This window comes from Candidatus Polarisedimenticolia bacterium (genome assembly GCA_036004685.1).
GTDB lineage: Bacteria > Acidobacteriota > Polarisedimenticolia > Gp22-AA2 > AA152 > DASYRE01.
Genome location: DASYRE010000050.1, coordinates 1 through 115,343, shown reverse-complemented (window position 1 = coordinate 115,343; position 115,343 = coordinate 1). Strand labels below are relative to the sequence as shown.

Annotated in this window: 87 protein-coding genes, 2 tRNA genes and 1 pseudogene (1 of these 90 running past the window's edge); 55 read left to right on the top strand and 35 right to left on the bottom strand. The window is 67.5% G+C overall.

All coding sequences use genetic code 11. The features are described 5' to 3' along the window. The 8 genes from ftsH to VGR67_13850 all read left to right on the top strand — a co-directional run. A protein-coding gene (gene ftsH, locus VGR67_13885; protein HEV8337500.1) for an ATP-dependent zinc metalloprotease FtsH crosses the window boundary here: on the top strand, window positions 1–70 show its end. Its footprint begins 1,865 nt before the window's first position; only the last 70 of its 1,935 coding nucleotides appear in the window; its start codon lies beyond the left edge, outside the window; its stop codon occupies window positions 68–70. Between the two features lie 58 nt (window positions 71–128). Beyond that, a complete protein-coding gene (folP, locus tag VGR67_13880; protein ID HEV8337499.1) occupies window positions 129–1,346 on the top strand; it encodes a dihydropteroate synthase in 1,218 nt (405 codons plus the stop codon). 9 nt (window positions 1,347–1,355) lie between these two features. Next, complete coding sequence (cdaA, locus tag VGR67_13875) at window positions 1,356–2,198, top strand: diadenylate cyclase CdaA (GenBank protein ID HEV8337498.1); 843 nt, start codon at window positions 1,356–1,358, stop codon at window positions 2,196–2,198. Beyond that, window positions 2,188–3,150 carry a CdaR family protein gene (locus tag VGR67_13870; GenBank protein HEV8337497.1) on the top strand — a complete coding sequence of 321 codons (963 nt, stop codon included), beginning with the start codon at window positions 2,188–2,190 and terminating at the stop codon, window positions 3,148–3,150. The genes cdaA and VGR67_13870 overlap by 11 nt, the downstream gene beginning before the upstream one ends. Beyond that, entirely contained in the window at window positions 3,147–4,505 is a 1,359-nt protein-coding gene (gene glmM, locus VGR67_13865) for a phosphoglucosamine mutase (protein HEV8337496.1), read from the top strand. Before VGR67_13870 ends, glmM begins: the two co-directional genes overlap by 4 nt. A gap of 25 nt (window positions 4,506–4,530) precedes the next feature. Next, window positions 4,531–5,262 (top strand): pyridoxine 5'-phosphate synthase, encoded by a 732-nt coding sequence (locus VGR67_13860; GenBank protein ID HEV8337495.1) that lies wholly within the window; start codon window positions 4,531–4,533, stop codon window positions 5,260–5,262. 153 nt (window positions 5,263–5,415) lie between these two features. After that, complete coding sequence (locus VGR67_13855) at window positions 5,416–6,915, top strand: tetratricopeptide repeat protein (protein ID HEV8337494.1); 1,500 nt, start codon at window positions 5,416–5,418, stop codon at window positions 6,913–6,915. Then, window positions 6,912–8,144, top strand: a complete 1,233-nt coding sequence (locus VGR67_13850; GenBank protein HEV8337493.1) for a VWA domain-containing protein — start codon at window positions 6,912–6,914, stop codon at window positions 8,142–8,144. Before VGR67_13855 ends, VGR67_13850 begins: the two co-directional genes overlap by 4 nt. Here VGR67_13850 and VGR67_13845 read toward each other — a convergent pair. Continuing rightward, complete coding sequence (locus VGR67_13845; protein ID HEV8337492.1) at window positions 8,123–8,890, bottom strand: carboxypeptidase-like regulatory domain-containing protein; 768 nt, start codon at window positions 8,888–8,890, stop codon at window positions 8,123–8,125. The two genes, VGR67_13850 and VGR67_13845, sit on opposite strands and share 22 nt — an antisense overlap. On the opposite strand from VGR67_13845, the gene VGR67_13840 reads away from it, so the two are divergent. The 3 genes from VGR67_13840 (at window position 8,891) to VGR67_13830 (ending at window position 9,782) form a co-directional block, all read left to right on the top strand. Beyond that, entirely contained in the window at window positions 8,891–9,469 is a 579-nt protein-coding gene (locus VGR67_13840) for a Mut7-C RNAse domain-containing protein (protein HEV8337491.1), read from the top strand. It begins immediately after the preceding gene. Between the two features lie 104 nt (window positions 9,470–9,573). Continuing rightward, a tRNA-Val gene (locus tag VGR67_13835) sits at window positions 9,574–9,648 on the top strand. 56 nt (window positions 9,649–9,704) lie between these two features. Then, window positions 9,705–9,782: transfer RNA gene (locus VGR67_13830), tRNA-Asp, on the top strand. A gap of 91 nt (window positions 9,783–9,873) precedes the next feature. On the opposite strand, the gene VGR67_13825 is transcribed toward VGR67_13830, so the two are convergent. The 3 genes from VGR67_13825 to VGR67_13815 form a co-directional block, all read right to left on the bottom strand. Then, a complete protein-coding gene (locus tag VGR67_13825) occupies window positions 9,874–11,448 on the bottom strand; it encodes a hypothetical protein (GenBank protein HEV8337490.1) in 1,575 nt (524 codons plus the stop codon). A 120-nt stretch (window positions 11,449–11,568) separates the two neighbouring features. Next, window positions 11,569–11,886 carry a hypothetical protein gene (locus VGR67_13820; protein ID HEV8337489.1) on the bottom strand — a complete coding sequence of 106 codons (318 nt, stop codon included), beginning with the start codon at window positions 11,884–11,886 and terminating at the stop codon, window positions 11,569–11,571. A gap of 170 nt (window positions 11,887–12,056) precedes the next feature. Continuing rightward, window positions 12,057–12,365 carry an RNA-binding protein gene (locus tag VGR67_13815; protein HEV8337488.1) on the bottom strand — a complete coding sequence of 103 codons (309 nt, stop codon included), beginning with the start codon at window positions 12,363–12,365 and terminating at the stop codon, window positions 12,057–12,059. Window positions 12,366–12,680: 315 nt separating this feature from the next. On the opposite strand from VGR67_13815, the gene VGR67_13810 reads away from it, so the two are divergent. The 9 genes from VGR67_13810 to VGR67_13770 all read left to right on the top strand — a co-directional run bounded on the left by VGR67_13810 (window position 12,681) and on the right by VGR67_13770 (window position 27,970). Continuing rightward, the gene (locus VGR67_13810; GenBank protein ID HEV8337487.1) at window positions 12,681–14,012 is read left to right on the top strand and encodes an amidohydrolase family protein; all 1,332 of its coding nucleotides are present in this window, start codon (window positions 12,681–12,683) and stop codon (window positions 14,010–14,012) included. Window positions 14,013–14,165: 153 nt separating this feature from the next. Further along, window positions 14,166–17,888: a pyridine nucleotide-disulfide oxidoreductase gene (locus tag VGR67_13805; protein ID HEV8337486.1), complete on the top strand. Its 3,723-nt coding sequence runs from the start codon at window positions 14,166–14,168 to the stop codon at window positions 17,886–17,888. A 176-nt stretch (window positions 17,889–18,064) separates the two neighbouring features. Next, on the top strand, window positions 18,065–18,445 hold the full coding sequence (locus VGR67_13800; protein ID HEV8337485.1) for a hypothetical protein: 381 nt from the start codon (window positions 18,065–18,067) through the stop codon (window positions 18,443–18,445). A gap of 37 nt (window positions 18,446–18,482) precedes the next feature. Then, window positions 18,483–19,535 carry a sulfite oxidase gene (locus tag VGR67_13795; protein ID HEV8337484.1) on the top strand — a complete coding sequence of 351 codons (1,053 nt, stop codon included), beginning with the start codon at window positions 18,483–18,485 and terminating at the stop codon, window positions 19,533–19,535. Window positions 19,536–19,596: 61 nt separating this feature from the next. Further along, complete coding sequence (locus VGR67_13790) at window positions 19,597–20,925, top strand: M48 family metallopeptidase (GenBank protein HEV8337483.1); 1,329 nt, start codon at window positions 19,597–19,599, stop codon at window positions 20,923–20,925. 69 nt (window positions 20,926–20,994) lie between these two features. After that, on the top strand, window positions 20,995–23,307 hold the full coding sequence (locus tag VGR67_13785; protein ID HEV8337482.1) for a DNA polymerase II: 2,313 nt from the start codon (window positions 20,995–20,997) through the stop codon (window positions 23,305–23,307). Between the two features lie 61 nt (window positions 23,308–23,368). Beyond that, window positions 23,369–25,462, top strand: a complete 2,094-nt coding sequence (locus tag VGR67_13780) for a chloride channel protein (GenBank protein HEV8337481.1) — start codon at window positions 23,369–23,371, stop codon at window positions 25,460–25,462. Beyond that, a complete protein-coding gene (locus tag VGR67_13775) occupies window positions 25,459–26,418 on the top strand; it encodes a ferritin family protein (GenBank protein ID HEV8337480.1) in 960 nt (319 codons plus the stop codon). The genes VGR67_13780 and VGR67_13775 overlap by 4 nt, the downstream gene beginning before the upstream one ends. 37 nt (window positions 26,419–26,455) lie before the next feature. After that, window positions 26,456–27,970 (top strand): PQQ-dependent sugar dehydrogenase, encoded by a 1,515-nt coding sequence (locus tag VGR67_13770; GenBank protein HEV8337479.1) that lies wholly within the window; start codon window positions 26,456–26,458, stop codon window positions 27,968–27,970. Window positions 27,971–28,069: 99 nt separating this feature from the next. On the opposite strand, the gene VGR67_13765 is transcribed toward VGR67_13770, so the two are convergent. Beyond that, the gene (locus VGR67_13765) at window positions 28,070–29,818 is read right to left on the bottom strand and encodes a hypothetical protein (GenBank protein ID HEV8337478.1); all 1,749 of its coding nucleotides are present in this window, start codon (window positions 29,816–29,818) and stop codon (window positions 28,070–28,072) included. After that, window positions 29,815–30,633: an ABC transporter ATP-binding protein gene (locus tag VGR67_13760; GenBank protein HEV8337477.1), complete on the bottom strand. Its 819-nt coding sequence runs from the start codon at window positions 30,631–30,633 to the stop codon at window positions 29,815–29,817. The genes VGR67_13765 and VGR67_13760 overlap by 4 nt, the downstream gene beginning before the upstream one ends. Window positions 30,634–30,767: 134 nt before the next feature. Here VGR67_13760 and VGR67_13755 point away from each other — a divergent pair, with 134 nt between their 5' ends. The 10 genes from VGR67_13755 (at window position 30,768) to VGR67_13710 (ending at window position 39,160) form a co-directional block, all read left to right on the top strand. Further along, window positions 30,768–32,261: an AAA family ATPase gene (locus VGR67_13755; protein HEV8337476.1), complete on the top strand. Its 1,494-nt coding sequence runs from the start codon at window positions 30,768–30,770 to the stop codon at window positions 32,259–32,261. Between the two features lie 147 nt (window positions 32,262–32,408). Continuing rightward, complete coding sequence (locus VGR67_13750; protein HEV8337475.1) at window positions 32,409–33,296, top strand: STAS domain-containing protein; 888 nt, start codon at window positions 32,409–32,411, stop codon at window positions 33,294–33,296. 12 nt (window positions 33,297–33,308) lie between these two features. Then, window positions 33,309–33,695, top strand: coding sequence for an STAS domain-containing protein (locus VGR67_13745; GenBank protein HEV8337474.1), 387 nt, complete (start codon window positions 33,309–33,311; stop codon window positions 33,693–33,695). Beyond that, window positions 33,685–34,086 (top strand): anti-sigma regulatory factor, encoded by a 402-nt coding sequence (locus tag VGR67_13740; protein HEV8337473.1) that lies wholly within the window; start codon window positions 33,685–33,687, stop codon window positions 34,084–34,086. Before VGR67_13745 ends, VGR67_13740 begins: the two co-directional genes overlap by 11 nt. After that, the gene (locus VGR67_13735) at window positions 34,074–34,682 is read left to right on the top strand and encodes a SpoIIE family protein phosphatase (protein HEV8337472.1); all 609 of its coding nucleotides are present in this window, start codon (window positions 34,074–34,076) and stop codon (window positions 34,680–34,682) included. The genes VGR67_13740 and VGR67_13735 overlap by 13 nt, the downstream gene beginning before the upstream one ends. Continuing rightward, the gene (locus VGR67_13730) at window positions 34,679–35,590 is read left to right on the top strand and encodes a sensor histidine kinase (GenBank protein HEV8337471.1); all 912 of its coding nucleotides are present in this window, start codon (window positions 34,679–34,681) and stop codon (window positions 35,588–35,590) included. Before VGR67_13735 ends, VGR67_13730 begins: the two co-directional genes overlap by 4 nt. After that, window positions 35,591–36,040, top strand: coding sequence for a response regulator transcription factor (locus VGR67_13725; GenBank protein HEV8337470.1), 450 nt, complete (start codon window positions 35,591–35,593; stop codon window positions 36,038–36,040). It abuts the gene before it with no gap. A 231-nt stretch (window positions 36,041–36,271) separates the two neighbouring features. After that, window positions 36,272–36,658, top strand: coding sequence for a response regulator transcription factor (locus tag VGR67_13720; GenBank protein HEV8337469.1), 387 nt, complete (start codon window positions 36,272–36,274; stop codon window positions 36,656–36,658). Between the two features lie 201 nt (window positions 36,659–36,859). Next, the gene (gene dinB, locus VGR67_13715) at window positions 36,860–38,095 is read left to right on the top strand and encodes a DNA polymerase IV (protein HEV8337468.1); all 1,236 of its coding nucleotides are present in this window, start codon (window positions 36,860–36,862) and stop codon (window positions 38,093–38,095) included. A gap of 84 nt (window positions 38,096–38,179) precedes the next feature. Continuing rightward, the gene (locus VGR67_13710; GenBank protein HEV8337467.1) at window positions 38,180–39,160 is read left to right on the top strand and encodes an aldo/keto reductase; all 981 of its coding nucleotides are present in this window, start codon (window positions 38,180–38,182) and stop codon (window positions 39,158–39,160) included. A 76-nt stretch (window positions 39,161–39,236) separates the two neighbouring features. Here VGR67_13710 and arfB read toward each other — a convergent pair whose 3' ends face one another. From arfB to VGR67_13695, 3 genes are read right to left on the bottom strand one after another with little or no spacing between them, the layout of a single operon-like run. Continuing rightward, window positions 39,237–39,671: an alternative ribosome rescue aminoacyl-tRNA hydrolase ArfB gene (arfB, locus tag VGR67_13705; protein HEV8337466.1), complete on the bottom strand. Its 435-nt coding sequence runs from the start codon at window positions 39,669–39,671 to the stop codon at window positions 39,237–39,239. Continuing rightward, the gene (locus tag VGR67_13700) at window positions 39,668–39,850 is read right to left on the bottom strand and encodes a hypothetical protein (GenBank protein ID HEV8337465.1); all 183 of its coding nucleotides are present in this window, start codon (window positions 39,848–39,850) and stop codon (window positions 39,668–39,670) included. Before VGR67_13700 ends, arfB begins: the two co-directional genes overlap by 4 nt. 9 nt (window positions 39,851–39,859) lie before the next feature. Beyond that, window positions 39,860–40,189, bottom strand: a complete 330-nt coding sequence (locus tag VGR67_13695) for a hypothetical protein (GenBank protein HEV8337464.1) — start codon at window positions 40,187–40,189, stop codon at window positions 39,860–39,862. Between the two features lie 318 nt (window positions 40,190–40,507). Between VGR67_13695 and VGR67_13690 the strand changes: the two genes are divergently transcribed. Beyond that, complete coding sequence (locus VGR67_13690) at window positions 40,508–41,734, top strand: GAF domain-containing SpoIIE family protein phosphatase (GenBank protein ID HEV8337463.1); 1,227 nt, start codon at window positions 40,508–40,510, stop codon at window positions 41,732–41,734. Window positions 41,735–41,920: 186 nt separating this feature from the next. On the opposite strand, the gene VGR67_13685 is transcribed toward VGR67_13690, so the two are convergent. Beyond that, the gene (locus VGR67_13685) at window positions 41,921–42,757 is read right to left on the bottom strand and encodes an MBL fold metallo-hydrolase (GenBank protein HEV8337462.1); all 837 of its coding nucleotides are present in this window, start codon (window positions 42,755–42,757) and stop codon (window positions 41,921–41,923) included. Window positions 42,758–43,003: 246 nt separating this feature from the next. Between VGR67_13685 and VGR67_13680 the strand changes: the two genes are divergently transcribed. The 10 genes and pseudogenes from VGR67_13680 to VGR67_13635 all read left to right on the top strand — a co-directional run bounded on the left by VGR67_13680 (window position 43,004) and on the right by VGR67_13635 (window position 57,122). Next, complete coding sequence (locus VGR67_13680) at window positions 43,004–45,151, top strand: hypothetical protein (GenBank protein HEV8337461.1); 2,148 nt, start codon at window positions 43,004–43,006, stop codon at window positions 45,149–45,151. Window positions 45,152–45,295: 144 nt separating this feature from the next. Next, window positions 45,296–48,631, top strand: coding sequence for a FecR domain-containing protein (locus VGR67_13675; protein HEV8337460.1), 3,336 nt, complete (start codon window positions 45,296–45,298; stop codon window positions 48,629–48,631). Between the two features lies 1 nt (window position 48,632). Beyond that, window positions 48,633–50,648, top strand: coding sequence for an adenylate/guanylate cyclase domain-containing protein (locus VGR67_13670; GenBank protein HEV8337459.1), 2,016 nt, complete (start codon window positions 48,633–48,635; stop codon window positions 50,646–50,648). A gap of 84 nt (window positions 50,649–50,732) precedes the next feature. Then, window positions 50,733–51,011: a hypothetical protein gene (locus VGR67_13665; protein ID HEV8337458.1), complete on the top strand. Its 279-nt coding sequence runs from the start codon at window positions 50,733–50,735 to the stop codon at window positions 51,009–51,011. 508 nt (window positions 51,012–51,519) lie between these two features. Further along, window positions 51,520–54,204 carry a serine/threonine-protein kinase gene (locus VGR67_13660; protein HEV8337457.1) on the top strand — a complete coding sequence of 895 codons (2,685 nt, stop codon included), beginning with the start codon at window positions 51,520–51,522 and terminating at the stop codon, window positions 54,202–54,204. Window positions 54,205–54,216: 12 nt separating this feature from the next. Then, complete coding sequence (locus VGR67_13655) at window positions 54,217–54,972, top strand: metallophosphoesterase family protein (GenBank protein HEV8337456.1); 756 nt, start codon at window positions 54,217–54,219, stop codon at window positions 54,970–54,972. 49 nt (window positions 54,973–55,021) lie between these two features. Next, window positions 55,022–55,426 carry a DUF1697 domain-containing protein gene (locus tag VGR67_13650; GenBank protein ID HEV8337455.1) on the top strand — a complete coding sequence of 135 codons (405 nt, stop codon included), beginning with the start codon at window positions 55,022–55,024 and terminating at the stop codon, window positions 55,424–55,426. Window positions 55,427–55,616: 190 nt separating this feature from the next. Continuing rightward, window positions 55,617–56,546, top strand: a complete 930-nt coding sequence (locus VGR67_13645; protein HEV8337454.1) for a formylglycine-generating enzyme family protein — start codon at window positions 55,617–55,619, stop codon at window positions 56,544–56,546. Window positions 56,547–56,611: 65 nt separating this feature from the next. Further along, window positions 56,612–56,907, top strand: a pseudogene (locus VGR67_13640) (BrnT family toxin). Then, entirely contained in the window at window positions 56,904–57,122 is a 219-nt protein-coding gene (locus tag VGR67_13635) for a BrnA antitoxin family protein (GenBank protein HEV8337453.1), read from the top strand. The pseudogene VGR67_13640 and the gene VGR67_13635 overlap by 4 nt, the downstream one beginning before the upstream one ends. 40 nt (window positions 57,123–57,162) lie before the next feature. Here VGR67_13635 and VGR67_13630 read toward each other — a convergent pair whose 3' ends face one another. Both VGR67_13630 and VGR67_13625 read right to left on the bottom strand, forming a co-directional pair. Further along, complete coding sequence (locus VGR67_13630) at window positions 57,163–58,965, bottom strand: UbiD family decarboxylase (protein HEV8337452.1); 1,803 nt, start codon at window positions 58,963–58,965, stop codon at window positions 57,163–57,165. Window positions 58,966–59,054: 89 nt separating this feature from the next. Continuing rightward, window positions 59,055–59,594 (bottom strand): superoxide dismutase family protein, encoded by a 540-nt coding sequence (locus tag VGR67_13625; protein HEV8337451.1) that lies wholly within the window; start codon window positions 59,592–59,594, stop codon window positions 59,055–59,057. Window positions 59,595–59,760: 166 nt separating this feature from the next. On the opposite strand from VGR67_13625, the gene VGR67_13620 reads away from it, so the two are divergent. From VGR67_13620 to VGR67_13610, 3 genes are read left to right on the top strand one after another with little or no spacing between them, the layout of a single operon-like run. Further along, window positions 59,761–60,603: an alpha/beta hydrolase gene (locus VGR67_13620; GenBank protein HEV8337450.1), complete on the top strand. Its 843-nt coding sequence runs from the start codon at window positions 59,761–59,763 to the stop codon at window positions 60,601–60,603. Next, window positions 60,600–61,517, top strand: a complete 918-nt coding sequence (locus tag VGR67_13615; GenBank protein HEV8337449.1) for an RluA family pseudouridine synthase — start codon at window positions 60,600–60,602, stop codon at window positions 61,515–61,517. The genes VGR67_13620 and VGR67_13615 overlap by 4 nt, the downstream gene beginning before the upstream one ends. After that, entirely contained in the window at window positions 61,514–61,870 is a 357-nt protein-coding gene (locus VGR67_13610) for a DUF983 domain-containing protein (protein ID HEV8337448.1), read from the top strand. The genes VGR67_13615 and VGR67_13610 overlap by 4 nt, the downstream gene beginning before the upstream one ends. Window positions 61,871–61,878: 8 nt before the next feature. Here the strand turns inward: VGR67_13610 and VGR67_13605 are convergent, their stop codons facing one another. The 6 genes from VGR67_13605 to VGR67_13580 form a co-directional block, all read right to left on the bottom strand. Then, window positions 61,879–62,622: a DUF1326 domain-containing protein gene (locus VGR67_13605; protein ID HEV8337447.1), complete on the bottom strand. Its 744-nt coding sequence runs from the start codon at window positions 62,620–62,622 to the stop codon at window positions 61,879–61,881. A 170-nt stretch (window positions 62,623–62,792) separates the two neighbouring features. Next, complete coding sequence (locus VGR67_13600) at window positions 62,793–64,208, bottom strand: OmpA family protein (GenBank protein HEV8337446.1); 1,416 nt, start codon at window positions 64,206–64,208, stop codon at window positions 62,793–62,795. Between the two features lie 141 nt (window positions 64,209–64,349). Next, window positions 64,350–64,508, bottom strand: a complete 159-nt coding sequence (locus VGR67_13595) for a hypothetical protein (protein ID HEV8337445.1) — start codon at window positions 64,506–64,508, stop codon at window positions 64,350–64,352. 23 nt (window positions 64,509–64,531) lie between these two features. Next, window positions 64,532–64,804 (bottom strand): hypothetical protein, encoded by a 273-nt coding sequence (locus VGR67_13590; GenBank protein ID HEV8337444.1) that lies wholly within the window; start codon window positions 64,802–64,804, stop codon window positions 64,532–64,534. Window positions 64,805–64,812: 8 nt separating this feature from the next. Beyond that, entirely contained in the window at window positions 64,813–65,376 is a 564-nt protein-coding gene (locus VGR67_13585; GenBank protein ID HEV8337443.1) for a hypothetical protein, read from the bottom strand. A gap of 214 nt (window positions 65,377–65,590) precedes the next feature. Beyond that, window positions 65,591–66,571 carry an ornithine cyclodeaminase family protein gene (locus VGR67_13580; GenBank protein HEV8337442.1) on the bottom strand — a complete coding sequence of 327 codons (981 nt, stop codon included), beginning with the start codon at window positions 66,569–66,571 and terminating at the stop codon, window positions 65,591–65,593. Window positions 66,572–66,699: 128 nt separating this feature from the next. On the opposite strand from VGR67_13580, the gene VGR67_13575 reads away from it, so the two are divergent. Further along, on the top strand, window positions 66,700–67,119 hold the full coding sequence (locus tag VGR67_13575; protein HEV8337441.1) for a secondary thiamine-phosphate synthase enzyme YjbQ: 420 nt from the start codon (window positions 66,700–66,702) through the stop codon (window positions 67,117–67,119). Window positions 67,120–67,155: 36 nt separating this feature from the next. Here VGR67_13575 and VGR67_13570 read toward each other — a convergent pair whose 3' ends face one another. Genes VGR67_13570 through VGR67_13560 form a run of 3 tightly spaced genes read right to left on the bottom strand, consistent with a single transcriptional unit; the run spans window position 67,156 to window position 72,270 of the window. Then, the gene (locus VGR67_13570; GenBank protein HEV8337440.1) at window positions 67,156–67,407 is read right to left on the bottom strand and encodes a hypothetical protein; all 252 of its coding nucleotides are present in this window, start codon (window positions 67,405–67,407) and stop codon (window positions 67,156–67,158) included. A gap of 55 nt (window positions 67,408–67,462) precedes the next feature. After that, window positions 67,463–69,757: a sugar-binding protein gene (locus VGR67_13565; GenBank protein HEV8337439.1), complete on the bottom strand. Its 2,295-nt coding sequence runs from the start codon at window positions 69,755–69,757 to the stop codon at window positions 67,463–67,465. A gap of 35 nt (window positions 69,758–69,792) precedes the next feature. Further along, entirely contained in the window at window positions 69,793–72,270 is a 2,478-nt protein-coding gene (locus VGR67_13560) for a penicillin acylase family protein (GenBank protein HEV8337438.1), read from the bottom strand. Between the two features lie 467 nt (window positions 72,271–72,737). On the opposite strand from VGR67_13560, the gene VGR67_13555 reads away from it, so the two are divergent. Further along, window positions 72,738–73,091 carry a hypothetical protein gene (locus VGR67_13555; GenBank protein ID HEV8337437.1) on the top strand — a complete coding sequence of 118 codons (354 nt, stop codon included), beginning with the start codon at window positions 72,738–72,740 and terminating at the stop codon, window positions 73,089–73,091. Window positions 73,092–73,258: 167 nt separating this feature from the next. Beyond that, window positions 73,259–76,615, top strand: coding sequence for a PDZ domain-containing protein (locus tag VGR67_13550; GenBank protein ID HEV8337436.1), 3,357 nt, complete (start codon window positions 73,259–73,261; stop codon window positions 76,613–76,615). Here VGR67_13550 and VGR67_13545 read toward each other — a convergent pair. Further along, a complete protein-coding gene (locus VGR67_13545) occupies window positions 76,524–79,235 on the bottom strand; it encodes a DUF349 domain-containing protein (GenBank protein ID HEV8337435.1) in 2,712 nt (903 codons plus the stop codon). The genes VGR67_13550 and VGR67_13545 overlap by 92 nt on opposite strands. A 172-nt stretch (window positions 79,236–79,407) precedes the next feature. Between VGR67_13545 and VGR67_13540 the strand changes: the two genes are divergently transcribed. Further along, on the top strand, window positions 79,408–80,550 hold the full coding sequence (locus VGR67_13540; protein ID HEV8337434.1) for a DUF3524 domain-containing protein: 1,143 nt from the start codon (window positions 79,408–79,410) through the stop codon (window positions 80,548–80,550). A gap of 4 nt (window positions 80,551–80,554) precedes the next feature. Here VGR67_13540 and VGR67_13535 read toward each other — a convergent pair whose 3' ends face one another. After that, on the bottom strand, window positions 80,555–82,405 hold the full coding sequence (locus tag VGR67_13535) for a M14 family metallopeptidase (GenBank protein HEV8337433.1): 1,851 nt from the start codon (window positions 82,403–82,405) through the stop codon (window positions 80,555–80,557). 392 nt (window positions 82,406–82,797) lie between these two features. On the opposite strand from VGR67_13535, the gene VGR67_13530 reads away from it, so the two are divergent. The 5 genes from VGR67_13530 (at window position 82,798) to metH (ending at window position 92,096) form a co-directional block, all read left to right on the top strand. Further along, on the top strand, window positions 82,798–85,179 hold the full coding sequence (locus VGR67_13530; GenBank protein ID HEV8337432.1) for an ABC transporter permease: 2,382 nt from the start codon (window positions 82,798–82,800) through the stop codon (window positions 85,177–85,179). Between the two features lie 276 nt (window positions 85,180–85,455). Then, window positions 85,456–87,393 (top strand): S9 family peptidase, encoded by a 1,938-nt coding sequence (locus VGR67_13525; GenBank protein HEV8337431.1) that lies wholly within the window; start codon window positions 85,456–85,458, stop codon window positions 87,391–87,393. Window positions 87,394–87,431: 38 nt separating this feature from the next. Continuing rightward, window positions 87,432–87,740, top strand: a complete 309-nt coding sequence (locus tag VGR67_13520) for a rhodanese-like domain-containing protein (GenBank protein HEV8337430.1) — start codon at window positions 87,432–87,434, stop codon at window positions 87,738–87,740. Further along, entirely contained in the window at window positions 87,741–87,872 is a 132-nt protein-coding gene (locus tag VGR67_13515; protein ID HEV8337429.1) for a hypothetical protein, read from the top strand. A gap of 546 nt (window positions 87,873–88,418) precedes the next feature. After that, window positions 88,419–92,096, top strand: coding sequence for a methionine synthase (metH, locus tag VGR67_13510; GenBank protein ID HEV8337428.1), 3,678 nt, complete (start codon window positions 88,419–88,421; stop codon window positions 92,094–92,096). 31 nt (window positions 92,097–92,127) lie between these two features. Here metH and VGR67_13505 read toward each other — a convergent pair whose 3' ends face one another. The 7 genes from VGR67_13505 to VGR67_13475 all read right to left on the bottom strand — a co-directional run bounded on the left by VGR67_13505 (window position 92,128) and on the right by VGR67_13475 (window position 103,538). Then, window positions 92,128–93,357 (bottom strand): ABC transporter permease, encoded by a 1,230-nt coding sequence (locus VGR67_13505; GenBank protein ID HEV8337427.1) that lies wholly within the window; start codon window positions 93,355–93,357, stop codon window positions 92,128–92,130. Next, a complete protein-coding gene (locus tag VGR67_13500; GenBank protein ID HEV8337426.1) occupies window positions 93,354–94,046 on the bottom strand; it encodes an ABC transporter ATP-binding protein in 693 nt (230 codons plus the stop codon). Before VGR67_13500 ends, VGR67_13505 begins: the two co-directional genes overlap by 4 nt. A 44-nt stretch (window positions 94,047–94,090) precedes the next feature. Then, the gene (locus tag VGR67_13495; protein HEV8337425.1) at window positions 94,091–95,365 is read right to left on the bottom strand and encodes an efflux RND transporter periplasmic adaptor subunit; all 1,275 of its coding nucleotides are present in this window, start codon (window positions 95,363–95,365) and stop codon (window positions 94,091–94,093) included. Window positions 95,366–95,527: 162 nt separating this feature from the next. Then, window positions 95,528–98,197, bottom strand: a complete 2,670-nt coding sequence (locus VGR67_13490) for a protein kinase (protein HEV8337424.1) — start codon at window positions 98,195–98,197, stop codon at window positions 95,528–95,530. Then, on the bottom strand, window positions 98,194–100,290 hold the full coding sequence (locus tag VGR67_13485; protein ID HEV8337423.1) for a hypothetical protein: 2,097 nt from the start codon (window positions 100,288–100,290) through the stop codon (window positions 98,194–98,196). Before VGR67_13485 ends, VGR67_13490 begins: the two co-directional genes overlap by 4 nt. 82 nt (window positions 100,291–100,372) lie before the next feature. Then, window positions 100,373–100,738 carry a hypothetical protein gene (locus tag VGR67_13480; GenBank protein ID HEV8337422.1) on the bottom strand — a complete coding sequence of 122 codons (366 nt, stop codon included), beginning with the start codon at window positions 100,736–100,738 and terminating at the stop codon, window positions 100,373–100,375. A 70-nt stretch (window positions 100,739–100,808) separates the two neighbouring features. Next, window positions 100,809–103,538 (bottom strand): protein kinase, encoded by a 2,730-nt coding sequence (locus VGR67_13475; GenBank protein ID HEV8337421.1) that lies wholly within the window; start codon window positions 103,536–103,538, stop codon window positions 100,809–100,811. Between the two features lie 180 nt (window positions 103,539–103,718). On the opposite strand from VGR67_13475, the gene VGR67_13470 reads away from it, so the two are divergent. Beyond that, on the top strand, window positions 103,719–104,621 hold the full coding sequence (locus VGR67_13470) for a hypothetical protein (GenBank protein ID HEV8337420.1): 903 nt from the start codon (window positions 103,719–103,721) through the stop codon (window positions 104,619–104,621). A 79-nt stretch (window positions 104,622–104,700) separates the two neighbouring features. Then, a complete protein-coding gene (locus VGR67_13465; GenBank protein HEV8337419.1) occupies window positions 104,701–108,492 on the top strand; it encodes a S8 family serine peptidase in 3,792 nt (1,263 codons plus the stop codon). 1,106 nt (window positions 108,493–109,598) lie between these two features. Here VGR67_13465 and VGR67_13460 read toward each other — a convergent pair. The 5 genes from VGR67_13460 to VGR67_13440 all read right to left on the bottom strand — a co-directional run bounded on the left by VGR67_13460 (window position 109,599) and on the right by VGR67_13440 (window position 115,112). Continuing rightward, on the bottom strand, window positions 109,599–110,666 hold the full coding sequence (locus tag VGR67_13460) for a hypothetical protein (protein HEV8337418.1): 1,068 nt from the start codon (window positions 110,664–110,666) through the stop codon (window positions 109,599–109,601). 134 nt (window positions 110,667–110,800) lie between these two features. Beyond that, window positions 110,801–111,445 carry a DUF4410 domain-containing protein gene (locus tag VGR67_13455; GenBank protein HEV8337417.1) on the bottom strand — a complete coding sequence of 215 codons (645 nt, stop codon included), beginning with the start codon at window positions 111,443–111,445 and terminating at the stop codon, window positions 110,801–110,803. Window positions 111,446–111,561: 116 nt separating this feature from the next. Then, on the bottom strand, window positions 111,562–112,356 hold the full coding sequence (locus VGR67_13450; protein HEV8337416.1) for a hypothetical protein: 795 nt from the start codon (window positions 112,354–112,356) through the stop codon (window positions 111,562–111,564). A gap of 16 nt (window positions 112,357–112,372) precedes the next feature. Continuing rightward, a complete protein-coding gene (locus VGR67_13445) occupies window positions 112,373–114,025 on the bottom strand; it encodes a S8 family peptidase (protein ID HEV8337415.1) in 1,653 nt (550 codons plus the stop codon). Between the two features lie 553 nt (window positions 114,026–114,578). Next, the gene (locus tag VGR67_13440; protein HEV8337414.1) at window positions 114,579–115,112 is read right to left on the bottom strand and encodes a tetratricopeptide repeat protein; all 534 of its coding nucleotides are present in this window, start codon (window positions 115,110–115,112) and stop codon (window positions 114,579–114,581) included. Between the last annotated feature and the right edge of the window lie 231 nt (window positions 115,113–115,343).

The window sequence follows — 115,343 nt, the reverse complement described above, 5'->3', positions numbered from 1 at the left end:
GGAGAAGGCGAAGGGAGAGTTTCCGGAAAGTCCGGTCATCGCCCGCGATCCCTTGAAGCAGCCGGGTTAGGCGCCGGCGGCGTCCCGGACTTCCTCGATCTCTGTTTTCGATTTTCCCCAATCAAGCGGTGATATCACTCGTCCTTTTCATGACGGGCCCGGCCACTCCTTTGGGCCGCGAGGAACGCGAGGGTCTCGGGATACCCGACGACCTTCCCCTCCCGCCGGCCGGGATCTTCGTCCGGCTCGAAGGGTTGCGCGCCGAGACGGCGCTTCTTCTCAGCCGGCTCTCCGGCGAATCGGGCGGGAGCGTCCGTGCGCTCCGGGAAAAAGGCGGGACGACCTGGGTCGCGGGAATCTCCGGGGAAGGATGGGATTCTTTCCTCCGGAGCCTGGCGCCGGCCTCGCCGGCGCTTGCCGAAATCTCCCGGGAGCTGCGCGCCCTCCTGCGGGCCGGCCGCCTTCCCGCCCGCAACCTGCGACTGGGCAGACGGCGGCTTCGCCTCGGGCGGCGCACCCTCATCCAAGGCATCCTCAACGTCACGCCCGACTCCTTCCACGACGGCGGCCAGTGGCTCGAGCCCGGCCGCGCCGTTGAGCGCGCCTTCCGGATGGCCGAGGAAGGGGCCGGCGTCGTGGACCTCGGCGGCGCCTCGACCCGGCCGGGCTCTCGATCGATTCCGGCGCGGGAAGAGGCCCGCCGCATCCTGCCCGTCCTCAAGGCTCTCGCGGGACGATTGACGGTCCCGATCTCGGTGGATACGACCCAATCCTCCGTGGCGGCGGCCGCTCTCGACGCCGGCGCCGAGATCGTCAACGACATCAGCGGACTGACCTTCGATCCGCGCCTGGCATCGGTGGTCGCCCGCCACGACGCGGGCCTCGTGCTGTCTCACATCCAGGGGAGGCCGCGGAGCATGCAGCGCCGCCCGCGCTACCGTCACCTGCTTCCCGAGGTGGTGGCGTTCCTGAGGCGCGCCATCCGCCGAGCCACCGAGGCGGGCGTCCATCCGGAATCGATCCTGGTCGACCCCGGCATCGGGTTCGGCAAGACGGCAGGCCACAACCTCCTTCTCTTGCGGCACCTCCGCGTCCTGCAGTCGGCGGGGCGTCCGATCCTCGTCGGGGCCTCACGGAAGTCTTTTCTCTCGATGGCGCTGGGCCGCGAGGGGGGAACCCTGGAGGGGGGAAGCGAAGAGCGACTCGAAGGAAGCCTTGCCGTCGCGGCGCTGGCCGTATACAACGGCGCCGCGGCGCTGCGCGTCCACGACGTGGCGGAAACCGTCCGCGCGGCCCGGGTTGCCGAAGCCGTCCGCGACGCCGCCCTCCGCGCCGGGAAAGGATAAAGGTCCGCGGTGCTCCGCAGTCTCCTCGACCTGACGCATCTCGATCAATTCGGCTGGGTGGATCTCCTCGACGTCCTCCTCCTGGCCGTGATCATCTATTACGTCGTCCTGCTCATCCGCGGGACCCGGGCCGTCCAGATGCTGGTCGGGGTCATCGTCCTCGTCCTCGCCTACTGGATTTCGGGCCTTCCCGAAGGCAACCATCTGCGGACGGTTCACCGCGTGCTGGGCTCCTTCCTGTTTTACGTTCCCTTCGCCTTGATCGTCATCTTTCAGGACACGATTCGGCGCGCCCTCGCGGGACTCGCGAGGAATCCCTTTCGCCTCCTCGCATCACCGCTGACGGACCCCATGATTCAAGACATCGCCCTGGCGGCGACCACGCTGGCGGCCCGGCGGCACGGAGCGCTCATCGTGGTGGAGCGGGAGCAGGGGCTGCGGGACCAGGCGGAGACCGGAATCCGGATCGACGCGGCGCTCTCCTACGATCTCCTCGTCAACATCTTCGCCCCCCATACGCCGCTGCACGACGGGGCGGTGATTCTCGCGGAGGGCCGGATTCGCGCCGCCGCCTGTTTCCTGCCCTTGGGGGGCGAGGGCGAGCTGACCCGGGAGCTGGGAACTCGTCACCGGGCGGCCCTGGGAATCTGCGGAGAGACTGACGCCCTGGCCATCGTGGTCTCCGAGGAGACGGGAACCATCTCGATTTGCGACGGCCCCCACATCCTGCGCGGCCTGGACGCGCGCGGCCTGCGCGATCAACTGCGCGAGCGCCTCCTTCCGGCCCGCGGCAAGGCGATCCGGCCCGCGGCGGCCGCCGTCCCCTCGAGGGAGCGCGGGCATGCAGGTTGATTTCCGCCGGAACCTCGCCCTCAAGTTCTTCTCCCTGGTGCTGGCGCTCCTCGTGTGGATCCTGACGACAGGAGAGAGCCAGAAGGTCAAGGACCTTGTGGTCCCCCTCCAATACACGCACCTTCCCCCGGGAATGGCGCTCACGGGAGAGACCCCCGACAAAGTCTCCCTGCGGATCCAGGCCCCCGAGCCAATCCTGCAGCGAATCAGCGAAGATCAGGTCGACGCCCGCCTCGATCTCTCCCAGCTCCAGATGGGCGATCAATACTTGACGCTCTCTCCCGACCGCTTCCATGTTTCCGGCGCCACCGTGATCCGCGTCGAACCCCCGGTGCTTCCGCTGCACCTCGTACGGCGGTCGGAGAAGGAAGTCCCCATCGTCCCGCGCCTCGAGGGAAGGCCGCCGGAGGGTTATGAAGTGGTAGACTACCGGGTCGATCCGGCGACCGTGACCGTCGTCGGACCCGAGGACTCAGTTCGGGAAGTCCAGCGAGCGACGACCGGCAGCATTTTCGTCGGCGGGTTCACGACCTCCCGGGAAATCAAGGTCCATCCCTACCTCGAAGGGGAGGAGAGCGGCCAGGTTCGCCTCAAGGAAGATTCCGATCGCGACGTCGCCGTGCGCGTCGGAATCCGGGAGAAGCGGATCCGGCGCGTCCTGAAGGGGGTGCCGGTGCGGGCCCGGGGCGGAGGCGGCCCGGCCCGCGTGAAGCCGGAGTCGATCGACGTGAGAGTCTCCGGTCCGGCCTCGTTGGTGAACGCCCTGGACCGCGGGAACCTCCTGGTGGAGATTCATCTGGAGGGATTGGCCGCGCGCGAGAAGGAGTACCGCTTGTTCCCCCGCGTCACCCTCATCGGACTGCCCCCGGGAAGCTCCAGCGACCTCCAGGCCGAGCCGGCTTCCCGGACCGTTTCGGTGAAGATCGCGCCGCCTCTCGCGGAGAAGCCGTGAGACATCTCTTCGGCACGGACGGCATCCGCGGCGTGGCGGGCGAATATCCTCTCGACGCCGCGACGGTCGAGCGGATCGGGCTCGCCCTGATCTGGACCCTGCGCGAAGAGGAGCGTATCGACTTCCCGCGCGTGTTGATCGGGCGCGACACGCGGGAGTCGGGGTCCGGACTCGAGACCGCCCTCGTCGCCGGGATACGGCGCGGCGGCGGCCAGGCCGTGCTGACCGGGATCGTGACCACGCCCGCGGTGGCCTACATGACGCGCCACGGCGCGTGCGACGCCGGCGTCGTCATCTCCGCATCGCACAATCCTTACCGGGACAACGGCATCAAAATCTTCTCGCGCAAGGGCATGAAGCTCCCCGATCGGGAGGAGCTCGGGATCGAGCGGAGAATCCTGGCGGGCGATTTCAGCCCTTCCGCGCGGGACGCTCCCCTTCCCGTGGACGCCGAGGACCTCCTCGAGGGCTACCTGCATGCCCTGTCTCGCATGGTGGGGGCCGACCGTCCGTTCCAGGGGGTGAAGGTCGCGCTCGACTGCGCCCACGGGGCCGCCTGCCGGATCGCGCCGGAGATTTTCGGCCGCCTCGGAGCCGAGACGATCGTCATGGGCAACGATCCGGACGGCAGGAACATCAATGCGAACTGCGGCTCGCTGCATCCCGAATCTCTCGCCTCCCTGGTGCTGCGGTCGCAGGCCGACATCGGCTTCGCCTTCGACGGCGACGGCGATCGGGTCGTGGTCGTGGATCGAAGCGGGCGGATTCTGGACGGCGATCACGTCCTCTACCTGGCGGCCGAATACATGCAGGAGCGCGGAGAGCTCGAAGACCGGGGAGTGGTCGCGACGGTGATGAGCAACCTCTGGCTCGAGAGGGCGCTCGAGTCGATTGGCGTGAAGATGCACCGCGCACCCGTGGGCGACAAATACGTCCTGGAAGAGATGCAGCGCGGCGGATGCTTCCTCGGCGGCGAGCAGTCGGGACACATCATCTTTCTTCGGGAAGCCACGACCGGCGACGGGGTCCTCACGGCGCTCAAGCTCCTGGACCTGCTCCACAAGCGCCGGACCGACCTGGCCGCGTGGGCCCGCGGTGTCGTGCGTTGCCCGCAAATCGTCATGAACGTGCCGGTCGCTTCGAAGCCTCCGCTGGAGAGTCTTCCGGATCTGCAGGCAGCCTTGGGACGGATCGAGACGGAGCTCAGCGGCACGGGACGTGTCCTGCTGCGCTACTCGGGCACCGAGCCGATCCTGCGGGTGATGGTCGAAGGGGAGGACGAGGCACGGATCCGAAAGTGCGCCGGCGAGCTGCAGGATATCGTGGCGGAGCGCCTGGGGAGAAAAGGGAGCTGAGCGCGGCACGCGCGGGGAGCGTCGCATGAGACTCGGAGTCAACGTCGATCACGTCGCCACGCTTCGGGAAGCCCGCCGGGCGGGCGAGCCCGATCCGGTGGTGGCAGCCGCCCTGGCCGAGCTGGCGGGGGCCGATCAGATCACCGTCCACCTGCGAGGCGACCGCCGGCACATCAAGGAGCGGGATCTCGAGATCCTCCGGCGCACGGTCCGCACCCGGCTGAACGTTGAAATGGCCGCGACCGAGGAGATGGTCAAGCTCGCCGCCGCCATCAAGCCGGCCTGCGTCACGCTCGTCCCGGAGCGCCGGGAGGAAGTCACCACCGAAGGAGGGCTGGACGTCGTCCTCAATCAGAGCCACCTCAAGCGGATGGTCAGCGCCCTGAGGGAAAGCGGCCTCCTCGTGAGCGTCTTCGTGGACACCGACTTCGATCAAATCAAGGCGGTCACCAAGATCGACGCCGGGATCATCGAGATCAACACCGGCCGCTATGCCGACGCCAAGACCGAGGATCTCGGCTCCTTGGAGCTGAACAAGGTCGTGAACGCGGCCCGCGCGGGGCGCAAGCTGGGCCTGCGGGTGGTGGCCGGTCACGGACTGACGTATCACAATGTCCGCCCCATTGCCGCCATCGCCGAGATCGAAGAGCTGAACATCGGCCACTCCATCATCGCCCGAGCCACGCTCGTGGGGATCGAGCGGGCGGTCCGCGAGATGAGGGCGCTCCTGGACGGCGAGGCCCGCTCCGGACGCTGAGCTCCGCCCGCCGGGCAGGATCGTTGCCGGCGCTTTCGCCTCCACTCGCGCCCGCGACGCCTCCCGCCGGCCGGCAAAGCCCGGCGCGCCATTCCCGGATGTTTTGAAAACGCCCACCGATCCCGGATAATGTCTCCGAGGGCGCCTCCCCCCATGCGAAAACTGCTCAGACGGTCCTCCGGCCGGCGATGCCTGACGTTGCTGCTGACGGCGTGGCTCGCCTTCGCGGGGACGCGAACCGCCTCCGCCGTCACCGCGCTGGCCGCTCGCAACACCGCCTTCAAGCTGCAGTCGGAAGCCATGCGCCTTTACAAGGACGGCGACTTCAAGAAGGCGATCGACCTCCTCCGGCAGGTCACGAACCTGTCGCTGAACTCCTTCCTCGCCTACTACTATCTCGGAATCTCGCTGTCGGCGGACCGGCAGTACTCGGCCGCTCTGGAGCCGCTCAAGACGGCGCTGGAGCTCGAGCCCGGCCACATCCAGGCCCACATCGCCCTCGGCGACGCTTATCTCAAGCTGGGGGACCTGTCCGAATCCCGCGCCGAATACCTCCGGGCGCTGACGCTTCAGGACAACTATGCGCCGGCGCATGAAGGACTGGGGAGGGTCCTGGAAGCGGAGGGCGACGACGACCGGGCGATGGACGAGTATTCGAAGGCCCTGGAGTTGAACGTCGCCTTTCCCGACGCCTACGCCAGTCTCGGGGAGCTCTATCTCCGGCGGGGCCGGCTGGACGACGCCATCGATCTTTTCCGCAAGGCGATCGAGATCAAGCCCGACTTCTCGCTGGGATACAGCCGCCTCGGGATCGCCTTCAGCCGGGAAGGACTCTACCATCAGGCCATCGCCGCGATCGGCCGGGCCAAGACGATCGCTCCCCAGGATCCGCTCCCCTACCTGTCCCTCGGCCGAATCTTCCTCGACCTCGGGAACCTCCAGCGCGCTGAATCGGAAATCGAAGCGGCCCTCGTCCGGGACCCCGCGGGATACGAAGGCCCCTTGCTCAAGGCGCGGCTGCTGCTCGCGGAGCAGGACCTTGCCGGCGCCGTCGAGGTCGTCGAGAAGGCTCTCGCCTCCGAGATTCGCGAGGCCTTCGGACGGCAGGAGCTGGAGAAGGCGAGAGACCGTTACAAGGCGATGTCCGGCCGCCTGTCGGAGCTCACCGCCGCGCTCGGCAAGAATCCGGATGATCCGCGCCTCTATCTCGATCTGGCCACCGTCTTGTCCGAGGCGGGGGCCCAGGATCGAGCGGCCGAGCTGGCCGAGAGGGCCTCCCAGCTCGCGCCGGACGACGCCACCCGCCTGCGCCTCGGCTACTACCTCCTGTTGGGGCGGCGCTATTCGTCGGCGCTGCCGCTCTTCCAGGATCTCGCCTCCCGGGGATCGGCCCCCGCGCAGATCGATCTCGGATTGACCCAATCCGCCCTCGGCCGCGACGAAGAGGCGGTGGCGACCTACCGCAAGTACCTGGAGGCGCACCCGAAAGATCCGTTCGCGCACCTCTACCTGGGAAACAGCCTCATGCGTCTCGCCCGCCCCGGGCAGGCGGAGGCCTCCTATCGCGCTTATCTCGATCTAGTGGCCGGCGACGAAAAGACGGGGAAGGTCCGCCGTCTGGTCCGGCTTCTCCAGGAGGCGGAGGCGAAATGAACCCTCCGGTCCGGATCCTGGCTGCCGGCGGCCTGGTGCTCGCCGCCTGCCTTTCCGCTCTCTTCGCCGAAGAGGTCTCCAAGCGGAAGGGGTTCGAGATTATCCTCACGTCGCCCCGCTCCGGCGAGTTCCGTTTCGGCAGGGCCGAGATCACCGCGGAAGTGAAGATCGACGATCCTTCTCTCGTCGATCGGGTGGAGTTCACCGTGGACGAGAAGCTGGTGTTCATCGACAAGGAGCCTCCCTATGCCTGCGTCTACGATTTCGGGACGGCTCCGCACTCTTTCGTCATCAAGGCCAAAGCGGTCCACCGGGGAGGAGTGACCGTCACCGCCACCTCGATCACGCGGCGGGTCATCCTGAACTCCCAGATGAACGTCAATCGCGTCGTGCTGAACGCCACGGCCGAGGATCCCAATCGCCGTTTCGCGCTGGACCTGAAAAAGGAGGACTTTCAGCTCCTGGAAGATGGTGCGCCCCAACAGATCATCGATTTCTACCTGGAGCAGAGAGCCGTCGTCCTGTGCCTTCTCCTGGACAGCAGCGGAAGCATGCAGGGCCGGATGGACAAGGTCCATCTGGGCGCGGACAAGTTCGTCGACGCCCTGGGCAAGGACGACCTGGCGCTCGTCATCGACTTCGACGAGAAGGTCTTTCTCCTGCAGGATTTCACGCGCGACGCGAAGCTCCTCAAAGAGGCCATCGACAGCACCTACGCCGAGGGAGGCACGGCCCTTTACGACGCCCTGTACGCCGCGTTTCGCAAGGTGCGGGATCGTCCGGGCCGGAAAGCGATCATCCTTCTGTCGGACGGCGAGGACACGAACAGCAAGTTCTCTTACCAGCGCGTCCTGGAGGCGGCGAAGACGAACGAAGTGCTCATCTACTCCATCGGGCTGGGCGTCTCGTTCCTCGACGTCTCCACGCACTCCGTCCTCAAGGAGCTGGCGGAAGAAACCGGGGGGCGCTCCTTCTTCCCCGGCCGCGCCGAGGAGCTCGCGGGGATCTACAAGCAGATCGCCGAAGAGCTGAGGAGCCAGTACTACCTGACGTATTCGCCGACCAACGATCAATGGGACGGCAAGTGGCGGAAGATCAAGCTGGCGGCTCCGGGCAGGAAGGAGCTGGAGATTCGAACGCGGCGGGGGTATTACGCCGTGCGCCGGGTCTCCGAGACCGAAGGGGCGCCGGCGGCCCGCTCGCCTTCTCAGGAGCCGGGAGGACGATAATCGGGGGGAACCGGTTTTTCCTCGGGGGTGAGGTCCTCCGGACGTCCCTTGAAGTTCAGGGGATATTCGACCAGCGAGAGCTTCAGGTTCAATCCGGATCCAGGCTTCACCTCCGCGTCCTTGAGATCCACGGTGACGTAGCCGGGGGAGGAGATCAGCGCCCGGTAGACGCCCGCCGGCACTCCCAGGATCCGGGCCTTGCCTTCCCGGTCGGACTGGGCCCGGAACCACGCCCCGGTGGCGGGATTCACCAGGCTCAGGGCGACGTCGGCGATCGGCCGCCGCTCCTTGTCGATGAAAAGGCCGGTCACCTCCTCCAACGGCGCCTCACCGGCCGGGGAAAGGTAGACGACCGGAGAGGCGGCGCCCAAGGGACCCGGCGGAAGCGTGAAATCGACGATGTTCCGGAAAGGGGGCTGGACCCGGATTTCTTTCTTGATCTGCCGCTGGTATCCCGAGCCGCTCATTTCGACGTCGTAGTTTCCCGCCTCCAGGTCCTCGAAGGCGTAGATTCCCTTGTCGTCCGTGTTCGTGACGTTCGACAGCCCTTTTCCAGAGGCGATCAGCCTGACCAGAAGACCGGCCACCGGTTTGCCGTTCAAGTCGCGCGCCGTGCCGCGAATCCGGCCTTTCAGGCCTCCCGCCGCGTGGGAAAAGCCCGCTGAGAGCGCCAGGATGACGAGGATGCAGCCATGGATCCGCCAGCGGGACGCTCGATGAAGGGAAAGGAAAGACGGGGAAAACATGTGGAAGCCAAACTAGCACAGGGCCCCGGGCGAGTCAAAAACACCCCGCTCCGCTTCGCCGCCGACTGCATGCTCGGCCGGCTCGCCCGGTGGCTGAGAATCCTGGGACACGACACCGTCTATTTTCGGGCCATCGAGGACGCCGATCTGGTGGAGCTCGCCCAAGACGAGGGGCGCATCCTCCTGACGCGCGATACCCGACTCGTAGAACGGCGCGCCGCGCGCCATGCCCTTCTCGTCGAAAGCCCCTATCTCGAGCCGCAGCTCCGCCAGCTGGCTCGATGGGGCGGGACCGGCTTCCTGGCCCCCGATCTCTGCCCGAGGTGCCCCGAGTGCAACGAGCCGACCCTCCCGGCGGAGAAGGAGACGGTCGAGGACCGGGTTCCGCTCTTCGTGATGAGGACTCAGGCGCGATTTCGCGCGTGTCCGCGCTGCCAACGCGTTTATTGGAAGGCCACCCACGTCCGTGGGATGCTCCGGCGACTCCGACGGACTCTGGGTCCCGCTGTTCAGGAATGGATGGAAGAGAGGAGAGCCAAAGCCGCGCCGCGGACGCCGATCCGGCGAGACGAGTCTTGACAGGCCGAAAGGGGGAAGCATAGAATTCACCGGCCTATCCGAGACTCAGCTCCGAAAGACGCCCACCGCCCGATCGGGGCCGCGCGCTGGGACATCGGTCAGGAGGGCAGTTAGCTCAGCGGTAGAGCACCTGCCTTACACGCAGGGGGTCGCCGGTTCGAATCCCGCACTGCCCACCATCGCTCTTCAGACCGGGTGAAGAGCCATGGGCGCGGTTCGGTGGGTCGTTCCAAGCGGGGTCGTAGTTCAGTTTGGTTAGAACGCTGGCCTGTCAAGCCAGAGGTCGCGGGTTCGAACCCCGTCGGCCCCGCCAATTCCTCTCCGGCAGCCCCTCCAGGACGGGTCTCCACCAGACCGCGAGGCTTCCCCACACATCAAGGCGGCAGTTCGAGCCGGGCATCAACTCAGGGAATCGGCGGATTTCTCGGCGCCGCGCCGATCGCGCCGAGGATCCGGAAGTCGAGTCCGCGGAAACCGAATTCCTCGACGTCGACGGTCCTGAACGGCGGGGTGACCGAGAGGGTGACTCCTTTCGGAGCCATGAGCATGATGCGATAGCGCCCCTTGCGCGGGAGCTTGAACGAATAGGTCCCGTCCGGCGCCGGCGCCGCTTGATCCTGGATCGTCGTCAGACTGTTTGGTCCCAACAGCACCACGAAACTCACGAGACTGCGTTCGCCGGACAGGCCGCCGCTCAAGATCGGATCGTTCACCTCCTCCAGGGAGGCATTCTCCGGCGTCTCGGCGGGGACCGGCTCCTTGGCTCCGGTCCGCGGCAGGACGACTCGTGGAGGGGGAACCGAGAGTTCGCGCTCCGGCTCGGGGGCAGGGCGAGAGGGGCCGCTTTCCGGCATCCTGAAAATCGGCTCGGAGGGCGGCGCCGGAGAAGGCTTGGGAACGGGTTGAAGCGGGGGTCCGAAGCCGGTGCCCGTCACGAGCCTGCCGCGCGGACCGCGGGGCTTCTCCTCCGCCAGCGAATCCAGGACCGCCCGGATGGCGGGCGCGTCCTCCGGCCAGACCCCGGCGAACCGGCGCTTCTGCGCGTCGAGGAAGATCATCACGTCCAATCCCCTTCCGGCCGCGACCGCGGCGCGGCCGTCGTCCGAAAAACGGAGCCGATCCAGGCGGAAGGGGGGCTGCAGGACCGCCGCGGCGTCGTCGTCGCGGGCCGAGGAGTCCTCCGGATTCGCTTTCGGCTCCGCCGGAAAGACGGCGATCGATGAATCCCGGAGGACGTAGATCTCCCCCTGGCGCGGCCGGACCCAGACGCGCCGATTGACCCCCGGGGAGCGGTAGAACCATGAGGCGGTAAGAGGAGCGGTGGTGAAGCTGAGGAGCCGGTCCTCCATGCCGACGAAAATCCGGCCGGCGTTTTCCGAGATCGCCAGATCGTAGGCCGCCTTGGGAAGCGGGAAGGATTCCTTCACGGCGCTCCGGCCGAGATCAACGATGACCAGCTCCGAGCGCTCCCCCTCCTCTCCGGCGGAGCGGCCCCGCCCCGCGCGATGGCACAGCACGGCGGCGGAATATCCATCGGGGAAAACAGCGAGGCGATCGCCGATGCCCGGGAGATCCAGCCTGCCCAAGGGCAACAGGGTCTGGGTCGAAAGAACGAGGAGGAGACCGTGCTTTCCCTTCTCGGAGGAAACGGCGGCGAGAATTCGCTTGCCGTCCGGAAAGATCGCGACCTGATCGATCCGCTCGTAGGGAAGCGACACCTCGGTGGACAACCCGGAGGCGACGTCGACCCGGATCGGCGGCTCCGCGGGACAGCCGGGACAGAGGATCGGCTCTCCGCGGCCCAACAGCACCTCCCGGAGCTCGACGCCGATCTTGGAGGCCTCGGAATCGGGGCCGCCGGAGGCAGCGCTGGGCTCGCCGCCTGGAAGCGCGGCGGCCACCAGGAAGGCGACCGCCGTCCCGCACGTGCTCCAAAATAGCGCGCGCCGCCTGTGACTGTGACAATGGGCAGGATTCATCGGAGAGCAAATCCGATCGAACGCATTCGCGTCTTCACGCATCACCACCGGGACCCGGGATGAGCGTAACCGGGATTTGAGGAATGGTCAATCGGGGTTGCCGGGAGGGATGGGACCCGCTCAGGGCCCGTAACCGCAAGCGTCGGCGCAGTTGATGCATGCCTGCATCCGGTCGACCCCCGGAGTGTAATGACCGTCTCCGTTCACGTCCCGATACGCCAGGCTGACCCCGACCACGTACTGGCCGTCGTGGGAGGGGACGTAGATCGAGATGAACTTGACGCAGGCCCCCATGTTGGAATAGACCCTCGCCGATGCGTTGGGCGGCGGGCCGTGGCGATGATCGCCCTCCGCGTCCCCGACCCGGGCGGGAGCATGGGTCGCGACGAGAACGGCGAGAAGAAGCGCGAGAAACAGCGAGACAGGCTTTCGGACCATGGCATACTCCCGGGGCGTTTCGCTGAGCCGGTAGAGTGGGCAGCGCTTTGATGCCAGCCATATACGTTGAACGGGGAGCAAGATCAAGAAGTTTCAGGCGGGAAAGCCGGGGGGCCTGGGCCCCCCGGCCTTTTCGAGATGCTATGTCAGGGTCAATGGACCGGATTCGGCTACCAGGGCCGGCCGCCTCCACCGCGGTTTCCGCCCCGGCCGCCTCCACCCTCGCCACCCGGTCCCGGCCGGGGGCGGGCCTCATTGACATTCAAGGCGCGACCCTTTAGTTCTTTGCCGTTCAGCGAGTTGATCGCGGATTCCGCTTCGGTCTTCGACGGCATTTCGACGAAGCCGAATCCCTTCGATTGACCGCTGAACTTGTCCATGATCACGTTGGCGGACGAGACTTCACCGTGAGACTCGAACGCCTGCCTGAGTTCCTCATCCGTGACCTGGTACGAGAGGTTTCCGACGTAGATCCTCACAAGAGCTCCTGCGCGAAAGGCCTTACATTGGACTGCCCACGTATACCTGTCCAAGCTACGCATTGCCGGGACAAGAACGAAGTGAATATACAATATTAGCGAGCCAATTTTGTCAAGTATCCGCCCAGAAGAATTTTTTGCTTTTATGACATTCTCAGGCAGAAATACGGGGAACTCTTTGAATCCTCATGACATCGCTATGGATGACACGGCGAATTCGGCTGGCCGATCGGGTATCAGAGATCTTTGAACCCTCTCAAGAGTCCGCACTTCCTGCGTGCTCGCAACCGGCTCAAAGGCATTACTGGAGGAGATATGTCACAAAGGCATCGCTCGAAGAGTCTGATCCCCCTGATCCTGGCGGCCCTGAGCTTCCCTTTCGCGCGGGCAGAAGAGACGCTTGCCGTCCGTTGCGGGAGGCTCCTCGACCCCGCGCGCCAGCGCGTGATCGAAAACGCGGTGGTGCTCGTCCAACAAGGAAAAGTCCATTCCATCGTGACGGGCGATCAGGTCCCGGCGGGAGCCCGGGTGATCCGGTTGGATGGGATGACCGTCCTTCCCGGGTTGATCGATGCCCACACCCATCTGCTCCTCCAGGGAGACGTCACCGCGGAGGATTATGATGCGCAGCTGCTGAAGGAATCGATCCCCTTTCGAGCCTTGCGGGCCGTCAAAGCGGCAGGCATCGCCTTGAGCCATGGGTTCACGACTCTGCGCGACATCGGCAACGAGGGGGCCGGGTATGCGGACGTCGATCTGAAGCGCGCGTTTTCCACGGAGGTCTTGCCAGGGCCGCACCTCTTGGTAGCCACCAGGGCTCTGGCGCCCACGGGCGCCTATCCTCTTCATGGCTACGCATGGGAGCTCAAGGTTCCGATTGGCGTGGAGACTTGCGACGGCGCCGGGGGCTGCAGGAAAGCGGTCCGGGACCAAGCGGAGCATGGCGCCGATTGGATCAAGGTGTACGCCGACCGGGGCTATCGCCGTCAGGCTGACGGCGTCTGGAAGAGCATCCCCAACTTCACCCCCGAAGAGATGAAGGCCATCGTCGACGAGTCGCACCGGCTCGGAAAAAAGGTCGCGGCCCATTCGATGACCCCCTCGGGGCATCAGGTGGCGTTGGGAGCGGGCGTCGATTCCATCGAGCACGGAGACGTCCTGGACGACGCCTCGATCAGGACGATGGTGCGGCGTCACGTCTATCTTTGCCCCACGCTGAGCGTCACCGCGTTCGTCGCTCCGGGCCGCTCGAAGACCAATCGCGTCTGGGCGGACCTGCTCGAAGCGGGCAAGAGATATTTTCGCAAAGCCCTGGCGGCGGGGGTGCCCATCGCGTTCGGAACCGACGCGGGAGGATTCGACTGGGACAAGGTGAACCAGGCCGAGGAGTTCCGGCGGATGGTGGATCTCGGGATGACGCCCTGGCAGGCCATCCGGTCCGCGACGATTGTCGCGGCGGAGATGCTGGGAGAGGAGGGCAGCCTGGGGAGCGTGTCGCCCGGCTCCCATGCCGACTTGATCGCGGTCCGCGGCGATCCCCTGTCGGACATCTCCGTCCTCGAGCACAACGTGGCATGGGTCATGCTCGACGGCAAGATTGTCTTTTCCGCCTCTCCCTCGCTTGAATCGCCTCGCCCGGCGCCCTAGATTTTCTCCACGGAAACGGGGAGGCCCGCGCGCCGCAACGCCGAGTTCGATCCGGGAGCCTTTCTTGACGGAAAGCCCGAAGAGTGAAAAACTAGCTCTCCGCGGCCGCTTCTTCGGCCGCCCGCATCACGACAACCCGATCTCAGGGATGCCATGAACACCGAACCTCGCCGTTCGGGCCCCGCCCTGGCGGCCGGCTCGGGCCTGCATCTCGGAATCCCCGGCTTCCAATACGCCGACCTTTACGATCCGGCCCGGCTGCGCGAGCTGGCGGAGATCTTCTTCCTCGAAGTCGGCGGCCGTGACGCCGAGCTGCTTTCCGCCTGGCGCGCCTACGAGCAATCACCCGACGCCGCTCCCGCCCGGCACGTTTCGGACCTGCTGATCCGGATGGGCCCGCATCTGAGCCGGTTCTTGGCGCGCCTGTTCGGAATCGAGGAGGAGGCGAGCCGGATCCAAGCCCTCACGCGCCGGGAGGATCCGGTTTTTCGCTTCAAAGTCGATTTCATTCGCCGCCGTGTCCAACGCAAGATCCAGCCGCAGCATCTCGCCTCCTTCCATCGGTCCGACGTCGACGCGGTGGTCGAAGCGATGCTGCGCGGCGCCGCGGACCCCGAGCTGGCCATGGCCCTCCTCGCGTGCGAGCTGATGGACCTCGAGGCGCCCCTGCTCGCCGGCGGGGGGTCGCTGCGGCCCGACGTCGTCGCCAAGGTCAACAGCTTCAAGAGCCGGCTCGCGGCCTTCTCTCCGCTTCCCCAGGGCCTCACCGCCATGTTGCGGGCCGCCCCACCCCCGGAACACGGCGGAGACCTCACGCTGGTGCAGTCGCTGTTGCGCGTCTTGGAGGAATGGTGCGGCCTGCGCCTGCTGGATCCCGCGCTGCGGGAGGAGGTGTCCGCCTGGGTCTCCTTCCGCTTCCCGAAACCGCTCGATTTCGACCGCCTCGTGCAGACCATCCCGGCCCGTCCCGGCCCCGGAGAACCCTTCGTCGAAGCGCCGCCCGGCCACCTTCGCGATCGCGACGGATTCAAGCTGACCGATCCCCGGATGAGCCTGCGGGACGTTCTCGGGGAGGTTCACTATTGCGTTTACTGCCACGAGCGGGACAAGGACTCCTGCTCGAAGGGAATCCAGAAGGACGGGCGGTTCAAGATCAACCCTCTCGGGGTCACGATCAAGGGATGTCCGCTGGACGAGAAGATCTCGGAGATGCACTTTCTGCGCCGTGAAGGGGACCCTCTCGCCGCCCTCGCCCTGGTGATGATCGACAATCCCATGTGTCCCGGAACGGGCCATCGGATCTGCAACGACTGCATGAAAGGATGCATCTATCAGACTCAGGATCCGGTCAACATTCCCCAGATCGAGACGCGGGTCCTCACCGAAGTTCTCGATCTCTCCTGGGGAGTCGAGATCTATGGTCTGCTCACCCGGTGGAACCCTCTGAACGCCCGCCGGCCTTTCGCGCTTCCCTACAACGGCAAGAACGTCCTGGTCGTCGGCCTCGGTCCCGCGGGCTACACCCTCTCCCAGCATCTCCTCAACGAAGGCTTCGGCGTCGTGGCGATCGACGGCTTGAAGATCGAGCCTCTGCCGGCGGAATGGACCGGCGCGCACGGCGGCGTCCCGCGTCCCGTGCGGCGCTTCTCGGAGATCGCCTCCGATCTGGACGAGCGGATTCTGGCCGGCTTCGGCGGCGTCTCCGAGTACGGGATCACGGTCCGCTGGGACAAGAATTTCCTGACACTCGTCCATCTCGCTCTCCTGCGCCGGTCCAAGTTCCGGGCTTACGGCGGCGTCCGTTTCGGAGGCACGCTGACGCTCGAGGACGCGTGGGACCGGGGATTCGATCACGTCGCCATCGCCGCGGGCGCCGGGCGTCCCACCATCATCGACATGAAGAACAACCTGATTCGCGGCATTCGCAAGGCCTCCGACTTCCTGATGGCGCTCCAGCTCACCGGCGCTTTCAAGCGCGACTCGCTGGCCAACCTCCAGATCAGGCTTCCGGCCGTCGTCATCGGCGGCGGCCTCACCGCCATCGACACGGCCACCGAGGTCGCCGCCTACTATCCGCTGCAAGTCGAGAAGGCTCTGGAGCGCTTCGAGGCGCTGGCGGCCGAGCAGGGGGAGCAGACGGTCTGGTGCCGGCTGGATCCCGAGGAAACCGGCATTCTCCGCGAATTTCTCGAGCACGGCCGGGAAGTGCGCTCCGAGCGCCGCCGCGCCGCAGCCGCCGGGGAGCCTCCGAAGCTGCGCGAGCTGGTGCGCCGGTGGGGCGGCGTGACCCTCGCCTACCGGAAATCGATGACCGACTCCCCCGCTTATCGCCTGAATCACGAAGAGGTCATCAAATGCCTGGAGGAGGGAATCGTATTCGCCGAGGGCCTCGACCCGATGACGGCGATTCCCGACGAGCACGGGGCCGTCCGGGCCGTGCAGTTCCTCGTCCTCGGAAAGCGGGGAGGCAGGTATGCGCCCACGGGCCGCGAAGAGATCCTCCCTTGCCGGAGCCTTCTGGTGGCCGCCGGAACGACCCCGAACATCACCTACGAAAAGGAGCATCCCGGCGCCTTCCAGAAGGATCCGCAGGGGAAGTTCTTCCAGGCCTACCGCGCCGTCCCGGCGCCGGACGGCGGCTTCACCCTCCAGCGCGTCGAGAGCGGGGAGGGGGTCGGCTTTTTCGCCTCGCCGCACCGCGACGGCCGCTTCGTCACCTACTATGGAGACAACCACCCTCTCTACGCCGGCAGCGTGGTCAAGGCGATGGCCTCGGCCCGGGACGGCTTTCCGCACGTGGCGGCCCTTTTTCGGGAGGAGCTGGCGCGGCTCGATCCCGCCGCCCAGCCGTGGCGCGAGGAATCGTTCCGGCGATTCGCGGACAGGCTCGACGGCGAGCTTCTGGCCACGGTGCATCAGGTCGCGCGTCTCACGCCGACCATCGTGGAAGTGATCGTCAAGGCGCCTCTGGCGGCGCGACAATTCCATCCCGGCCAGTTCTACCGGCTGCAGAGCTTCGAGAGCCGGGCGCCCTTGATCGACGGCACCCGGCTGACCATGGAAGGGATCGCCCTGACCGGGGCCTGGAACGATCCCGCGGCCGGCCTTCTGAGCCTGATCATCCTGGAGATGGGGACCTCCTCGCGCCTCTGCGCGGCGCTTCGCCCCGGCGATCCCGTCGTCGTCATGGGTCCGACCGGAGCTCCCACCGAGATCCCCTCCGGGGAATCGGTCCTCCTGGCGGGCGGCGGCCTCGGCAACGCCGTCCTGTTCTCGATCGCCCGCGCCCTCCGGAGCAACCGCTGCCACGTGATCTACTTCGCCGGATACAAGCGAGGAGAGGATCTCTTCAAGCGGGAGGAGATCGAAGCCGCGACCGACCAGGTCATCTGGAGCACCGACGGCGGCGCCCCCGTCGAGCCCCGGCGCGCCCAGGACCGGCACTTCCGGGGCAATATCGTCCAGGCCATGAAGGAGTACGGCGCGGGAAACCTGGGAGAGTGCCGGGTGCCTCTGGGGGAGGTCTCGCGCATCATCGCCATCGGCTCGGATCGGATGATGGCGGCCGTCAAGGAGGCGCGCCGGACGGTGCTCGCCCCCTACTTGCGGAAGGATCACGTCGCCATCGGCTCCATCAACTCCACGATGCAGTGCATGCTGAAGGAGATCTGCGCCCAGTGCCTTCAGAAGCACGTCGATCCGATCACCGGCGAGGAGACCAAGCCGGTGTTCTCCTGCTACAACCAGGACCAGCCGCTGGACGAGGTCGATTTCGGGAACCTGGCCGCGCGGCTGAAGATGAATACGGTCGCCGAGAAGCTCTCCAATCTCTGGCTGGATCATCTTCTGCGCCAAGAGAACCTGCCTAGAGTCTGACCCCCGCCGCGCCGGCGGCTTGAGTTTCTGCGGCGCGCTGCGATAAACTCACCCCACTGATAGGGGTCTACCCATCCGACCCGACTCACTGGCGCCTCGTGGGCGCCGGATGCGCTTCGGCGCCTCGCTTGGCGAGGGCGCGCAGATCTCTTCGCGGAGGTCGAGGAGGGCCGGTCATGAAGCTCGAGTCGTCATCCAGGCTGTCCCGGGACGCGGGAGCGACCCAGTTCTGCGCGCTGTGCGGGAAGCCGCCGGCGACCGTTCGTCTCCCTTTCGCGGTGGGGAAGCAAGAGTCCCCCCCGCTTCCCCAGCGATACCGCATCCTGGTCTTCGGACCCTTGAAGAAGAAATTCGTACAGCGCTATCGATGGATCTGGCACACCCTCTGGCTCTGCAAGGATTGCTCCGGAAAAGATCCTTCGGACGCCCTCTGGGCGGCCGTCCAGAGCCACCCGGGAACCAGGCTGCTGGTCGCGCAGGGTTACACTGAGACGCGCCTGGATCCCCACTACCCGGGTCAGGAAGGAGACGTCACGTTCAGCCAGGAGCCGATTTGATTGAGCCCTCGCGTCCAGGCTCTCCCGGGGCCCGCCCTTGAGCTCCTCCGATCGGATCACCGTCCAGAGCGATCCCTACAACGCGGAAACTCCGCTTCCCCGGCTCGCCGCCGGCGTCACCGCCACCGATTCCTTCTACGTCCGGAATCATTTCGACGTGCCGTCTCTCGATCCCCGCGATTGGCGCCTCGTCATGGAAGGGGCGGTCGAGACCTGCCTCAGCCTCTCCCTCCCTGAAATCCAGGCGCTCCCGGTCCGCCGCCTGCGCGTCACGCTGGAGTGCGCCGGAAACGGCAGGACCCTCATGCGCCCCGCCCCCGCCAGCACGCCCTGGGCGCTCGGAGCGGTGAGCACCGCCGATTTCGCCGGGGCTCCCCTGGGCGCGCTGCTCGACCGGGCCGGGCCCCGCGCGGACGCCGTGGAGCTACGGTTCACGGGCGCGGACCAGGGAGAAGTGGGACCCGGGAGCCGGATCGCCTTCGAACGAAGCCTGCCCCTCGCGGAGTGCCGGCGCGACGAAGTCCTGCTCGCCTGGGAGATGAACGGCGAGCCGCTTCGTGCGCTTCATGGCTTTCCGTTGCGCCTGGTGGTGCCCCGCTGGTACGGCGTCGCCTCGGTGAAGTGGCTGACGCGGATCACCGCGCTCACGCAGCCGTTCCGCGGCTATTTCCAGAGCGAGCACTACGTCTACCGGAGCGCGGCGGGCGCGCCCGGCGGCGAGCCGGTCTCCCGCATGCGCGTCCGATCGCTCATCGCGGCGCCGTCCGAAGGCGACGTGCTGTCCTCGTCGCCGGCGGAAATCTCCGGAGTGGCGTGGTCCGGAGACGCTCCCGTCGCGCGGGTGGAAGTCAGCGTCGACGGCGGCCTCACCTGGAACGACGCGACGCTGGATCGGCACGATTCCAACGCCGCCTGGACCGCCTGGCGGTTCGCCTGGAAACCCCCAGCTCCCGGGGCGCGCACTCTGATGACCCGCGCCACCGACGCCCGGGGAAACGTCCAGCCGATGGAGCCGGTGTGGAACGCCCTGGGCTACGGAAACAACGTCGTCCAGCGCGTCCACGTCACCGTTCGCCCCGGATCGGTCTGACGGCTTTTCGCCGCGGCGCGCCGGCGGCGGCGCAGCGCGGAAGAGGCCGGGGAAGGTCACGATGGGTCGCGGAACCTCCCGGCGGGTGCTGGTCGCCGGCCTGGCGCTTTGGATCGCCTCGACGGCGCTCACCCCCGCTCGCTCCGAGACTTCTCCCGCCCCCTCCGTCGAAGCGCCGGCCCGAGCCGCCGAGGCGCGCTTCGATCCGCTGCGGGCGACGGAAGATTACCTGGCGAAAGTCCCGGCCGCCGACCGCGCCCGATCGGACGCCTATTTCGAAGGAGGCTACTGGCTCCAGCTCTGGATCTTCCTGGCCGGCCTGGCCGTCGCCTGGATCTTCCTCCGCACCCGCCTCTCCGCGAGGATTCGCGACCGGGCCGAGGCCCTCACCCGCTCGCGTTGGCTCCAGACGCTGCTCTATTCCTCCGCCTACATCGTCCTGAGCGTCGTGTTCTCCTTTCCGCTTTCGCTGTACGCCGATTTTTTCCGCGAGCATCGCTACGGCCTGTCGAACCAGACGTTCGCGGCCTGGATGAAGGATCAGGTGACGGCGCTGGGAGTGGGGCTGATCCTGGGCGCCGCGGGCCTGACGGCGCTTTACGCCGTCTTTCGCAAGGCTCCTCGTCGCTGGTGGATCGGGGGGGCGGTCGTGACGATCCTGTTCGTCTTCTTGACGGCGCTGATCGGGCCGGTCTACATCGCGCCCCTGTTCAACACCTACACGCCGCTGTCGGACGGCGACTTGCGGGACTCGATTCTCTCCATGGCCCGCGCCAACGGAATTCCGGCGCGCGACGTCTATCAATTCGACGCCTCACGGCAGAGCAAGCGGGTGAGCGCGAACGTCAGCGGTCTCTGGGGGACGATGCGGATCTCCCTGAACGACAACCTGCTGAACCGCTGCACGAAGGAGGAGATCGAGTCGGTGATGGGCCACGAGATGGGACATTACGTCCTGAATCACGTCTACAAGGGGAACCTGGAGTTCGCGATCCTGATCTTCGCCGGGTTCGCCTTCATCCGGTGGACCTTCGAGGCGCTGGTCCGGAAGCGCGGCGGGGCGTGGGGTATCCGCGGCATCGCCGACGTGGCGGGATTGCCGCTCCTCGGGGCGCTCTTTTCGATCTTCTTCTTCCTGTGCACGCCGCTGATCAACACGGCCGTCCGCACCGCCGAGGCGGAGGCCGACATCTTCGGTCTCAACGCCAGCGGGCACCCCGATGCCGAGGCCGAGGTGGCGCTGAAGCTGGGCGAATATCGGAAGCTCTCTCCCTCGCCGCTGGAGGAATGGATCTTCTTCGATCATCCGAGCGGCCGGAACCGCATCCTCATGGCGATGCGCTGGAAGGCGGAGCACCTCGGGCAGGCCCCGGCCGCCCCGCCCCCCTGACCGCCCGGCCGGCGATCCCGGTGCTATACTCGATCCACTTCCGACAAGGCGGATCTCCGGCGAGGGCGCATGGTCCGAGGCTTCATTCTTCAGCCCACCTACCGGATCGAAGCCGGCAAGCCGATCGTCTATATCTTTGGGAAGCTGGAAACGGGCGAGCCGTTCCTGGTCCGTGACGGCCGCTCCACCCCGCATTTCTTCGTTCGCGAATCCGACGCCCCCCGGGCCTGGCAGATCGGGGCCGATCGCCAGGCTCCCACCGGGTGGACCACGCTCGATCTCGAGCCGGTCCTGCGCGTCGAGGTCCCGACTCCTCCGGACGCGGCGCCGCTGCGCGACCGGCTCCGGGCCGCCGGGATTCCCTGCTACGAGGCGGACGTGCGGTTCGCGCTTCGTTTTCTCATCGACCGTCACCTCCGCGGCAGCATCGCGATCGAGGGAGCGTCGCGGGCGGGGAATCGGATCCCGCGGATCTACGACGACCCCCGCCTGACCCCGTGCGAATTCCGTCCCAAGCTGAAGATCCTGTCGCTCGATCTGGAGACCGACACGCGGGGGACGCGGGTCCTTTCGGCGGCGCTCCACGGTCCCGGCTTCGAGGAGGTTCTCCTCTCCTCGCCCGCCGATCGGGAAAGGCCGGCCGGCAGCGTCTTCTGCGGCACCGAGAAGAACCTCCTGCTGCGCCTGGCGGAGACGCTCCGGCACCAGGATCCGGACGTGATCACCGGATGGAGCGTCGTGGAGTTCGATCTGTCGATCCTCGAGCGCCGGGCCCGGGCGCACGACCTTTCGCTGGACCTGGGGAGGATCCCGGGCCCTATGCGGATCCATCGCGACCGCTCGGCGTGGGGCACCTCCCGCGCCGAGATCCCGGGCCGCATGGTCCTCGACGGGATCCAGCTCCTGAAAGGCGCCTTCGTGAAGCTCGAGGACTACCGCCTCGAGACGGCCGCCCGCGCCTTGCTGGGAGAAGGGAAGACGCTCGCGGGCCCCGATCGCCACCGGGAGATCGAGCGGCTCTTCAAGGAGGATCTTCCCGCCTTCGTCCGGTACAACCTGACCGACGCGCGCCTCGTCTCGGCCATCCTCGAGCGCACGCGCCTGGTCGATCTCGCCGTGGAGCGCAGCCTGCTCACGGGAATGCCTCTCGACCGCGTCTCCGCGAGCATCGCGTCGTTCGATTTTCTCTATCTCTCCGAGATCCGCAGGCGCAGCCGCGTGGGGCCGACCGTCCAGGCCGACTCGCGCCTCGAGCCGGTGCTCGGAGGGGCGGTGCTGGAGCCGGTGACCGGGCTGCACGAGCGGATTCTCGGCTTCGATTTCAAGAGCCTTTATCCGAGCCTGATCCTCACGTTCAACATCGACCCGGTCGAATACCTTCCCCGGCCCGCTCCGGAAGAGGACGTGATCCGCGCGCCCAACGGCGCCTGTTTCAGCCGCCGGCCCGGAATCCTCCCGGAGATCCTGTCGCGCCTCTTCCCGCGGCGCGAGGCCGCCCGGCAGGCGGGCGACGCCATCGCCTCCCAGGCGATCAAGATTCTCATGAACTCCTTCTACGGCGTCCTGGCCACTCCGGCGTGCCGCTTCCACTCCCATCCGGTGGCCAACGCCATCACCCACTTCGGCCAGTCGATTCTCCTGTGGACGAAGCGTCACGTGGAGGAGATGGGACACCGCGTTCTTTACGGTGACACCGATTCCCTGTTCGTCGAATCGAACGCTGCCACCCCCGAGTACGCGATCCAGGTGGGGAAGGATCTCGCTGCCCGGATCAACCGGGACCTCTCCAAGCACCTTCTCGCCACCTACCGGGTGAACAGCCGGCTGGAGCTGGAGTTCGAGCGCCTCTACCACAAGCTCTTCCTGCCGTCGATGCGGCACGGGATCGCCGGGGCCCGCAAGCGTTACGCGGGCTGGGTGGATGAAAACGGCCGGCGGCAGATTCTCTTCGTCGGCATGGAATCGGTGCGCAGCGATTGGACCGAGTTGAGCAAGGCGTTCCAGCTGGGCCTTTACGAGCGGGTTTTCTCGGAGGAGCCGGTCGAGGCCTACGTCCGCGAGACGGTCGAGAAGCTTCGATCGGGCGCCTCGGACGGCATGCTCGTCTATCGCAAATCCCTCCGGAAGCCGATCGACCAGTACACCGAGACCACGCCGCCCCACGTCAAGGCGGCCCGCCTCCTGCCCAAGATCACCGGACGGGTGATCCATTACGTGATGACCGTCGACGGCCCCCAGCCGGAAGGGTATCGGGAAAGCCCCATCGATTACGAGCATTACGTGGAAAAGCAGCTCGAGCCGGTGGCCGACGCCCTGTTGAGCCACCTCGGCACCTCCTTCCGGGCCATCCTCGGCGGCGAGCGCCAGATGGATCTCTTCTAAGCCCGCCGGGCCTCCGACAGAGTAGAATGCGCCTTCGCGGATCGAGCGGAATGGAGATCGCATGCGCCTGTCGGATTTTCCCCTCATCGCCTACCTGAGGTCGTCGAAGCCGGGGGAAAAGCGATTTCTGACGCTGGTGCCCCTGACCGGCCTGGCGACCGGCCTGGCGGCCGTGGCGCTCGTGCGCCTGGTCGCGGCGATCCAGAAGCTCTTCTGGGGGAGCGGCCGCGATCTGCTGCGCGCCGCCGAGGCGGCCTCGCCTCTCCATCGCGTCCTCGCCCTCTCGGCCGGCGGATTGCTGGTGGGGCTGATTGTGCTGTTCTCCCGCCAGTCGGTCCGCGGCCACGGCACCGCCGGGATCATCGAGGCCGTCAGCCGGCATCGCGGCTTCATCTCGGTCCAGCGCACCCTGATCAAGGAGGGCGCCACGGTGATCACCGTGGGCTCGGGGGGATCGCTGGGCCGGGAAGGGCCCCTGATGCGCGCCGGGGCGGCGCTGGGGTCGCTCCTGGGAAGGCGCTTCCTGATCACCGGCAACCGCCTGAACATCCTGGTCGGGTGTGGCACGGCGGCGGGGATCGCGGCGGCCTACAACGCCCCGATCGGCGGCGCGATGTTCGCTCTCGAAGTGGTGCTCGGCAACTTCGCCCTGGAGAGCTTCGGTCCCATCATGGTGGCTTCCGCCATGGGGACCCTCGTCTCGCGGGGGCTGCTCGGAAACTACCGCGCCTACAGCCCGCCGCCCTTCGATCCTCTCGTCTCGGGATGGGAGATCGGCCACTACATCCTGATGGGCTTCCTCATCGGCATGGCTTCCGCCTTCTTCATCTGGGCGCTGAGCGCGGCCGAGAAAGGATTCGACCGCATTCCGGGCCCGCTTTGGCTCAAGCCGCTGTTCGGATTCACCCTGGTGGGGATCATCGGCATCGGATTCCCGCACATCTTCGGCAACGGCTACGACACGGTGAACCGCGTCCTGAGGGAGGGAGTTCCCCTCGAGATGGTCCTCGTCCTTCCCTTCCTGAAGACGGCCGCGACGGCGCTCACGATGGGATCGGGCGGCTCGGGGGGACTCTTCACGCCGACGCTGTTCGTCGGATCGGTGCTCGGATCGGCGTACGGCTCCTGGTGCCACACCGCCTTTCCCGCCATCACCGCCGGCTCGGGCGCCTACGCCTTGGTCGGCATGGGAGCGATGATCGCCGGCACGACCCAGGCTCCGCTGACCGCCATCCTGACGATCTTCGAGCTGACCGGCGACTACGAGATCATCCTTCCCCTGATGATCTGCTGCACCGTCGCGCTGGTGGTGAGCCGCATCGTCCATCCGGAGTCGATCTACACCCAACCCCTCCTGGAGCGCGGCGTCCGTCTCGGAGGCCGGACCGAGCAGCTCGTCATGGACACCATCGAGGTCCGGGACGTCATGCGCGAAGGAGCCCCCCCGGTCCGGGACGACGAGTCCCTCGACGTGGTCGTGAAGCGTCTGCTCAACGAAGGGCGCAAGGAGCTCTTCGTCGTCGGGGAGAACGGGCGGTTCCGGGGCGCCATCACCCTGGCCGATCTGACGCAGTTCCTGGGGCGGCCGGAGGCGCTGCAATCGGTCAAGGCGGGGGAGGTGGTCTATCCCGACGTGCCGGTCCTTCAGCCCGGAGATCGCCTCACCGAAGCGATCGCGCGCTGGGCCCAGGTGAGCCGCGACCGGCTTCCCGTCGTCGACAGCCTCGAGACCCGCCGGTACGTGGGCGAGCTGTCGGCTGGGGACATCATCTTCCTGTACAGTCAGGAGGTCCTCAAGAAGGAATCGCGCCTCGCCCGCTTCGAGCGGCCGACGGAGGGGGGGCGTCCGGAGACCACCTACGTCGAGCTGCCCAGCGAGTACGTCGTCGCGATGGTGAAGCTGCCGGAGACGTTCGGGGGGACCACCCTCCGGAATCTCGATGCCCGCCGGCGCTTCGGCGTGAACGTCATCGAGGTGAAGCGCAACATGGGCAGCGAGCGGGAGCATCGGATCATTCCCGGGCCCGACACGGAGCTGAAGGGCGGGGACGGCCTCATCGTGGTGGGCCGCCCGTCGGACATCGCCAACCTCGGCGATCCGGCGCGGCTCGCGGAAAGCGCCGCGCCCCCCGCCCCCGTGGAGGAATTGGAGTGAAACGCCGGTTCCGCGATCTCTCGGCGTCCGAAGTCCTGGCGCTGGCCATCTCGCTCGAAGAGGAGGACGGCCGCACGCTGGGCGAGTACGCGCGTTTGCTGCGCCCCAACTACCCGAAGGCGGCGGCCGGCCTCGACGCCATGCGCGCCGAGGAGGATGGTCACCGCCACCGGCTGATCAACCTCTTCAAGCAGAAGTTCGGGGAGGAGATTCCGCTGGTGCGCCCCGAGGACATCCGCGGCTTCGTGCGCCACGATCCCCCTCCCGTATGGCGCCCCATGGGAGTGGAAGAGGTGCGCCGGCGCGTGGCGCTCCGCGAGCTGGAGACCGAGCGCTTCTACAGCCACGCCGCCCGCAATGCCAAGGACGCGGAGATGCGGCAGCTCCTCGGGGATCTCGCCGAAGAGGAGCGCCGGCACGAGCAGGTCTCGGCGCTCATCGATCCGGCCGGGCAGGACGTCTCGGAGAGAGCGGAGGAGGCGCGGATCTCCCGCCAGCTGTTCCTGCTCCAGGTGGTCCAGCCGGGGCTGGCGGGCCTGATGGACGGATCGGTCTCCACGCTGGCGCCCCTGTTCGCCGCCGCCTTCGCCACCCGCCAGACCTGGGAGACCTTTCTCATCGGGATGGCGGCGTCGGTGGGCGCCGGAATCAGCATGGGCTTCGCCGAAGCGCTGTCCGACGACGGCAGTCTGACCGGCCGCGGCCGGCCGTTGCTGCGCGGCCTGATCTGCGGACTGATGACCTTCGTCGGAGGGGTGGGTCACGCGCTCCCCTTCCTGATTCCGCACTTCCTCACCGCCACCACGGTCGCGACTCTGGTGGTCGTGGTCGAGCTGTTCGTCATCGCCTGGATTCGCAACCGCTACATGGACACTCCCTTCCTCTCGGCCACGCTTCAGGTCGTGGTCGGAGGCGTCATGGTCTTTCTCGCCGGGATCTTCATCGGCAGCGCCTGAGCCGGGCCGATCCCCCCCTTCGGAATCGAGGTGCCCCATGCCGACTCCCCGATCTCTCCTCCTTGCCCCATTTCTCGCCGGCTTGCTTCTGCTCCCCGCCCCGGAGGCCGAAGCGGCCCTCTGTGACGGAATCTCCGACGCCTCCCCGACCCCGCTGACGACCGTTCGCGTCGTCTCGGGGCTTCTCAGGCCGCTGTTCGTGACGGCGCCCGCCGGCGACGTCGACCGTCTTTTCATCGTCGAGCAGGACGGCCGCATCCGGATCCTGCGCAACGGCGCGCTGCTGGCCAACGACTTCTTGAATGTCGCGTCCCTCACCAACTCTCCGGCGGACGGCGGCGACAATGAGCAAGGCCTCCTCGGGCTCGCTTTCCACCCGAACTACGCCGCGAACGGGTTCGTCTACATCTTCCACACCGACACCTCGGGCACGAGCAACTTCCTGGTCCGTTACACGCGCGACGCACTCGATCCCGATCGGGCCGATCCCACGACGCGCACGATCCTGCTCACGATCCCGCATCCGAACTTCGGGAACCACAACGGCGGGATGCTGGCCTTCGCCCCGGACGATCCACATCTATATCTCGGCACCGGCGACGGAGGCAGCGGCTGCGATCCGAACGGCAACGCCCAGAACCCGGCCTCCCTGTCCGGGAAAATGCTGCGGATCGACGTCGACGCGGCGCCCGTCACGGTCGAAACCTGGGCGCTGGGGCTCAGGAATCCCTGGCGGTGGGCGTTCGATCGGCTGACGTCGGATCTCTACATCGCCGACGTGGGTCAGCTTCAGTGGGAGGAAGTGGACTTCCGCGCGGCGCCCCGGTCGCCCGGGGACAATTACGGCTGGGACTATTATGAGGGAACCCACTGCCCCAATCCGTCCTGCCCCGGCGGCACTTGCCCCGCGATCCCGGGTCTCGTCCTGCCGGTGGCGGAATACGATCACAGCTCCGGCGCCTGCTCGATCACCGGGGGATATCCCTATCGGGGCTGCCGGATGTCGGCGCTCGGCGGAACCTATTTCTACGCCGATTACTGCGCCGATTTCATCAAATCCTTCAAGATGTCGGGCGGCGTCCTGACCGCCGCGATGGACCGCACGGCGGAGCTGACTCCCGGCGGCGGGCTGGCGATCACCTCGATCACGTCGTTCGGAGAAGACGCCCGGGGTGAGATCTACATCGTGGACCGCAGCGGCGAGGTCTTCAAGATCCTCCCGATCCTGCCGAATCTCCAGGTGTCCGGGATCGGCGCCGCGCCCTTCAATCTCGGCTTATCCGGCTGGGACTGGGAGAATCTGGCGGCCACGTCGGGACACCCCATCGCGAGCTACCACGTCTATCGATCCTCCGGAAACGGGAGCGGCACCTTCAACTGCGTCTTCCAGAGCCCGGCGCCCATGTGGCCGGGAGGAGACCCGGCGACGCCGGCGCTCGGCAGCCTGTTCTCCTACGTCGTGACCGCTCTCAACGCGGCGGGAGCGCAAACGAGCCCCGGCGCCGCCTCGGACGGGACGCCGCGCAGTATTTCCCCGTTGGCCTGTCCGTAAGGAGGTCGGGCACGCTCGCCGGGCGTTTCAAGGCCGTTAGTGTTGCGTCTCGGAAATCACGTCAGCATCGAGGCCGTCATTTCGGAGACGCGACACTATTCAGCGCCCCTGGGCCACGAGCGCCAGGTTCTCGCGCCGCGCCGCCAGCAGGCGCTCGGCGAGCCGGAAGAGCGGGATCGAAATCGCCGCGCACAGGACGGCCCATCCCGCGCTGCCCAGAAACGCGAGAGCCGGGCTCTCGAAAAAGAGGAGCGCGCCCAGGCCGCAGAGGATCGCCGGGCCGGCGCCGATCGCGATGAACAGCATTCCCAGAAGGGAGGCCCAGAAGTCGGGCTTCCCCTCGCGGCCGATTCGTCCCGCGTCCATCGTCTTGGGAAGGAGCGTCGAGACGATGGCCCCGCCGGGCGCCAGGAGGAGAAACGCCGCCGCCGCCGAAGCGATTCCGGCCATCCATAGAAACGGCGACCCGCCGGGCGCCAGAAGCAAGGCGATGAGCCCGCAAGGCGCGGCCCGGCTCACCGCCAAAATGGCCGCTCCCGCGGCCTTCCCCCGGATCAACTCCCGATCCGAGATCGGCGAGAGGAACGCAAGCAGAAGCCCCGATCGATCCAGCGCGAACTGATTCAGGACCGCGGCCTCCAGGGTCAGCAGCGTCAGCAGAGCGCCGCCGAGAGCCAGGATCACCCCGAACGGGACCGGCAGCCCTTCGGGAAGAAGCTCGCGCGGCCGGCGGAGCCAGAGCGTGCCCACGATCAGGACGACCAGGGGGATCAGGGAGAATCCGATCTTCCCCTGGACCGTCCGGAAGATCAGGCGCACCTGGGCCAGCGCCACGGCCGAGGAGGACTGTCCCAGACGGGGAAGCCGTATCCATCGCGGCATGGCCCCTCGCCGCCCGCGTCCCGATTGGATTTCGGGAGTCTCGAGCAGCCTCGCATGGACGCGGCCGGCGACCCCATGAAGGCCGGCCGCGAAAAGCGCCAGGAGGGCCAGCGGAGCGAGGGCTTCCGGCGCGCGTCTTTCGGTCACCAGGGCGAGGCAGCGGGCGTAGAGCTCCGGAGGATAGACGGCCGCCCATGCCGGCAGCGCCCGGCCGTCCCAACCGCGAAGGTCGAGCCGGATCTCGCGGCGGGGAGCCGAGGGCGCCGCGATGCCGATCCCCGGAGCAGCGGCGGGCGGCCGGTGCTTTTCGGCGGGCTCCAGGCTGGCGAGGAGGGCCGGCAGCATGCCGGCCGCGCCAAACGCCGTGAGCAGGGCGACGCTGACCCATTCGCCGCGGCGCCGGCTCCGGAAAACGAGCTGAGCCATCGACGAGGAGAGCATTCCCAGTCCGGCGAGCAGGGCGAGGAGGGCTCCGCCCGCGGCCAGGAGGAGAAGCCCGGGCGCCAGCGAAGCGGTCGCCGACCATCCGGCGGAAAGAAAAACAAGTCCGGACGCCAGGATGGCGAGCCAGGGATCGCTGAGAGTGGACACCGTCTCGGCGAAATAGAGGGTCCTCACGGGAATGGGCAGGAGCAGGAGGCGCGCCGGGCTCCGTCCCGTCCCCAGCGTCGCGCGGAATAGAGGAGCCAGCAGGGCGAAGGCCGTCTCGAAGAGAAGAAGGAGCCGGAGGACGGCCAGCGCGGGGCCCAGAAACCGTCCCGATTCTCCCAGGGAAGATCCGGCGACGAACGCCAGGAACGCCGTCAGCAGAATCACTGGAACGAAAAGCACGGCGAGGATCGCCGGCGTCAGCGCTTGCAGGGCGCGGGAAAACCGCTCTACCGCGTCCCGCCGCCGCGTGGGGCGAAGGCCGTTGATCATCAGGCGCCAGCGCAGCCTGCAGAAAGCCCGGAGGACCCGGATCATCCCGCCAGCCAGTCCAGCGCCGGCCCCGCCGACCCGCCGGCGCCGACCAGCTCGAGGAAAATCTCCTCGAGGGTCTTTCCCGCCTCGCGTCCCGCCTTGAGAGAGGCGAGCGTCCCCTGCGCCACGAGCTTGCCGCGGTGAATCACTCCGACGTGGTCGGAGAGCCGCTCGACGATTTCGAGGATGTGCGAGGTGAGGAAGATGGTGCCGCCGCGCCCCGCGAAGGCCTGCAGCAGATTCTTGATCTGGCGCGAGGCGACGGCGTCGATCCCTTCGAAGGGCTCGTCGAGGAACAGCAGACCGGGCGCGGGAAGGAGCGCGGCCGCCAGCGCAATCTTCTTGCGCATCCCGTGCGAGTAGTCGGCCACCATCGAGCCCGCGGCGTCGCGCAGGTCCATCAGCTCCAGCAGCTCCTCGGCCCGCCGGCGGATCGTCTCCCGCTCGAGGCCGTGGACCTCACCCACGAAATCGAGCGTCTCCCAGCCCGTCAGCCTGTCGAAGAGGGCCAGATCCTCCGGGACCACCCCGACGCGGCGCTTGACGGCGACCGGATCGCGCGCCGGATCCATCCCCAGGATCCGGATCGCGCCGGCCGACGGCCGCAGCAATCCGGTGAGGCACTTGATGGTGGTGGATTTCCCGGCCCCGTTGGGCCCCAGGAAGCCGTACACGCTGCCGCGCGGCACGCTCAGATCGACGTCATCCACCGCGACGACGTCGCCGAAGGTTCTTCTCAGGCCGGCGGTCCATACCGCCGCCTCCGAGCCGGCGACTCCCTCCGGAAAGCGGCCGGACGGTTCCGCGTTCACGGCCATCGGAGCCTCATGGCGGGTCTCGGCGATCCCTATCCCACGACATCGCGCGATCTCCTTCTGCAGGCTTCGGCGCGGCTTGATATTAAACCCCATTTTCGATATGTTCGCGGCGCATCGCCACCTCACGAGGCGCCGTGCCCGCCAACGACCGGCTCAACGATCTCCTCCTTCTCATCAAGTCACGCTACTGCGTCATCCAGGTCGAAACGGCGGAAGTGGAGCGCGCCGGCGCGCTGCTGCGGCGGCTGGCCGTCGAGCTGGGCCTCCCCTACTTCCTGTGGAGCCGGACGAAGGGACTGCGGCGCGACGGCGTCGAGGGATCGGTCTATGGCACGGCCGATCCGGGCCAGGCCCTGGCGCACGTGGAAGCGAGCTCTTTTCCGGCGATCTACCACTTCGACGGCCTGGGACCGTATCTCGACGACCGGATCGTGGCGGCCCGCCTGGCCGACGCGGCGGGACAGTTCAGCAAGATGACCGGAGCCATCGTGCTCACGGGAACCGGCATCACGCTGCCGGACGCGCTCAAGGCGGTCAGCGCCACCGTGGACCTGCCTCTTCCGGAGCCGGACGATTACCGGGCGCTGCTCCAGCGGGTGCTCAAGGATCTCGGCGCCCGGATGTCGCTGAGGGTCGAGATGCAGGCGGACGACTTCGCCCGGCTGCTGAACAACCTCAAAGGGCTGACGCTGGCCGAGGCGGAGAGGATCCTGACGCGCGTCGTGGTGGAGGACGGGAAGCTTTCCTCCGAGGACATCCAGGCAGTGGTCGAAGCGAAGCGAGCTCTCGTGGAGCGGGAAGGGATCCTGGAGTACTTTCCCGCCGGGGAGAAGATGTCCGACGTGGCCGGGCTGGCCGGCTTGAAGGGGTGGCTGGCGGATCGGCGCGCTCTCCTCGGGGATCCGGCCCGCGCCGCGCAGTTCGGCCTCCCGTTTCCGAAAGGGGTCCTCCTGCTGGGGGTGCCGGGCTGCGGCAAGAGCCTTTGCGCCAAGGCCGTGGCGCGCGAATGGGCGCTCCCGCTCTTGAAGCTCGATCCCACGCGTCTCTATGACAAGTACGTCGGCGAGACGGAGAAGAACTTCAAGCGGGCCATGGAGACGGCCGAGAAGATGGCTCCCATCGTCCTCTGGATCGACGAGCTGGAGAAGGCGTTCGCGGTCTCCGGCGGGGAGGAGGATGGCGGCGTTTCCACGCGGATCTTCGGGACTTTTCTCTCGTGGCTCCAGGACCGCAAGGGGGACGTCTTCGTCGTGGCGACCGCCAACGACGTCTCCCGGCTGCCTCCCGAATTCCTCCGGAAAGGGCGGTTCGACGAGATCTTCTTCCTCGATCTGCCCGACGCCGAGGCCCGCGCCGCTCTCTTTTCCATCCACCTGAAGAAGCGCGGCAAGGATCCCGGCGCCTTCGACCTCACGCGGCTCGTCGGCGCCACCGAAGGCTACGGCGGCGCCGACGTGGAACAGGCGATCGTCGCCGGCCTCTACACCGCGTTCTCCGGCCGGCGGGAGCTGTCGACCGACTCGCTGCTGGAGGAGATCTCCCGGACCCGCCCCATCGCCCGGACGATGTCCCAGAAAATCGACTCTCTGCGCGCCTGGGCCAAAGATCGGACGCGCAGCGCCCGTTAAGCAGTTCCCTCAGGAAAACTCTGACCCCCCTGTCAGGAATGGAAGGATGGCGCTCCCTCCTCCTTCGACGTAGCGTCCAGCCTGTTGGGCTCCCGGCGATGGCGGGAGGAAACCTGTCGTTCCCAGGCGAGGGAGGAGCGAACGTCCATGAAAGAACCAGAGCCTCGAAAGCGCGGCGCCCGGGAGAGCGCCGACACCACCAACCTGCTGCGCGAGCTGGTGGCGCACCTCCGAGAGAATCGCACCCAGCTGCGCGAGGAATGGGCCCGGCGGATCACGGAAGCCCGGCTGCTCACCGCGATGACCGAGCAGGAGATCTTCGCCGAAGCGACCTCCGTCTACGACAACTACGTCGAGGCCCTGGAGACGGAGACGTTCGAGACCCTTCAGGCCTACGCGCGCAACCTCTCCGAGAGGATCATCCCCCGGGGCGTCGAGACCCACGAGGTGGTCGGCATCGTCCTCCTCCTGCGCGACGTCCTGGCCCGCTCCCTGTTCGCCAAGTACCAGTCCGACTTCCAGACCCTCAACCGGATCCTGGACGCGTACGAGCCGGCCGCCAACCGCATCGCCATCACCGTCGCGGTCGGCTTCGTCCAGGAGCGCGAGCGGACGATCCGCGAGCAGCAGGAGGCGATCCGGGAGCTCTCCACCCCGGTGCTGCAGGTGCGCGAGCGCCTGCTGATCCTGCCGATCATCGGCGTCATCGATCCGCAGCGCGCCCGCCAGCTCACGGAGCAGCTCCTGCGCGGGATCCGGACGAACCGCGCCCGCGTCGTGGTCATCGACATCACGGGCGTGGCGGCGATGGACTCGAGCGTGGCGAACCATCTGGTCCAGACGGTCGAGGCGTCCCGGCTCCTCGGGGCGACGGTCATCGTCACCGGCCTGTCGCCGGAGATCGCCCAGACCCTGGTCAACATCGGCGTGGACCTCATCAAGATGACCACCGTCGGCGATCTCCAGGGAGGCATCGAAGAGGCCGAGCGGCTCCTGGGGTACAAGGTCGTCCTGAACGCGGAGACCCGCGCCTGACGGAGGATCATCGTGCCCGTTCCCATCCTCAAGCAGGGACCGTATCTCATCGCCAGCATCCAGTCGGCCCTCACCGACGCCGACTTGATGCTCCTGCGGGACGCCCTGGTGGAGCGGGTCGGGAAATTCCGGTCCCTCGGCGTGATCGTCGACGTGACGGCCCTGGACGTGATGGATTCCTTCGCTTCCCGCACGCTCCGGGACATCGCGCACATGATCAAGCTGCGCGGCGCCGACACGGTCATCGTCGGCATCCAGCCCGAGGTGGCTTTCGCCATGGTCCAGCTCGGCCTCACCCTGGAGGGAGTCGCCACCGCCCTGGACCTCGAGGAGGGCCTCGAGTTCCTGGACAAGAGCGCCAAGCAACGCAGACAAGAGATGGATCGTCGTGGAAGATGAGACGCGGCTACCCATACGAACCGATTACGACATCGTGGCGGCCCGGGAGAAGGGACGATCCCTGGCCCGCCAGATAGGTCTTTCGTCCACCGAATCGACGCTGGTGGCGACCGCGATCTCCGAGCTGGCGCGGAACATCGTGCGTTATGCCAAGCAGGGAGAGATCATCATCGGCCTCGTGGACGACGGCGAGCGGAAAGGGATCGAGCTCGAAGCGCGGGACCAAGGCCCCGGGATCCCGGACCTCGATCGGGCCATGCAGGCCGGCTATTCCACTTCCGGGAGCTTGGGCCTCGGCCTCCCCGGCGTCCGCCGCCTGATGGACGAGTTCGAGATCGTCTCCGGCGTCGGCGTCGGCACCACCGTGAGGGTGAAGAAATGGAAGCAATGACCTGCGGGCCGCTCGTCTGGACGGCGGCCACGCGAGCTCTTCCGGGAGAATCGGTGTCCGGGGACCGGTACCTCGTCAAGCGCTTCTCCTCGGGCGTCCTGCTCGCGGCGATCGACGGGCTCGGCCACGGGCGCGAGGCGGCGGACGCCTCCACGCTGGCCGTCCAGATCCTCGATCGCCACGCCGGCGAGCCGGTCCTCAAGCTGATCCAGCACTGCCACGAGGAGCTGCGCGGGACGCGGGGAGTCGTCATGAGCCTGGCCTCCTTGACGATCGACGGCGCTCTCCAGTGGGTCGGCATCGGCAACGTCGAGGGGCTCCTCGTCCACGCCGACGCCTCCGCGGCCCATGAGAGCCTCTCGCTGCGCGGCGGCATCGTCGGCCGGCAGCTGCCTCCCCCCCACGTCTCCGTCCTGCGCCTCTCGCCCAAGGACCTCCTGCTTTTCGTCACGGACGGCGTCGCCCCGCAATTCTTCGGCGAGGTCCGCTCCGAGAAGGACGTCGACCTCATGGTGAAGGGCATCATGGCGCGCCATTGGAAGGAGAACGACGACGCGCTCGTCCTGGCGGCCCGTTACGAGGGATGGCAGCCGTGAGCGCCGTGGAACCCGCCTTCGCGGCGGAGTACCGGGGCGCGCTGCTGCGATACCTCGATGGGACGCCCGAGTCCGGCCTGGAGCAGGCCTACGAGCTCGGCCGGAAAGCCATGAACGCGGGGATGGGAATCCTGGAGATGGCCGAGCTGCAGACGATACTCATGGCTTCGGTGGCCGGGTCTCCCCCCGGCGAGGAGAAGATCCAGGCGGCCGGCAGGTTCTTCCAGGAGAGCCTCTCCTCCTATGAGATGACGCACCGCGCCTTTCGCGAGGCCAACAGCGCCTTGAGACACCTCAACGAGCTGCTCGAGGAGCAGGCGAAGCGCATCGCCCACGCCCTCCACGACGACGCGGCCCAGCTTCTCGTCTCGGTCCACCTCGGGCTCGAGGAGCTGGGGATGGATCTGCAGCCGGCCCAGCGCGGACAACTGCAGGACCTGAGGGAGATCCTGGACAAGATCGAGGAGCGGCTGCGGCAGTTCTCCCACGAGCTGCGGCCGATGATGCTGGACGACCTCGGCCTGCTGCCCGCCTTGCGCTTCCTCGGACAGAGCGTCGGCAAGCGCAGCGGGCTTTCCGTCAGCGTGGAGTCTTCACTCGCGGAGCGGCTGCCACCGGCGCTCGAGACGGCGCTCTACCGGATCTTCCAGGAGATGTTGAACAACGCCGCGAAGCATTCCCGGGCCAAGGAGGTCCGCATCGATTTGCGCCGTGAAGGCAACCAGATCCAGGCCTCGGTCCGGGACGACGGCAAAGGCTTCGACCCCGAGGCCGAGAGCCGGATTCGTCGCGGCCTCGGATTGATGGGAATCCGGGAGCGCGTCGAGGCGCTGCGCGGGACGATCAGCATCCAGTCGGCTCCCGGCGAAGGGGCCCATGTCCGCGTGACGCTTCCGATGAGGAGCTAAGTGTCGCGTGTCGCCGGAGCTTTAATCGCGGAAGATCACCCTCTGGTCCGCAAGAGCCTGAAGGCCCTGCTGGAGCGGGACGGGATTCCCGTCCTCGGCGAGGCCGCCGACGGCGAGGAAGCGCTCCGCCTGGCCCAGGCCCTGCGGCCCGAGACGGTCGTCCTGGATCTGCAGATGCCTTTGCTCAATGGGCTGGAGGTGGCCCGCCTCCTGCGGCGCAGCCTGCCCGAAACGAAGAGCATCCTGCTCACGATGCACGCCGAAGCCGCCTATGTCGCGGAGGCTCTCGAAGCAGGGGTGCACGGTTACGTGCTCAAGAGCCAGGCAGCCGACGATCTGGTCGCGGCGATTCGACGGGTGGGGTCGGGAGGCGTCTTCGTCAGTCCCCGGATCGCCCCGGCGCCATGCCCGCTGGACCCGGCCGCCCCCGAAGAACCGGCAAGTCGTTGAGACCGCGAGAGGGTAGCGGCTGCCGGAAGCTTCGCGGGGCGCCGGGACCGCCGGGCTTCTACGTAGATTCCGGCGCGCGAATGGGGTATTCACCCTATAGGCGCCGCCGGTGGCGCTCGCTACTCTTTTTCAGGTCTTGGCTTGCTTCGGCGCGTCCGCGTTGCGCTGAACTCGATTGAGCCGATCGCTTGAGTCCGCGCCCTGGGGTGGGGAAAGCGAAAAGGAGCTTGCATGAGAATCTTGATTGTGGATGACGATCCGAAATGCATGGCCGCCATCAAGCGGATTCTCCGCGCCAAGCGAGACCACGACGTGGTCTGGGAAGCGAAGAACGGGGAGGAGGCGGTGCGACTTTCTCGCAGCCTCGAGCCCGATCTGATCCTCATGGATCTGGCGATTCCGCGGATCTGCGGGCTGGAAGCGGTCCGTCTGATCAAGGAGAAACAGCCCGGGATCCAGATCATCATGATGAGCGCCTTCGGCGGGGACGTTTACCGGGAGGCGGCCCTGAGCAGCGGCGCGGACGGCTTCATCCCGAAATCGCAGGTCTCCACCGTATTGCCGTCTCTGCCTTCCGGCACCGGCCCGGTGACCCTCCCCTCCGTCGTGCAGGCTTGATTTGAAGCACTCCTCACGGAGAAGGCGGAAGGCCCGCATCCCTTCCTGATGTCCCGTACGTTCCCACTCCGCAAGAATTCCTCGCCCGGGCGAGATACCAGACGACCGATCCCATCGCGGGTCAAGCCGCCTCATGTAAATGGGATTTCGGAGACGCGACCCCAGCTGGCGCCCCGGCTTCGGGTGGGGTAGTCTCCTGTCATGAGAGGTTCCCCGGCCCGCGTCGTGCTTCACTTGGACATGGACGCGTTCTACGCGGCCGTCGAGATTCGCGAGAATCGCGATCTCGCGGGCCAGCCGCTGATCGTGGGCCATCGCGGCAAGCGCGGGGTCGTCTCGACCTGCTCCTATGAGGCCCGCGCGTTCGGCGTTCGCTCGGCGATGCCCTCGGTGACGGCCGAGCGGCTCTGCCCTCAGGCGATCTGGCTGCCGGGAAGAATGAGCCTCTATGCGGAAGTCTCCCGATCGATCCGCCGGATGATGGAGGGGATCTCGCCGGTGGTCGAGCCGCTGTCGATCGACGAGGCGTTTCTGGATCTCACCGGGATTGCTTCCTCTCTCGAGGGGGGACGCCGCGTCGCCCGCCGGCTCAAGGAGCAGATTCGGCGGGAGGAGCGGTTGACCGCTTCGGTGGGGGTCGCACCGAACAAGTTCCTCGCCAAAGTCGCGTCGGATCTGGAGAAGCCCGACGGACTCGTCGTCTTGCCGCTTGCGGACGTGCCGCTCCGCCTTCACCCGCTTCCCGTCGACAGGCTTTGGGGCGTCGGGCCCAAGACCGCCCGCCATCTCCGCGCCCTCTCCATCCAGTCGGTCGGCGACGTGCTGCGGATCGCCCGGCGCCGGCTCGAGCAGGGGATCGGCGCCGAGCGGGCCGGTCATCTCATCGCGCTCGCCCGCGGCCAGGACAACCGGCCGATCGAGGCGGAGCGCGAGGCGAAGTCGATTTCGGAGGAACGAACCTACGGCGTCGATCTCGTCGATCCCGAGGCGATCGATCGCGCCCTGCTGGCGCGCTCGGAAGGGGTGGCGCGCCAGCTCCGGCGCCACGGGCTGACGGCCCGGACGGTCCGCCTCAAGGTCCGCGCCGGTGACTTCACGACCTGGACCCGGGCGCACACGCTCGCCGAGCCCACCGACCTTCCCGAGGCGATCGTCTCGGCGGCGCGCCGGCTCTATCGCGAGCGCATCCGGCTGCGAGGCAAGGGAGTCCGCCTGCTGGGGGTCGGGGCGGCCGCCCTGGCGCCGCGCGCCGGCCAGCCGGCGCTCCTCTTCCCCGACGCCCGGGAGGAGAAGGCCCGGCGCCTCGCGATCGCGTCCGACGCCGTGCGGGAGCGCTTCGGCGAAGAGGCGGTGACGCGCGCCCGCCTCGTCCGCCGCCCCGGGGGTAAGAAGGACGACGCGGCGCCGGAGGCCTCCAGCCTTCCGGCGGTCGACTAAAGTCGCGTCCCCCGAATCGCCTGACGCTATTGCTGAGAGGCGCCGGCGGGACGACGCCTCGGCGGAATCTCCGAAGGAGGCTCCATGGGCAAGAAGGTGGACCGCAGAGAGTTCATGAAGATCGGCTTGGCCGGCGGCGCCGGGCTCGGCTTGGCGGCGCTCGATCCGATCCGGGCGCGGGGCCGGGCGGCCGAGACTCCCGCGCCGGCGGCGATGCCGAAGCGCCCGCTGGGGCGCACCGGCCATCAGGTCGCGCTGTTCTCCCTGGGAGGGCAGGCGCGGCTCGAGGAGCGCGGCTCCGCCGCGCGCCAGGAGGCGGTGCGGATCATCCATCGCGCCCTCGACCTCGGGGTGAACTATTGCGACACGGCGCCGCTGTACGGGCCGAGCCAGGACTACCTCGGCGAGGTTCTCAAGACGCGGCGCTCCGAGACCTTCCTGGCCAGCAAGACCGACGATCGCAGCCGCGACGGCTCGCTGCGCCTGCTGGAGAACAGCCTGAAGCGCCTCAACACCGATCATCTCGACCTCTGGCAGCTCCATCACGTCAGCGACCGGGAGGATCTCGATTCGATCTTCCGCCCGGACGGGTCGCTTGCGGCGCTGGTGCGGGCACGGGAGGAGAAGATGGTGCGCTTCCTGGGAATCACGGGCCATTACGACCCGGCCAGCCTCCTCGAGGGAATCCGGCGATTCGATTTCGACTGCATCCTGATGGCGCTGAATGCCGCCGATCCGCATCACCTCTCCTTCCAGGAGAAGCTCCTCGGGGCGGCGGCGGCCAAGAAGATGGGCGTGATCGGCATGAAAGTGCCCGCCCGCGGGAGGCTCCTGGCGAAATCGGGCCTCACCATGAGGGAATGCGTCGACTACGTCTGGAGCCTGCCCGTCTCGACGGTCATCATCGGTTGTGATTCGGTGCGGCAGCTCGAGGAGAACGTGGCGCTGGGGCGGCGCTTCCAGCCGATCTCCGCGGCCGCGCGCGCGGCCCTCGAATCGCGCACCCGGGCCGCCGCGAGCGACTGCGCCTGGTACAAGCGCGGCGCTTCCGAGCCCTGGGGATAGTGTCGCGTCTCCTCAATCCCGTTGCATTTGGCCGTCGGCCTCGGTGCTAACGGGCTTTCGGAGACGCGACACTACATCAGTCTTCCCAGCCCGGGAGGGATCGACTCCGCTTGATCCGGGAGCGGCGCTTCTTCGCCCGCAAGCGCTCCGCCCCGGCGCCCGCCGGCGCCGCCGTTCGCCGGCGCGCCAGCTTGGGGGTCAGCGCCTCCCGCAGCAGCGCCGCGAAACGCTCCTCCGCGGCTTCGCGGTTGGCGGCCTGGCTGCGGGACTTCCGGGAAGTCACGTGCAAGATGCCGGCGGCGGTGATTTTCGTCGCGAGGCGCGAGACGATTCGCCGCTTCTGCTGCTCCGACAGGCTCGGCGAGCGGAACACGTCGAAGCGCAGGGTGACGCGGGTGTTCACCTTGTTGACGTTCTGTCCGCCGGGGCCGCCGCTCTTCGAGGTCCTGAGCTCCAGCTCGTCTTCCGGGATCGACAATCCGTGAAGAATGTGGACCGGCTCGCGGCTCACGGCGACGGCTTCTGGCCCAGCGCGGCGAGGATCTGCTCCGCCAGCTGGAGGATCGATTCCTGCTCCTCCGGAGGGGTGTCGACGAACGTCGCCCGCTCCGCGAGATAACGCAGGAGCCGCGCCTCCCGATCGTCCAGCTCCAGCTTCAGCCCCCCTCCCGGCGTCCTCTCATGCTTCATGTCGGCTCCTTAGTACCGCCCCCCAGCAATTGAGGCGCGCGTCCCGTCGCAGGTCACGCTCGATGGCGGCGTGTTGGCGCATCGCAGGCTCTCGGTCATGCCGGAGGACAGCATGGCGCAGGCCAGGTCGGTCGCGGTGCGGCGCGCTTCCTCGACCGTGTTCCCCTCGGCTTTCCGGCACGCCGTCCGCCCCTCGAAGTCGAGGCAGACTTCGCAGGCGTGGCGGCCCAAGCCGGAGCTGGCGTAGATCACCAGGGCCAGCAGCGCCGCCACGAAAACGGCGCCAAGGATGATCGATTTGCCCACCCCTTTTCGAGGGGGACGGCCGGCGCTCGCCACCGAGCCTCCTGTCAAGCGGTCCTATCGGTTCGCGCCCCCATCATACGACAACGCCGGTGCGTTAGGCACCGCTTGCATTCTCTGCTAATCTCTAGGAAACCAAGGAGGAGGAGGGACATGGGGGGGGGCCGGAAGAAGCAAGCACCCAGGGCGCCGGCCCGGAAGAAGACTCCCAGCGCGCCAGCCCGGGCGTCCCGAGCGCCGGCTCGGAAGAAGGCTCTCGCTCCGCCAACCCGAAGGCAGGCACCCAAGAAGCTGGCGCGGAAGAAGAAGGCTCCCGGAGCGCCAGCCCGCCGGCAGCCCCCCAGCGCCCATCCGATGGAGCGGATCCTCGAGGTCACCCGCCGGCTCGCGACCCCGATCGATCTCACCGCCCTGCTCACGGAAGTCATCGACGCCGCCCGGACCGTCCTCCGCGCCGACCGCGGCAGTGTCTTCCTATACGACCCCCGGACCCGCGAGCTCTACACCACCGTCGCCACCGGCGTGGGGTCGCTGCGCTTCCCGGCGAACCGCGGGATCGTCGGGGAGTGCGCCGAGACGCGCCGCCTGATCAACGTCCCGGACTGCTACGCCGATTCGCGCTTCAACCGTGAATCCGATCTCAAGACCGGCTACCGCACCCGCTGCCTGCTGACCGTTCCGCTGATCGGCTACAACGATTCGCTCGTCGGCGTCATGCAGGTGCTGAACAAGGACACCGGGGTGTTCACCGAGGAGGACCAGGGGATCGCGACGGCCCTCGCCGCGCAGTGCGCCGTGGCGATCCAGCGGACCCAGATGCTCGCCGATCTCGTGGAGAAGGAGAAGATGGAGCGGGAGCTCGCGGTCGCGCGGGACATTCAAATCAGGGTCCTGCCGCGAGCCGTGCCGCGACTCGCCGGCTACGACCTGGCCGGCTGGAGCCGCCCGGCCAATCAGACCGGCGGCGACATCTTCGACATCATCGGCATGGACGGAAACCGGCTCATGCTCCTGCTCGGGGACGCCACCGGGCACGGCCTCGGCCCCGCGCTTTCGGTCACGCAGGTGCGGGCGATGCTGCGGATGGCCGTCCGGCTCGGCGCCGATCTGGACGACGCCTTTCGCCACATCAACGACCAGCTGGTCGAGGACCTTCCCGACAACCGGTTCGTCACGGCCTTCCTGGGGTTGCTGGACACCGAGCGCCACCGGGTGATCTATCACGCGGGAGGTCAGGGGCCGCTCCTCCACTTCCACGCCGCCACGGAGCAGTGCGACTGGCTCGGAGCGTCCACGATTCCTTTGGGCTTCGTCGCGGGGATGGCGCTGCCCTCTCCGCGCATGCACCAGCTCGACCCCGGCGACATCCTGGCCCTGATCACCGACGGCATCTTCGAGCACGAAAACGCCCTGTCGGAGCCGTTCGGGCAGGCCCGGGTCGGGGAGCTGGTCCGGCGCCATCAGCAGGAGCCGATGTCGCGCCTTCTGGAGCTCATCGTCCGGGAGGTGGAGCGCTTCGGCGGTCTGAGCCCTCAGATCGACGACATGACGATGCTGCTCGTCCGCCGCCTTCCCTCCTAACTATCCGCTAACTAATAGAATAGTATCGCGTTTCAGAAATCACGTTAGCATCGAGACCTTCGAGGCGCCCCGGATGGCAAGGCGCGCCGAGCGCGGCGTACCCGAAGCCGGTACGTAAGCGAGGTGCAACGAAGCCAGCCGGGATGGATCGACGGTCGAATGCAACGGGATTTCTGGGACGCGACACTAAAAAGGCAGTTCCATACCTTCCCGCGCCGCCAGGGTGGACGGAAGCTCCTTGCGGGCCACTCTCAGGATCTCCTTCAAGTCCCGGTCGGAGTGATCGGGGTGGTGGTGGAAGAGCACCAGGGTCTTGACGCGGGCGGCGCGGGCGGTCTGGACCGCGGCGTACCAGGTGCTGTGCCCCCATCCCCGCCTCAGGCTCTCGTATTCCCCCGGAATGTAGGTGGCGTCGTAGATCAGGTAATCGGCGCGATCGGCGAACCGGATCAGCGCCTGATCGGTCTTGGCGTCGCCGTGCTCGTGGTCGGTGGCGAAGACGATCCGCCGGCCGGCGTGCTCCAGCCGGTAGGAGAGCGAGCCGTTGGGATGACGCAAGGGGAGAGAACTGATGCGAACATCTTTGAACGTCCACGGAGAGCTTTCGTCCGTCTTGTACCGGAGCCGGGCAGGGACCCCCGCGAGCTTGACCGGGAAGTAGGGCGGGGCTATCAGAGTCTCCAGAATCTTCTGGGGCGACTTCCGGCCGGAACGGAAGCCATGGAACGTGATGATGCTGTGGGGATCGTAAAGCGGCGGAAAATAAGGGAGCCCTTCGACGTGGTCGAAGTGATAGTGGCTCAGGAAGATATGATACCGGCGGGAGGTGCGGTTGCGCAGCCCCACCAGCTGGCTCCCGAGCAGCCGGAGGCCGCTGCCGCAATCGAGAATCAGGTAGTCCCGGTCCCCCAGGGCGGCGGAGAGACAGATGGTGTTGCCGCCGAATTCGAGCTTGTCCGCTGCCGGGCTGGGGACGGTTCCCCGCACTCCCCAGAACCGGAGACGATAAACGGGCCGCTTCACAAGGGTCCCCCTCCCCCGCTCGTCTTCCCGGGCTTCGGCGTGAAAGATTGAAAAAGCTTGCCCCAGTGGGGCGGATCCGTCGTTATAATAACCGGTCAGCAAGATCAATCGAGGAAGCATTCTAACAAAATCGCGACAGGGCGACGGCGAGGGCCGATTTCAGCGGGGGATTTTATGCGTCGACGACATGTCCTACGTACTTGTACGTACCTTCTCATCCTCGCAGCAATGGTGACTCTGGGAGGATTGATCGTCCGGGCCGCTACGAAGGCGGTCGACCTGGATGGAAACGGGACGGCCGAGAGCAGCGTCACCTTGAACGTGCTGTCGACCTACCCCGCGAAGATCGAGAACGTCCTCACGAACAAGTCGATCGGAAATGCCTTTACTTTCAAATGGGCCAATGCGGGCCCGGGATCCTGGAACGGCACGCTGGCGGCCGGGACCTCCACGGGCGTGGGCACGAAGTGGACCTGGCAGACTTCCTCGGCGATCTACTCCTACACCGGCCAAAACTGCACCAATGACATCTGCTTCACGGCCACGGCCGGACTTCCCGTGGGAACTTCGCGCGGACCGTTCGTTGTTCCGGGGCGCTCGCTCAGCACCTCCGGCGTGACGCTCTCCAACACGTCGCTCACCTCCAGCCTGGTCACCTTCTTCAGCCCGCCGAAAACCCTGGTCACCGCCACGACCAGCTCGCAGCAGGGCGGATCGGGCCAGGTCAACTACAACACGACGCTGACCAACTACACCGCCGGCGCCGTGACCGCCCATCTGGACGCCGGACCTCCCGGGTGCTGTCCGTTTCCGAACCAGCTCAACTGCAGCGGCACCTGCGTCGACTACCTGACCGACGAGAGCAACTGCGGGGGCTGCGGGATCCATTGCGACACGCTGCACGGCCAGTTCTGCGACAACGGTGCCTGCGTGGCGTCCTGTCCCATCGGCCAGACCCTGTGCGGCGCCGATTGCGTCGATCTCACCTCCGATCCGCTGAACTGCGGTTCCTGCGGGCACGCGTGCGGAACGAACCAGATCTGCGCCAACTCCGCCTGCTTCACCTGTATCTCGCCTTTGCAGACGGCCTGCAACAACGAATGCGTCAACGTCCACACCGACGCCGAGAACTGCGGCGGCTGCGGCGTGAACTGCAACACCCTCTGCCCGTCCACGGGACAGGGCGCCTGCAGCCAGGGGAACTCCTGCTTCTGCATCTCCGGAGCCGGCACCAACTCCTCCAACCTTTTGGCCGCTCCGGAGGTACTCGTCACGCTGCCTCCCCCCGCGCCCGTCTGCGAGACGCAGGCGGCCACCCAGACGGTTCCCTCGGGCCAGAGCACCTCGTTGAACTGCAACTCGGCGAGCTATCTGGCGAAAGAGGTGCTGAGCTTCATCCACGTCTGCCTGGACGGCAGCACGCCGAACCCCACGACCGACCTCTGCCTCGACGGCAGCTCCGCCTTCGTCGGACCGTTCCTGCAGCTGGTGCCCGATACCAGCCGCCCGGCCAACGGCACGATCGCCATGTCGCTCAGCCCGATCGCGGTGAGCATCCAGGACACCAGCGGCGACGGATTATGGCAGCCCGGCGAGTCGGTCAAGGTCAACGTGTCGGTAGCCAATACCGGGTACGCGACCCTCTTCGGCGGCTGCGCCAAGATCTCCAGCCCCGCCCAGGATCTCACGCCCAACGACGGAATCAACAACCCGACGACGGTGTCGATCTCGACCGACACCGCCTGCTATCCCGACATTCCGGGGACACCCGCCACCACCGGCAACTGCTCCACGCCTCCGGCGGTGACGCCCAAGCTGGGGAACAGCTCGTTCGTCCTGTCGACGGACGCCAACTACCTGGGCGACACCTCGCGCATCTTCCTGCTGCACTTCACCGGCTCGGCCAACGGCAACCCCGTCTCCGAGGACGTGCCGCTGACGCTCGGCATCGGCAGCAAGTGCGATCCGACCAACATCCAGAACGGCTTTGACGGCTTCGTGGGGCTGTATGCCCCCATGGCCGTCGCCTTTCCCGAGGACGATCCGCGCTCGCTGCCCATGCCCCCGAAGCCCTTCGCGCTGGGCAAGACGCGGCCCTTGAAGCTCACCTTCAGTTGCGGCGGCCTCAACCTCGACGCGACCAACGCGCTTCCGCCGAAGATCGTCGAGCTCTTCGACCTGACCACGAACCAGCCGGTGGACCTGACGAAAATCAACATCAACGACTCTCCGAACCAGTTCGATCCTGAGTTCCGTTACCAGAGCAGCCTGGGAGGATGGATCTACCAGATGCGCACCAAGGATCTGTCGGCCCACAAGTACCGTATGAAGTTCGTGATCGCCGGGACGAGGATCTTCAAGACCGGCTTCGAGCTGTTCAAGGACATCAAGTAGGCTCGCGCGACGAGACCGTGGAGCCCTCCGCCCCGGGAAACGGCGGGGGGCTCCATCGTATATAGGGGGGAAACCATGAATGCGCCGCTGGGCGACCGAGTTGCGCAACGACCGCGAACCGGATCTTCGCGCGCCGGATTTGCCGTGCGACGCCTCATCCGGGCGTCCGCGGCCGTTCTCCTGACGGCATCGATCCTGATCCCGACGACGGCGCGGGGAGCCGCCGACTCGGCTCCGAGCCGGGCGAAGATCGAGGCCGTGCAGAACCAGGTCGAGACGCGTCAAGGCGCGGGCGGGGCCTGGTCCCCCTCCGCGGTCGGACAGAGCCTCTTCGATCGCGATCGGGTGCGCACCGGAGCCGCCAGCCGCGCCGCGATCCTCTACTCCGATCAGACCCTCCACCGGATCGGCGAGAAGAGCGAGGTCGAGATCGTCCCGGCCGACGCCGGAAAGCCCTCCTTGCTCCAGATCCTCTCCGGCAAGCACTACTTCTCCAGCCGCACCCCGAAGGACTACGGGCGCATCGAGACCCCGACCGTCACGGCGGCCATCCGCGGGACGGAATTCGCCATCGAGGTCGCCGAGGACTCCACCACCACCATCACCATGGTGGAAGGAGTGGTCCTGGCATCGAATGAAGCAGGGAGCCTCGAGGTCCGCAAAGGGGAGCAGGCCTACGTCGAGCGCGGCAAGGCGCCGGTCAAGCGAATCCTGGTGAAGCCGCGCGACGCGGTGGCTTGGGCGCTCTACTATCCGCCGGTGCTCGGCGGCAGCGACGCCGACGCCGGGAAGCCCCTGGCGAAAGCGGCCCACATGCTCTCGGAAGGACAGGTCGAGGAAGCGCGCGCCGCCGTCGGCAAGGCGCGCAAGGAGCACCCCTCCGATCCGGTGGCGCTGGCTCTCGCCTCGGTCGTCGAGCTTTCGATGGATCACAAGGAAGAGGCGGCGCGCCTGGCGGACGAGGCGATGAAAGCCGACCCTAAGTCTCCCGCCGCGGCGCTGGCGGGCTCGTATGCCGCGCAAGCCTCGTTCCGCATCGAGCGCGCCAGAGAGCTCGCCGAAAAAGCGGCCCAGCTCGATCCCAAAAGCTCCGTGGCGCTGGCCCGCGCCGCCGAGCTGCGCATGGCGGAAGGAGACATCCAGGGAGCGAAGAAGGCCGCCGAGGAGGCGGTGCGCCGCACGCCCGGCGACGCCCGCGCGCTCACCGTCCTGGGATTCGTCGAGCTGGCCGACTTCCACACTGACGAGGCCGAGAAGAGCTTCGACAAGGCGGTGGCGGCCGACGGCAACTTCTCGCTGGCCCATCTGGGCCGCGGCATCACCCGCATAAGGCGGGGACACGTGCAGGCCGGCCGCGAGGAGCTGCAGACGGCGGCGCTGCTCGACCCGGCCGATTCCCTGCTGCGCTCGTACCTGGGGAAGGCCTATTACGAGGAGCGGCGCACCACCGAAGCCGGCAAGGAGCTCGCCGCCGCCAAGGATCTGGATCCCTCCGATCCGACGCCCTATCTCTACGATGCCATCCGCAAGCAGAACGACAACCGCCCCGTGGAGGCGCTCGGGGACCTGCAGGAATCGATCGACCGCAACGATCGCCGCGGCGTGTACCGCTCGCGCCTGCTCCTGGACGAGGACCGCGCCGTGCGCGGAACCGACCTGGCGCGCATCTACAACGACCTCGGCTTCGAGCAGCTCGGGCTGGTCACGGCGCGGCGCAGCGCCGACCAGGACCAGGCCAACTTCTCCTCCCACTATTTCCTGTCGGGGAACTACCGCAACGTCCCCTTCTTCGCCCCCGCGTTCCTGAGCGAAGTCCTGCAGGCGCGCATCTACCAGCCGGTCTCCGCCAACGCGGCGCGGCCCGACGCGATCAACGAGAGCGTCTCGTTCAACGAGTACACGGCGCTGTTCGACCGGCCCCGCCCGCGCGCCTTCGCCGGGGTGGAAGCCCGCCGCACCGACACCGATCTCTCGGAGCTGTCCCCGAGCGACCCCTCCTTCATCGATCCGATCACGCTGGACGAGAGCGGCTCGTTCTCGGGCGACGCCACCGGCACGCTCAATGGCGATCGCTACGCCGCCGCGCTGAGCTACCGCAAGGATCGCGACGAAGGCTTCCGGGTGAACTCGGATGCCAAGAACGCCGTCTACCGCGGCTTCTTCGAGTACTCCCCCGGCTACCGCGACAGCTTCCAGGTGAATCTCCTGCGCGGCCGGCGCGAGTCGGGCGATCTGCCGCTGCGCCAGATTCCGGCGCTGGAGTTCCCCGAGCGCTTCGAAACCGAAGAGAGCAACATCGGGCTGGGCTGGCACCACCTCCTCACGCCCGCCAACGACCTGGCCGTCTCGGCGATCTACAACAAGACGGAGCAGAGCGGCGGCTTTATCGGCTCCGGAATCACCAACACGGGTACCTTGAAAGGGCCGCAGCTCGAGGTCCAGGACGTCTGGCGGACCTCGCGCATCGCCTGGATCTTCGGCGCGGGCGGGTTCGACGGCGACGTGGAGCTTTCGTCGCCCTTCGGCAGCGACAGCGGCGACGACAAGTTCTGGAACGGCTACGCCTACGCCAAGCTCCGCGGCATGGGGCCGTTCGAAGTGACCGCCGGAGCGTCCGTGGAGCGCGTCGAGTCGCCTGCCGGCCTGATCCCGCCGCGCGATTCGAACATCCTGCCCGCCGACGTCCCGTTCACCGAGACCCGCGTCAGCCCGAAGCTGGGCGTCTCCTGGTACGCGCGCTCGAAGACGACGCTGCGGGCCGCCGGCTTCTACCGCCTCAGCCCGAACCTCGGCCGCCTGCAGACGCTGGAGCCGACCCAGGTCGCCGGCTTCAACCAGTTCTTCGAGGAGCCCGGCGGCACCCGCTCCCGCTCCTGGGGGGCCGGCGTCGATCAGGAATTCGCCAAGTGGCTCTTCGGCGGCGCTTCGCTGCTCTTCCGCCGGCTCGACATCCCCGAGGCCTACTGCACCACCGAGGATCCGTTCAGCGGCTGCGCCTTCCAGCTCCCGACCGTCATCGTCCATCGCGACAGCCGGGAGACTCTCTCCAGCGCCTACCTGAACGCGACCCTGGGCAAGCGCTTCGCCGCCGGGGTGGACTACGCGCTGCGCACCGAGGATTTCGATTCCACGCGCATCAGCCCCGTCGGTCTGTTCCAGGACTACATCCGGACTTCGAAGCTGCGGCCCCAGGCGCGCTTCTTCCTGCCCAACGGCTTCTTCGCGGGCGGCGACGCGACCCTCTACCGCCAGCAGGTCGATCAGTTCGACGATCTCACCTCCGACAGCCGCAACTCGGTGAACGCGCGCTTCTGGATCGGCAACGTGCACGTCGGCTACCGCTTCCCGCGCCGCTTCGGCTCGGCGATCCTGGAGGCCCAGAACGTCAGCGACCGGGAATTCGACTTCTACGACCGGGCGATCCAGGACACGGTGATCCCGGCCCGCACCGTCTCCCTGCGGGTGAACTTCACCTACTGAGATGGCGCGCCGGAGCCGGCAGGATCGCTCGCGGGCGCTGCAGGCCGGGCTGCTGATCGCGCTGATCCCCGGCCTGGCCGGGATCCTGCTGCTGCACTGGCCGCCCGCGGAGAGCCTCGAGACCTACGGGCTCGACTTCCTCTTCCAGTGGCGCGGCGTGCAGGCGCCCCCGGACGGCGTCTGCGTCGTCGTCCTCGACGACGAGTCCTACGAAGCCCTCGACGTCGATCCCGCTCTCCCCTGGCCGCGCCGCCTGCACGCCGAGCTGATCCGGACCCTTACCCGGGAAGGTGCGCGGACCATCGCCTTCGACATCCTGTTCGACAAGCCGCGCGACGCCGCCGAAGACGAAGCCTTCCGCCAGGCCTTGAGCGCCTCGGGAAAGGCCGTCCTCGGCGAAACCGTGGAGCTCACCGAGGATCCGCGCTTCCGCCGGGCCCAGCTCGTCGAGCCCTACTCTCCCTTCGCCTCCGCCGCCGCGGCCGTCGGAGACGTCGGGCTGCCCACCGATCGGGACGGCGTGATCCGCCGCGCCTGGCTGGTGCATGAGGACCGTCCCAGCCTGGCGCTGGCGGCCTACGAAGTCGCGACGTCCGACCGCCGCTTCCACGAGGCGGCCGACCGGCTCATCGACTACTACGGTCCGGCGCGCAGCGTGCGCACCGTCTCCTTCTACCAGGCGCTGGAGCCGGAGCGCCATCTTCCCGCCGGCTTCTTCAAAGGCAAGATCGTGTTCGTCGGGATCGCCCGCTCCTCGGCGGCCGGACCGGCGGCCAAGGACGCGTTCCTTACTCCTTTCCGCGGCGCCTCCGGAGAGAGCACCTTCGGCGTGGAGATCCACGCCACCCTGGCGGCGAATCTCCTCGAAGGGAAGCGCATCGGTCTCCTCCCGGGAGCGGCCGAGGCCGCCCTCCTGCTGCTCCTTCCCCTGCTCGCCATCGCGGCCTTCATGGCCCTGCGCCCCCTGCTCGGCGGCGCCGCGTTCCTGCTCCTGCTGGTCCTGCCGCCCGTGGCCGGGTTGCTCGCCTTCACCCGCGGCCACGTTTGGATCCCGATCGTTATCCCGACGCTCGTCCAGCTCCCGGCCGCCTACGTCCTGAGCCTCGTCTGGTACTACCTGACGACGGCGCGCGAGCGCGAGCGCATCCGGCGTGCCTTCTCCTTTTATCTTTCTCCCGACATGATCCAGCAGATCGCGGCCAATCCCGGGACGCTCAACCTGGGAGGCGAGGAGATCGTCGCCACCGCCTTGTTCACCGACATCAAAGGGTTCACCCCCATCGCCGAGAAGCTCACCGCCCCGGAGACCGCGGCGCTGCTCAACGATTACTTCTCCGGCGTCACGGGCCACATCTTCGAGGAGGGGGGAACGCTCATCAAGTACATCGGCGACGCCGTCTTCGCCATCTGGAACGCGCCGCTGCGGCGCGAAGACCACGCGGCCGCGGCCTGCCGCGCCGCCCTGGCGCTGGCGAGGAGTCAGGACGACGGCGGCCCGGACGAGGCGCCGGCCGCCGGCAAGCTGATCACGCGGATCGGCGTCCACACCGGGCCGATGCTGGTGGGAAACCTCGGCTCGGCCCAGCGCTTCGACTACACCGCCATCGGCGACGCGGTGAACCTGGCTTCCCGGCTGGAGGGGCTGAACAAGGCGCTGGGGACGCGCGCCCTGGTGAGCGGCGAGACCCTGGACCTGGCCGGCGGAGGCTTCCTGGTCCGGCGGCTGGGGCGGGCCCAGGTGGTCGGCCGGAGCGAGGCGGTGGAGGTCTGCGAGCTGCTCGCGGAGGCCGGAGAGGCCGCGAGGATTCCCGCGGACGCGCTCGACAGGTTCCATTGGGCGCTCGCGGCCTTCGTGGCGCGGCGCTTCGAGGAAGCCGCCGAGGGATTCCAGAGCGTGCGCGAGCTGTGCGGAGGAGCGGACGGCCCTTCCGAATTCTATCTCCGCGCCATCCAGCGCCTGGCGGCGGAGCCCCCCCCGCCAGGGTGGGACGGGGTGATGGTCATCGAGTCGAAATAGGAAACTCAGTTGAACTAGACAGCCAAGTCGGAGTAAGAGATCGGCCCGTGAAGGCTGGTCACGGAGTCGACGCAGGAGGCTCGCATGTCAAGACGGTGGTGGGGAATCCTGATCCTTCTGGCCGGAAGCGAAATCCTCGGTGTGCTGTCCGGGCACTGGTACTTCCGCATCTTCAACCGCACCGTCCCTCCCGCGATGGTCACCGATTTCAGCCGCGCCGCCGCCCACGGCTACTTCCTCTACCGCGGCGCCCTCCTCGGCTTCGTCTTCTTCCTCTGGTCCCTCACCGCCGCCACCGTCTTCCCCCTGTTTCGCCCGCGCCTCCGGACATCGGACGCGCCGAGAAGAAAGGACCGTGCCTAGTCGACTCGCCTAGCACGCATGACGTCCCAATCCAGATGCGCTCTCAAATTTCCTTTCTTCCACAACGGGCATACACAATCCCAACGATCCCAACCGTTCCCGACAAGCCGTCCTTTACGCAACTCGGACCGTTTGGGTCGCGGTCCCGCATAGTTCTAGCCGAGACCTCTCCTGGGTGTGGCTTGTTTCCAGGCTCTGGCCCATGGCTTATCAATCCTTTGTGCCAAAACAACCTTCCGGCTGTGATGTAGTTGCGACGCCCTGTGCGGGAAATGTGAGGAAGTGCGCCGGCGCTTGAACGGACTCGCCCGGTACATCGGTGTGCCCTACGACACGGCAAATTTGCGAGCGTGATGACGAAGGCAGTCGAGGACAAGGTGCTTGACCGTATCGTCGGGCTCCTCGTCCCGTTGCGGTCGAGGCTCGCCGGGGATTAGACTCTCGGCGAATCTTGCGTCCGTGTCTGGCGCCGGTTCTGCGTTGAGCCGATCCGAAGAGAAGGGCGGAGATGCCGACCTGCCTCGCATGTTCCAGCCAGGTGCCCGCCGATAGTCGGTTCTGCCCACGCTGCGGCAACGCGCTGACTCCCACTTCGGAGATTCCCACCAATCTGGTTCCTTCCGGCAGATCGGGGAGCTCCGGCTCGCTGGACGAGGGACGATTCACGGCCGGCACCATCCTGGCCGGCCGTTATCGCATCATCGGGCTGCTCGGCCGGGGAGGCATGGGGGAAGTCTATCGGGCCGACGATCTGATGCTCAGTCAGGCCGTGGCTTTGAAGTTCCTTCCGGAGGCTCTGGCGAAGGACCCCGCGAGGCTGGTGCGTTTCCTGGCCGAGGTGCGCATCGCCCGGACCATCTCGCACCCCAACGTGTGCCGGGTCTACGACATCGGCGAGGTCGACGGCCGGCGCTTTCTGTCCATGGAATTCGTGGATGGAGAGGACCTCTCCTCGCTGCTGCGACGGATCGGGCGCTTCGCTCCCGACAAGGCGACGGAGATCGCCCGGCAGATCTGCGCCGGTCTGGCCGCGGCCCACGACAAGGGCGTGGTCCACCGCGACCTGAAGCCCGCCAACGTCATGATCGATGGACAGGGGAAGGTTCGCATCACCGATTTCGGCCTGGCGGGTCTGGCCGCGGACATGAAGGAAGGGGACGTGCGGGTGGGGACGCCCGCCTACATGGCTCCGGAGCAGCTAGCCGGGAAGGAGGTCACCCTCCGCAGCGATCTCTACGCGCTGGGGCTCATCCTCTATCAAATGTATACGGGAAAGGCGCCTTTCAAGCGCGGCAGCAGCCTGACGGAATTGATCCGCGACCGCCAGGAGCAATCGCTCGTCAGTCCCGGCACGCTGGTGTCCGATCTCGATCCCGCGATCGAGCGGGCCATTCTGCGGTGCCTGGAGAAGGATCCGCGCCAGCGCCCTGCTTCCGCCTTGGCAGTGGCGGCTTCCCTGCCGGGAGGCGATCCGCTGGCGGCCGCTCTGGCCGCCGGAGAGACTCCGGCGCCGGAAGTGGTGGCCGCCGCGGGGGAAGAAGGAGGTCTCGCTCCGCGCCTCGCCTGGATGTGCCTCATCGCCACGCTGCTTTCGACGGCCCTGGCCCTCTGGTTGTCCCCTCGGCACAGCCTCCTGGGCATGGTGAGACTGGACAAGTCTCCCGCGGTTCTCCAGGACCGGGCCGAAGAGATTCTGAAGGAGTTGGGGCACACCGCTCCCGCGGCCGACGCGGTAAGAGGATTCGTGGTGGACGAGGATTATCTGAAGTACCTGAAGGAAAAAGACACGTCCGTGACGCGCTGGGACGCGCTGTCCAAGGAACGGCCGGCGCCGCTCTTCTTCTGGTACCGGCAGAGTCCACGGCCCATCCTCGGTTACCCCGGTCTGACGCGGGTGACCATGACGGAGCCTCCTCAGTCGATCTCGGGCATGGCGACCGTCGCGCTGGATCCTCGGGGCCGGCTGCTTCTCCTGGAGGTCGTGCCCCCGCAGGTTGAAGAAGCGGCGGACAAGGCATCGGAGGGCAAGGCACCCGACTGGCCGCGGCTCTTCCGGCAGGCGGGGTTGGACGTGCAGAGCTTCACTCCGGCCGCCTCCACCTGGACGCCTCCCACGTATGCCGACGCGCGCGCCGCCTGGGAGGGGGAGTTCCCCGAGACGCGCACCAAGATCCGGGTCGAGGCGGCGAGCTTTCAGGACCGGCCGGTCTATTTCAGGATTCTCGGACCCTGGACCCGGCCGGAGCGCATGAAGACGTTCCAGCTCGATCGCGGCCAGCGGCTCACGCAGAATATCGGGATTGCCATTCTGTTCGCGCTCGTCGTGGGGGCCCTGGTCATCGCGCGCCGAAACCTCAGGCAGGGGAGGGGCGACCGATCCGGGGCGTTCCGCATCGCGGGAGTCTTCGTAGCGGTGCACCTCTTCGTCTGGGGGCTGTGGGCCCACCACGTGCCGACGCGAGACGAATGGAACATCATCTTCCTCGACACCGGATACACGCTCTGCTGGGCCACGATCCTCTGGGTACTCTACATCGCCTTGGAGCCTCTGGTCCGCCGCCGATGGCCGGAGACGCTGATTTCCTGGACGCGGATCCTCTCCGGGCGCTACCGGGACCCGCGGGTCGGCCGGGACGTTCTCGTGGGGGCGACGTGCGGCACGGCGCTCACGGCGCTGGCGAGCGTGGTGGATCCGGAGCGCTGGCTGGGGTTGGCGTCTTCCGTCCCCAACCGCGCCGGAGTCGAGCTGCTCCACGACCTGCGGTACCCCCTCGGTAGTCTCCTGGACACGCCGATCCACACGATCATCAGCGGCATGATCCTGGTCTTCCTCCTCCTGCTGCTGCGGATTCTCCTGAGAAGGCAGTGGCTGGCGGCGTGCAGTTTCGTGGCGCTCCTGTCGCTTCTGACCGTGGGAGGGTCGGACCACCCGCTCCTGGGGCTGCCGATCAACTTGATCTTCAGCGTGGCCTTCACGTTCCTCATTTTGCGTTTCGGGCTTCTTGCGGTCATCGCCGCCCTCACCTGCTTGAACTTTTTCGACATCGCCACGACCACCGACTTTTCCTCCTGGAGCTCCGGACCGACTCTCATCGTGATGGTTGGTTGGCTCGGCTTGACTCTGTACGGCTTCGCCGTCTCGCTGGGCGGAAGGCAGGTCTTCGGAAGCGGTCTTCTGGAGGACGAGACTTGACGATCGGACACTATGCGCGTCGCTGCTATCTATGATATCCATGGCAACCTCCCTGCTCTCGAGGCGGTGCTGAAGGATATTCGTGAGGCGGAGGTAGACCACGTCGTGGTCGGAGGGGATGTGCTCCCGGGCCCGATGCCTCGCGAGACGCTCCTGCGTTTGCTGGGCCTCACCCTTCCGACGCAGTTCATCTACGGCAATGGCGACCGTGAGGTGCTTGCCCAAATGGCGGACACGGAGACGGACTGGTTCCGTACAGCCCCCCAAGAATGGCGCGAGCCCGTGCGCTGGACGGCGCAGCAGCTGCACGAGGACCATCAGCGGGTGTTGGCTTGCTGGCCGGCAACATGCCGCCTCGACATCGACGGGCTGGGTGAGGTGCTGTTTTGTCACGCGACGCCGCGAAGCGACATGGAGTGCTTTACTCGTTTGACGCCCGAAGACCGTCTCCTACCCATCTTTGAAGAAGTCCACGAGTCCGTAGTCGTCTGCGGTCATACCCACATGCAGTTCGACCGGACGGTTGGAAGGGTTCGCGTGGTGAATGCGGGCAGCGTAGGGATGCCGTTTGGCGAACCAGGTGCATACTGGCTCCTGCTCGGCACCGACGTCCAGCTTCGACATACGCCTTACGATCTGGTCAAAGCGGCCGAACGCATTCGCGATACGACCTATCCACAAGCCGAGAGCTTCGCGGCCCGCGGCGTCCTGCAGCCTCCTACCGAGCGAGAGGCTCTTGAAATGTACTCCCGGACTGAGTTGAAATGACGAGGTAGAGGGAACCGTGCCTCGGTACGTGGCATTCCTGAGGGGCGTGATGCCGACGAACGCCAAGATGCCGGCGCTGAAGCGCTGCTTCGAGCGGGCCGGCTTCGGCGACGTCAAGACGGTGCTGGGGAGTGGCAACGTAGTGTTCAGCGCGCCGGCGGCACCGATGTCCACGCTCGAGCGGAAGGCCGAAGCCGCGATGGCGAAGGAGCTCGGCCGCACGTTCCACACCATCGTGCGCCCGCAGAACGCATTGCGCCGAATGCTCGAGGCCGATCCTTACGCCGCCTTCCGCCTGCCCGCCAACGGCAAGCGCATCATCACCTTTCTGCGAAAACCTCATCGGGCGAAGCTCGCGCTGCCCCTTGGGTCGACGGGGCGCGGATCCTCGCCACGCGCGGCCGCGAGATTTTCACCGTCTACATGCCGAACCCACGCGGCGCCGTATTCATGACCCTCATCGAGAAGACCTTCGGCGACAAGGTGACGACGCGCACGTGGGACACGATCAAGAAATGCGCCGCCGCTTGACCCGAGTCGGCCCGGCCCGTTGTTGCGCGAGCTGGACGCGGAATACGGAACGTCTGCGTCGGCCCGACCCCTGCCATGAGCCCAAACGATTCGAGCGTGAGGGAACTGGAGTCATGAGATGCGGTTTCCTCCTCGTGGCCTTTCTGTGCGTCCTGGTCATCATGCTTCAGGCAGCCTGCCGCAGCGCGCCGGCGGCGTTGGCACCGGGCACGCAGTTCCGGGATTGCGCAGAGGATTGCCCGTGCATGGTCGTCGTTCCTGCCGGTCGCTTCCGGATGGGCTCGCCTACCACGGAGCCTGGACGGTTCGACGACGAAGGGCCGCAGCACACGGTCGGCATCGCCCGGCCCTTTGCAGTCAGTCGCGCACCGATCACGCGAGGGGAGTACGAGCGCTTCGTCCGTGGGTCGCACCATCAAGGCAAGGAAGCCTGTTCGGCCATGAACGACGAGGCTCGCTGGGTCGAGACTCCTGGTTTGAGCTGGAGGAGTCCTGGATTCGAGCAGACCGACACACATCCCGTCGTATGCGTTTCCTGGGAGGACGCGACGGCCTACGCAGGGTGGTTGAGCTCGAAGACGGGTCATCCCTACCGGCTCTTGTCGGAAGCGGAGTTCGAGTATGTCGCGCGGGCCGGCACGAGCACGGCCTTGCCGTGGGGGACATCCGAACGGGACCTCTGCGCGCACGCGAACAGCTTCGACGCCTCCGCACGCCGAGCCCATCCCGATTGGCCCGGCGCCGACTGCAATGACCGGTATGGCAATACCGCCCCGGTGGATGCGTTCCCGTCCAACGCCTTCGGAGTGTACGGCGCCAGCGGCAACGTCTTTCAATGGACCGCGGACTGCTTCGTCGAGGGCGGCTACGCCGGGGCGCCGGCTGATGGGTCGGCGCGCGACGCCGCTGGATGCGCGCTGCGCGTCATCCGGGGCGGCTCCTGGCTCAACGGCTGGCGGGGGCTGCGCGCGGCCATGCGCGATCGGGATCGGCCCCAGGACCGCTACACCAACATCGGGATCCGCGTGGCGCGGGGGTTGTGAGGGGCCTCTCTTATGCGAAAAAAGGGGATCTTGACTGGCAGTTACGATGTATTTACACTGTAAGCATGCTTGACCTGCGATTCGAGTGGGATGCAAAGAAGGACAAGGAGAATAGGCGGAAGCATGGCGTTTCGTTTGGCGAGGCCGAGTCAATCTTCACGGATGAGTACGCACTTTTGCTCGATGACCATGGGCATTCGAACGAGGAGGGTCGTTTCGTTCTTTTGGGGCTCAGTGCCAGATTGCGAATCCTGGTCTAGTTCATGCCTACCGGGAGCACCGTGGGGTAATCCGAATTATTTCCGCTCGGAAGCCTACTCGGAAGGAGCGGGACATTTACAATCAAAGGTGGAGAGAATGAAGAAGGAATATGACTTTTCGAAGGCACGTCGGAATCCTTACGCGAGCCGCCTGAAGCGGCAGGTGACAATTCGTCTCGATGCACACACCATCAAGTATTTCAAGTCAATCTCGGAGGAGTGTGGAATCCCGTACCAGACGCTCATTAACCTCTACCTTCGGGACTGCGCGGCTACAGGCAAGCGTCTCGCCCTGAACTGGAAGTCGGTAGCGTAAGGGCGCACAACCCGCCCTTGAAGCGTCCCCGCCGGCCTCGTCAGTCGAGACTGGCCCGATCCGAATCACCCATCTCCACCCCTCCCGCCGGGAAATATTCCTTCCAGCGCCGGTCGACGAGCGCTGCCGTTTCCGGATCGCAGAACAGCTCTTCCGGATACCAAGGCTTCATGCGGGCGTCGATGGCCACCGGCGGCGTGAACGAGGGGTGGGAGCGGATCAGCCGGATCTCGCGGCCGTGGAGATCGGCGGCCGGCTCGAAGCGGGTGAAGGTCGTCCAGAGGAAGTTGAAGACGCTGCGGACGGCGCGCGCGGCGTGGTCGGCGAAGACGACAAGCGGCCAGTCATCCAGCGCGGCATGGGCCAGGATCGGGGTCACGTCGCCGGCCGCCTCGCCGCGCGGGGTCTGGGCGGGGAAGGGGGGTCCCTGGACGACGAGGCAGCCCGGGCAGAAGACCCGGACGTCGGTGAGGCCGGCGGGCAGCGGGCCCGCGAAGATCTCGGGAAGATCGCGCTTCACGTCTCCCACGCCCAACAACACCCCTTTGCTGCCTTCCTCGATCCGGGGCCCGGCGTAGTCGAGGCTGTCCATGGAGAGATTGCCGAAGACGTAGAGATCGGTCCGGAAATCGGCCCGGCGCAGCACCTCGCCGAGCACGCCGCGGAAGTCCTTCAGATCGCGCGGCTGGTCGAGCACGAGCAGGAACTTGGTCAGGGAGAGCTGCCCCTCCCCCAGGATCCGGAACGCGGCGGCCATCGCCTCCCGGCGGTACCGCTGGCGGACGACGGCGGCCGCCAGCGAATGGTAGCCGGTCTCGCCGTAGGACCAGAGATCCCGCACCGCCGGCATGACGACGGGAAAGAGCGGCGACAGGAGGTCCTGGAGGAAGTCCCCGATGAAGAAATCCTCCTGGCGCGGCTTGCCCACCACCGTCGCCGGATAGAGCGCATGCTCCCGGCGCGCGATCGCGTCGACGTGGAACACGGGGTAGTCGTGGATCAGCGAGTAGTATCCGTAATGATCGCCGAAGGGGCCCTCGGGGCGGCGCTCCCGGGGAAGCACCCGTCCCAGCAGGGCGAACTCGGCGTCGGCGATCAGAGGAAGCGGGGAGAGGGGCGACTCCGCCATCCGCAGCTTCTCCCCCATCACGAGCGATGCCAGGAGCAGCTCCCCGACGTTTTCCGGCAGCGGCGCCACCGCCGACAGGAAGAGCGCCGGCGGCCCGCCCAGCGTGGCCACGACCGGCAGGGCCTGCTCGCGGACTTCCGCCGCGGCGAAATGAAACCCGCCTCCCTTGCCGATCTGCCAGTGCATGCCGGTCGTGTGGTCGTCGTAGACCTGAAGGCGGTAGACGCCCAGGTTGTGCCCCTTCCCGTCCGGGGGCTCGGTGTAGACCTGAGCCATCGAGATGAAGGGCCCGCCGTCCTTCGCCCAGGTGGTGAGGATCGGGAGCCGCGACAGGCGCGCCGGCTTTTCGACGTTGAAGAGGATGGGGCCCCAGGCGCCGCGGCGGACGCCGGTCCGGGCCAGCGCCAGGAAGAGCTCCCGCTCCCCCCAGATCCGTCCCGCGGAGGGAGGGAGGATCGTTTCGGGAAGCCGCGCGGCCCGCTCGAGAAGCTGGCGGGGGCGGCTGCCGAAGGCGAGATCGACCCGGCGGCGGGTGCCGAAGAGGTTGGTCACGAGGGGAAAGCCGGCGCCCTTGACCCGGCGGAAGATCAGCGCCGGGCCCCCGGCCGAGATGACGCGCCGGTGGATTTCGGCCGCCTCCAGGCGCGGATCTACCTCGGCGGAGATCTCCGCCACCGCGTCGACCCGCCGCAGCAGGTCGAGATAGCGGCGCAGATCGGTCAGGCCCGTGGCGTCAGACAGAGATACCCCGCGCCTCCCGCCTCAGGCTCCCCGATCGGGGCCGGGCGGAAGGATCCGGATCCCTATTTGATGACGCCGCAGCCGATGCGCCCGCCGGCGTTGCCGGTGGGCTGCGTCACGAAGTCATCCGTCTTCTCGTGCACGATGATGGCGTGACCGATCACCGAGTTCGCTCCGGTGAGCGACAGGTCGCTGCTGTGAATCATCAGGCTGCCGGTGCCGTCGGCGCCGACGGTCATGTTGCCGAGATCGCCCGCATGATGCTCCGTGGCGTCGGGAGCGCCGTGCTGGTGTCCGCCGGGATTGAAGTGGCCTCCTGCGGAAGAGGCGTCGGGAGCGCTGCAGTCCCCTTTCTCGTGGATGTGGACGGCGTGCTGGCCGGCGGGCGCGCCTTTCACGCTGACGGTGATCATCATCTTGCCGTCGTGCATGGTGAATTCGGCCGTGCCGGAGACGGTGCTTCCGCTCTTGGCCTCGATGGCCGCGGTGGCTTTTCCGGCGGGCGCCGTCTGGGTCCCTTTCTTCCCCTGGGCAAACGTCGAGCAGGCGATCCCGCACAACGCCAGGGCTCCGAGCGAGGCGATCCAACCGAGCTTTCTCATGAGTCATCCTCCAATGAAGATTCAAAGTCCGACCGGGCTGTACGGGCGCCGATAATCTACCGCAAGTGAGGGTGCAAGGAAAGCCGCGGAGCCGCCTTGACGGGGGCCGGGCACGGCGCTAGGCTGCCTCTTCGCGCAACCCTTCGTCGATTTCACGGGAGGACGCATGCAGACTGGGGAAGGCGATCGGATTGGCTCGGGCTCGCCGCGCAAGAGGGCCGCGCGGAGCGCATGCCTGGCCCTGGCGCTCACCGCGCTGCTCGCCGGGTGCTTCCACCCCCGGCCCACAGTCGTTCCAGTTCCCTCGATACGCTATACCTTCCGCCCGCCAAGTCGCAGCCGCACGCTCGTCGTCTTCCTCCCCGGGATGAAATCGCACGGTGGGGACTTCGAGCGGGAGGGCTTCGTGTACACGGCACGCGAGGGCGGGCTCGAAGCCGACCTGGTCGAGGTGGACCTGCACTGGGGCTACTACCAGGATGGGAGCTTCGTCGAGCGGCTGTGGGAGGACGTCGTGCGCCCGGCGCGCGTCTCCGGATACCGCAGGATCTGGCTCGTCGGGATCTCCCTCGGAGGAAGCGGCGCCCTGGGCTTCCTGCGCGAGCATCCGGAAACGCTCGCGGGAGTCGTCCTGCTGAGCCCCTACCTGGGGCCCAAGGAGTTGGCGGAGCCTATTCGCGACGCGGGCGGCCTGCGGCGCTGGAAGCCGGCGGTGACGCAGCCGCCGAAAACGTTCGAGCGCTTCGTCGAGGACAACTGGGGCACGCTGCACCGTCTCACGGCGAGCAAGCAGGCCGGTCCCGTCCTCTATCTCGGCTACAGCAATAGCGAGCCGATGGCCCCCACGCTCCATCTGCTCGCCGAAGCGCTGCCGCCGGCGCGGGTCCTGCGAGTTACGGGCGGGCATCGATGGACGACCTGGAAGAGGCTCTGGCTCGAGATCCTCCAGCGCCAGCCGTTCGAGGAGGCTCGGGGAAAAGCGGGTCCTCGGCGCAAGCCAAGCCGTTGATCGAGGAAAGCGGAAGCAATTCCGGGTTCGTCTATCGCGAGGAGCTGGGAAGCGCCGCGACCGGCCGCTTTCTGGCCGCCTACCTCGGGGAGCGCTACCGGCACTCCTCGACCGAGCTCTGGGAAGCGCGCGCGGCGCGCGGCGAGATCCTGCTCGACGGAGCGCCGGCCGGGCCGCGGGCGATCCTGCGCCCGGGCCAGATCCTGCTCTGGAAGCGCCCCCCATGGCGCGAGCCCGCCGCGCCGTGCGCCTTCGCCGTCCTGTATCGGGACGCGGAGCTGCTCGCCGTGCTGAAGCCTTCGGGGCTGCCGACGCTGCCGGGCGGCGGCTACCTGGAGAACACCCTCCTGCGGCGGGTTCGCCGCCTTCATCCCGAGGCTTCGCCGCTGCATCGTCTGGGGCGGGGCACCACCGGCCTCGTCCTGTTCAGCCGGACGCGGGAGGCCGCGCGGCGCCTGTCGGAGGCGTGGAGGCGGGGCGAGGTCCGCAAGGTCTACCGGGCCGTGGTCGACGGGGAGCCGAAGGAGGATCGGTTCGTCGTGGAGGCGGGGATCGGGCGGGTCCCCTATCCGATCCTTGGATCAGTGCACGCGGCCGAGCGCCGGGGGAAGGCATCGATCAGCCGCGTCACGGTGCTGGAGCGGCGTGAGCGCACGACGCTGGTGGAGGTGGAGATCGTCACCGGAAGGCCGCATCAGGTGCGGATTCACCTGGCGTTCGCGGGCCATCCTCTAGCCGGCGATCCCCTGTACGCCTCCGGCGGCCTGCCGAAGGAGGATCACGCCGCCCTGCCGGGGAACCTCGGCTACCTCCTGCACGCGCGGCTCCTGCGCTTCCGGCACCCCCGGACCGGGGCTTCGGTCGCGATCCGCGCCCACCCTCCTTCCTCGCTGCGCGACGCGAACGGCCGGTGAGCCGCGCCGGAAGCCTGATCGGAGCGTTGCTTCGCCAGCGCTGTCCGGGCTGCCGGCTCGAGCCGATCTTCAGGACGCGGACGGCCATGCCCGCGTCGTGCCCGAGGTGCGGCTATGTTTTCGAGCGGGAGCCGGGCTACTTCGTCGGCGCCATGTACTTCAGCTACGCCCTTGCGGCACCGGCCTGCGCGCTTCTGACCCTGGCGCTGCTCCGGGTCTTCCGGGGCCGCCCCGAGTACTGGGCGTACGGCGGCGCGCTGCTTCTCCTGGCTCTGCTCTCCCCCTGGCTTTTCCGCTTCTCACGCATCCTGTGGATCTATTTTGATCACCTGCTCCAGCGCCGGGGAACCTGAGCCCGCCTTTACTTCTTGGCCGCCGCCTTCTGGGCCAGGCCCGCCACGTACTTCTCGTACATGACGTTGTCCAGCTCGAACGTGCCGTACATGTAGTTGGAGCCCTGGAAGGACCAGTTCTCTCCGGCATCGTTGTACGTCAAAGAGGTCGTTTCCCCCTGCTCGTATTCCTTGTGGAGAGGATCGGCGCCGGGAGGATTGACGATCTTCGCCGAGCCGCCCATCCCACCCTCGATCAGGTGGCCGGAGAACTTGCCGTATTGGCCGAGGCTGATCTTGTGCTCCTTGCCTTCGACGGTGCGGAGGATCGGGACGACCCGAGTCTCCTTCTTGTCGGAGGCGGCCAGCGGCAGAACGGTCGATCCGATGGCTTCAAGCGCCTTGCGCTGCTCCGGGCTGGCCTTTTCGTCGATGTAGAGATAGCTGAAATTCCACTTGCCGAACGAGTCCATCATTCCCTTGCCCTCGGGGCTTTGCACCATGTTGCCGATCGCCAGGCCGTCCAGCGAGGTGCCGCCGTAGCTCCCCTTCTGGATGAACAGGAACTGGCCGCCGCCGCAGGTCATCTTGGTCGGCTTCGATCCGAACCAGCAGGGACAGGCCGCGCTGCAGGAGCAGGCCTCTTCCAGCTGGCCGGTGATCTTCCACGGCTTCTTGTCGGTCCCTTCCGCGGCGGGCGCGGCGACCGCGAGCCACGTCAGCCCCACGGCGCCAAGGATCAGGACGGTGAACAGCGCTGCCTTCCGACTCATGACCGGGCCTCCTGAATAGAGTAGGAAATGGTCTCGCCGCCGATTGTACAACCAGGCCGCCGCTTCCCGTCAAGGCGCGACGCCGCCCGCGCCGTGTCGAGGCGGCGCGCCAAGCAAAAGCCCCGGCGGCGGGCCGGGGCTCTCGCGTGCTGGCTCGTGGGGAAAAAACCTTAGTCGAGGCGGGTCAGCTCGACCCGGCGGTTCTGCGCGCGCCCTTCCTTGGTGTTGTTGTCGGCGATCGGCTTCGACTCTCCGTATCCCTTCGCCGTCATGCGCGAGCCGTCAATCCCCTTGCCCACCAGATAATCCCGCACCGCCTTGGCCCGGCTGTCGGAGAGCTTGAGATTGTAGGCGGTGGCGCCCTGGGAATCGGTGTGCCCGCCGATCTCGACCCGGATTTCCGGCCAATCGCGCAGGGAAGCAGCGACCCGGTCGAGCACCGCCAGGGAGTCGGGGGTGAGGACCGCCTTGTTGGTCTCGAAGTTCACCCCTTGCAGGACCAGCTCCTTGCGCCCCTCCTCGAACAGCGGCGCGGCCTTGGGAGCCTGGGGGCATCCGTCGGCGTCGACCGGAGTCCCGGCGGGCGTGTCGGGACACTTGTCCCGGGCGTCGTCCACGCCGTCTCCGTCGCTGTCTCTCGGGCAGCCGCTCGCATCAACCTTCACCCCCGCCGGCGTGTCGGGGCAGCGGTCCAGGCCGTCGAAGACTCCGTCGCCGTCGGCGTCGGTCGGACAGCCTTGGTCGTCGACCTTGGCTCCCGCCGGAGTATCGGCGCACTTGTCCTTCGCGTCGGGCACTCCGTCGCCGTCGGCGTCGTTGGGGCATCCCTTGGCATCGACCGGCCATCCCTTCTCCGTGTTCGGGCATTGATCGATGCCGTCGAACACCCCGTCGCCGTCCGCGTCCGAAGGGCACCCTCGCTCGTCGACCTTCGCTCCGGCCGGAGTGTCGGGGCATTTGTCCTTCTTGTCCGGGACGCCGTCCCCGTCGCCGTCCGCGGCCTGCTTCGGCGCGCCTCTCGGCCCGAAGGCCCACATGACGCCGACCTGGCCTTCGACGTTGTTCTCGCGCGCGTCGATGTTGCCGCCGTGCGCGGTCGAGACGAACCGGCCGTCGAGCCGCAGGCCGAACCGATCGGTGAAGAACCAGCGCACCCCGCCGCCGGCATTGAAGCCGAAGTCGTGCCGGTCCCCGAAGCTTCCGGCGTCGAAGCGCTCCCAGCCGATCCCGCCGGTGACGAACGGGCGGACCTTGCTCCCTTCCATGAAGTTGTAGAGCACGTTCAGCCGAAAGGCGTCAAGGTCGACGTCGACGTTGGGCAGGGCCAGGGCAGGATCGAAGTCGGTCTGGGTGTCGAGGCGCTGGAAGGACCCTTCCAATCCCCAGTGGGAGGTCAGAAATCGTCCGACCCGGCCGCCGAACAGGATATCGTCCTTGGGATTCGCCAAGTTGTAGTCATCCAGCCACCCCATGCCGGTATAGAGCCCGATTTCGATGTCCCCCTTCTCTCCGCCGTCCGCGAACAGAGGCGTCGACCACGACAGGATCAGGCACGCAGCCAGGATCGAGGCATTCTTGATCGTCATGTTGGCCCACCCCCGAAGAGTAAGTGAGGGTCTGTTTATACCCGGGCGGGGGTTATGTCAAATGCGGGGGAAGGCTCGGATGGAACCCCCGCCGGGCCGCAACCCGGCGGGGAGAGTCCAAGGATGGGAAGGGGGGGTGGCTCAGGTTTCGTTCGCCGAGGCGATCCGCGACAAGACCGATTCGACGGCGCCCAGGGGCACCTGCACGTGGACTTCCTCGTCATCGGAGTCGACGTCGATGACCAGCATGCCGTCGCGCACGGCGACGCTCACGTCCTCCTCCGCGTCGTGGACTTTCACCAGGACGCAGTCCGGCAGGCTCCTCAGCTCCTCGGCGGCGGCCTGGAGCGCCGGAAATATCTGCTCGCCTCGGGAGGGACGTGGCGCAACGCCCGGTCAGGGACGAAGGCCATCGCCAGCGGCACGGTCGCCGCCGGGACGATGACCCGGATCGAATCGCCCCCCGGGTGTTTCTCCAGGACGGAAACCCTCACCGAGCCCGCGTTGTAGACCAGTCCGCCGGCCAGGACGAGCCCCGCCCCCGCCATGCCCACGGCTCCCGACAGGAGGGTCACTCCCTTCTGGTTGTTCCTCATGGCGTCCTCTATTCCGAGATATTCTGGGAATCGACCCAGATCCGGACGTTGCTGCCTTCGTCGTGAACGGTGACGAAGACCTCGTCGCCGTGCCGGCCCAGCGCGCGGATGGCGGCCGCGACGTCGAGCTCCTCGCTGCCGCCCGAAAGGAGTGCCTCCACGACGTCCATCGGGACCTGAACGTCGACTTTCGTGCCTCCCTTGGCCTTCCCTTCGCGAACCTTCACCACGAGCCTGCCCTTCTCCTTGGCCACCCGGACGTCGTCTTTCCCTTTCTGAACGGTGACGAATTCGCCGTCGCGGGTGTCCCGGACCGCCTCCAGGATGGCCCGGAGATCGACCTTCTTCATGTCGCCCTGATCCAGCCGGACCTTGCCATTCTGGAACCGGTCGACCTGAATCGCCGGCAGGACCTTCTCCGCCAGGGTGAGCGGCACGTTGACGTGCACCGTCTCCCCCCCGTCGCGTCCTTCCTCGACCCGGACGTGCAGCCAGCGCTCCGCCGGCGCCGCCCAGGCCGAGGCGCCCGCCGCCAAGCCCAGGATGACTGCGCCTGCCCATAGCTTCTTCATGATCGTCGCCTCCTGTGGATTTCGGCTTCGTCAGTGTCGCGTCTCCGAAATCCCGTTCCATGAGGGGGTTGACCCGCGGCGGGTTCCCGCTGTCGGGTCCAAACCCCTTTTAATTCGGCCGTCGATCCATCCCGGCTGGACGGCCTCGATGTTAACGTTATTTCCGAGACGCAACACTGGAGACGGATTCCGGAGGCAGGAAGTTCCCCGGTTTTTATTCCGGCGCCGCGGCGCGGCGCATCACCAGCTCCGCCGCCGCGACGTCCTGGACCCCGAGCCCGGTCAGATCGCAGAGGGTGATCTCCAGGTCGTTCTGCCGCCCGGGCTTGAGACCCGCTGTGATCTCCCCCAGCTCCGCGTCGACCTCCTCCGGCGTCAGGACCCCGGCGGCGACGGCGTGGTGGATCTCCCCGAACCGGAGGCACTGCGAAAGGCTGTCGGCCACCAAGCGATCGGCGCGCGACAGGACGTCCGGGAAAAGCTCTCGTTTGCCGGGATCGTCGGAACCGACGGCCGTCACGTGGACTCCGGGACCGAGCCACTCGGCCCGGACCAGCGGCTCCCTGCTGGCGGTGACCGTCAGGACGATGTCGGCCCCCTCCACCGCCTGGCGCACCGAACCGGCCGCGGTGAAGCGCGCCAGCTCGCGCATTCCAGGATGCGCCGCCATCTCCTGGGCGCAGGCCCTGGCCCGATCCGGGTCCCGTCCCCAGATTCGCGCTTCCCGGAACGGCCGGACGAGGGCGAGGGCCTCGAGCTGTCGCCGCGCCTGCGTGCCGCATCCCACCACGCCGACCACGCGGGAATCTCGCCGGGAAAGGTGGGCGGCCGCCACCGCACCCGCGGCGCCGGTGCGCAGGTCGGTGATGAGGCCGTTGTCCAGCAGCAGCGCCACCGGCGCGCCCGTGACGGCGTCGAAAACGAGAACGAGCCCGCCGTTGGCCGGCAGATTCCGGCTCCGGTTCTCCGGAAAGGCGGAGGCGACCTTGACGGCCCAGAACTTCCCGCCCTTCACGAAGCCCGCCTTCACGTGGACTTCCGCGGCGCCGGGAAGGTTGAGGTGGATCACGCCGGGGAGGATCGCCCGGCCGGTGGCGTAAGCGGTGAAAGCCGCCTCCACCGCTTCCCGGCACGAGGCGGGATCCAGCAGCCTGGCTATGTCGTCTTCCGACAGCACGGGAAGCTCGGGTCGCATGGGCCCAAGACTATCGACGGCTTCCTCCGATTACAAGAGGGAAGCCGTCCCGCCGCCTCGCCGGCGGTTCTGTTATCCTCACCGGCGTCCGATCCGGAAAGGCCGGATCGTCCGCCTCGGAGAAGGGAATGAGACATTATCGCAAGGAGCTGTGGTTCAACGTTCCCGGCCGGCGCGGGATGGTCCGGATCACCGAAGTCGTCCGGGACTGTCTCGCCGAAAGCGGCATCCGCAACGGCCTCGTCCTGGTCAACGCCATGCACATCACCGCCTCCGTGTTCATCAACGACGACGAGAGCGGGCTGCACCAGGATTACGAGGAGTGGCTCGAAGAGCTGGCTCCGCACGCCCCGGTCGATCGGTACCGGCACAACCGGACCGGGGAAGACAACGCCGACGCCCATCTCAAGCGGCAGATCATGGGACGCGAGGTGGTCGTCGCGATCACCGACGGCAAGCTCGATTTCGGCCCCTGGGAGCAAATCTTCTACGGCGAGTTCGACGGCCGCCGCAAGAAGCGCGTCCTGGTGAAGATCCTCGGCGAATGAGGACGGCCGATTCCACCCTTCTCCCCTACCCCCTCGTCATTTGCGAGTGGCGGGGCCCAGTCCTCTGACGGGGCCGGGGTACGGATCGCAGAGGGTGATCTCCAGAACGCCCTGCCGTCCCGGCTTGAGACCGGCCGTGATCTCCCCCAGCTCCGCGTCGACTTCCTCCGGCGCCAGGACCCCGGCGGCGACGGCGTGGTGGATCTCCCCGAACCGGAGGCACTGCGGAAGGCTGTCGGCGACCAGGCGATCGGCGCGCGACACGACTTCCGGAAACAGCTGCCGCATTCACTCGCTATTGACACCCGGCACGACACCGAACCCCTAAGGGAAGGAGGGTGTCTCAGAACTGTCGCCGGGAGGGTCGGCTAATCGCGGCGGCGCGGGCTTCGGATTGATGGCGGAGGGGCGTTCCCAGCCGGTAATTGTAGGACAGCTTCACGAAGGCGGTGCGCTGGACAGGGAGATAGCCAGACGCGGGAGCGCCGGCGAAGGGGTCATAGTCATTGAAGCCGACCTCGCCGTACCCGACATAGATCGCCGTGTTCGGGTGCGGCGTATAGCTGTAGAGCAGGCTGCTGGAAAGCCGCCGCAGATACGAATCGTACTCGACGATCGAGCGCGCCGCGGTGTTCCTCGTGAACTGGAAGACGGTACGGTTGCGGTAGATGTCCTGGTCGTAGAAACGTTCGCCGGTCCGTGAATCGGTCAGACGGGCCTTCAGGTAGAGGAACTCCGATGAGAGGCGGTCGTTGGGCTTCACCGTCACGTCGGCTGAGATCTGAAGCTGGTCCCCGACGACCGGTCGCACCGGATCGTAGTTCACCGCGCCCCCGACCTGCAGGTAGGTTGAGAACAGGACCCGCTTGAATCGCTCGACCTCGACGCCGGCCTGATAGAATCGGTACACGAGCTTCGCGCCGCCGAAATACTCCCGCTCGACCACCGTGAAGAAGCTCGCCGAAAGGCCGTCCGGAAACACGGCGTCGAGCCCCCCGCCGAAATAGCTCTCGTCGAGGAAGCCCTCGCTCGTGCGCTGGTAATTGGCTATGGCGTAAGGCTGGAGGGCGACGAGCCGGGTCTGGTCCTCGGGCCGAAAGTCGTAGGCGAGGCGCCCGAGGTCGCTGCGAATGCCCGTCCGGCGGGTGAAGCCGGCCTCATTCCGGTATCCGTCGCCGATGAACTTGTCCGAGAGGATGGCCTTCAGGTGCTGACCGTCATACGTCAGCCGGGCGAGGGAGAAGCCGGAACTGGTGGTCACCCCCAGTGCGTCGCGTGAGCGGGTCCCGCCCACCTGGTAGGCGAGGGTGGCGGAATCGGAAAGCCGGAAACTCCCGTCACTCTCGATGACGGTGTTCGAGGCGTCGGCGAACCGCCAGTCGTTCACGAAGCCGCCGACCGCGGAGCCCTCCCCCACGTCCCAGCGCAAGCGTGCGAGGGTGAACTGGGCATTGTGACCGTAAGCGGGATCGCCTCGCGCCACGCGGAGGCCCGGCGCGGCATCGGAGGCCGCCAGCAGCCCCAGCGCCGTACGACCGAGCTTCCCGCTGAGCTTCACGCCCCAATCGGGGTCCACGATGGTGCGCGTATCGACCATCACGATGGCGGCGCCGGACGGCTGGGCGGGCAGGAACACCTCGGCGCCCTCGAGGAAAAACGGCCGCTTCTCGGGATAGAAGAGCGGGAAGCGCTGGTTGACCACGATCTGAGGGACATCCGACTCCACCTGGGAGAAGTCGGGATTGGCCGCCGCGCTCAGGACCAGGTGCGGCGCGATCGCCCAGTTCGCCGTGAGCCCGGGATCAAGCCGGTTCACGTAATGCAGCCCGTCTTCTTCGAGGCGCTCGCCGGAGCGGGAGAGAGTGACCGTCGGGATCAGATCCAGCGTGCGGCCGCTAAAGACGTCGTCGAGCCCTCCGAGACTTCCCATCTGCACGAGCAGGCCCGAGATGTCCCGCCGCACCGGCGTCCAGGAGTCGCGTTCGGCCCGGCGCGCGATCCAGCGCTGCACGTGCAGGCCCCACAGCTGCCCCTCGCCGGAGGCGAAGCGCAGCGTCTTGAACGGAATCGCCACCTCGACGATGTAACCGTCCTCGACCACCGAGCCCTTCGACTCGAAGAGCCCATCCCAGCTCAGATCCACCGAGTCCTCATAGTGCCGGCTCGCCACGCCCGCCGACGTCTCGGTGTAGATCCCGTCGGCCTGGACCCCCAGCGGGTTGAAGAAGAGCGCGTAGGCGCGCTGCCGGTCATTGTAGGTGTCGAGGTAGATTCCGACGTAGTCATCCACGAAGAGGTCGTCACGGCGCGCGACGCGCGCCCGCACCGCGGCCGGATCGCGGTCATGGGCGTAAAAAGCGACGTACAGGGTCTCAGCCGTGAGCATCATGAAGACCTGGGTCCGCTCGCTGGGTTGAGTGTTGTCGCCCGGGTCGATCTGGGCGCCAAGCTCGAAGCCGGCCGCGCCGTCCCATTCACCCGGCGAGAGGATCCCGTCAAGGGTCGGAATCCTTTCGACCGCCGGCGCGTCGACTCGCCAGGGTTCCGGTGCGGCCGGCTCCTGGCCACCCGCCGCACGCGCCGCCGTCGCGACTGCCGACAGGGTGAGCGCGGCTGCGATCCGGAGATGCGTGGCCACGTCCTGTCTACGCGGTCCTCGCCCGGGGCCGGAAATCACCGAGGCTTCGGCGGCGCGGGGGCATCCCCGCCTTCCGTCCTCTTGCCAAGCGGAACGAGAACCTGGGTCTCGACCGCCGCCCGGGCCACGGCCTCGCGTGAGAACGGGAAAGGCCGCGTGTTCACCGAGCGCCAGTCCGCGAGCTGGTCTTTCCAGTGGGGACTCGAGGGGTCGCCGGACTCTCCCAGGGCGATCCCCTGGCGCGAGCGGTCCCAGTCGGAGAGGTCCGCGACAAATCGCATGGACACGAACATGCCGGCGTTCACCGTCTCACTGCTACCCTCCGTGGCTTTGGGCAGAGGGTCGATGGAGAATCGGGTCCCCGCCTGGGGGAGCTCGCCCAGGGGGTGCGGGAAGAGGACCGGGCGGCCCACGCGCCCCCAGGTCCACAGGGTCTCGTCGGCGCCGGCGCGGCGGGCGAGGTCCGCCCGCGCCTCCTTCCAGCAAGCGAGCAGAAGATCGGCGTAGGAGGAAAACTCCTTCGGGAGCCAGCCGGCCGGCCGTTTCGTCACGAGGGTGTCGATCACGGTATCCCGATTCGGCCAGTCGTAATCCTTCACCCGATCGGCTCCCAGGGCGGCGGTGAAAAGCTTCTGCGCGAAGGCGCGGCGCATGGCGGCGGCGAGGGGAAGCACGCGCGAGTCGGCGCTGGCGCGCCCATCCCACTCGTTGAACGCCTTCACCATCGCCGCCCATTCCGGAGTGGAGGGGGTCTGGGCCTTGGCAACCTCGACGACTGCCCGGGCGAAGATCGCATCGGCGTAGGCGTAGGTGTCCGCCTGGATCGTCTGGAAGTCGGCTGCGGAGAGCTTGGGCTTCGAAGCCAGGAGCTCCGAGATTCGGTGCGCGCGGTAGGGGACCCCCCACGCCCGTGTGATCAGATGCGGATAGCCGCGACCGACGACCCGGTTGTTGGCCGTCACGATGGAGCCGGAGGGCGGGTCGAGGAGATGGGGCAGATCCCCCAAGGGGACGTAGCCGGACCATTCGCCGGCGTCCGTCGCCCCGGAGGCAGGGACCGTCCCGTCACCCGACACCCGCATGGGGATGCGCCCGGCGGCGTAGTAGCCGATGTGTCCCGAGGCATCGGCGTAGACGAAGTTCAGCGGAGGGCCGGCGAAGCTCTGCAGCGCGGCCGTGAATTCCTTCCAATCCGAGGCCGTGTCGAGGCCGAAGAAGGCCGCCAGCTCGCACGCGTCGGGATCGAGCGCCGTCCACCGCAAAGCGAACCGCTTGCCGGCCGCCTCCAGCACCACCGGGCCGTGGCGCGTGAGAATCACGTCGCGCTCGACGACCCGGGCCGCCGCCTCCGGCTTGTCGCCCCGCACCAGGATTCGTTCCTTGCGCACCTGCGCGGCGCGCGGCCCTGCAGGCGTCGGGTACTTGCCCGCGGCATCGAGGCTCTCGGCGTAGAGGTCCTGGACGTCGGCCATGAGGTTCGTCACCCCCCAGGCGATTCGGTCGTTGTGCCCGATGAGGATGCCCACCGCGCCCGGTGCCGTGACGCCCGCGGCATGAAACCCCGGCCCGCTCAGATGCGTGAGATACCAGAGGGAGGGGGCCGACGGGGAAAGATGTGGATCGTTGGCCAGGAGCGGCTTGCCGGTGACGGAGCGCGCGCCCCCCACGACCCAGCTGTTGCTCATCGCGGCCATCTCGGCAAAAAGACCGACGCGGTCGAGGGCGCGCCGGACGACCGCCTGCGACACGCGTGCACCGAGGAGCGCCCCCCGCGGCAGCGCGGCCGACGAGGCAGGCTTTGCCGTCCCGCCCGGGGAAGGCGCGTCCCCTCCCAGGAGCACGACGTCCAGCGGCGAATCCTCGGGGAAGAGCGCCGCCCGCCGGTCCTCCGGAAGGTCGGCAAACGAGGCCCGCAAGAGGTCCAGAGGCCATGAATAGCTCAGGTCGAGGGCGAACAGCTTGCCGATCACGAGCGAATCCGCGGGCCGCCACGGTTTCGGTTGGTAGCCGAGGAGGTGGAACTCCAGCGGCAGACCGGCGTCGCCGTGCGCCGCGATCCAGGCGTTGACGCCCTCGGCGTAGGCCGCCAGGGCCTCTTGCATGCGAGGAGGAACGCGGGCGACGAGCCCGTCGGCGAGCATGCCGAACCCGAACACGCGCGCCTGCGCGTCCTGCTCGAGAACGGCATCGCCCAGCACCTCGGCGAGCTCGCCCCGCGCGGTGCGGCGCAGCAGATCCATCTGCCAGAGCCGGTCGGCCGCCGTAACGAATCCCTGAGCGAAGAAGAGGTCGTGCTCGCTCGCCGCTTCGATGTACGGAATGCCTCGTCCGTCGCGCCGGACGGTGACGCGCTCCCCGAGCCCGGCCACGGCGATCTGGCCGCCGCGGGAGGCAGGCGATCCCCAGGAGGCTGAGGAGCACCCGGTGGCGACGGCATTCGCCGTCGCGATGGCGATAAGCAGGACGGCGCGCAGCAAGGCGCCCGTGGGGGAACTGGGGTGTCTGAGTGTCATGACCCTCCGCCGGCCGCGCCTCAACCCTGGGCATCCATCTGTTTGCGCAGGCTGAGCGGGCGCATGTCGTCCACAACCCTTTGACGTATTCCAGGCATTCGGCTTTTGAACGGGTGGGAATTATAAGCCCGGTTTGGGGATCCGATAGCGAGGATTGCGTCAACCCGACGGTTGTGGAACCCCTGGTTCTTTCGTCCGATAAGGCGCGGCGCCCGCTCAAAAACGAAAGAAGAGACTTGCCGCTTCGTACGACCAGGCGTGGAGTGTCAGGAGTTTTAGCAGCTCAGTCAGCCTACTTTGGCGCCTGCTGATTGCTCTCGGCATCGCGTGAGGAACGTGTCGCGCGGTGGAGTGTTCCACCGATTCCTGCCAGATGGGCTACAAATTCGTGATCGCCTTGCCCAAGCCGCGCCCCCGCCCTACGTTTCCCGGAGGATCGTAGAGAAGAGTCCATGACGGGAGACACCATGAGCAAAAAGGTCCTCATCGGAGTGTTCGCCGGGCTTTTGGGCCTGATCGCCTTCAACTGGATCACGACGGGAGAGGCGGCTCTCATCCCGACCACCCCGCTCTCCGCCGAGGGCAGGAACCTCGCCCGTCTCGAGGGAGAGTTCGTCAGCGCGACCCATGATTACTATCAGGCGAGCCGCAGCGCCGGATTGACCGGCGCCGACACCACCGCGAGCGCCCGGGCCGCCCTCGAAGAGCTCGATCGGATCGAGGCCGAGCTGCTCGAGATGCAGAAAAACCACCCGACGCCCGCGGACAGCCGCCGTATCGATCAGATCCTGGCCAACCTCCAGAAAGTCAAGAAGAGCTAGCCTCCCCCAAAGAGCACTCTCCTCCTCGCCGCGCCGAGCCCGACGGGCCCGGCGCGGCGCGTGGCGGTGACGCGTCTCCGCGCGTGGCGTGGAATCCCGGACGCCAACCCCACTTTCACAACTCTCCCGCCTCGGATAGAATGCCGGCATTTCCAACCGGAGGACACGTGATCGCTCCCCCCCCGCTCCGTATCTTCGCCGTCGCTTCGCTGCTCCTTTTCATCCTTATGCCCCAGGCCTCGCCCGCGCGCGGGGCGGACGTCCCCGTGGACGGCTTCTATCGCTATCCGAGCCAGGGAGGCGGCATCATCGTCTTCGCCTCCGAGGGCGATCTGTGGAAGATCCCGGCGGGAGGAGGGATCGCGACGCGCCTCACCGCCTACGAAGGCGAGGAGAAATTCCCTCACCTCTCTCCCGACGGCAAGCTGATCGCCTTCACCGCGCAATACGAAGGTAACGACGACGTCTACGTGATGTCCTCCGCCGGCGGCGAGCCCCGCCGCCTGACCTTCCACCCGATGCCCGACCAGGCGCTCGGCTGGACGAACGACGGCAAGATCCTCTTCCGCAGCCGGCGGGACCATCCCCATTCCGATTTCCGGGTCTACGCCGTGCCCGCGGAGGGCGGAATCCCGCGGATGATCCCCCTGGAACCGGCCGCCTGGCTCAGCTTCGAGCCGAAGGGCCGCCGCATCGCCATGCAGAAGTTCGGGCTCGAGTTCCACAACTGGAAGCGTTACAAGGGGGGGCAGGCGGAGCAGATCTACATCGGCACCGTCGAGCCGCTCGCCTTCACCGAGGTCACGAAATACGACGGCAAGGACGCCTATCCGATGTGGGCGGACGACGGCCGGATCTACTTCCTCACCGATCGCTGGGGGCGCCCCAACCTCGCTTCGATGAAGCCCGACGGCTCCGACGTGAAGCGCCTGACCACGTTCGACGACTACGACGTCCGGTGGCCTTCGCTCGGAGACGGCCGGATCGTCTATCAGCACAAGATGGATCTCTGGTCGTACGACCTGGCCTCGGGAAAGAACTCCCAGGTCTCCGTTCAGCTGCCGAGCGACCGCCTTCAGGTGCGCGAGCGCTTCGCGGATCCGATGGCCACGCTCGAATCCTGGGGTCTGTCGCGGGACGGAGAGCGCATCGTCCTGGAGACGCGGGGCGATTTGTTCGTCACCCGCACGAAGAAGAAGGGTCTCATCCGCCGCGTCACCGAGGACAGCCTCGCCCGCACCAAGTTCCCCGCCTTCGCTCCCGACGGGAAGACGATCGCGGCATGGACCGAGGTGAAGGGGGAGGAGCAGCTTCTTCTGCACGCCTCGGACAACGGCGCGGAGCCCCGGCAGGTCGGCCGCGTCGAGCCCGGCTGGCACTATCCGCCCGCCTGGTCCCCGGATGGCCGCAAGCTCGCCTGGGGCGACGAGAAGTGCCGCCTCCAGGTCTCCGAGTCGACGGGCGGGACGCCGATCGTCGTGGACCGCGGGCAATGGGAGATCCGCTCTTACGACTGGTCTCCCGACAGCCGCTACCTCGCCTACGCGGTCCTCCTGGAGAACGGCCTGAATCAAGTGAAGATCTGGGACAGCCAGACGCGCAAGAGCCATGAGATCAGCGACCCGATGTTCAATGCCTATTCCCCCGCGTGGGATCCGGAAGGCCAATACCTCTACTTCCTCGCCGATCGCTTCATCAATCCCTACCTCGACCGGCTCGAGGCCCGCTTCATCATCAGCAAATCCTCCCTGCCCGTGGTGGTCGCGCTGCAGACTGACGGCAAGCTCCCATTCGCGCCGCGCAGCGACCTGACCCCTGCCGAGGAGAAGAAGGACGACTCCGACGCCTCCAAGAAGAAGGAAAAGCAGGATTCGAAGAAGGGGAAGGCGAAAGAGAAAGCGGCGTCGCCCATCCGGATCGACTTCGAGGGGATCGCCGGCCGCGTCGCGGAAGTCCCGGTGGCGCCCGGAGCCTATGACGCCCTGCGCGCCGTGGAAGGGAAGCTCCATTATCTGAGCTTCGAGACCCAGGGGATGATGCCGCCCGAGGGCGAGGACGACGATGACGACGAGCAGCCCGCCGATCTCAAGACCTACGACCTGGAGAAGGAGAAAGCGACGACGCTGGCCTCCAAGGTCCTGGGATACGACGTCTCCGGCAACGGCGAGGTCCTGGTCTATCGCACGAAAGCGGGCTTCTTCAGGGTCGAGGCGGGAGCGGCCACCGCCCCGAAGCCCGATCCCGACGACCCCGACAGCGAAAGCAACCGCATCGACCTCGAGGGCTGGACGGTCCGCATCAACCCGCGCCAGGAGTGGCAGCAGATGCTCCGGGAGGCCTGGAGGCTCCAGAGGGACTTTTTCTACGATTCCCGGATGCACGGCGTCGATTGGGAGGGCGTCTGGAAACAATACGGGACGCTGGCCGATCGGATGGCCTCGCGCGACGATCTGGAGGACCTGCTCGGGGAGATGCTCGGCGAGCTGAGCGTCGGCCACGCCTACCATTGGGGAGGCGACCTGCACCGCGGGAAGACGGTGGGGACCGGATTGCTGGGCGCCGACCTCGACTACGATCCGGCGACCGGGTTCTGGCGGATCGCCAAGATCTACGACGGCGACTATCCGACTCCGGGAACTTCCTCCCCGCTCGCCCGGCCGGACCTCAAGGTCCGGGCGGGGACGTGGCTCGTCGCCATCGACGGGAAGCCACTGGTCAAGGGGGAGGACTACCTGCGGCGGCTGGCGAACCGCGCCGGCGTGGAAGTGGAATTATCGGTGAACGACGCGCCGAAGCTGCAGGGGGCGAGGCGGATCGTCGTCAAGCCCGTTCCGAACGACATCCCGATCCGCTACGCCACATGGATCCGGGAGAACCGCGAGTACGTGGACAAGATGAGTCACGGGAAGATCGGGTACCTTCACCTCTACGACATGGGGGGCATGGGGCTCCGGCAGTTCGCCCGCGACTACCCGCCGCAATGGAGGAAGGAGGGGCTGATCATCGACGACCGGTGGAACCACGGAGGATTCGTGGCGCCGATGATCGTCGCCCATCTCGACCGGAAGCTCCTTTCGGTCGGAGGCAGCCGCTACGGCGGTATCGCGACGACCCCAGATCGCACCTCCAACCGGGCGATGGCGGTCTTGATCAACCGCCAGGGCGGCAGCGATTGCGAGACGCTGGCGCAGGAATTCAAGGACTTCAAGCTGGGGCCGGTGATCGGCACCCGGACCTGGGGGGGATGGGTCGGGTTTCGCGGCGACAAGAAATTCCGGGACGGCGGGGTCACGACGCAGCCCGAATTCGGAGGGTGGGATCCGCGCGGAAAGGACTGGATGATCGAAGGTCACGGCGTCGATCCCGACGTTCAGCTTGACCTTGGGCCCGACGGATTCCTGCACGGCAAGGACGTGCAGCTCGATTACGCGATCAAGGATCTCCTGGAGAGAATCGCGAAGAACCCCCCGGTTCTCCTCCCTGCGCCGCCGGTGCGTCCTCGTCCTCTGGTGCCGCTGAAGTAGGCGGGGCCTCCGGCTCCGAGCCCGGGGCGGCGGCCGTCTCGGGGCGGCGCGCCGGCCGGCGCGCTGGATCTCCCGTGCGGCGGGCGGCCTCCGCGGGACGCTTCGGCTCGGCGTCTCCCAGAATGCGGCGGCAGGCCTGCTCGAAGCGGGCCGTGAGATCGGCCCGAAGCCTGGCGGGGACGTAGCCGGCCCGCTGCCAGAGCGCCTGGGCACTCCGGGCCTCCTCGGCGGCCGCCCGGGATTTCGACTCGTCCTTCTTCGCACCTCCGCCAATCGTGTTGGCGGCCATGGCGTCCACCCAATGGGCCGCCAGCCGCTCGGCCGGCGACGCGCCGCTTTCCACGGCCGGCAGGCCCGGCGTCGCGAGCTTCTCCACGCGCCCGCAGAGCTCCTCCAGCTTCCGGACGTTTTCGCTCACGTCCCACGCCGAGCCGCGCACCGACTCGGGATAGGCGAGCACGAGGCGATCCAGGGCGTCGCGGAAGCGATCCTCCAGCTCGGCGGTCCTCTCCCGGGGCGGGACGCTCGCCTGCTTCCAGCGATCCACAGCGGAGCTCAGGAGATGCTGAAGCCCCTCGGGAGGGCCGGCCGGCGCGCGCTCTCCTCCGGGAAGGTGCGCTTCGAGCTCCGCGATGAGGGCCTCGAGCTCGGCCGTCCGGGCCGCTTTTTCGATGTCGCCGCGCCGCTTGTAGCGCTCGAAGAACCGATCGCACGCCGCGCGGAATCGCTGCCAGAGAAGCTCGGACTCCCTGCGGCTGACCGGCCCGATCGCCTTCCAGTCGGCTTGCAGCTTCTTGAGGGCCGCGGCCGTCGCCTGCCAGTCGGACGAATCGGCCTGCGCCTCGGCCTGGGCGCACAGCGACAGCTTCGCTTCCCGGTTCGCGGCCATCTCGTGCCGGCGCTGCTTCAGGTTCTCCTTGCGGCGGGTGAAGAAAGTGTCGCAGGCCTTGCGGAAACGCTCCCAAATCGCCCGGTCCCGGGAAGGCCGCGAGGGTCCCAGGGTCTTCCATTCCGACTGCAGGGCCTGGAGCTCCGTGGCCGTCTTGATCCAGTCGGTCGACTCCGCGAGCGCCTCCGCCTTGGCGCACAGCGCCTCTTTCTTGGAATACTGCTCCTGCCGGAACTCCTCTTCGCGGGTCCGGATCGCGTCCCGGATCGCCTTGAAGCGCGTCCAGATGTCCTGGGCCCGGTCTCCGGACGCGCGGCTCGCCTTGTTCCATTGCTCCTGGAGCGGCGCGAACCGGCGGGCCGCCTCCAGCGGCGAGTCGAGCCCGCGCAACGCTTCCGCCTGCGCGCAGAGATCCTCCTGGACGCCGGTATTGGCCCAGCGCTCCCAGTCCTCGCGGTTCTTCGCCTCGAGGAACTTCGGCATGAGATCGGCCTGGATCGCCTTGATCCGCTTCTCGAGGGCGGACTGCTCGGAGCGCGAGGCGAGCGGGCCGGGCTCGTCCAGGGCAGACTGGATCTGCTTCATGGCGCGGGTCAGCGCCTTGAGGGAAGGTTTCTCGGCGCGGGCCAGCCTTTCCCCCTCCGCGACGAGACCCGACAGTCTCTGCCGGTTCTCCTCGCTGCGCTGCTCCTTCTGCCGGCGCGCCTCTTCCTTCTCTTGCTGCACCTTCTCCGCCGTTTGCTCCGATCGCCACGCGCCCAGGCGGGATTCGCAGGCGCTCGCCGCGGCGTCGAAGCGCCGCTGCAGCGCCTCGCCCTCCTCGGTCGCCAGGAAGCCGAGACGATCCCATTCGAAGCGGGCCTCGCGGAGCGCCTCTTCGGCCTGCGGCGGGAGGGCTTGTTCGAGCTTTTCGCACAGGGCCCGCCGCGGCGCGATGTTCCGGGCGGCGAACTCCTCCTCGGCCTGCTCGCGCTTGCGCCGCTCCTCGAGCTCCGTCTGGTTCCGGACCAGCCGCTCCCGCGCGGCGTGGAGCGCCTGTTGAAAGCGCTCGGCGACATCGTCGTCGACGTCGGGAAGGAGATCGATCCAGGCTTCCCGTACTTCGGCAATCCCGGCCGCGAGGCTGCTCGACCCCTCCGACTGCGCGAGCTCCTCCATCCTTCCGCAGATCTCGATTTGCCGGCGCCGGTCGGTGCCCGGGCGGGACGATTCCGCGGCGCGCTCCGTCCGGCCGGAGGCCAGCATGGCGCGCGCCTTCTTGGCGGCCTGTTTGTCTTTCGCCCGCTCGGCGACCGGAGCCAGGATGTCTTCGAGCGAGGTGCCCTCGTGGGAGGAAGGGTCGAGGGAGGCGATCCGATCCAGCGCCGCGAGGGCGACCTCGGAGTGGTCGCTCTTGCGGGCCACCGAAGCCAGCTCCGCGGCGTCGGCGATTCCCCGGAGCGCCGCCAGGCAGACGCCGACGTGGCGGCCGTGTCGGGCCACGCTACCCAAGGCCCTCGGATCCTGCAGCCTCTCCAGGGCCTCGCGGCTGACCGCCTCGTTCACGGAAGAACGGGCGACCGAAACGAGATGCCGCCGCTCGACGAGGCCCTCCAGCGCCGCCCAGGCGGTGTCGAGATCCCCCTCCAGCGCCAGGCCGTGGAGGACTCCGACGGCTTCTTCGCGCACCCGCTCGTCGCCGTCGGTCCGCGCCACCTCGGCAAGCAGGGCCGGGTCGTTCAAGTCGGCCACCGCTGCTCGCCGCACGGCCGGATCATCATGTTTCCACTCCGGCACGTTGCGGCGCCGGTCAAAAAGGCCCATCGTTCGCGACCCCTGATTCGAGGATACTTGAATTATACGCAAAGTCCGGATGAAATGCCTCGGGGAGTTCCCTTCTCCGAGCCGGAGGCGCTGTTTTTCGATGAACATCCTGGCCCTGGAGCCCTATTACGGCGGCAGCCACCGCGCCTTCCTGGACGATTGGGCGGCGCGCAGCCGCCACCTCTGGACGCTCCGAACCCTGCCGGCCACGAAGTGGAAGTGGCGCATGCGCCACGCCCCCTACACGATGGCCCGCCAGGTCGCCGGCCTGGGGGACGCCGCGAGCTGGGACCTCCTCGTCGCTTCCGACATGCTGAACCTGGCCGAATTCCGCGGTCTCGCGCCGCGGTCCGTCCGCAGCCTGCCGGCCCTGCTCTATTTCCATGAGAACCAGATCACCTATCCCGTCGAGTACGATCAGGAGCGGGACCATCACTTCGGCTTCTCGAACATGAACGCGGCCCTGGCGGCGGATCGCGTCTGGTTCAATTCCGCCTTCCACCTCGAGTCCTTTCTCGCCGGGCTGCAGGCGCTGCTGCGCCGGATGCCGGATCACCGTTGTCCCGGCGCGGTGGAGCGCATCCGCGAGAAGTCCCGGATCCGCCCTCCCGGGATCGATTCCTTCCCGGCCCGCGGGGCGCGGCGGCAGCCGGGCCCGCTGCGGATCCTCTGGGCGGCGCGCTGGGAGCGCGAGAAGCGGCCCGGCGTCTTCTTCGAGGCGCTCGAGCGCCTCGCGGCGAGGAACGTCGACTTCCGAATCGCCGTCCTCGGCGGCGGCAACGCCTCCCCGATCGATCCCGCCTTGGACCGGGGGCGCGGTCGCTTCGCCGACCGGGTTCTTCGATGGGGATACCTGGAGCGGACGGAGTACCGGGCGGCGCTGCTCGAGGCGGACGTCGTGGTATCGACCGCGGAGCACGATTTCTTCGGGATCGGCGTGGCCGAGGCGATCGCCGCCGGCGCGTATCCGATGCTGCCCGATCGGCTCGCCTATCCCGAGATCCTCCAGGACGCCGGGGAGGAGGCGAGAGGACGCTTCCTCTACCCCGGGGGGGCCGGCGACCTGGCCGGGGCCCTCGAGCTTCTCGCGCGGCGCCTCGACGCCGGCAATCTCTGGGAGGGGGATCCGGACGGCGGTCGCCGGGCCGTGATGCGCTTCGCCTGGTCCCGTCTCGCGCCGGAATACGATCGGGAGCTCTCCGAGATGATCGCGGAGGGCGCCCGGCCGGACGCTTTTCCTTGAGGTCCTACTTCGCGGCCGCCAGCGGGAGGCGGTCGACGCTCTCCAGGCGGGCCACCGGATAGAGTCCGAACCGCCGGTCCCACCAGGGAGAACGGCGGTAGAAGAAGGCGAGACGGGCTTCGGGACTTGCGGCGAATTCCTTGTCCTCGGCCAGCTTCGCCTCGAACGCCGTCCTCAGCGCCGGGTCTTTCTCCAGCATCTCGCGCGCCAGCTTCTCCATCACGTACGCCTCGGCGTACTCTTTCTGCTCGAAGACGGCGTTGAAGAACCCCCAGGACACCGCCGAATCGGGCGCCTCCGGCTCCAGGAAGTGGATCGCCACTTTGGCGGCGGGCTGGTCCAAAGGGACGAGGACCGACCCGGGCGGGAAGGACAGAGTCTCCTTCACGGGGGAGCATCCCTCCTGCGCCTGCCCGGTCCGGCTCTCCGGCGGCGCGAAGAGCACCTGCCGTCCCTCGTAGGGATGATCCAGCCACTTCATCCCCTCGCAGCGGTAGGTCTCGACTTCGCCCGTCCAGGGGGAGGCGAGCCGGCGCAGCCTCAAGCCGTGGGCTTCGAGCACCTCGACGACCGCCGTCCATTGGGCCGGGACGAGGTAGGCGGCGGGCGGGCGGACGGAGCGGCTGACCTTGAGGACGGTGGGACGGGGAATCTCCGTCTCCTCGGTCTCCGGCAGATACTCGATTCGCATCGAGCCGGAAACTTCGCTGAGGCTGCGGCGGTAGCGCGCCCCCCGATAGGGCATCTTCTTCGTCTCCTCCCCCGGTTCCACGCGAATCGGGAAAGGCTCCCAGGCGCCGGCGCGGCCGGCGGCGATCATCGCCTCGTCCGCGGCGCGGTTCATTCTCACGAGCTTCTCCGCGTCCCGGTTCAGCAGCTCCAGAAGAGCCCGCAGGATTTCATAATTCCCCGTGACGCGCGTCCGGTAATCCTTGAGCATGTGCATCTCGACGAGCAGCGCGGGCCGGTTCCGCAACGCCGCGTAGCCGGTGGAGAAGCGGGGGGTGGAGGGCCAGCTCGTCAGCCCCTTGCTCGGATCGGCGTCATCCTTCAACGCGATGAACGGGGAGATGGCGTGCCCCGCCCGGGTGACGCCTTCCTCCAGCGCCGGCGCCACGACGCTCCTTTGCCAATCGGCGGCGGCGGCCCAGCTTTCGGGGCCGGTCTCGAGGTAGTAGGTGACGTCGTACGCGTAGTCCGCTCCGTCGGTGACGTGGTCGTCCACGAAGAAATCGGGCCGCCAGCGGTTCCAGAGCCTCAGGAACGCCCGCGTCTCCGGCGCGTCCGCCTTCATGTAGTCGCGGTTGAGGTTGAGATTCTGCGACTGGGTCCGCCATCCCATCTCCTCCGGCCCGTTCTGGTTGATGCGGTTGAAAGGGCCGAACCGCTCGTGGCCGTCGGCGTTGTAGATCGGGAGGATCACGACCACCGCCTTGTCCAGCAGGGCGGCCCGTTCGCGGGTGACGAGCATGTCGCGGAGAAGCGCCAGGCACGCGTCTTTGCCGTCCATCTCCCCGGCGTGGATGGCGTTCTGGATCATGACGATGGGGCGGCCCGCGGCGTGCAGCTTCTCCGGGTCGAACACGCCGTTCTTCGAGGCCACCGCGGCCACGAGGTCTCGGCCCTCGCCCGTCTTGCCGAACGTCTGTAGTCTCAATTCCTTCGGCGCCGCCTTGGAGAGCCGCCGAAGATAGGCCATCGTCTCCTCGTAACGAGGCGTCGTCCGATAAGCGCTCCCCTCGGCAGGGGTCGCCCAGCCCGCCGGGACGCGCGCCAGCGGTGGCTCGGCCGCACGGAGGGGGGATGCGATCCAAAGACTCAGCAACAGCAGGCGGGTGGTGCGCAAGGGTGGCATGGGTCCTCCGGAGCTCGGGGGCGGTCCCGAAAGGAGACGGCGCCGGATCATAGCGGCTTCGCGGCGCGCGTGTCATGCGGCTCCGGGAACCGGCGGTTGATGGCCCTTTCCGCGAAGCGGCAAAAAAACTTTGGCTGCTTTCCTCGCGGCCCTGACCCGGCGAGCCGCCCGGCGCCTCCGGGCGGTGGGGGGCGAGAATTGTCCGCTCTCGGGATGCCGCGTCCCATCCCCGGACGCCCGGACGCCGCGCCGTCCCGGCCGGACCTGCCCAAGCTTCCTGAAATGAGACTTTTAGCGCGCGCTTCGGACGGCACGCATCCTGCAGCGGCAGGGCCGCTCATTCAGGCCCATCCCTTCAGGCGCACTCTCGCGGGAGATCGAACGTGGAAACCATGATCCAGGACCTCCGCCACGCGCTGCGCGTTCTTGGGAAGTCGCCGGGATTCGCGCTGATGATCGTTCTCACGCTCGCCCTGGGGATCGGCGCGAACACCGCCCTGTTCAGCATCCTCAACGGCGTGCTGCTCCGCCCGCTTCCCTATCCCCACCCCGACCGTCTGGTCATGATCTGGGACGACTGGTCGAAGCGCGGCGGCCCCGAGCGCGAATGGACGAATCCCGCCACGTTCTACGACTGGCGCGATCAGGGCAAGAGCTTCGAATCGATGGCCGCCCTGAACGAGTGGACCCCCACCCTGACGGGGGAAGGCGAGCCCGAGCGGCTGACGGGGGCGGTCGTCACCCGCGGCATGCTGGCGACGCTCGGCGTCGCACCCGCTCTGGGCCGCGACTTTCTCCCCGCCGAGGACGTGCCGGACGCGGCGCGCGCCGTGCTGCTCAGCCACGGCCTCTGGCAGCGCCGCTTCGGAGGAAGCCCGGGGATCCTCGGCGCCGGCCTGACGCTGAACGGAATACCCTGCACCGTGATCGGAGTGATGCCGGCGGGATTCCGGTTTCCGGTGGTCCCCGGAGCGGAGCTCTGGTCGCCGATGCAGGCCGCGAGAACCGGGCGCGGCAACGCGGTGATCCGCATCGTCGGACGCCTGAAGCCGGGCGTGACGCTGGAGCGCGCCCAGAGCGAGATGAGCGTCGTCGCCCGCCGCCTGGCGGATCAGTATCCCGACACCAACACCGGGATCGGAGCGCGGATCGTTCCTCTGCGGGAGAACTTCGCCCGCGAGGCGCGCCGTCCACTCCTGGTGCTCTTGGCCGCCGTCGGGTTCGTGCTGCTGATCGCCTGCGCCAACGTCGCGAACCTCCTCCTGTCCAAGGCGACGGGACGCCACCGCGAAATGGCGATCCGCAGGGCGCTCGGCGCCTCGCGCGGCCGGATCGTCCGGCAGTTGCTGACGGAGAACCTCGTCCTCGGTGTCCTCGGCGGGATCGCCGGGCTGGCGCTGTCGATGTGGGGAGTTGATCTCCTGCGAAGCGGCCTGCCGGCTGATCTCGGCGCCTACTTCGACGTGGCGCCCGATCTCCGGGTGCTGGGCTTCACGCTCCTGCTGTCGCTGGGCACGAGCCTGGTGTTCGGCCTGGCGCCCGCGCTGCAGGCCTCGCGACCGGCCCTCGCCGCCTCGATGCGCGAAGGGAGCCTGGCGGCGGGTGAGACACGCTCGAGGGCTCGGAACACGCTGGTGGTCGCCGAAGTCGCGCTCTCCTTGATGCTGCTGGTCGGAGCCGGTCTTCTCCTGAAGAGCTTCCATTCGCTGCTCAGCACCGATGCGGGGCTGAAGCCCGAAGGCCTGCTCTCCCTGAGCCTGTCCCTTCCCGACGCGAAATATCCGGAGAACCCGCAAGTCGAGGCCTTCTTCGCGGGCCTGCTGGAGCGGATGGCCGCCGTGCCGGGCATCGCGGGAGCGGCGGCGATCAGCAACCTGCCCTTCGGCGGCGACAACACCGACACCAGCTTCCGCATCGAAGGCCGCCCCGAGCCGGCGCCCGGCCACCGCCCCTCGGCCTGGTTCAGCTCGATCACCCCCGACTACCTGCGGGTGGCCGGGGTGAAGCTGCTCCGCGGACGCGGCTTCGATTCCCGCGACACGGCGCAGGCTCCCCTGGTGATCCTGATCAACGAGTCGATGGCGCGCCAGTACTGGCCGAACGAGAATCCCCTCGGCAAGCGAATCGGCCGGACCGTCTGGCGGGAGGTCGTCGGCGTCGTCGGCAACGTGCGCACCTTTTCCCTGGAGCGCGACGAGCCCCCCACGATGTACTTTCCCTTCGCGCAGGTGCCGTCGGGCCGGGCTTCGATCCTGGCCCGCCTGCGCGGCGACGTCCCGGCCGCCGCCCCTGCCCTGCGCGCCGCGGTCCGGGAGGCGGACCCGGACCTCGCCGTGACCATCGCGCCCATGGAGCGGGTGCTTTCCGACACGCTCGCGCCGCGGCGGTGGACGCTGCTCCTGCTCGCCTCGTTCGCGGCGCTCGCCGTCGTTCTCGCCGCCGTCGGCATCTACGGGGTGATGTCGTACGCCGTCACCCGGCGAACCCAGGAGATCGGCATCCGGATGGCCCTGGGAGCGCGCCAGCCGCAAATCCTCCAGCTGGTCCTCCGACAGGGACTGCGTCTCGCGGCGGCCGGGACGGCGCTCGGGCTGGGACTGGCGCTGGCGCTGACGCGCTGGATGGAAAGCCTGCTCTACCAGGTGAGCGCGACCGATCCGGTCACCTTCGCGGGCATCGCGGCGCTGATGCTCTCCGTGGCGGCCGCCGCCTGCTACCTGCCGGCGCGCCGCGCCAGCCGTGTCGACCCGATGATCGCGCTGCGCTACGAGTAGGAACCCTCAGCGGCCGTCCAACTGAGCTTTCGAAGGGCCGGCGATAACCCAATCTGCCACAGCCTGGTAATCGGCGTGGCGCCGGGCGAAGGCGCACGTCTTCTCCCGACGCTTGTCCATCACCAACCGCCCACCTGTTCCGCCGCTTCAGCCTGATGATGAACCAAAGCCGAGTCCATGCCGTATACTTGACGACACGCAGAATCAGAACAGGGACGCTGCGAAGCTCGCCGCCACCGGTGATCCAGCTCGTTCTTCCCTAGAATCATGGAGACCATGATGAAACGCCTCCACCGTCTGCCGTGCTTTGCGCTTCTGCTGCTCATGGCGTCCGCCGCCCTGGCGCAACCGCAGGCTCCGCTCATTCCCCGCAGCGTCCTGTTCGGCAATCCGGAGCGGTCCTCCCCGGAGATCTCGCCGGACGGCAGGATGCTCGCCTATCTCGCGCCTGACCACGGGGTGCTCAACATCTGGGTGCGCACTCTGGGGAAGAACGACGATCGGGTGATCACCCAGGACCGCAAACGCGGCATCCGCAACCTGCATTGGGAGTTCGATTCGAAGAACGTTCTCTACACGCAGGATCAGAACGGCGACGAGAACTGGCACGTGAACCAGGCCAACGTCGCCACGCGGAAAACCCGCGACCTCACGCCCTTCGACAAGACCCGGGGCGAGCTCCTGGCGCTGGAGCCCGGCCGGCCCGACACCGCGCTCATCACCTTGAACAAACGCAAAGCGGAGCTGTTCGACGTTCACCGCCTGAGCCTGAGAACCGGCGAGCTGGCCCTCGATACGGAAAACCCCGGGGATGTCCTGGATTGGCAGGCGGATCACGCTCTTCAGATCCGCGCCGCCCAGGTGACCACTCCGGAGGGCGGCACTGTGATCCGGGTGCGCGACACGGTCAAATCCCCCTGGCGGGAGCTGATGAAGTGGGGCCCGGAGGAGACGCTGGGGAAGCTCGTCGGCTTCACGGCGGACGACAAAGGCCTGCTGGTGATCACTTCGCTGGACGCCAACGCCGCGCGCCTCCTCTCGGTGGACGTAGCGACGGGGAAGCGCACGGTCGTGGTCGAAGACCCCCGGTTCGACGTCTCCTTCGTGGTCAGTCATCCCAAGACCAACAAGCTTCAAGCTGTGGTGTTCCTGAGGGAGCGCCGCGATTTTCAGGTGCTCGACAAGAGCCTGCAGCCCGATTTGGACGCGATCCGCAAGGCGCGCCCCGCCGACATCAGCAACCTGAGCCGCGATCTCTCCGACGACCGCTGGATCGTGACGCTGGAAGGGGATGACGCGCCTCTCTACTACTATCTCTACGAGCGTCCTGCGAAGAAACTCACGCTGCTCTTCAGCGCCCGCCCGGCCCTGGAGAAGGAGAAGCTCGCCAAGGTGCGGCCGATGCAGTACAAGGCGCGCGACGGGATGACCCTCTACGGCTACCTGACCACGCCCGCCGGTGTGGAAGCCAAAGACCTGCCCATGGTGATCTTCCCGCACGGCGGTCCCTGGGCCCGCGATTTGTGGGGATACGATCCCTACGCCCAGTGGCTGGCCAATCGCGGCTACGCGGTTCTGCAGCCGAACTTCCGCTCCTCCACCGGCTATGGAAAGGAGTACCTCAATGCCGGCGATCGCCAGTGGGCCGGCGCCATGCATACCGACCTGCTCGACGCCAAGGAGTGGGCGGTCAAGGAAGGAATCGCCGACGCCGGCAAGGTTTGCATCATGGGGGGCAGCTACGGCGGCTACGCCACTCTCGCCGCCGCGGCCTTCTCTCCCGACGCCTTCGCCTGCGGCGTCGACATCGTGGGGCCATCGAATCTGAACACGCTGCTTGCGACGATCCCCCCCTACTGGTCCACCCTCGTGGCGATCTTCCACAAGCGCATGGGCGAGGACGAGGAGTTCCTCAGGACGCAATCGCCGCTGTTCCAGGCCGATCGCATCAAGATGCCCTTGCTCATCGGTCAGGGCGCCAACGATCCGAGAGTGAACAAAGCGGAAAGTGATCAGATCGTCGCCGCCATGCGCAAAAACGGAAAGCCGGTCGTGTACTACGTCTTCCCGGACGAAGGACACGGCTTCGCGCGTCCCGAGAACCGCACGGCGTTCAATGCCGCAAGCGAAGAGTTCCTGGCGAAGTACCTGGGAGGAAGGTTCGAGCCGCCCAGCGACGCGGAGAAAAAGCTCCTGGAGAGCGTGAAGCAGTGAAGAGGTTCGCAGCGCATCGCCCGCATAGGAGGATCCCCATGACGAGACCCCTCATCCGATGTCTTGGCCTGGCGGCTGCCGTCTTGCTGCTCGTGCACCGGCTGCCGGCCGCAACCAAGGAAAGCAAGAGCGCCGAGAGCGAGCCTTTCAAGCGGCTTACGGTGGAGGAAACCAGCAAGCTCATCACCGACCCCAGCGTCCGAGTCTACGATGGCAACAGCGACGACGTGTACCGGGAAGGACACATTCCGGGCGCCGTCCACCTGCTGAGCAAGGACATGAAAGAAGGAGTCCTGCCCGCCGACAAGAGCACGACCCTCGTCTTCTACTGCCACAGCGAGCGTTGAATGGAATGCCATCGCGCGGCCCGGAGGGCCGCCGATCTCGGCTACCGCAACCTCTACATCATGCCGGCGGGAATCGTCGGTTGGACCAAGGCGGGCAAGTTCGTGGTCACGGGAGACGAGCCCGGCAACTGACATCTTTCGACCGGGGTTCGCGAGCTCTTGGCAACCTGCCAAGCTCCGGACGCACGTCCCGCCCATTCGAACACTTCGACCGGCCGTTCCGTACGTGATGGTCGGCGGTTCAGCCCTGCCGGCGGCTGGGTCGCTTCCCCGCTCGTACCCGCGGCGGAAGGAGTCTTCCTCGCAGACATCGGGGGTGGATCCGGCGCAGGCGCTCCTTAGCCCGAGTTATTCATGAACGTCCGTAGCGAGAACGTGGAGATGGCTGCCATCACGGGAGCCCGCAGGGGCGAGGACCCGAGGCGTACTGACGGTACGTCGCAGGGTCCGCGGCCCGAGGACGCCCGTCAGGGCGGCCAGAACCGCGGTCGCAGTAGGAGCTTTGTGAATAATTCGGGTTAGCCGCGTCTTAGGGGCGGCCGCGCGCCTCCGGATGCAGGGCGGCCTCGCTCGGCGGTCGCCGCGTGGCGGCGGGAAAGGGGCAGGCCGCCGGAGTCCCGTTGGCGTGCCGCGTGCCGCGCGGGCTAAGATAATGAAGTCTCTCTTACGGAGAATCTCTTGAGCCGGCTGGACGAGCTGCAACGCCTCCTCGCCACGCGCCTGTTGATCCTGGACGGCGCCATGGGGACGATGATCCAGGCGGAAGGCCTGGACGAAGCGGCCTTCCGCGGGCGCCATTATAAGGACCACCCCCGCGACCTGAAAGGGTGCAACGACCTTCTCTCGATCACCCAGCCGGCGCTCGTCGAGAAGATCCACCGGCGCTATCTGGAGGCGGGCGCCGACATCATCGAGACGAACACCTTCAACGCGACCGCCGTGTCGCTTTCGGAATACGGGCTCGAAGCGAGCGTCTTCGCGATCAACCAGGCGGCGGCGGAAACGGCGCGGCGCGCCGCGGCGGCGATTACCGCCCGGACGCCGGATCGCCCCCGTTTTGTCGCCGGCTCCATGGGGCCCACCAGCCGGACGGCGTCGCTCTCGCCGCGCGTCGAGGACCCCGGGTTCCGGGCGGTCGGCTTCGACGACCTCGAGCGCGCCTACCGTGAGCAGGCCCTCGGCCTGCTCGCCGGCGGCGTCGACCTCCTCCTCCCCGAGACGACGTTCGACACCCTGAACCTCAAGGCCGCCTTGTTCGCCATTCGGCGCGCCTTCGACGAGACCGGCCGGCGCGTCCCGGTGATCGCTTCGCTGACGATCACCGACCGCAGCGGCCGGACCCTGTCGGGGCAGACGCTGGAAGCGGCCTGGATCTCGATCCGCCACGCCGAGCTTTTCGGCGTCGGTCTCAACTGCGCCCTCGGCGCGGCGGAGATGGAGCCGCACCTCGAGGAGATGTCCCGGCTCGCCCCGATCTGGGTCCATTGCTATCCCAACGCGGGGCTTCCCGACGAGCTGGGGCGCTATCGCCAGAGCCCCGGCGAGATGGCGACGCTGCTGGCCGGCTACGCCAAGGAAGGGTGGCTGAACCTCGCGGGCGGCTGCTGCGGCACCACCCCCGAGCACATCGAGGCGATCGCGGAGGCGGTGCGCGGCCTGCCGCCGCGCCGGCCGGCCCGGGCGGAGGAGCGGACGCAGCTCAGCGGGCTCGAGCCGCTGACGATCCGGCCCGACTCCAACTTCACGATGATCGGCGAGCGCACCAACATCACCGGGTCGCGGCGCTTCGCCCGCCTGATCCGCGAGAACCGGATGGAGGAGGCGCTGGCCGTGGCGCGCCAGCAGGTCCAGGGGGGCGCGAACCTGCTCGACGTGAACATGGACGAGGGGCTGATCGACTCGGAGAAGGCGATGACCTCCTTCCTGAACCTGATCGCCTCGGAGCCGGAGATCGCGCGCCTGCCGATCGTCGTGGACAGCTCGAAGTTCTCGGTGCTGGAAGCGGGCCTGAAGTGCCTTCAAGGGAAGGGTATCGTCAACTCGATCAGCCTCAAGGAAGGAGAGGAGGAGTTCAAGCGCCAGGCGCGCCTCATCCGCCGTTACGGCGCCGCCGTCGTGGTCATGGCCTTCGACGAGCAGGGCCAGGCGACGACCGTCGACCGGCGGGTCTCGATCCTGGAGCGGGCCTACCGCATCCTCACCCAGGAAGCCGGCTTCGACCCCGCCGACATCATCTTCGATCCCAACATCCTCGCCGTGGGGACCGGCATCGAAGAGCACAACAGCTACGCCGTCACCTACCTCGAGGCGACGCGGGAGCTGAGGCGGCGCTTCCCGAACTGCCGCGTCAGCGGCGGCGTGAGCAACCTGTCCTTCTCCTTCCGCGGCAACGACGCGATCCGCGACGCCATGCACGCCGCCTTCCTCTACCACGCCATCCAGGCCGGCATGGACATGGGGATCGTCAACGCCGGCCAGCTCGCCGTCTACGACGACATCCCGGCCGAGCTCAAGGAGCGCGTCGAGGACGTGCTCCTGAACCGCCGGCCGGACGCGACCGAGAGGCTGGTGGAGTTCGCCGACGGGTTCCGCGCCAAGGCCGTGGACCGCGCCAAGGACGACGCCTGGCGCCGGGAGCCTCTCGAGAAGCGCCTGGAGCACGCCATGGTCCGGGGAGTCGCCGACCACGTCGACGAAGACATCGCCGAGGCGCTGCGGGCCTATCCCTCGCCGCTGGCCATCATCGAGGGACCGCTGATGGCCGGCATGAACGTCGTCGGCGATCTGTTCGGAGCCGGGAAGATGTTTCTCCCCCAGGTCGTCAAGAGCGCCCGCGTCATGAAGAAGGCGGTGGCGATCCTGGAGCCGCTCATGGAAGCGGAGAAGAAGAGCTCCGGGGCGGCGGCCCGGGCCCGCGCGCGCATCGTCCTGGCGACGGTCAAGGGGGACGTTCACGACATCGGCAAGAACATCGTCGGCGTCGTCCTCGGCTGTAACAACTACGACATCATCGATCTGGGAGTGATGGTCAGCGCCGATCGTATCCTGACGACCGCGGTCGAGGAGAAGGCCGACCTGATCGGCTTGAGCGGCCTGATCACTCCGTCTCTGGACGAGATGGTCCACGTCGCCTCGGAGATGCAGCGCCGGAACCTTCATCTGCCGCTGCTGATCGGCGGCGCCACCACCAGCCGCAAGCACACGGCGGTGAAGATCGCCCCGGTCTACGGCGGGACGACGGTGCACGTCCTCGACGCCTCCCGGGCGGTGGAGGTGATGAGCCAGCTCGTGAGCGACACCTCGCGCCCCGCGTTCGCGGCGCGCATCCGCGAGGAGCAGGAGGCGGCCCGGCTGCGCTGGTCGGAGGGGGCCGAGCGCGATCTCCTCCTCTTCCCCGAGGCCCGCCGGCGCGCGCTGCAGCTCGACTGGGACGCCTACGCTCCGCCGCGGCCCGCTTTCCTCGGCCGCCGGGTGGTGCGGGATCAGCCGCTCGAAGAGCTGGTCCCCTACATCGACTGGTCCCCCTTCTTCCATGTCTGGGAGCTGCGCGGCGTCTATCCCGCGATTCTGGACCATCCGGAACGGGGAGCCGCGGCGCGCGAGCTCTTCGAAGCAGGCCGGGCTCTGCTTGACCGGATCGTTCGCGAAAAGCTCCTGGCGGCGCACGGCGTGTACGGCTTCTTTCCCGCCGGGAGCGACGGCGAGGATCTGGTGATTCGGCCGGAAGAGTCAGGAGCGGGCGAGACGCTGAGGCTCCACATGCTGCGCCAGCAGGCGGAGACCGGCGACTCCCGGCCGCGGATCGCTCTGTCCGATTTCGTCGCCCCGCGAGACGGAGGCCGGCCGGACTATCTCGGGGCGTTCGCCGTCACCGCGGGCGTCGGCCTTCCGGCCCTGGTCGAAACCTTCGAGCGGGACCACGACGACTATCACTCGATCCTGGCGAAGGCGCTCGCCGACCGGCTCGCCGAGGCCTTCGCCGAGCGCCTGCACGAGCAGGCGCGCCAGGAATGGCAATACGGGCGCGACGAGCGGCTGTCAAAGGAGGAGCTGCTGAAGGAGAAATATCGCGGCATCCGTCCCGCGCCGGGCTATCCGGCCTGCCCCGATCATTCCGAGAAGCGGACGCTCTGGGAGCTTCTCGATCCGGGGGGCGCGGCCGGCATCGTGCTCACCGAATCGTGCGCCATGGACCCGGCCGCGTCGGTGAGCGGATGGTACTTCGCCCATCCCGAGGCGCGCTACTTCTCGGTGGGGAAGGTCGGTCGGGATCAGGTGGCCGATTACGCCGCGCGCAAGGCGATGCCGGTCGCGGAAGTGGAGCGCTGGCTGGCGGGGAATCTCGGCTACCGCTAAGACGCCGCGCCGGGCGCGCGCCGGACGCGAATCACTCGTAGCGCAGCGCTTCGATGGGGTCGAGGGCCGCCGCTTTGCGGGCGGGGTAGAAGCCGAAGAAGATGCCGATGGCGGCCGAGAAGCCGAACGCCGCCGCGACCGACACGCCGCCGACCGAGACCGGCCACCCCGCGAGAGACGAGACCGCGTACGACGCGGCGATCCCGAGCACCACGCCGAGCGCTCCTCCCACAATCGACAGGATCACCGCTTCGAGGAGAAACTGGGCGAGGACGTGACGTGCCTTGGCGCCGATGGCCATGCGCACGCCGATCTCCCGCGTCCGTTCCGTGACCGAGACCAGCATGATGTTCATGATCCCGATCCCGCCCACGAGCAGCGAGATCGCCGCCACCGACCCGAGGAGGAGCGACAGCGTCTTGATGTTCTCCGCCGCGGTCGAGGCGATCTCCTCCTGCGTCCGCATCATGAAGTTGCTGTCCTGGCCGGGCTGGATGCGCTGCCGCTGGCGGAGCAGCGCCTCGATCTCGTTCTTCGCGTCCTCGACGCGATCGGGAGCGACGGCCGCCGCCTGGATCAGGTTGATCCGCTCCGTTCCGGTCAGGCGCTTCATGACCGTGGTGTACGGAGCGAGGATCTGATCGTCCTGATCGGTTCCCTGGGTCGAGCCCCCCTTCTTGTCGAGGACGCCGACGACGCGGAACGGGACGTTCTTGATCCGGACGATCTGCCCCATCGATCCGCCGCTCGGAAACAGGTTGTCCGCCACCGTCTGGCCCAGCAGGCAGACCTTCGCGCCCGACTTGACGTCGGCTTCGGAGAAGAAGCTTCCGTCCGCGACGTTCCAGGCGCGGATGAAGGGCCAGTCGACGTCCGCCCCATAGATCGTCGTGCTCCAGTTCAGCTCGCCCGCGACGACCTGGCCGGAGGTTCGCGCGATGGCGGAGACGTAGGCCACGGAAGGGCATTCGGCCTTGATCGCCAGCGCGTCGGCGGCGGTCAGCCTCGACTCCCCCGTGAACAGCCGCGCGCCGGACTGTGTGACCGCGCCCGGAAAGATCATGATGAAGTTCGTTCCGAGCGACGAGATGGAAGCCTGGATCGACTGCGACGCGCCGGAGGCCACCGCGATCATCGTGATGACGCATCCCACGCCGATGATGATGCCGAGCATCGTCAGGGACGATCGCATCTTGTTGCGCAGGATCGCCTTGAGGCCGACTTTCAGGATGTTCTTGGTGCGCAGCAGCCCGACTTTCACGGCAGCCTTCCTGCGGCTGCCCCTCCGGGAGCCGCCTGGGCGGAGCCGGCGAGATCGTCGGCGACGATCTTGCCGTCGCGCACGTGCACGACGCGCTGCGCGAATTCCGCGACCTCGGGCTCATGGGTAATCAGGATGACCGTTCTACCCTCCGCGTTCAGCTCCCGGAAGATCGCCATCACTTCACGGGTGGTCCGGCTGTCGAGGTTCCCCGTCGGCTCGTCGGCCAGGATGACGGCGGGATCGGAGATCAAGGCCCGGGCGATCGCCACCCGCTGCTGCTGCCCGCCGGAAAGCTGGGAGGGGACGTGGTCTTCCCGTCCTTCGAGGCCGACGCGCCGCAAGACGGCGCGCGCCTTGTCCAGGCGCTCGTCGGCCGACAGGACGCCGTTGCCGTAAAGCAGCGGCAGCTCGACGTTCTCCAGCGCCGAGGTCCGGGACAGCAGGTTGAAGCTCTGGAAGACGAATCCGATTTTGGCGTTGCGGATTTCCGCGCGCTGGTCGGCGTCCATGCCTGCCACGTCCACCCCGTCCAGGGCATAGACTCCCGAGGTGGGCCGGTCGAGGCAGCCGAGGATGTTCATCAGCGTCGATTTTCCCGATCCCGACGGGCCCATGATCGCCAGGAACTCTCCCGTGTCGATCCTCAAATCCACGCCGTCGAGAGCCCGGACCTCGACGTCGCCCATGCGGTAGATCTTCACGAGATCCCGGATTTCGACCAGGGCGCGGCTCAACGCATTCTTCCTCCTCCGATCGGCAGCGGCGTGGCGTTGCGATCGGACTTGGCGGTCTCCTGGCCGACGACCACCGAATCTCCCGGCTTGAGCTCGCCTTCGAGGACCTGGGTGAACCGGCCGTCGGAGATTCCGGTGCGAATCGACACCGCCTTCAGACGATCCCCGCCCGTATCGACGTAGACGGTCTGCGTCCCGAGCCCTCGCGCCCTGCCCGCGCCCGCTCTCCCGAATGGCTCCGCCGCGGCGGCGAGACCGCCGCCTCGAGGCGGCCGGCCCTGTCCGGAATTCGCTGCCCCTTGACTGGCCGTTCCCCGGGCTGCGGCGCCACGACTTTCGGAAGACTGGTCGGTCGGCCGGAAGCGCAGCGCCGCGTTCGGCACGCGCAGGACGCCATGCACCTGCGCCACTTCGATGGTGACGTCGGCCGTCATCTTGGGTCGCAGCTTCTCTTCCGGATTCGGGACGGCCAGGATGACGGGGTAGGTGATGATGTTCTGGTTCACCGTGGCGTTGAGCCGGATTTGGGAGATCTTGCCGCTGAAGTTCTCCTCGGGATAGGCGTCGACGGTGAACCGGGCGGTCTGACCGACCTGGACGCGGCCGATGTCGGATTGATCGACGTCCGCCTGGACCTGCATCTGTTTCAGATCCTGGGCGATGGTGAACAGCGTCGGAGCCTGGAACGAGGCGGCGACCGTCTGCCCGACGTCGTACTGCCGGTCGACGACGACGCCGTCGATGGGGGAGATGATCTTCGTGTACGTCAGATTGGTTTGAGCCTGGCGGAGGGCCGCTCTCGCCTGATCGACCTGCGCCCGGCCTCCGTCGTAGGCCGCCTTCGCCGCGTCGAAGTCGGCCTGAGAGGCGAGGTTCTGGGCCAGAAGCTGTTCCTGCCGGTGAAAACTCGCGCTGGCGTTCTGCATCTGGACCTCCACCTGCCGCAGATCGGCGCGGCGCTGCTCGACTTGCGCCTGGAACGGGGTGGGATCCAAATCGGCCAGGACTTGGCCCTTCTTCACCGGACTGTTGAAGTCGGCGTGCAGGCCGGCGATGATCCCGGAGACCTGGCTGCCAACCAGGACCGTCGTCACCGGCGAGATCGTCCCGGTGGCGGTGACCGTCATCGTGACGTCGCCTTCATCCACGCGCTGGACGCGGTACTTCGCCTCCGCCGGCTGACCTACGCGCAGGAAGATGAAATAGCCCGCGGCGGCGATCGCGACGAGCCCGATCGTCACGATGAGGGCGCGCTTCGCTTTCCGGCTCATCGGCATCCGAGAATCTCCTCTGCACTCAACAGGACAGTCTAACAGCCGCTCAGAAGGCGGACAAACCGGCCTGTGTGTGCAAAGTCACGCGAATGGGAAGCGATAAGAAGGAAAATGACGGGCTGATGAGACGCGCGCGCGAGCGGCGTCGTGGCCAGTGTTCTATCGATTCAGCAAGGCGGGCCAATGCGACAGGATCGAGATCGGGATTTCCTTTTCCATCTCGGGGCCCACGGCGAGGATGAGCCTTTCCCCGTCGGCGGTGATGTCTCCGCCGAGCGTAGCCTTCATCCGGAAGAGAAGCCGGGGAGCGTCGAAGTCCAGGCTCGCGCCCGAGGCGCGGACTCCGACGGACATCACACCCGATTCGTAGTCCGCGTACAGGATCTCCGCGCCGCCGCGGACCCATTTTCCGGCGATCGCTCCGCCGCTCGAAACCTGCCACTTCCCTCCCGGCCCGGGGAAGGCGGCCGCATACAGCTCATTTTTTCCCGACTCGTCCGACAGGTAGAGCATCCATCGCCCGTCGGGCGAAAGCTGCCCGGCGGTCTCATTGAATTCCGTCTTCAGATAGAACTTCGGCTCCTTGTTTCCGGAGACGGGAACGTAGGCGATGTCGGATCGCGTGTCTCTCTTCAGATCTTTGGTATCGAATACGATCAGGCGGCCGTCGCCCGACCAACAGGTCGGCCGCTTGTCCTCGGCGTTCTGGAAGAAGGGCTCCTCCTGTCCGCCCGCCGAAGGCTTCACGAAGAGGTCGTCCGCTTTCGCCGTGACGGAGTAGACGACTTTCGTGCCATCCGGAGACCAGACGGGTCCATATTCGTTGGCCGTTCCGAACGTGAACCGTGTCCGGACTCCCCGCAGGAGATCGAGCATCCAGAGATCGGCTCTGCCCGAGTCCCGATTGTTGAGCGAAACCACGGCCCGCTTTGCGTCGGGAGAGAGCACGATGCCATCGTAGGCGCCGGGCTCGCCGACTTTGCCGATCTCGCGGCCCTCGCGGTCGTACCACTTGAGCTGCGCATTGACTTCCGCCCCGCCGGCCCTTAGGGCCAGAAGCCCTGCCTCCGAGACGGCGAAGATGGCTCGAAAGAACTCCGGAGCGAGGTCGACTCCCTCGGCGAGGGGAACGGGCTCGCCGGTCAGAGCAAGGCTTGCGGCGTCGAAGCGTTGGGCCATGAGGACCCTGTCCCGTTCGTAGAGAAGATAGCCGGAGGCATAGGCGACGTTGGACCGCACGTGCAGGAGCAACTTCGGCTTTCCGGAGCCCAGCTCCGCCGCGTAGACGGAATTGACTTCGTTCCTCCCCGGCTGGTGCGAGGCTCCCAGATAGAGGAAATGCCTCCCATCCGGAAGGAACGAGGGCCAGCGATGGGTGGTCTCGCCGTGCTCCTCGTCGAGCCGCGTCACGGGAGTCGAGGTGCCTCCCGTGGACGAGACGCGGTGGATTCCGGCCTCCGTCGTCGGCGCGAACACGATGACTCCGTCGCGATTCCAGGATCCGCCGCGTCCATCCCCCGCTTCGGCGATCGTCACGGCGGGCGAGCCCGTCAGGTCGATGCGTTTCAGCTTGGAGTCGGCGAAGAAGGCGATGAAGCGGCTGTCGGGAGACCAGAAGGGCCACTCGGCGCCCTTCGTCCCGGGCAGAGGGCGGGCGGTGTCGGAGTCGAGCGGCCGGATCCATAGAGATTGGTTCCCTTCCGCCGAGAGCACGGAAAAAGTCAAGTAACGTCCATCCGGCGAAAGGGAAAGCGCGCCCGACGCACGGCGGAGAAAATTGAACTTCGCCCCTTCGGGCGGCAGGATCGAGCTGCGCACGGCCCTCTGCGGGGGGGCTTTGCGCGTCCAGAGCGACGCGCCGAGACCGACGGCGACGAGGGCCAATATCGCTGCCACGGCCCAAGCCCACCGCTCCCTCCCTCTACGGCGCGCGGTCACCGGCGCCGGCAGTCCCACCTGGGAGCCGCCCTCCGCGATCCATTGAAGCTGCAGCTTCACGTCGTGGGCGGTCTGCCAGCGCTCCTCGGTATCCTTGGCGAGACACGTCTTCACCAGCTGGTCGAACGCCGGAGGAGACATCGGCTGGATCTTCGAGATCGGAGGCGGGTCTCCCCCCATGATCGCGGCAATCAGGCTGGCCTGGCTCTTCCCTTCGAACGCCTTCCGCCCCGTCGACATTTCGTACAGGACGGCGCCGAAGGCGAAGAGATCGCTGCGCGCGTCCGCGGGCTTTCCTTCCAGCTGCTCCGGAGCCATGTACTGGAACGTTCCCAGGATCGTTCCCTGGGCCGTGAGCTCCCGCGCCTCCGTGGCCAACGAGGACAGGCCGGCGGCGGCATCTCCCTCCGGCTTGCGGAGCTTGGCGAGGCCGAAATCGAGGAGCTTGGCGCCGTGGGGCGTGATCATGATGTTCCCGGGCTTGAGATCGCGGTGCACGATCCCGATCCGGTGCGCCCGATCCAGAGCCTCGGCGATCTCGATGCCGTAGCGCAGCACTTGTTCAGGCGGCAGCGACCCTTTCTTCAGCCGGGCGGCGAGCGTCTCGCCTTCCAGGAGCTCCATCACCAGGAAGTCGATTCCGTCGCGCGAGTCGAAATCGTGCACCACGGCGATGTGAGGGTGGTTCAGCCGGGAGAGAGTCATCGCCTCCTGGCGGAAGCGCGTCTTCGCCGCTTCGTCCGTCAGCGTCCCGGCGGGCAAGACCTTCACCGCCACCTCCCGCTCCAGGCGGAGGTCGAGCGCCCGGAACACGATCCCCATGCCGCCCTCGCCGATCTTCTCGATGAGGCGGTAGTGGGAAAGCGTTTCGCCCGCGGCGGGAGCTTTCATCGGATTTGCGACAGCGCCTTGCCGGTAGCCGCGAGCAGCGACTCCGGACCCACCGGCTTGTCGGTCGCGTTCTTCATCCAGAGATCGGGGGCGACCCTGCCCATCTTCACCATCCGCATGAATTCCGGCCCGATCGATCCCGACTTCTTCACCTGCTCCTTGATCTGGAAGGCGATCAGGTGGCCGATCGGGTAGTCGGGGAGATAGAGAAAGCTGTCGATCATGTGCGAGTAGATCCCGAAGAGGACGACGTCCCTCCGGCCGAACACGGGAGCGTAGTAGCGGTTCCAGACTTCCCGCGCGATCCGGACCGTCGCCTCCTTCAGCGCCGCGGGCGAGGCCTCGGGATGCTCGTACATCCAGTGCCAGACGCCCATGTCGACCAGCGCGACCGCCGAGATCTCGCAGGATCCCCAGTACTCGTCGAGGACCTTCATCGCCTCCGCCTTGGCGTCCGGCGCCGGCAGCCCCAGCAGCTCCAGGTCGCGGTCCTGGAAGACGAAGGCGAGCGCCTCGGTGAACGCCGTGTTCGGCACGCCCCGCAGGAGAGTGTGGTCGATCCGGTTCAGCGACAGGACCTGCTCGACGTTGTGCCCCATCTCATGGACCGCGATGTTGAAGCCCTTGTAGTCCATCCCCTGCGCTCCGACGCGGGTCCTCAGGTGCGAGTTGGCGGCGCGCATCTGGGAGGCCCAGGCATGCCCCGATCCGCGCGCCGGATCGACGACGATGTGATCGGTGACGTACCTCGCGTCTTCCGGGGGGAAGCCGAGCTTCACGAGGAGGTTGGGCATGTCCCGGCGGTAGGCGTCGGGCGTCGGGTAGCGTTTCGAGACGATCGCGTCCAGCTCCGCCTCGGTGTGCGCCCCCCGGGCGCGGAAGCCGTTGTACCAGATGTCGAACGGCTCGAGCTTCCGTCCGAGCCGCTTGGCGATCAGCCGAGCGGTCTTGGCGAAGTGAGGCGACGCGAGCAGCGACTCCAGCATCTGGCGGACGCGCGGCTCCGGGATCTCCCGGTCCTCCTCGAAGCGCCGGGCGATCAGCGTCGGCGCCGGGGGCGAGTAGGGATCGACCCGGCGGGACGCCTGAAAATCGCCGAGCAGCATCGCGTAGCGCGTGTCCGGCTCGGGGGCGTTCGTCACCTTCATCCCGGCGGGAGGCGGCGCGTCGCTGTCCTGCGCCGCCGCCGGACGGACCTCGTTGGTCATCGGGTTCCAGTCGACGTGCGGATTGTCCACGACGACCTCCGGGATCGTCTGGGTGACGATGCGCTCCATCACCTTCTGGATCATCCGCTGCCGCGGCAGCGCGCCTTCCCGGTCGCTGTAGCGCGCCTTGATCTCGTCGCGCAGGTTCCAGTGGGACAGCAGGCGCAGCTTCGGCGGGAAGAGGCGGCCCCCGCGATCGTCGAGCAGATGATGCATCCAGATGTTGTATCCCGCGATGTATTGCGCCGACTCGGCCGCCGCGCGCGACACGGCGAGATTGACCTCGGCCGGGATGCGCTTGCCGAACCGCTGGGCGAGGCGCGCCTCGGCCCACTCGCGGCGGCTCCAGCCCGGGCCCTCCGTCAGGCGCTGCTCGAGCGTGGTCAGCGGGAAATTCAGGAGCACGACGAACGCCAGCTTGTTGTCGAAGAAGTCGTCGCCGACGTGCGCCGACGGGTCGTAGCCGCTGAAGACCTCGTCGAACGGCAGAATCTCTCCGCGATCGAGATCGGTCTGCTCCTTGAACGCCAGAATGATCTCGTTCATGTGCCCGTCCAGAGACTCGAGGAGATCCTCGAACCGCTGGAACGTCGTGTCGAGCGTCTTTTGATCTCCGGCGAAGCTCTGGCGGACGAACTCCTCGAAGACCTTTCGATCGCCGTCCGTATCGCGCCAGAACGAGGCGACCTGGCTCATCCCGCGCCGCAGGCGCGGCGCCTGCGCCGCCCCATATTTCGCGGCGAGCTCCGGCTCGAGGGCCGCCTGCGAAGCCGCCATCCAGGCCGGCCGCGATTCGGCGGCGAGGGCCGGCAGGGTGGAGAGGGAAAGCAGGGCGATGAGGATCAGCGGTCTCGCCGATCGCATCGCCGACGGAGAGCTCTTCATCGGATGGCCCCTTTCTCGCGATGCGGCGCCGGAGCGCCGGAATGGACGCGCCCTCCTGCCGTGCCGTGCTCCGCGCGGCGGCTCAGTGATGCCGCGTCTCGGAGGGCGAAGCGACTTCCACCGCGGAGCGGCAGCGGGCGCAGCCCAGGACCTTCGGATCGAAGGTCGGGTTCAGGTGGATGAGCTGCTTCTCCAGATCCCAGCAGCGCGCGCAGAACGGCCCCGGGTCGGGATGATCGGCGCGCCAGTAGCAGTTGTTCCGGAAGCTCAGCGAGCCCGCCGTGGAGAGCTGCTCGCGCAGGATCTGGTTCTCCTTCTGCAGCTGCGCAATCTGCTCCTGCATCTCCAGGATCCCCGCCTGGAGATCGATCACCTTTTCCTGGACGTCGATCCCGCTGGAACTCTTGATCGCGCGCAGGAGATCCCGCGCCGTTTGAAGTAATCGCATGCTTCCCGGAAGAGGAGTGAGTTCGCTTCCGGCCGCCGTCATGAGACTCCCCGAAGGGAGCGGCCGGTGATCAACTCTCGCGCAATATTCTTCCGAGCTCCTCCGCCCAATCGAAGATGATGACCACGTGCGACGGATCCTGCCCCGCGTCCTGGGGCAGCCGCTTGATGACGAGAAACTGCTTGCCGTCGGGATGAACGTCGTAGACCGGACGGGCTCCGTGGCTTCCCAGCCAGCCGGAGTAGATCTGACGGGGGGCTCCCAGGTGCAGGGTCCCGCCCGCTTCCTCAGCCGTCACCGCCATGAGGTGTCTGTCCTGAGGCGGGACGAAATAGATCTCGCGGCCGTCGTGCGACCACCGGACGCCTCCCCCGCCCGCCGTCGAGACGCGCAGCCGCGGGCCGGGGCCGGGAAACGACGTGACGTAGATCTCCGGGCTCCCGGCGCCGTCGCTGTAGTAAGCCACCCAGCGTCCGTCCGGGGAGAACTGCGCTCCGCCGTCGTAGCCGGGCGTTTCCACGAACGGCCGGAGCTGGTTCTCCGCACCCACCGACAGCACTCCGAAATCATCGGCCGTCTTGTTGGTGTAGTACTCAACGAGCAGGAACTTCCCGTCGGGAGACCAGGAGGTGGGCGCCATCGCCTCACCCTGCGACGGGATGCTGGTCTCGGGCGCGGCGCCGTCGACCGGGCCGATCCGGATGGCGCGCTCGCCGTTGCGCGGCCTCCATGCCCGGGCGAGCCGCAGGCCGTCGCGCGACCAGACCGGCTGGAGGCTCCCGTCCCCGTCGGCCGACACGGGCCACGTGGCGCCGCGCGTCAGGTCGCGGACCCAGACGCCGACTCCTTTTGCCGTCCGGGCGGCCATGGCGACGCGATTTCCGTCCGGGGAGATGGCGAAGCTGAGGACGCGCATCGGCTCTTGGAAGGCGGGACTCTCCCTGCCGGCGCGATCGACCCAGAGGAACTCGGTGTTCTGGACGCGATCCTGGATTCCCGATTCGCGGTAGACGAGGTTCCCGGCCGAAGACAGGGCGTATTGCGCGCTGCCGTCGCCGCTCTCCTGATCGCCCGTGCTGGCGCGGATCCCCTCCACGACCGGCTTGGCGGGCCCGGTGACCATCAGCTTCTCGGAGTCGAAGGGCGCCGCGAGCAGGACGTTCTCGCGGACGAACAGGAGCGCTCCCGCGGCCACGCGCGGATAGGAGCCGCCGTGCAGCACCACTTTTCGGGCGCGGGTGTCGAGCGGGACGACTTCGACGTCGGCGTCGTCGTAATCCTGTCCCGTCTTCTGGGTCATGAAGACGACCGCTTTCCCGCCGGGGATGAAGCTGGGCCAGCGATGCGAGCGCTCGTCGGATCCCGGCGCCAGCTCCGTCAGGGGTTCGGTCTTGCCGCCCGCGCCGGCGACCCGGAACAGGCCGGTGTCGAAGCCTTTGGCGAAGACGATGACGTCGCCGTCGCCCCAGGTCCCGCCGCGTCCGTCGCCATTCTTCAGATCGGCGAGGTGCACCGGGGCTCCGCCGTCCGATCCCACCTTCAGCAGCCGGCCGCCCGAGAAAAAGGCGACCCAGCGGCCGTCGGGCGAAAAGAACGGCGCCCGCGCTCCCTCCGTCCCGGAGAGCACCGTGCTCTCCTTCCGATCGAGGCGGCGGACGTAGAGCCGGTCGTTGCCGTTCTGCCCCGCGACGAAGGCCAGCGTCTTGCCGTCTGGAGACATCACCACGGCGGCGCCCAGGTCGGTGCGCAGCGCCGCGTTCTGGATCATTTCGACCTTCAGGTGGATCGGCGAGCGCGCCGTCGCGAGGGTCCCGGGACGCTTGAACGCGAAGGAGGTGACGAGCGCCAAGGCCAGGACTCCGGCGACGAGCCAGGGGAGCCACCGCAGCGCCGGAGACGACGTTTGGACTGCCGGAGCGGCGGCCGGGCTCTCTTCCGCCGGCCCCTCCAGGGCTTCTTCCAGCGCCAGCCGGCCGTCGCCGATCGCCTGGAGCCGTCTCTTCGGATCCTTCTTCAGGCAGCGGCGGAGCAGATCCCGGATCCGTGCGGGGGTGCCGGCGGGCAGCGCCGCGTAGTCCGGCTCGCTTCTCAGAACCGCCGCGATCGTGTCGGAGATCGTCTCGCCCCCGAAAGCCTGCCGGGCGGTGAGCATCTCGTACAGGACGCAGCCGAACGACCAGATGTCGGTGCGGCGATCCACCGACCGGCCGCGCGCCTGCTCCGGGCTCATGTAGGCTGCCGTCCCGAGAATCATCCCGGCGCGCGTCCCGGCCGAGGTAATGGTGGGCGACATCGAGGGATTTCCGGAGCCCGACTCCGTCTCGAAGGCCTTCGCCAGCCCGAAATCGAGCACCTTCACCTTGCCGTCCGGCGTGATCTGGACGTTCGCCGGCTTCAGGTCGCGGTGGATCACGCCGCTCTCGTGCGCCGCTTCCAGCGCCTCCGCGATCTGTTTCGCGACGTCGAGGGAATCCTCGATCGGCAGCGCGCCGCGGCCGAGCCGCTGGGCGAGGTCCTCGCCCTGGATCAGCTCCATCGCGAGGAAGTGGATCCCCTCGGCGCTGTGCAGGCCGTGGATCACGGCGATGTTCGGGTGGCTCAGCGAGGCCAGGAGCCGCGCTTCGCGCTCGAACCGCGCCAGCCTCTCGGCATCCTCGGAGAACATCGGCGGCAGGATCTTGATGGCGACCGGCCGATTCAGGGTCGAATCGACGGCGCGCCACACCTCTCCCATCCCGCCCTCGCCGATTTTCGCCTCGAGACGGTAATGGGAAAGCATCATGCCAGGCTGGAGGCTCACGACGCGGGACTCCCGTCCGGACGGCAGGCCGCGGCAGAGTCCGAAGTCTCGCGGACCCCGGCGCCGGACGCCAACCATCTCAGTGGCCGGAGGATACCACGGCTCGGGCGAAACTGTTGACAGGGAAAGGGCCGGAACCTACGTTTAGGCTTCGCGGCTGAATCCGCGAAGGAGAAGAGCATGAAACGTCTGATCTTGGCCGCCTCGCTGGTGGCGGCGCTGGGAACCGCCCCCGTCGCGGCGGGCGAACTGGAGAACGCGCTCGAAAGGCAATGGCGGGGGGCCTGGGTGCTGACGGGGCTGGACGCCTATTCCGACTGCGCCGGGATCCACACCGACAACCAGATCAACGGCGCCCTCGTCCAGGCCAAAGGACAATATCGCTTCAAGCCGGGAGAGCTGGCCCGGGTCCAGAGCATCGACCTGAAGCGCACCAGCGTCGAGATCGGGCTGAGCCTCCAGGAGCCTCTCCTCCATTCGTTCCAGGACGGGCCGTTCACCCTGTACCGCGAGATCCGCTGCCTGGTCGACCTGGACGTCGAGCTGCCGCGCGCGCTCGTCGCCGGCAAGGATCTCAAGGAAATCAACGACTTCCTCCAGCCGATCCTCGCCCGCTACTTCAGCCCCGAAGACGCGCTGCGCTCCCGGGCTTGGAACGGCCGCGTGCGCGATCCCTTCCCGGCCGACTACGAGCGCACGATGGCGCGGCACGACGCCTGGAAGGCGGAGCAGTCGAACGCCGCGGTGCAGACGCGGATCGATCAGGCCCGCGAAGAGACGGCGCGCCTCGTCGACCGGATCAGCAACGATCCCGACTATCTGAGAGGCTTCGCCGCCGGTATCGAAGTGATGCGCTCCCAGGATCTGACCCGCTGCAGCGACATCCTGGGCCGCGACTTCGCCACCATCGCCTCCTCCCCGGAGAGGCTGCTCGCCTCGATGGCCAGCGACGCCGCCGCGCGGACCAAGCGGGGCTACCAGGACGGCGCCCGCATGGTGTTCGGCCTGGAATCGCTGCGCCGCCTGCCCGAATGCCTGGTGCCGGTGCCCGAGGCGCCTCCCGGGCCCGATCCCAAGAGCTGAGCCCCGGGAAGAGCCGATCGACAACTTTTGATCGAGAAGGGGCGGAGCCCGGTTACAATCTGCCGGGGGGGTCGCCGCCATGAGCCGGGTGCGCGGTTTCGGAATCGCAGTCCTGTCCGTCCTCTCCGTCTCCCTGATCCTCGGCTCCTCGTCCCGGCTCACCGGCTCGCCTGCCTCCCCGCCGGAGCTGCGGTACGCCGCGGGCAGCTTCAGGCCCGGCCAAGCCAACCCCCCCGCCCCTTCCTGGTACCGCGACAGCTCGGAGCGCGAAAGCCCGCGCCACCTCCGCTACCTCGTCGCCGTCACCGGCGCCACGCTTTCCGACGAGCAGCTCCGCAAGCTCCGGGAGACGGGCGCGACGGTCCTCGGCTATCTGCCGGTCCACGGCTATCGCCTGAGGATCGACGCGGCCCGCGAGGACTCGGTGCGGGCGCTGCCGTTCGTCGCCTGGCTCGGCGCTCCCCCGGCTCATTTCAAAGTCTCCCCTGAGCTCGCCGCGCGGGCCGAGCATCCCGCCGCGCCGGTCCGGCTGCGCGCCGTCCTCGAGGCGGGCGAGCCGCCCCAGCGCGTCCGCCTCGCCCTGGCGGGGCTGGAAGTGACCGCCGTCCCTTCCGGGAAGGACGGGGCCTGGCGCGCCGAGGCGAGCGTTCCCGCCGAGCGGCTCGCGCCGATCCTCTCGCACCTCGCCGGCCTTCCCGAGGTCGAAGCGGTGGAGATCGCGCGGACCTTCCGCGCCATGAACCAGGACGCGGTCTGGGTCCATCAGTCGTTCGTCGGCCCGTCGCCCCAGCTCACTCCCGTGTTCGATCACGGCCTCTACGGATGCGGGCAGGTCGTCGGGCTGGCCGACACCGGCCAGGACTACGACCTGTGCTTCTTCCGCGATACCGTGAACGGGCCGCCTCCCTTTTCCTCGTGCCTTTCGGCGCCCTGTCCGGCGGCCGCGCCGGCGCCGAGCCGCCGGAAGGACATCCTTTATTACAACTGGTCCGGAACGCCGACGGGGGACGACGACACTTGTCCGGCCACCATCGGCTCGAGCGGCCACGGGACGCACACGTCCGGATCCCTCGCCGGCGATCAGTCGCCCTTCGCCGATTGCTCCGGATTCACCACCCCGGGGCGCAACGGCGGGGACGGTCTGGCGCCCGGCGCCAAGCTCGTCGTCCAGGAGATGGGGGACGGCTTCGAGTACCTCAACAACCGCGGCGGGACGCTCTGGAACCTCGCCGACGTCGCCTACCAGAGCGGCGTCCGGATCCATTCCAACTCATGGGGCGGCGCCTGCTATGACATTTTCGGCGAGTGCACCCCCGGGTGCACCATTCCGTACGACTCCTTCGCGCGCGACGCCGATCTGGCGATGTGGACTTACCCCGATCTCCTCCTGGTCACCGCCGCCGGCAACGGCGGCGATTTCTGCCCGCCGCCCGTATCGGTCGGGACCCCCGCGAACGCCAAGAGCCTCCTGAGCGTCGGGTCGGTGGGGCACGGAGCCGCCGCCGGCGTCCACTCGTCGTTCTCCAGTCCCGGCCCGGTGTTCGACGGCCGCTTGAAGCCGACCCTCTCCGCCCAGGGAGAGTCGACGGTCTCCGCCGCCTCCGACGCAGACCCCACGTCGAACGTCTGCAGCGACACCTGCTCGCTCGACGGGACCTCGATGTCCTCCCCGACCGCGGCGGGACTCGCGGCGCTGGCGCGCGAGTACTACACCGCCGGCTACTACGCCACCGGCGCGCGCAACCCGGGGTCGGGATTCACGCCGACCGGCGCGCTCTTGAAGGCGACGCTGATCGACGGCGCCGTGGCGCTGGGCGCCGCCGCTCCCGCCGCCGACTTCGAGGACGGCTTCGGCCGGATCCTCCTCGGCGGCACCCTGGCCTTCGCCGGCGCGTCGTTCCAGCTCCGGGTGGACGACCACCGGGCCGGGATCACGACGGGCAGCGTCGTCACGCACGCCTACGACGTCGCCGGTGGCGAGCCGTTCCGCGCGACCCTCGTCTGGAGCGATTTTCCGGCGGCGCTGAACGCCGCCGTGGCGCGGGTCAACGAGCTGAAGCTGGAGGTGATCGATCCCTCCGGCGCCGTCTGGTTCCAGACGATCGACGCCGGCAGCGGACTGCCGGTGATGACCAGCAACGCCGCGGCGCCGCACGACGGCCTCAACGTCGAGGAGCGGCTCGTCTTCCCGAATCCCGCTCCGGGACGGTGGGTCGTCCGGGTGCGGGGCGTCGACGTGCCGATGGGCCCCCAGAGCTTCGCGCTCGTCGTCCGCGGGGCGCTGTCGAACTGCCCGGCGCCGGCTTCCCCGGCGGCCCCGTCGCTCTCGGCTCCGGCGGAGCACCAGGTCCAGGTTTCTTGGAACAGCGTGCCTGTCGCCGCGGCCTACAACGTCTATCGCAGCCTCGGCGCCTGCCCCGGCGGTCCCTGGTTACAGGTGGCGAGCGCCGTCACGGGAACCTCATTCCTCGACAGCACCGTCTCGGGAGGTGCGACCTACAGCTACACGATCGCCGCCGGGTCCGACCCGGGCGCCTATTGCGAGTCGGCGCCTTCCTCCTGCGCGCAGATCGTTCCGACGGGCGATTGCTTCCTGATGCCCGCCTTCGCGGGAGCGAAATCGGCCCAGAGCGCCGGAGCCTCCGGATGCGCCATCAACCTTTCCTGGGATCCCGCGACGTCTCCTTGCAGCGCGTCGGTGCGCTACAACGTCTACCGCAGCACTGTCCCCGGCTTCACGCCGGGCCCGGCGAACCGGATCGCCCGCTGTCTCGGGACGACCGGCTACACCGACGCGCTCGGCCTGGCTAGCGGGACCTCTTATTACTACGTGGTGCGCGCCGAGGACGCGACGTCGGGGCACGGCGGGGCGTGCCGTGGCGGCAACGAGGAGGGCAACGACGTAAAGGTGTCGGCGAGCCCGTTTGGCCCTATGGCCCCAGGGACGCTCCACGACGACGCGGGGGACACGGGCGCCGCGATCTTCACGCCGGGATCTCCCTGGCTTCTCGCCCCCACGGGAGGGAACGCCGGCCCCAAGGTCTACCGGGGCAACAGCAACGGCAGCGCGTGCGGCGATTTGACGAGTCCCGTCCTGACGCTCCAGAGCCCGGCGCAGGGACCCCAGCTCTCCTTTTCGACGATTCACACGCTGGAGTACGACCCGTTCGGCTTCTTCGGCGCCGAGGGCTCGGTCGGGCAGGTCGAGATCGCCACGGGGCCCGGATTCACGAACTGGACGCGCGTGCCGCTCACCCCCAACTATCCCGCTATCGTCGAGTTCCCCTTCAACAACTGCGACACGACGGGAAACGCCACCACCTATTTCAGCGACGTGAATACCACCTACTCGACGTATACCGCTTCCCTCTCCAACTGGGCCGGAGGCGACGTGCGGATCCGCTTCCGGCTGTCGGGCGATCTCTTCTACCCGGGCGGCTCCTGGTGGATCGACGACGTCCAAGTCACCAAGACCTTCGTCCCCGGCGCCTGCGCGACCGTCGCCGCGGGACCCCCCCCCATTCCCGACGGCGCCTCGGTGCCCGGGCTGCCGCTGGGCGTCACGACGAGCGGGTCGAGTCTGGCGCTGACCTGGGATGCGACGCAGTGCCCGCCGGCGGCGGTGAACGTCTATTGGGGGAACCTGGGGAGCTACTCGAGCTTCGTGGGAGGCTTCTGCGGCCTCGCCCCTTCCGGGTCGGCGACGATCAGCCTGGGGCAAAACGTCTGGTTCCTGGTCGCGGGGACCGACGGCGGCGCGACCGACGGAAGCTGGTCGCGCGATTCACTCGGCAACGAGAAGAGCTACTCGGGCGCCTCCACCGCCTGCCCCGCCATCACCCAGCACGTCACCAACAACGGCTGTCCCTGAGAGAACCTGACGAAAAAACGTACTCCGATCGAATGGGTATCGGCGGGGAGAGACCTGCCCCTTGACAGGCCCATGAACCCGGGTGTATTTGAGGTTCCTCCCATGTTCGCATTTTCTTGGAGGGATACCGATGAAGCGTCAGTGGGTGGCTAAGGTGGTCGCTTTGGCAGGAGTTGTGTTGGTGGGCGCCGCATTCGCTGCCATGGATCCGGTGGGAGCGCCGGCGGCGCCGCGCGCCGGAGAGCCGGCTCTTCTCGCGCCGGGCGCCCCGGTGGCGCAGTGTCAGGCTGAGATTCGACCCACCCTGGAGCTGGCGCCAGACGCGAATGCTCCCGAACCGGTGGTGGTCTGCCTGCTCATCCCGGAGTGTTGGAGCAATTCGGACTGTGACGCAAAGTGTGGGGCCAAGCTCGGCAGGTGCGTGCACAACGATTGTCCCGCGCGTATCTGCCGCTGCCGCTGAGCCGGGCGGGATCGAGTCACTTCACCGGCGTGCTCGTCACGCGGTCGATCCCACGAGGCAGTTGGCCGACTGCGAGTTCTTGCCGATGGTCCTCAGGGGGATCTTGCGAGACCTGCCCCTTGACAGGCCATGAGCCTGGGTGTACTTGAGGTTTTTCAATACACTTGCATTCTCTTGGAGGGATACCGATGAAGCGTCAGTGGATGGCGAAGGTGGTCGCTTTGGTAGTCGTTGCGATGGTGGGCGCCGCGGTCGTGGCCGCCATGGACCCGGCGGGAGCGCCGAAGACCGCGCCCAAGGTCGAAAAGTCAGTCCTTGTCGCGCCGAACGGCGAAGCCGGATCGGCGTGTCAAGCGGAGGTTCTTTCCGCCGTGAAGCCGGCCCAGAATGAAAGCGCTCCCGAACCTGTGGCGATCTGCCGGCTCCTCCCGGAGTGCTGGACAGACTCGGACTGCGACGCACGGTGTGGAGTTGGACTCGGCAAGTGCTTGCACAGCAATTGTCCGCCGCGATACTGCCGCTGCCGCTAGCGCTCTCCTGCGGCCTTTGAAGGCCGCGAAGCTGGTTTCAGCGCATGGGTCCGCGCGGCTTGGCGTCGGCTCACGGTCAGGGCCGTGAGCCGGCCAAGGCCGCGGGACACGATTCACTTCACCGGGGTGAGCATCACGCGGTCGACCCCCACCAGGAAGTTGGTTGACTGCGAGTTCTTGCCGATGATCATCAGGGCGATCTTGCGGGGGCCGGCGTTGAGGTTGAACGTCCCGAGCTCCACCAGGTCGACGCGCTTCACGGTCGGGGAATAGCCGTCGAATTTCATCGAGGACTTCTCACCGTTCACCTCCGCGTCGATGATGCCAAAATCGGGGCCCTGCGTCAGTCCGAGGCTGACCCGGTAGGCTCCCCGCTTCGTCACGTCGATCACGAGGTCGAGAACCGCTCCCACCGCTCCTTCCGTCCACAGCAGGTGAGCGTCCCCGCTCCAGTCGGGCCCGAAGCCCGCCATCGGCTGATTCGAAAGCTTGCCCCCCGCCACCAGGTACTTGCGGTTCCTCAGGAGCGTCTCTCCCTCCCACATCTGCGCCCCGCTGGGTGACTTCATCGTCTTGGGGGCCGCGGGAGGACCAGCCGGGCCGGGCTTGGGAGACGGCCCGGGGGCCGGCGGTGGCGGCGGCGCGTTTCCAGGACCTTTGTTGGCCGAGAGGCCCTGGGCTTCCGCCAGGCTGATCTTCTTTGCCAGGTAGAAGCGGGGCGCAAGAAAGAAATCGTAGACCGGCCCTGACTTGGCCTCGTACTGGGCATTCATGCCGTCGCAGGACACCTTGGCGCCGGGCGCGTCCCTCAGGAAGGGGTCTTGATTGCAGTTGCCGCGGACGAACCTCTTCCCCTCGGCGTCGCCCGAGATGAGCAGCTGCTCGGTGGCTTCCCCCGTTTTGCGATCCCAGGAAGCCTTGCCCAGAACCTTCAAGGAGATACTGTCGTATTTCGAATTCTTGTCGACGTCGAAACCCGCGACCTCGGTCTTGCTCCAGTCCTTGTATTCCTTGGAGCAGTGCGCGGTGACGGTGTAACGCTGCAAGGGCCCGAGGACCCCCGAGGCGTCCATCAAGCGCAGCTCGCCACACGACAAGGCGAGCGCCGGTGCTCCGCCGGCCGCCCACCAGACCGCTGCGAAGGCCAACCCCAGACTGATTCGGAATGGAATCCTGCTCATGATCCGCTCCTCCCGGAAGCTTCCTGCGCTTCCCCTCTTCTCCGGATCACGAGAAAGAGCGTTTCCAGGGGCCACGGATGGGGCTTCCGCTCATCTTTTGGCTGTTTCCCCACCGGACCGGCCTGGCGCCACGATTACTTCTTGGCGATTTTCCCCTTGGCGGCCACCGCGAGATCGTCGTGCAGCGCCTCGCCGAACTCCTGCAGCCACTTGAGCACCTTGTCGTCGACCTCGGACATGTGGGTGCCGCTGACGACCCGGTGATGGATCGCCGCAAGCAGCTCCCCGGAGGCCTTGTCGGTCAGCTTGATGTCGTAGGTGGCGAAGCCGGCGCCGGCTCCGAAGCCGATGATGGACTTCGCGACTTTGCTGCCGGCGCTGCAGTCGACGATCCGTCCCGTCATCTCGACGTCCCCGCCGTCGCGCGAGACCTCGGCCACGCCGGAGAGCGTCGACGACAACGCCCCCTTCAAGCGCGCCGGCATGGTCTCCGTCAGCTCCTCGGCTTTCGCGGCGTCCTTGGCGTCGCGCGCCTCTCCCAGGAACTTCGGGTCGGACCACTTGTCGACGTGGAGCTTCTTCCCCTTCAGCGTGAAGCCCGGCTTGACCCAGACGTAATCGATCTCGTCGGTCTTCCGGAATTCCACCGCAGGGCCGAACCAGGCCGGATCCAGCAACCCGTCGTCCAGCTTTTTCCCTTCCTGGGCCGCCAGGGCCGCGCCCGGCGCGAGCCAGCCGGCGAGCAGCAACGCGAGGATCGTCGCTCCACGAAGACGCATCTTCCCTCCTGCAAAAAGCGGATTGTCCGAGAGGATTCCCCGGCTCCGGCGGCCCATTAGATGACAGCCGCGGGCGCTGGGTCAATGGCTTCGGAAGAGGGACGGGGACGGAGGGGTTAGCGCTGGGCGCGCAACGAGGAGGCGCGCCGCGAGCCGGCGAGGCGCGAGTCGGACAGCGAGGTCGGGGCGGCGTCGGGTCCGCGGAAGCTGGTGGCGGAAACCTGCATCGTCCAGGAGTGATAGATGAGGACGCAGAACGGGAAGGCGAGGAAGCAGGTGTAGACGCCGGCCTGCTTCACCAGGAGGATGAGGATGATCGCGAGCGATCCCCCCGCCAGGAACGAGTAAGCCGTCCACTGGAACTTGTCGATCCAGATCTGTACCAAGGACCGGCCCTGCTCCAGGGCGGAGGCGATGCTCACGAGGCCGGTGTTCACGAGATAGAACGCGCAGGTCGCGCCAAGAATGGCGCGCAGCGTCCCCTCGCTCATGATCTGGGCGGGATTGCCTCCCAGCCAGGCGAAGACGAACGCGGCCGTCACCCCGCCGATGACGTGGTCGCACAGGTTGAACAGGCGTTTGTGCGGCGCCATCTTGTTGCGGCGGGCGAGCGAGAAGCTCAAGCTGCTCGCGATCGCCGTGACCGCCGCGGCGCCCGGGCCGAGGTAGACGCCGGAGGCCAGGACGAACGGGAAGCAGGTCGACAGCCGGCAGTTGTCTCCGAGGTCGACCAGGTAAGGCGCGGCGGCCGCGCCGTACAGCGAGAAGAGCAGGAGGTAGGTCGTGAACCTCACCCCGCCGACGACGAGCCCGGCGGTGGCGACGGCGACCCCCGTGAAGTAGACCGCCATGAGGTAGCGATCCAGGGCCTGCTTTCCGGTGAAGAGCCACCCGGCGTTCATGGGTTTCACGCTCCTTCCCACTGATTCAGCGCTTCGGCGGCGAGTTGTTGCCGCCCCAGATCGCGCCGTTGGATCCCACGCCCGAGCTGCCGACCGTTCCTTTGTTTCCCCAAACCGCGCCGCTCGCCGCGACCGTGTCGGTGTTCCGCAGCGGATCGCTTCCCCAAATCAGCGTGCCGCTCCAGCTCAGGGGATCGCCCCAGAGAAGGTCGGTGCTCTGGATGACGATGCCGGTCGACGTCATGAAGGCCTGCGGCGAACGCGACGGCGCCTTCGCGACGCCCTGTTCCTGGAGCGCGGCATACAGGTTCGCGAACCCCGCGCCTTCCGAGAAGATGTCGTACTCCAGGCGCTTCTCGGCCGACTTCATCAGTCGCGCCTTCACGGTATCGGGAGTGAGGGTCGGATCGGCGTCGATGAGAATCGCGGCCATTCCCGACACGACGGCCGTCGCCATGCTGCTGCCGGTGAGCTCGAGATAAGGGGAATCGAGATTCGCCTTGTTGGGGTCGCTGTTGAATGCCGAGTACTTCACCCTCAGCGCCGGGTACGTCGCATCGAGCGTCGAGCCCACGGCCCGCAAGGAAGTCGTGCGGTTTCCGGGAGCCACGAGGTCCGGCTTGACGAAGTGATCGATCGCCGTCGGCCCGCGCGACGTAAAGGTCGTCAGGATGTCGTCGCCGCGCGACGGGCTGAGGTAGTTATTGGAGGCTCCGACCGTGATGACGTAAGGGTCGTTCCCCGGGCTTCCGATCGTGCCATAGCCCAGCTCTCCCCAGTTGCCCGCGGAGACCACGACGACGATCCCGGCCTTCCAGGCCTTCTCCACCGCGATGCACAAGGGGTCGGTCGCGTAGGATTGCTCGATAGCCTGGCCCAGCGAGATGTTGAGGACCCGAATCTTGTAGTTGGCCCGATATTTGATGACCCAGTCGATGCCGGCGATGACGTCGCTCACGTATCCGGTCCCGTCACGCCCCAGGACCCGGACCGAGACGAGCTTGGCCTCGGGCGCCATTCCGTAGAAGCGCCGGAAGGACTTGCCGTCATTGCTCTGGTTGGCATTTCCCGCGATGATCCCCGCCACGTGCGTGCCGTGGCCGAAGTAGTCGGCGAAGCCCTTCTCCTGCCCGACGATCTCCACTTCCGTCAGGATCCGGCTGCCGACATCGGGGTGGTTCGCGATTCCGGAATCGAGAACCGCGACCACGATGTCGTGACCCTTCAGGCCAAGGTTCCTCCGGGCGAGGTCCGCGCCGAGAGTCACGTTGTTGATGTCGTTGGTGAGCCCGACTTTTTGATCCATCGACACGCGCGTGACGTTCGGAAGCGCGGCCAGCTGCGTCAGCGAGCTCGGCGCTATGGAGACGGCGTAGCCGTTGAGGTTTTCATAACGCCGGAGGACGCGAGCCCCGAAGCTGGCCACCGTCGTCTCATCCAGGCTGGTCGCGGCATTCGCGGTGGTCACGACGACCTGGATGGGAGTGTTCGGATCGCCCTTGACGAGCGCGTCGAAGACCATCGGGCTCAGCTTGGACTTGGTGGCCCCGTCGGTCCCTATCAGGCTGCGCGTGGCGGCGCCGGCCGTCGACGGCGGCAGAGGGCCTGCGACCGCGGTCAGGATGAGCCATGAGGCAATGACCGCAAGCGCCTTTCGATTGGGGTATCTCTTCACCATCGCTTCTCCTCGCCCGGTTGCGAGACTGGCTCGTTTCGAACCCGCTGCGCAATAACTCCCGGGGAGGGAAGGTGCAATCCGAATGCCCTTGGAAGCGCCGGGCAAGGAGACGTCATGGATGATCCAGGCAGGAAAGGACTTCCGGGCAGAAGATCGACCCTTGGGCCGGCGGGCTGACAAAAGCGGGGCGGCGCGTCGTGTGCGGATTCCCCACACACGATCGCCCCCAGATCGAGCGAAGAACGGAGGCAAGCCTCGGAGTCAGGTCAGTTGCGGGCAGGGTTCCCGGAAGAACAGGGGGGTGTTCAGAATCTGTTCATGTTCCAGTTCCAATAGTGTCGCGTCCCAGAAATAACGTTAACACCGAGACCGCCGAGGTGTCCGGATGGCCAGGCGCGCTGGAGCGTCGCGTACCCAAAGCGGTACGCAAGCGACAGCGCAACGTAGCCAGCCGGGATGGATCGGCGGGCGAATTCGGGGCAGGTTTGGACCCGGCGGCAGAAACCCGCCGCGGGTCAACCCGCCGCCTGTGACGGGATTCGGAGACGCGACACTAGTTGGGGTTGACGCCGACGAAGGACCCCGCCGCGTTCACGGCGTTCCAGAGCGACTCGGGATCGTTGGCGAACGACTGCGCGAACATCTCCTCCGCCTTGGCGCGATCCCCCTTCAAGTTGTACGCCGCGCCGAGCTCCGCGAAGAGGCGGCTCTCTTTGGGAGACTTCACGAGCGCCTTTTGTAAAGTGGCGATCGCCTTGTCGTAGTCCTTCGCCTCGGTGTAGACGGCTGCGATCCGGCGCCAGTCGCTCTCGGCGGCCTTCTTCGCCACCGCCCGATTGAAGTAAGCCTCCCCCTTCTCCTTGTCGCCGGAGAGGTAATGGACGCGGCCGATCGCGATGAGCTCCCAGCTGCCCTCCTCCGACATTTTGTCCGCGAGCTGCAGGAGCGATTCCGCCGCCTCTTTCGGGCTTTTTCCCTGATAGTTCGCCGGAGTCGCGCCGAGCTTGGCGCCGGCGACTGCCAGCGCGGCGCCGAGCGTCATTCCGAGAGTAAGCAGTCCGGCACCCGAAAGGACCCCAGTTTTCATGATCGGCCTCCCCTGAAGCGTTCGAGGATCGGTGGTCGAGAGTTCGGAGCGGCGCCAGGGGGGAAAGGTAACAGAAAAGCCAACACCTGTTCCACTAGTGTTGCGTTTCGGAAATCATGTTAACACCGAGGTCGCCGAGGCGCCCGGATCGCAAGGCGCGCCAGAGCGTCGCGTACCCAAGGCGGTACGCAAGCGAGGCGCAACGCGGCGAGCCGGGATGGATCGGGGGCC

Coding starts and splice junctions, on each gene's coding strand:
- VGR67_13665 (HEV8337458.1), top strand. CDS start 50,733: ATGTCAAGACGGTGGTGGGGAATCCTGATCCTTCTGGCCGGAAGCGAA.
- VGR67_13460 (HEV8337418.1), bottom strand. CDS start 110,666: ATGAGCAGGATTCCATTCCGAATCAGTCTGGGGTTGGCCTTCGCAGCG.
- VGR67_13765 (HEV8337478.1), bottom strand. CDS start 29,818: ATGATCCGGGTCCTCCGGGCTTTCTGCAGGCTGCGCTGGCGCCTGATG.
- VGR67_13690 (HEV8337463.1), top strand. CDS start 40,508: ATGGAGCGGATCCTCGAGGTCACCCGCCGGCTCGCGACCCCGATCGAT.
- VGR67_13485 (HEV8337423.1), bottom strand. CDS start 100,290: ATGAAGAGCTCTCCGTCGGCGATGCGATCGGCGAGACCGCTGATCCTC.
- dinB (HEV8337468.1), top strand. CDS start 36,860: ATGAGAGGTTCCCCGGCCCGCGTCGTGCTTCACTTGGACATGGACGCG.
- VGR67_13820 (HEV8337489.1), bottom strand. CDS start 11,886: ATGGTCCGAAAGCCTGTCTCGCTGTTTCTCGCGCTTCTTCTCGCCGTT.
- VGR67_13650 (HEV8337455.1), top strand. CDS start 55,022: ATGCCGACGAACGCCAAGATGCCGGCGCTGAAGCGCTGCTTCGAGCGG.
- VGR67_13495 (HEV8337425.1), bottom strand. CDS start 95,365: ATGAGCCGGAAAGCGAAGCGCGCCCTCATCGTGACGATCGGGCTCGTC.
- VGR67_13655 (HEV8337456.1), top strand. CDS start 54,217: ATGCGCGTCGCTGCTATCTATGATATCCATGGCAACCTCCCTGCTCTC.
- VGR67_13540 (HEV8337434.1), top strand. CDS start 79,408: ATGAACATCCTGGCCCTGGAGCCCTATTACGGCGGCAGCCACCGCGCC.
- VGR67_13480 (HEV8337422.1), bottom strand. CDS start 100,738: ATGCGATTACTTCAAACGGCGCGGGATCTCCTGCGCGCGATCAAGAGT.
- VGR67_13445 (HEV8337415.1), bottom strand. CDS start 114,025: ATGGTGAAGAGATACCCCAATCGAAAGGCGCTTGCGGTCATTGCCTCA.
- VGR67_13585 (HEV8337443.1), bottom strand. CDS start 65,376: ATGAAGAAGCTATGGGCAGGCGCAGTCATCCTGGGCTTGGCGGCGGGC.
- VGR67_13855 (HEV8337494.1), top strand. CDS start 5,416: ATGCGAAAACTGCTCAGACGGTCCTCCGGCCGGCGATGCCTGACGTTG.
- VGR67_13860 (HEV8337495.1), top strand. CDS start 4,531: ATGAGACTCGGAGTCAACGTCGATCACGTCGCCACGCTTCGGGAAGCC.
- VGR67_13670 (HEV8337459.1), top strand. CDS start 48,633: ATGGCGCGCCGGAGCCGGCAGGATCGCTCGCGGGCGCTGCAGGCCGGG.
- VGR67_13520 (HEV8337430.1), top strand. CDS start 87,432: ATGACGAGACCCCTCATCCGATGTCTTGGCCTGGCGGCTGCCGTCTTG.
- VGR67_13645 (HEV8337454.1), top strand. CDS start 55,617: ATGAGATGCGGTTTCCTCCTCGTGGCCTTTCTGTGCGTCCTGGTCATC.
- VGR67_13870 (HEV8337497.1), top strand. CDS start 2,188: ATGCAGGTTGATTTCCGCCGGAACCTCGCCCTCAAGTTCTTCTCCCTG.
- VGR67_13790 (HEV8337483.1), top strand. CDS start 19,597: ATGGGTCGCGGAACCTCCCGGCGGGTGCTGGTCGCCGGCCTGGCGCTT.
- VGR67_13575 (HEV8337441.1), top strand. CDS start 66,700: ATGAGACATTATCGCAAGGAGCTGTGGTTCAACGTTCCCGGCCGGCGC.
- VGR67_13845 (HEV8337492.1), bottom strand. CDS start 8,890: ATGTTTTCCCCGTCTTTCCTTTCCCTTCATCGAGCGTCCCGCTGGCGG.
- VGR67_13530 (HEV8337432.1), top strand. CDS start 82,798: ATGATCCAGGACCTCCGCCACGCGCTGCGCGTTCTTGGGAAGTCGCCG.
- VGR67_13750 (HEV8337475.1), top strand. CDS start 32,409: ATGAAAGAACCAGAGCCTCGAAAGCGCGGCGCCCGGGAGAGCGCCGAC.
- VGR67_13660 (HEV8337457.1), top strand. CDS start 51,520: ATGCCGACCTGCCTCGCATGTTCCAGCCAGGTGCCCGCCGATAGTCGG.
- VGR67_13605 (HEV8337447.1), bottom strand. CDS start 62,622: ATGAGTCGGAAGGCAGCGCTGTTCACCGTCCTGATCCTTGGCGCCGTG.
- VGR67_13560 (HEV8337438.1), bottom strand. CDS start 72,270: ATGACACTCAGACACCCCAGTTCCCCCACGGGCGCCTTGCTGCGCGCC.
- VGR67_13525 (HEV8337431.1), top strand. CDS start 85,456: ATGATGAAACGCCTCCACCGTCTGCCGTGCTTTGCGCTTCTGCTGCTC.
- VGR67_13515 (HEV8337429.1), top strand. CDS start 87,741: ATGGAATGCCATCGCGCGGCCCGGAGGGCCGCCGATCTCGGCTACCGC.
- VGR67_13785 (HEV8337482.1), top strand. CDS start 20,995: ATGGTCCGAGGCTTCATTCTTCAGCCCACCTACCGGATCGAAGCCGGC.
- VGR67_13580 (HEV8337442.1), bottom strand. CDS start 66,571: ATGCGACCCGAGCTTCCCGTGCTGTCGGAAGACGACATAGCCAGGCTG.
- VGR67_13805 (HEV8337486.1), top strand. CDS start 14,166: ATGAACACCGAACCTCGCCGTTCGGGCCCCGCCCTGGCGGCCGGCTCG.
- VGR67_13700 (HEV8337465.1), bottom strand. CDS start 39,850: ATGAAGCATGAGAGGACGCCGGGAGGGGGGCTGAAGCTGGAGCTGGAC.
- VGR67_13635 (HEV8337453.1), top strand. CDS start 56,904: ATGAAGAAGGAATATGACTTTTCGAAGGCACGTCGGAATCCTTACGCG.
- VGR67_13810 (HEV8337487.1), top strand. CDS start 12,681: ATGTCACAAAGGCATCGCTCGAAGAGTCTGATCCCCCTGATCCTGGCG.
- VGR67_13760 (HEV8337477.1), bottom strand. CDS start 30,633: ATGGCCGTGAACGCGGAACCGTCCGGCCGCTTTCCGGAGGGAGTCGCC.
- VGR67_13570 (HEV8337440.1), bottom strand. CDS start 67,407: ATGCGGCAGCTGTTTCCGGAAGTCGTGTCGCGCGCCGATCGCCTGGTC.
- VGR67_13470 (HEV8337420.1), top strand. CDS start 103,719: ATGAAACGTCTGATCTTGGCCGCCTCGCTGGTGGCGGCGCTGGGAACC.
- VGR67_13780 (HEV8337481.1), top strand. CDS start 23,369: ATGCGCCTGTCGGATTTTCCCCTCATCGCCTACCTGAGGTCGTCGAAG.
- VGR67_13440 (HEV8337414.1), bottom strand. CDS start 115,112: ATGAAAACTGGGGTCCTTTCGGGTGCCGGACTGCTTACTCTCGGAATG.
- VGR67_13710 (HEV8337467.1), top strand. CDS start 38,180: ATGGGCAAGAAGGTGGACCGCAGAGAGTTCATGAAGATCGGCTTGGCC.
- VGR67_13720 (HEV8337469.1), top strand. CDS start 36,272: ATGAGAATCTTGATTGTGGATGACGATCCGAAATGCATGGCCGCCATC.
- VGR67_13825 (HEV8337490.1), bottom strand. CDS start 11,448: ATGAATCCTGCCCATTGTCACAGTCACAGGCGGCGCGCGCTATTTTGG.
- VGR67_13600 (HEV8337446.1), bottom strand. CDS start 64,208: ATGACGATCAAGAATGCCTCGATCCTGGCTGCGTGCCTGATCCTGTCG.
- VGR67_13735 (HEV8337472.1), top strand. CDS start 34,074: ATGGAAGCAATGACCTGCGGGCCGCTCGTCTGGACGGCGGCCACGCGA.
- VGR67_13465 (HEV8337419.1), top strand. CDS start 104,701: ATGAGCCGGGTGCGCGGTTTCGGAATCGCAGTCCTGTCCGTCCTCTCC.
- VGR67_13555 (HEV8337437.1), top strand. CDS start 72,738: ATGAGCAAAAAGGTCCTCATCGGAGTGTTCGCCGGGCTTTTGGGCCTG.
- VGR67_13590 (HEV8337444.1), bottom strand. CDS start 64,804: ATGAGGAACAACCAGAAGGGAGTGACCCTCCTGTCGGGAGCCGTGGGC.
- VGR67_13500 (HEV8337426.1), bottom strand. CDS start 94,046: ATGGGCGACGTCGAGGTCCGGGCTCTCGACGGCGTGGATTTGAGGATC.
- VGR67_13535 (HEV8337433.1), bottom strand. CDS start 82,405: ATGCCACCCTTGCGCACCACCCGCCTGCTGTTGCTGAGTCTTTGGATC.
- VGR67_13800 (HEV8337485.1), top strand. CDS start 18,065: ATGAAGCTCGAGTCGTCATCCAGGCTGTCCCGGGACGCGGGAGCGACC.
- VGR67_13455 (HEV8337417.1), bottom strand. CDS start 111,445: ATGCGTCTTCGTGGAGCGACGATCCTCGCGTTGCTGCTCGCCGGCTGG.
- VGR67_13625 (HEV8337451.1), bottom strand. CDS start 59,594: ATGAGAAAGCTCGGTTGGATCGCCTCGCTCGGAGCCCTGGCGTTGTGC.
- VGR67_13770 (HEV8337479.1), top strand. CDS start 26,456: ATGCCGACTCCCCGATCTCTCCTCCTTGCCCCATTTCTCGCCGGCTTG.
- VGR67_13850 (HEV8337493.1), top strand. CDS start 6,912: ATGAACCCTCCGGTCCGGATCCTGGCTGCCGGCGGCCTGGTGCTCGCC.
- VGR67_13490 (HEV8337424.1), bottom strand. CDS start 98,197: ATGAAAGCTCCCGCCGCGGGCGAAACGCTTTCCCACTACCGCCTCATC.
- VGR67_13620 (HEV8337450.1), top strand. CDS start 59,761: ATGCAGACTGGGGAAGGCGATCGGATTGGCTCGGGCTCGCCGCGCAAG.